Here is a 114,437-nt window from a genome sequence, read left to right as displayed (position 1 = left end):
CCGGGGTCAGCCCGGCCTGCACGTACAGCGCGATCTCGCGCTGCAGGGTGAAGCCGGGGGTGGCGTCGGTGCCGGCCACCAGCGGCACGCCGGCGCGGTACAGGCGCCCGACGAAGGCCACCATCTTCTCGTAGGAACGGGTGTACAGCGCCGCAGTGGCGTCGTCGGGAATGTCGAACTCGGCCGCGCGCAGCCCGCGCTGCACGTCCGGCGGCAGATGCCCGGCGACCGCGGCATAGGCCTGCGACAGCTCGCCCGGGCGCTGGCGGATGAAGTCGAAAGTGGCCACGGTCGAATCGATGACGATCTGCCGCCTGGCCAGTTCCTGCACGAACGCCTGCACCGGCGCCGAGTCGAAATCCAGCTCGGCGGTGCGCTTGGCCGGCAGGTAGAAACGCTCCAGCGTGCGCGTATCGGTGTCGTGGGTGGCGTAGAAGTTCAGCAGCACCTGGTTGATGTGCTGGATCTCGTCGTAGCCCTGCTCCACCGCCTCATGCGCGAGCATGTGCACGGGAATGTGTCCGCTCACGCGCAGGCCCTTGGCGTGCGCGTAGGCGGCGGTGTCGCGCAGCAGCGCCTGCGGAAACGAGTTGTAGATCTTGATGCCGACGTAGCCGTGCGCGGCATACCAGTCGACCGCTGCGTTGGCCTGCGCCTGGGTGCTGATCACGAAGCCGTTGCGCGCCGCCATCGGGCTCTCGCCCTCCAGGAAGCCGCAGGCGACCAGGCTCGGCATCAGCAACTGGCCGGCGCGTTCTTCCTGCATCACCTGCTGCAGCGTGGCGTTGTCGTTGCCCATGTCGCGCACGGTGGTGACGCCGGCGGCCAGGTGCAGGCCGCCGTCCCAGCGGCCGACATGGCCGTGCATGTCGAACAGGCCGGGCAGCAGCACCCGCCCCTGCGCATCGACCACCTGCTGCGCCGGTGCCGGCACGCTGCCGATGGCGGTCACCGAGACGATCTTGCCGTCGCGCAGCAGCACGTCGGAGGCGGTGCCGAGCGTGGCGTGCTCGCTGTCGAACACGCGCGCGTTGCGGATCAGCGTGGTGCCGGGCAAGGGATGCGCCAGGCGCTGTTGCAGGTCGACCAGGGCGGTGGCTTCGGCCTGCTTCTGCGCCGCCTCCAGCGCGTCGGCGTCCTTTTCGTAGCCGGTCTCGATCAGCTGCATCCAGCCGGGTGCGATGAACGCGAACAGGCGCGGCGCAGCGCCGATGCTGAGCCAGGCGAAGATGGGGGTGAAGCCGACCCCGGTCAGCGCCACCAATTGCACCGTGCGCGCGCTGTTGCCCTGGCCGACCTGCGCCTGCTGCAGCTTGCGCAGGGTCAGCGTGCCGCTGGGGATCAACGGCAGCTTGCCGTCGGCGCGGCGGCTCAGCGCGGTCACCGCCGCCGAGGTCGCCGCCGGGGTGCCGCCGAGCGGCCAGTACTGTGCGCCGCCGGTCACGCGCCGCTCGCCCTGGTCGGACGTGGACTTCCACTGCACGCGCTCGCCGTCGCGGCTGAAGCGCTCGTCCACCGGCGCGCCGAAGGTGGAGCTGCCCTGCACCTGGTAGGTCTTGAAGGTGCCATCGGCGGCCAGCGTGTACTGCTCCTTCAGCTCCGGGCCGCGGCCGTTGTCCTTGAACACGAAGTCGACCCGGGTGATGCCGTCGTCGCCGACGCTGACGCTCTGCTGCCCGGCCTGCTTGCCGCCGTCCACCAGCACCACGTAGTGCAGCGTCTGCGCCGACCACGCCGGCGCCGCCCATGCCGCGCACGCGGCCACGCACAAGCCGAACATCGCTTTCATCGGTTCTCCCCGCGGCCGGCGGCCGTCTTCACGCAATGGCAGTGCTCTGCATCGGTCAGGCGCTATAGGATGCCGCCGCCGCGGCGAAGGCACGCGCGTCCGCAGCATGCGTCCCGGCGGGCGAAAAGGCCCATGGCTTTAGTCACGGGCCGCAGGCGCCGCGCTGCGGTAGCCTGCATGGTCCAACCTTATCGCTGGATACCGCTGGATGACCACCCGCCTCGCCCTCGCGCTCGCCGCCACGCTCGGACTGTCCATGCCTGCCTATGCCAACGCCGTCACGCCCGCCACCGCGCAAGCGGCCACGCAGGCCAATCCGTTCTTCGCCGAAAGTCCGCTGCCGCTGCACTACCCGCAGTTCGACCGGATCGAGGACAGCGACTTCGCCCCGGCCTTCGACGCCGGCATGGCGCAGCAACTGAAGGAAGTGGAGGCGATCGCCAACCAGAAGGCCAAGCCGAGTTTCGACAACACCATCGTGGCGATGGAGCAGAGCGACCAGGTCCTGGATCGCGCGACCACGGTGTTCTTCAACCTGGTCGGCGCCGACACCAACGACGCGCGCAAGCAGTTGCAGGCCGAATACGCGGGCAAGTTCGCCGCGCACCGCGACGCGATCTCGCTCAATCCCCGGCTGTTCGCGCGCATCCAGGCGCTGTACGCCACCCGCGACCAGCTCGGCCTGGACGCGCAGGGCGTGCGCCTGGTGGAGAAGTACTACAGCGATTTCGTGCGCGACGGCGCCAAGCTCGGCGATGCCGACAAGACCAGGCTCAAGGCGATGAACGCCGAGCTGGCCAAGCTCGGCACCCAGTTCAGCCAGAACGTGCTGGCCGAGGTGAATGCCGCCGCCGTGGTGGTGGACGACGTCAAGCAGCTCGACGGCCTGTCCGAGGCGCAGATCGCGGCCGCAGCCGAAGCGGCCAAGGCGCGCAAGCTCGACGGCAAGTACGTGATCGCGCTGCTCAACACCACCGGCCAGCCGCCGCTGAGCCAGCTCAAGGACCGCGCGCTGCGGCAGAAGATCCACGAAGCCTCGGTGGCGCGCGGCAGCCATGGCGGCCAGTACGACACCACCGCGCTGGTGTCGCGGATCATGCGCCTGCGCGCCGAACGCGCCAAGCTGCTGGGCTACCCGAACCACGCCGCCTACTCGCTGGAAGACCAGACCGCCAAGACCCCGGAAGCGGTCAACGCGATGCTCGGCAAGCTGGCCCCGGCCGCGGTCGCCAACGCCAGGCGCGAGGCCGCCGACCTGCAGGCGATGATCGACCAGGAACAAAAAGCGGCCGGCAAGCCGAGCTTCACCCTCGCCGCCTGGGACTGGGCCTACTACACCGAGAAGGTGCGCCAGGCCAGGTACGCCTTCGACGAGGCCCAGCTCAAGCCCTACCTGGAGCTGAAGAACGTGCTGGAAAACGGCGTGTTCTATGCCGCCAACCAGGAATACGGGCTGAGCTTCAAGCAGCGCACCGACCTGCCGACCTACCGCGACGACCTGCTGGTCTACGACGTGTTCGACGCCGACGGCCAGCAACTGGCGATCTTCATCGCCGACATGTACGCGCGCGAATCCAAGCGCGGCGGCGCGTGGATGAATTCCTACGTGTCGCAGTCGGCGCTGACCGGCTACAAGCCGGTGGTCGCCAACCACCTCAACATTCCCAAGCCGCCGGCCGGCCAGCCCACGTTGCTGACCTGGGACGAGGTCACCACCGCGTTCCACGAGTTCGGCCACGCCCTGCACGGCATGTTCTCCGACGTGAAGTACCCGTACTTCTCCGGCACCAGCGTGCCGCGCGACTTCGTCGAGTTCCCCTCGCAGGTCAACGAGATGTGGGCGGACGATCCGGCCATCCTCAAGCACTACGCCAAGCACTACCAGACCGGCGCGCCGATGCCGCAGGCCTTGCTGGACAAGGTGGTGGCCGCGGCCACGTTCAACCAGGGCTTCGCCACCACCGAGTACCTGGGCGCGGCGATGCTCGACCAGCGCTGGCACCAGCTCGGCGCCGGCCAGGTGCCGCCGGCGGCGGGGGTGATGGACTTCGAGGCCAAGGCGCTGGCCGCCGACGGCATCGCCTACGCGCCGGTGCCGCCGCGCTACCGCACGCCCTACTTCAGCCACATCATGGGCGGCTACGCGGCCGGCTACTACGCCTACATCTGGTCCGAAGTGCTGGACGCCAACACCCAGCAGTGGTTCAAGCAGCACGGCGGGCTCAGCCGCGCCAACGGCGACCGCTTCCGCCAGACCCTGCTCTCGCGCGGCGGCAGCGTCGATGCGATGCAGCTGTTCCAGGATTTCGCCGGGCACGCGCCGAAGATCGAGCCGTTGCTGGAAAAGCGCGGGCTGACCCCGGGCGGCGGCGACGGCGCCCTGCCGCAGACGCCGGCCGGCAAGGACTGAGCCGCCAGGCACAGCGCCGCTGCCGCAACCTGCGCTTGCCGCCACCGGCAAGCGCCATCGTCAGCCGGCGCGGTCGACGCTGTCGAGCATCTTCTTGAGCAGCCGCTCCAGCTGCAGTTGTTCGCCCTCGTCCAGGCCCACGGTCTCGGCATCGAGCAAACTGCACACGTCCGGCAACAAGCGTTCGATCAACGCCAGCCCCGCCGGCTGCAGGGTCAGGGTGACCTTGCGCCGGTCCTCGGGGCTGGCCGCACGCAGCAGCAGGCCCTTGCCGCACAGACTGTCGGTGAGGCGGGTGATGTTGGCCGGCTTCTCGACCGCGGCCTCGGCCACTTCGGTCGGGGTGATGCACTGCCCGGGCGTGCCGTACAGCATCATCAGGATCTCGTACTCCGGCGGGCTGATGCCGTAGGCCTTGAGCAACATGCAGGCATTGGCGTGGATGCGCTTGTACAGGTGCTTGAGCAGCCTGACCAGGATGGCGGGCTCGCGCGGGAAGGCGGGGTAGCGCTCGCAGGTGTGCGCCACGCGTCGCTCGGTCTGATCGAAACTTCCCATGGGGGGTGGGATCGCATTTGGGTCGGGATCGCCAATGCTACCCACTGTCGCACCGCGCCGGCGGCCGCGCGCCGCTCAACGCGGTGCGCGGTAGGCCTCCCGTACACCTTCGGGCGACAGCAGCAGCTGCCACAGCTGCGCGCGGCGGCAGCGGAAGGTGGCCATCGATCCGGCCAGATAGAAACGCCACATGCGCCGGAAGCGCGCGTCGTAGCGCTGCGGATCCAGCCGTGGCCAGGCCGCCTCGACGTTGTCGCGCCAGGCTTGCAGGGTGCGGTCGTAGTCGGTGCCGAAGTTGTGCCAGTCCTCGCACACGAAGCGGCCTTCCAGCGCCGCGGCCAGCTGCGTGGCCGACGGCAGCATCGAATTGGGGAAGATGTAGCGCGCGATCCACGGATCGGTGCGGTGCCGCGACACGTTGCTGCCGATGGTATGCAGCAGGAACAGCCCGTCCGCGCGCAGGCAATGCCGCACCCGCTCGATGTAGCGGCGGTAGTTCTTGTCGCCGACATGCTCGAACATGCCGATCGAGAAGATCGCGTCGAAACGCTCGTCGACCTCGCGGTAGTCCTGCAGGCGGATCTCGATCGGCAGGCCGCGGCACAACTGCCGCGCGTAATCGGCCTGGGCCTGCGACACGGTGACGCCGACGCCGGCCACGCCGTAGCGCTCGGCGGCGAACTTCAGCGCCTCGCCCCAGCCGCAGCCGATGTCCAGCACGCGCATGCCCGGGCGCAGCCGCAGCTTGCGGCAGACCAGGTCCAGCTTGGCCTCCTGCGCCGCGTCCAGGTCGTCGGCGGCGGCCCAGTAGCCGCAGCTGTAGACCAGGCGGCGGCCGAGCATCGCCTGGTACAGGTCGTTGCCCAGATCGTAGTGGCGACGGCCGACCTCGTAGCTGCGCTGCCCGCGCTGCAGGTTGAACAGGCGCGCGCGCAGCGCATGGGCCAGGTCGGCGAGGCCGTGCACGCGCCGCTCCAGCTCCGCGTCGATCAGCCGCGCCAGCAACGCGTCCAGGGCCGGCGCATCCCACCAGCCGTCCATGTAGCTTTCGCCCAGGCCCAGCGACCCTTGCGCCAGCACCCGCGCGTAGAAACGCGGATCGTGCACCGCGATGTCGTGGGCGCGCCCACCGCCCACGCGCACGTCGGCGCTGGCGAGCAGATCGACGACACGGCGCTGCAGCGGCCCGGCCACGCCCACCCCGCTAGGGCCTGCCAACGCGATCGGGACAGGCCACGTTGCCGCGCGCGGCGCCCAGGCGGCCGTGCGTGGCGCCGCGGCAGGCCGGCCTGTCCAAGCCGCGCGCGGCCGCCTGGGTGCCGCACACGGCAACCCGCAGGGCCGCGCCTGGGCGCGCACGAGGCGGCGTCATCGCCCGGTCGCTTATCGACATACGTTCCATCCTTCTTCCTTGCCCCGCGCGCGCAAGCGCGGCGTGGCCTATCCCGATCGCAGATTAGTATAGGTCCTACGGAGCGAACAGCTCCGCGTATTCCGGCGCCACCAGGCCGCGCAGCACGCTGGCCGGGACGTCCACCGACTGCGTGCCATCGGAATACGGTCCCACCTGGTACGGCGGGAACACGAAGCGCAACGCCACGATCTTGCCGGCGGCGTCGACCAGGGGCTGGAACTGGCTGAAGTTCTCCGCTTGCGGCTCGGTCCCTTCGGCGATCATCTTATCGGCGCTGCGGACCTGTTCGTCGTGGTCCTCCGGCGGCAGCTGCTCGGCATCCACCCGCGCCTGCAGCGTCTGGCGCAGCTGCGTGGCGACGTAGTCGGCCACCTGCGCCCAGCCCTTGGGATCGGGGATCAGCGCGGCGGCGGTGAGCATGCGCTGCTGCGGCGGCAGCCACACGAAGCGCGCCACCAGCGGTTCGCCGTGGGCGCCGCCGGTATAGCGGCTGCCGTCGGCGGCCACCGCCACCAGCTCGGGCCGCTCCAGCAGCATCCCGAACTGCAGCGACAGCTCGTAGGGCGCGCTGGGACGGTCGTTGCCGAGGCCGCCGACCGCCTCCATCAACTCGCCGCGCGCGGCCTGCGCGTAGCGGCCGACCGCCTCGGCCAGGCCCGGATAGCGGTTGAGCGCCGGCGGGAAGGTGATGCCGACCACGTAGCTGGGGTTGTGTTCGATCACGTCCTTCAGTTCCGCCGGCGCCGGCGCCGCGGCGGCGGCGGCGGGCGCCGGAGCCGGCGCCGGTTCGGCGGCCGGCGCAGCGGCCTCGCGCTTGCACCCTGCCACGGCCAACGTCGCCGCCAATGCCAGCGCCGTCCACCACCACGGAATGTTCTGCCCCGTCTGTACCCTGTGCCTCACGTCCACTCCCCCTGTGTCCTGCATCTGTGTGATGCGCAATTATCGCGCCGTCGCTGCATCGTGCGCACTCAGCCGAGCACGTCGGCATATTCGGGATGGCGCTGCACGAACAGCGCCGCATACGAACAGGCCGGGACCACCTTCAAGCCCTGCGCCCGCGCATGCTCCAGCGCCGCGGTCACCAGCCGTGCCGCCAGCCCGCGGCCGCCGATCGCGGTCGGCACGCCGGTATGGGTGATGACCAGGCGCCCGTCCTGCATCAGGTAATCCAACTCGGCCTCGTGGCCGTCCAGCTGCAAGGTGAAGCGCTGCCGCTGCGGATCGTGTTCGATCGGGGGAAGGGACGCTGCGCTCATGGCCTGGCTCCTGCGACGGAGTGCTCAGTCTGGTCGGGCGCGCGCCGCGGCGGTGTGAAGCCGCGCGCCGCGCTGCGTCACCCGCAGCCGACGCGCTGCGTCACTTGCGGCCGGGGGCCGTGCCGGCGGACCACGATGTGCCCACCTGGCAGACGCGCGAATGGCCTGCGGCCCGCCCGGAAATGCCGGCAGCGCTAAAGTCCGCCGCGCGCGGCCGCTACCGACCGCATACCACCGTGGAAACCTGGCATTGGATTTGCTTACTCCATACAGGGCAACCGAACAGGGGCGAGGCGCATGAGCGACAACGAACAGATCCGGGGCGACCACGACGCGTCATTGCTGGAGGGGCTGTACCAACTGGTCGTGGGTGGTCACACCCAGGGCTGGGAATTCGATCAGCTCAACAGCGAGGTCTACGACCGGCTGAAGCAAACCTACGAGCACGCCGCCATCGGCAGCGCCCAGGTGCAGTTGCGCGGCCAGCAGGCCGCCTGAGCGAGCGCGACCCTGCGGCCCGCGACGCGGCCGACCCACCGCCAGGCGGCGCGCGCGCCTCGCACTGCGCATGCGCGCCGGCAGCGACGCGGCCCTCGCGCCGCCGCTAGCCGCGGCCGAAGCGCGGCTGCGCCAGCTGGCCGAGGAAGTGCTGCAGCACCGACGGCTCCATGATCAGCAGGAACATCACCCCGAACGCGGCGCCGGCCAGGTGCGCGCTGTGGTTGATGTTGTCGCCGCCGCGGCGGTCCATCCAGATGCTGTAGCCCACGTAGAACAGCGCGTACAGGATCGCCGGGATCGGGATCGGGATGAAGAAGAAATAGATCCCGGTCCACGGCGCCAGCAGGATGTAGGCGAACAGCACCGCCGAGACCGCGCCGGATGCGCCCAGGCTGAAGTAGTTCGGGTTCTTCTGGTTCTTCAGGTAGCTGGGCAGGATCGCCACCACCAAGGCCGCCAGGTAGAACAGCGGATAGGTCAGCAGGCTGCCGGTGAGCCGTTCCATCAACCGTTCGATCGGGCCGCCGAAGAAGTACAGCGTGATCATGTTGAACAGCAGATGCGGGAAATCGGCATGGATGAAGCCGTGGGTCAGCAGCCGGTCGTACTGCTTGTGCCGGTCGATCGCCGGCGGCCACAGGATCAGCCGGTCGAGCAGCTTGCGGTTGTTGAACGCCGCCCACGACACCAGCACGGTGAGCACGATCAGGATCAGATTGACGGGAGTGACGGACGGCATGCGGGGGCCTCAGGCGGTACGGTAATGATCGACCATGCGGTAACGGCGCGCGTACAGCCCGAACAACAGCGCGGCGACGCAGGCGAAGGCAGCGAAGAAGAACATCAGGAACGCGGTTTCGCTGAGCCCGGTACTGCCGATGTGCGCGGTGACGGTGTCGTTGCGCACCGCCGCGTTGGACAGCAGCACCCACAGGTTGCCGACCGTGGTGGTCAGGTTCCAGAAGCTCATCACCACGCCCTTCATCGATTGCGGCGCCTGGCTGTAGGCGAACTCCAGCCCGGTCGCCGACACCAGCACCTCGCCGAAGGTCAGCAGCGCATACGGCAGGATCTGCCAGGCGATGGACAGCGCGTCGCCGCCGTCCATGGCCACCTGCAGCGTGCCGACCATGATCCAGGCCAGGCCGCTGAAGGCGATGCCGGCGGTCATCCGCCGCAACGCGGTGGGCTCGTAGCCGCCGCGGCGCAGCAGCGGGTACAGCACCAGGTTGTTGAACGGGATCAACAGCATCACCAGCGCCGGATTCAGCGCCTGCATCTGCGAGGCGCTGAACCAGTCGGGCATCTGCATCTGCTGGCCCTGCAGCACCCAGGTCGAGGCCTTCTGGTCGAACAGCGAGAAGAACGGCGTCGCCAGCGCGAACACCACCAGCACCCGCAGCACCGCGCGCACGCCGCCCACCGCCGCGTCCGGATGCACCGCGCGGGCGCGCTCCAGCTGCCACCAGGTGCCGCCGCCGATGCCGGCCAGCAGCAACACCAGCGCCAGGCACAGGCAGATCACGCTGCCCAGCGTCGGCAGCAGCGCGAAACTGGCCAGCGCCAGCGCCACCGCGGCGGCGGCGAGCGCCAGGCCGGGACGCCCCTGGCCCGGCGCGCGCAGCAGCAGCGCGCTGCGCACCACCTGGGCGAAGCCATGCGGATCCTTCGGCGGCAGCGGCACGCGCACGTAGCGGCGGCGCCCGGCCCAGAACACCAGCGTGGCCACGAACATCAGGATCCCGGGAATGCCGAACGCCCAGGCCGGGCCGAGGTGCTTCAGCGCCAGCGGGATCAGTAGCGAGGCGAACAGCGAACCGAAGTTGATGATCCAGTAGAAGGCGTCGAACACCAGCTTGGCCAGGTGCTTGTTGGACTGGTCGAATTGGTCGCCCATGAACGAGGCCACCAGCGGCTTGATCCCGCCCGCGCCCAGCGCGATCAGCCCGAGCCCGACGAAGAAACCGCCGCGGCTACCCTCGAACAGCGCCAGGCAGGCATGGCCCGCGCAATAGACCAGGCTGAACCACAGGATGGTGGTGTACTTGCCGAAGAAGCGGTCGGCCAGCCAGCCGCCGAGCAGCGGGAAGAAATACACGCCGACCATGAAGCTGTGCATGATGTGCTTGGCCTCGGCCTCGCGGCCGGGCGCGGTCATCTCCTGCAGCAGCAGCGAGGTGATCAGGAACTGCACCAGGATGTTGCGCATGCCGTAGAAGCTGAAACGCTCGCAGGCCTCGTTGCCGATGATGTACGGGATCTGCCGCGGCATCCCCGCGCCGGCGTGTGCGCTGGCCGCACTCATCCGCAATTCCTCGTCGATGGTTCGCTCGTCACAGGCAGGCGTCCAGGCAAAATTTTCAGAAGGTTACCCGATCGTTCCGGGCGAATCGAACCATCCGCGATGGACGCGTCGGCATGCAGGTGCTTTCGCAATCGGCGCGCTGCACGCATCATGGGGGCCTACCCCGAGACGGTGCCGCAATGATCCGACCCTGGCTGGTCCCCTTCCTGCTGTCGATGCTGCTGTGCAGCATGCCATTGCTGGCCAGCGATGCGGGCCTGTCCACCGAGGCCGAACGCAGCGGTTTCGCCCGTACCGGCCGCTATGCCGAGACCATCGCGCTGTGCGAGGCATTCGCGCAGCGCTATCCGCAGGCGGTGCGTTGCTTCGACTTCGGCACCACGCCCGAGGGCCGGCCGATGAAGGCGCTGGCGGTGTCCACCTCCGGCGCGCTGGATGCCGCAACGGCGCAAGCGCGCAAATTGCCGGTGGTGCTGATCCAGGGCGGCATCCATGCCGGCGAGATCGACGGCAAGGACGCCGGCTTCCTGGCGCTGCGCCAGCTGCTCGACGGCCAGGCCGCGCGCGGCGCGCTGGACAGGCAGGTGTGGCTGTTCGTGCCGGTGTTCAACGTCGACGGCCACGAGCGCTTCGGCGCCTGGAACCGGCCCAACCAGCGCGGTCCCGAGCAGATGGGCTGGCGCACCACCGCGCAGAACCTCAACCTCAACCGCGACTACGTCAAGGCCGACGCGCCGGAGATGCAGGCGATGCTGCGCCTGGTCGAACAGTGGGATCCGCTGCTGTACGTGGACCTGCACGTCACCGACGGCGCGCAGTTCGAGCACGACGTGTCGGTACAGGTGGAACCGCTGCATGCCGGCGACGCCGCGCTGCGCGGCGACGGCCTGCGCCTGCGCGACGGCGTGCTCGCCGACCTGAAGCGGCAGGGCTCGCTGCCGTTGCCCTACTACCCCTCGTTCGTGGTCGACGACGATCCCGCCTCCGGCTTCGAGGACGGCGTGGCCACGCCGCGCTTCTCGCACGGCTATTTCCAGCTGCGCAACCGCTTCGGCATGCTGGTGGAAACGCATTCGTGGAAGCCCTATCCGCAGCGCGTGCGCATCACCCGCAACAGCATCGTCTCGGTGCTGCAGCAGGTGGCGCGCAACGGCAGCCGCTGGCGCGCCGACGCGCTGGCCGCCGACGCGCGCGCGCAACAGCTGGGCGGGCGCACGGTGACGCTGGACTACCGCACCACCGAACAGTCGCGCCTGGTGGATTTCCGCGGCTACGCCTATACCCGCACGCTGTCGCCGGTGTCCGGCGCGCTGATGACCCGCTACGACGAGCGCACCCCGCAGATGTGGCGCGTGCCGCTGCGCGACCAGATCGTGCCCAGCGTGGAAGTCGTGGCGCCGCGCGCCGGCTATCTGGTGCCGGCCGCGCAGGCCGCGCTGGTCGCGGCCAAATTGCGCCAGCACGGCATCGCTTTCCGCACGGTGGACGCGGACGCCACGCTGCCGGTGCAGACGTTCCGCGCCGACGATGCCAGCTTCGCCGCGCGCTCCTCCGAAGGCCACCAGCGGCTCACCGTGCAGGGCGCCTGGACACCCGAAACGCGCGCCATCGGCGCCGGCTCCCTGTTCGTGCCGATCGCCCAGCCCAAGGCGCGGCTGCTGATGGCCTTGCTGGAACCGCAGGCGCCGGACTCGCTGCTGCAATGGGGCGAGTTCAACAGCGCCTTCGAGCGCACCGAATACATGGAAGACTATGTGGCCGAGGACGTGGCGCGGCAGATGCTGGCCAGCGACCCGGCACTGAAGGCCGAATTCGAGGGCAAGCTCGAGCACGACGCCGACTTCGCCAAGGATCCGCGTGCGCGGCTGGAGTTCTTCCACCGCCGCCATTCCTCCTGGGATGCGCAGTACCGGCTGTATCCGGTAATGCGCAGCGACGAAGCGCCGTCCTAGCGCTGCACCTGGCTTTTCCCTCCCCTACTCCCCCCGATGCGAACTCCCTTCAGCTGCTAGAGAGGCCTTACGCCCCGCTATGAAAACGTTTTCAGGATTCCTTTGCCTGGCGCTCGCGCTGGCCTGGCCGGCCTTCGCCGCGCCTGCGCCCGCGACCGACAAGGACACCCCGACGCTCAGCGTGGTCACGCTGAACCTGTATCACGACAAGCTCGACTGGCCGACTCGGCGCACCCAGATCGTGCGGACGCTGCGCGAACTGCACCCGGACGCGATCGCGCTGGAAGAGGTGCTGCAGCACGACAAGCTGCCCAACCAGGCGCAATGGCTGGCCAAGCAGCTCGGCTACGCGTGGTACTTCACCAGCGTCGATCCGCCCGGCGCCGCGCAGCGCTACGGCAACGCGCTGCTGACCCGGCGCCCGATCCTGGCGCGCGAGCAGATCCGCCTGAACCCGCTCGACGACAGCCGCAGCGCCGGGCGCCTGCGCCTGGACGTGGACGGCCGCGCGGTCAATCTCTACGTCACCCACCTGCACTGGACGCAGGCCGGCGGTGCGCTGCGCGAACGCCAGCTGCAGGACCTGCTGGCCTGGGTCGAGAAGACCGCCGACGGCGCGCCGTCGCTGCTCGCCGGCGACTTCAATGCCAGCGCCGACGCGCCGGAACTGGCCGCGCTGCGCGGCGGTTTCGACGACAGCTACGGCAGCCTGCACGGCACCAGGGACGGCCGCGCCGACAGCACCTTGAACCCGAAGTTCAATCCGCCCAGGCGCATCGACCACGTGTTCTTCCAGCGCGAGCGCTTCGCGCCGGTGAGCAGCCGCATCCTGTTCCAGAAACCCGATGCGAACGGCGTGTGGGCCTCGGATCACTTCGGCCTGGTCAGCACCTTGCGCCTGGCGCCCAGCGCCACGGCCGACGCGCAACGCCCGTGGACCGATCGCGCGCTGGCGCCGGACCGCCGCGCCGCGTTGCTGGTGCAGGCGATGACCCCGGACGAGAAGTTCCAGATGCTGCACAGCTACTTCGGCCTGGGCAAGGACGGCGGCGCGCTGCCGCCCGGCGCGCTCGGCTCGGCCGGCTTCGTGCCGGCGATCGAGCGCCTGGGCATCGCCGCGCAGCAGCTGGCCGACGCCGGCGTCGGCGTGACCAATCCGGGCAACGTGCGCCGCGGCGATCACGCCACCGCGCTGCCGTCCGGCCCGGCCACCGCCGCCACCTGGAACCGCGACCTGGCCTTCGCCGGCGGCGCCACCATGGGCCGCGAGGCCTGGCAGCAGGGCTTCAACGTGCTGCTGGCCGGCAGCGTCAACCTGCAACGCGATCCGCGCAACGGCCGCAACTTCGAATACGCCGGCGAAGATCCGCTGCTGGCCGGGGTCATGGTCGGCGAATCGATCCGCGGCGTGCAGAGCCAGCGCGTGGTGTCGACGATGAAGCACTTCGCGATGAACGATCTGGAGACCGGGCGCAACACCCACAGCGCCGACATCGGCGAGCAGGCCATGCACGAATCGGACCTGCTGGCGTTCGAGCTGGCGCTGAAGATCGGCGAGCCCGGCTCGGTGATGTGTTCCTACAACCGCATCAACGGCATCTACGGCTGCGAGCACGACTACCTGCTCAACCAGGTGCTGAAGCAGGAATGGAAGTTCCCCGGCTACGTGATGTCCGACTGGGGCGGCGTGCACAGCGGCTCCAAGGCGGCGCTGGCCGGCCTGGACCAGCAGTCGGCCGGCGAAGTGTTCGACAAGGCGGTGTACTTCGACCAGCCGCTGCGCCTGGCGGTGGCCGGCGGCACGGTGCCGCAGGCGCGCCTGGACGACATGGTGCGGCGCATCCTGCGCGCCTTCATCGCCACCGGCAGCTTCGACCATCCGCCGCAGCGGCAGCCGATCGACGACGTCGCCGGCGGCGCGGCGGTGCAGAACGTGGTCGAGGAAGGCACGGTGCTGCTGCGCAACGAGCGCGACACGCTGCCGTTGCCGCGCACGCTGCGGCGCATCGCGGTGATCGGCGGGCATGCCGACAAGGGCGTGATCGGCGGCGGCGGCTCGTCGATGGTCGGCTTCACCGTCAACGGCGGCAACGCGGTGCCGGGGCTGGCCCCGACCACCTGGCCGGGTCCGGTGATGTTGCATCCGTCCTCGCCGCTGCAGGCATTACGCAAGGCCATGCCGGAGGCGCAGATCGACTACGCCAGCGGCGACGATGTAGCCGCCGCGGCCAGGCTCGCGCGCGGCGCCGAAGCGGTGATCGTGTTCGCCACGCAGTGGTCGGCCGAATCGGTGGACCTGCCCGACATCAAACTGCCCGGCAAGCAGGACGCGCTGATCGCGGCGATGGCCAAGGCCAATCCGCGCACGGTGGTGGTGCTGGAAACCAACGGCCCGGTGGCGATGCCGTGGCTGCAGCAGGTGCCGGCGGTGCTGGAAGCGTGGTACCCGGGCATCCGCGGCGGCGAAGCGCTGGCGCGGCTGTTGCTGGGCGAGGTCAATCCTTCCGGGCGCCTGCCGGTGACCTGGCTGCGCGACGTGGCGCAATTGCCGCGGCCGTCGATCCCGGGGCTGGGCTTCAAGCCGGCGCAACCGGCCGGCAGCAATGTCGACTACGCCATCGAAGGCGCCAACGTCGGCTACCGCTGGTTCGCCGCGCGCGGCCTGGATCCGCTGTACGCGTTCGGCCATGGGCTGTCCTACACCCGCTTCGACTATGCCAACCTGAGCGTGCAGGTGGACGGCAGCAGCGTGATCGCCAGCTTCGACGTGCGCAACAGCGGCGAACGCGAAGGCGCCGACGTGCCGCAGCTGTACCTGCGCCTGCCGCAGGGCCACCACACGCCGATCCGCCTGGTCGGCTGGGACAAGCTCACGCTCAAGCCCGGCGAAACCCGCCGCGTCAGCATCGTCGCCGAACCCAAGACCCTGGCCGACTACGATCCGGCGCAGCGCCAGTGGCGCATCGCCGCCGGCGACTACGCACTGGTGCTGGGCCGCTCGGCGACGCAAGCCGCGGCCAGCGTGCCGCTGCGTCTACAGGAAAGCGTGCTGCCGCGCTAGGAACCGCAGCGCCGCGTGTCCATGTACACGCGGCGCTGAAGCCGCACGTCCTAGCATCCAGCGCATGATGCGCACGACCGGGACCCCACGACGACGGCATCGCCTCGGCTGGCTGCTGCTGGCCCTGGTCGCGCATGCGGGCGCGCAGGCGCTGCCTGCCCACCTGCCGTCATCGGTGCCACCGCCGCTGCCGCCGCCTGCCCCCGCGGCCACGCTCAGCATGGTCAGCCTCAATCTCGAGCAGGACCGCAACGACTGGCCGGCGCGCCGCGTGCGCATCGTCGAGGCGCTGCAACGTCTGCAACCCGATGCGATCGCGCTGCAGGAAGTGCTGCAGACCGCGGAACTGCCGAACCAGGCGCAATGGCTGGCCGCGCAGCTTGGCTACCACTGCCATTTCATCAGCGCCGATCCGCCGAGCCGGCCGCAACGCCGCGGCAATGCGCTGCTGACCCGGCTGCCGGTGCTGGAGGAAGCGGAGACCTTATTGCATCCGTTCGAGGACTACAGCGTGGCCGGCCTGGTGCGCGTGGACCTGCACGGGCAGCCGGTGAACCTGTACTTCACCCGCCTGCATGCCGTGCGCGACGGCGGCGCCAGCCGCCGCGAACAGACCGACGACCTGATGGCGTGGATCGACGCCACCGCCGAAGGCGTGCCCTCGCTGCTCGCCGGCGGCTTCTTCGCCGCCGCCGACGCGCCGGAACTGGTGCCGCTGGCCGCGCGCTTCGGCGACAGCGACGCGCGCCTGCGCGGCACGCGTGGCGATGCGCTGCGCAACGGCCTGGATCCGCGCGTGTTCGCGCTGGCCGCGCAGGCCGACCATGTGTTCTTCGAACGCGGCCGCTTCCGTCCGCTGCGCAGCGCGCGCGTGCTGGAGCGGGCGCCGGGCGCGACCCGCGGCAGCGACCCGCGCGGCCTGCTGGTGGCGCTGCAACCGCTGGACACGCCGCCGGCCGAGGCCATGCCGCCGCTGCCGGTGCCCTGACCGCGCACACCGCGGCGCGTATTTTTACAGTTCGATGATGCCGCGCTTGACCGCGATCGCCACCGCATGGGTGCGGTCGCGCGCGCCGAGCTTGCACAGGATGTTCTTCATGTGCGCCTTGACCGTCTCCTCGGCGATCGACAGCAGCGCGGCGACGGCCTTGTTGGAATTGCCCGCGGCCACGCGCTGCAGCACCTGGATCTCGCGCGCGGACAGGCTGTCGCCGAGCAGGTGTTCGGCGATCCCCGCCGCCACTTCGGCCTGCACCTGGCGCCGGCCCTGGTGCACCGCGCGCACCGTGTCGACCAGTTCGCGGCGCAGCCCGCTCTTGAGCAGATAGCCGCTGGCGCCGGCTTCCAGCGCGCGCACCGCCTGCACGTCGCCGCGCGCGGCGGTGACCACCACGATCCGCGCCTGCGGGAATTCCTTGCGCAGGGCGACGATCACCTCGATGCCACCGAGGCCGGGCAGCTGCAGGTCCAGCAGCACCAGGTCCGGGCGCAGCGTGCGATAGGCCTGCAGCGCCTGCAGGCCGTCGCCGGCCTCGCCGACCAGCTGCAGGTCCGGCTGCGCGGCCAGCACCGCGGCCATGCCCTCGCGCAGCAGCGGATGGTCGTCGACGACGAGGATGCGGATCGGCACGGACGACACTTCGCTCACTTCGGCTCGCTCACTTCAGGTCGCTCACTTCAGTCGGTTCCCGGCAGCCATTGGCGCAGGCGGCACCATAGCCGGTTTCGCGCCGGTTCGCGGTAGGCGCGGCGCGCCGGCAGGCGCAGATTGAGCTCGGTGCCCATGCCCGGCCGCGACCACACGTCCAGCCGCGCCTCGATGCGCCGCGCGCGCTCCTGCATGCCGGTCAACCCCCAGTGTCCGGCGCGGCCGCCGGCGGCCAGTACCTGCGGTTCGATGCCGCGGCCGTCGTCGCGAAAGCGCAGCCGCAGCGCGTCGCGGCCGTAGGCGATCTCGACCTCGATGCTGCTCGCCTGCGCATGCCGGAACGCGTTGAGCAGCGCCTCGCGGCCGAGCTGGTACAACTCGTCGGCGACCAGCGGCTGCAGCGGCAGCGGCGTGCCTTCGACCAGCACCCGCCGCTGCAGCTGCGACTGCGCACCCAGTTCCTCGAGCATGGCGGCGAAGGCGCTCGGCAGCGAGGGCGTGGACCCGGCGCTGGCGCGCAGGCCCTCGACCCGGTCGCGGCCCTGCTCCAGCGCCTGTTCGGCGCGATCGAGCGTGCCCTCCAGCTCGCGCCGCAGCGGCGCGGCGGCCGGCAGCGTGTCCAGCGCCGCATGGGTGCGCAGGATCAGGCCCTGGTAGCCCTGCAGCAAGGTGTCGTGCAGCTCGCGGGCGATGCGCTCGCGCTCCTGGTAGCGCTCCTCCAGGCGCAGCCGCAGTCGCGTGGCCAGCTGGCGCATGCGCAGCAGGTACAGCGCCGACAACGCCAGCAGCAGCGCCAGCAGGCACAGCGTCCAGAACGCCGGGGTCTGCACGAAGCGCGGCGCGATGCCGAAGCGCAGCATGGCGCCGTGCCTGTTCCAGACCCCGTCGTTGTTGGCGGCGATCACCTGGAAGCGGTACTGCCCCGGGCGCAGGTTGGTATAGAACGCCTCGCGGCGCCCGCCGGCATCGCGCCAGGTCTCATCCACCCCGTCCAGGCGGAAGCGGAAGCGCATCCGCTCCGGCGAGGTCAGGCTGGTCGCGGTGTAGGCGATCTGCACGCGCGTGGTGCCCTTGGGCAGCCGCAGCGGCGCATCCAGCGGCAGCGACCGCTCGTTGGCGAACAGCGCGCGCACGAACACCTGCGGCGGCCACGGATTGCGCCACAGGTGCCGGGTGTCGATCCAGGCCAGGCCCTGGCTGGTGGCCAGCCACACCAGCCCATCGCCGTCGCGCGCCGCGGTGCCGCTGCGGTTGGCCTGCAGCGCCAGGCCGGGCAAGCCGTCGGCGGCGCCGTAGTAGACGGGCTGCAGCGTCGTGTCGGCGGCACCGAGCGCCGCATCGAGCTGGCGCCGGCCGATCCGCGACACGCCCACCGCGCCGTTGAGCCACAGCTCGCCGTCGTCGCTCTCGGCGATGCCGGTGATGCCGCGCAAGCCCGGCGCGCGCGACGGCGGCAGCGTGACGAAGCGCGCGCCGCGCCATTGCGCGATGCCCAGTTCGCCGGCCACCAGCAACGCGCCGGCGCCGGCATGGATGGTATTGACCCGGCCGACCTGCAAGCCCTCGTCGGCCGCGAATACGCGGACCTGCTCGCCGCGCAGCTGCCGCACCTGGCCGGATGCATAGCCGAACCAGTAGCGGCCCTGCGCGTCCTCGGCGATCGCGGTGCAGGTGGCCTGCGGTAGCCGCGTCTGCCGTATCCACTGCCCGTCGCGGTAGCGGAACACGCCATGTTCGGCGACCGCGATCCAGGCATCGCCGGCACGATCGGACAGGAACGCGCGCACCTGCCGCGGCGCGAACCCGGCCGGCAGCGCGGCCTCGACCCGGCGCCCGTGGCGCAGGCGCACGATGCCGTCGGCGCCGAGCACCCAACCACTGTCGCGCAGCCGCGCATACTCCTGCGCCAGCGGCGCGCCGCGCAGCAGCCGCGCGGCCGCGGCGCGGTCGGCGCGGAACATGCCCTGCGGATCGGAGACCAGCACGCTGCCGTCGGGCTGCGCATGCACTTCGACCGCGCCGGCCTGCGCGCCGGGCTGGCCGGGCAGCGCCATCACGTTGCGTTGCCGGTAGCGGTTGAGGCCGAGCGTGCTGCCGATCCAGACATTGCCCTCCTTGTCCTCCAGCACCGGCGCGGCGTAGTCGGAGGCCAGCCCGTCGCTGCGGCGGAACTGCTCCAGCCGCGGCGCGCGCGGATCCTCCAGCATCACCCGCACCGCGCCGCGCGCCTGGAAGTCGGACAGCCACAGGCTGCCGTCGCGGGCGAAGCCCATGCGCCGTGCCGCCAGCGTGCGCAGCGCCGGCACCGCGCGTTGCGCCGCCGGCGGCAGCAGCGTGCCATCGGCGCCGGTGATGGCCCGGGTGCCGCCGCGCCGGTCCGACAGCCAGATGCGGCCGTCCGGGCTTTCCGCCAGCACCGCGTACAACAGGGTGGCGATGCCGGTCGGCTCGAAGCGGCGCGCGCCCGGGCGCAGGCGCAGCACGCTGTCGCCGCTGCTCACCCACAGCACCCCGCGGCGGTCGCGCAGCAGCCAGTCGGCGCGCGCGGACGGATACCCCCAATCGGCGCCGATCCGCTGCCAGCGGCGGCCGTCGAAGCGGGCCAGCCCGGCCCAGGTCGCCGCCCACAACGTGCCCTGCGCGTCCAGTTCCAGCCGCGCCACCGGCCCGGCCGGGAAGCCCTCGGCCGGGCCGTACTGCAGCAGCCGATCGCCTTGCAGCAGGCTGGCGCCGCCGTCGAAATAGCCCAGCCACATGCGCCCGTCCGGCAACACCGTCAACGCGGTCACGTTCTGCGACAGCAGGCGCATGCCGTGCGCCGGCTCGTGGCGCTCGAAGCGCTCGCCATCGAAGCGGTACAGGCCGAAACCGGTAGCCATCCACAGATAGCCGTCGCCCGACTGCGCCAGCGCCCACACGTCCGCCGGCGCACCCTGCTCCACCCGCCAGGCGGTGTTGTGCAGCGGCGTCGGCCGCAACGGCGTCGGTATGGCGGCGGCAGGCGGCGCCGCGAAGGCCAGGCCGAGCACCAGCATGGCGCCCGCCCAACCCCGTCTTCGCAGACTTCGCACTGCGCTCTCTCTCGCTCGCAAAAAGGAAAACCGGATTTTCGACGGGTGCGCCGACCCCGCCAACGCCCCCGATCGAGGGATGTTGCGCTACCCCGAATACGGCTAGGCCGACGTGCTGCGCCGACCATAGCCTGCGGGCCATGCAACGACTTTACTCCATGTTCCCCGGCGGCAGCGCCGGACTCGGGCTGCTGGCCCTGCGTCTGTTCCTGGCGCTGAGCCTGTGGCCGTCCACCGCCAGCAGCGCATGGGCGCTGCCGCCGACCTGGCGGTGGGCGACGCTGGCGCTGGCGCTGCTGACGGCCGCCGGCGCGCTCACCCCGCTGGCCGCCGCGCTGGCCTGCGCGGCGCCGGCCGTGGCGCTGTGGCATGGCACCACGGCAACGGGCGCGGCGCTGCTGGCGGCACTGCCGGCGCTGGCGCTGGCGCTGCTCGGGCCGGGCGCCTATTCGCTCGATGCGCGCTGTTTCGGCCGGCGCCTGCTGGTGTTGCCGCGCGAACCGGCACAGACCTCGCAGCGGAATCCCCCGAACGGGTGAGCATCCGCTCTGCCGGATTGGGGTGGCCGCGACGCGGCGCCGACAGCAGCATGGACAGGTCCCGGAAACGCTGTCCACGCACAGACCGCAGGCGCCAGCGCAGATCCCGCGCGTGCGTTTCCGGCGCCTCCCAGGAGACACGCCATGCCCCATCCCCACGCTCCCGCCTCGCGTTCCACCGCCACCGCCACCGCCCGCCCGCCCGCTGCCAGCGCCGCCGGCAAGGGCCTGCGCCCGTGCGCACTGGCCCGCGCCCAGCACTACATCGACCACCATCTGGCCGAGCGCATCGGCCTGGCCGACATCGCCAACGCCGCCTGCGTCAGCCGCTACCACTTCGCCCGCATGTTCCGCCTGAGCACCGGCCACAGCCCGATGCAATACCTGCTGCAACGGCGCATCGAACGCGCCCGGCAACTGCTGCTGAGCCCACGCCATTCGGTGGGCAGCGTGGCCTACGAACTCGGCTTCTTCGACCAGAGCCACTTCGTCAACAGCTTCCGCCGGGTCACCGGCGCGACTCCGGGCTGGTATGCGCGGCACAACCGCGACAGCGCCGATGCCGACGCACCAGGCGCAGCGCGCGACGGCGCGGCCGGCAGCGCCCGGCTGTGCCGGCCGGCCGCATAGGCGCCCACGCGGCAACGAAAAAGGCCGGGCGAACCCGGCCTTTTCCGCAACGGCGTAACCCGCGCGATCAGGCGATCGCGGCGTGGTAGCGGCGCTCGACTTCGTTCCAGTCCACCACGTTGAAAAACGCGCCGATGTAATCCGGACGGCGGTTCTGGTACTTCAGGTAGTAGGCGTGTTCCCACACGTCCAGGCCCAGGATCGGGGTGTTGCCCTCGAACAGCGGGCTGTCCTGGTTGGCGGTGCTTTCGACCACGAGCTTCTTGTCCGGGGTCACGCTCAGCCACGCCCAGCCGCTGCCGAAGCGGGTCAGCGCGGCCTTGGTGAAGGCTTCCTTGAACTTGTCGAAACCGCCCAGCTCGCTGTCGATCGCCTTGGCCACGTCGCCGACCGGGGTGCCGCCAGCATTGGGCGCCATCACCGTCCAGAACAGCGCATGGTTGGCGTGGCCGCCACCGTTGTTGCGCACCGGACCCTGCAGGTTTTCCGGCAGCGACTTCAGCCTGGACACCAGCGCCTCGACCGGCAGGTCGGCGTATTCGGTGCCTTCCAGCGCGGCGTTGACGTTGTTGATGTAGGTCTGGTGATGCTTGGTGTGATGGATTTCCATCGTCTGCGCATCGATGTGCGGTTCCAGCGCGTCGTAGGCGTAGGGCAGCTTGGGGAGGGTGTAGGCCATGTAATTCTCCTGGACTTTCGCCCGCCGGAAGGACGGACGTTGCGTGATGAATGGTAGGGACGAGCGGCGACCTTACCAAGACCGGCGTTGGGGAAACATCGTCCCATCGCGCGGCGGCGGTGGCGGCCGTCGCCGCGGTTCGGCGGTTACGATGCGCCAGCACCCGGTTAGTCGAATGTGAATCGAGCGCCGGCAGCGCGCGCAACGCCAGCGGCCACCATGGCCTGCGGTTTGAGCACGAACAGCCGCGCTCGCCCATACTGTGCCGCTGCTGCGCCACGACGCGGCGCCCGCCGTTCCCACTGGAGCCTTCCCCCGATGCGCAAGCCCGTGCTACTGATCGCCGCGATCGTGCTGCTCGCCGCAGGCCTGTGGGGCATCCGCGCATTGCAACAGCCGCCGCATCCGCAGTTCGCGCCCGCGCTCAGCAACCCCGCTGCGCTGCCGGCACCGGCACCGGCGCAAGCGCCTGCCACGCCGGCGGCGAGCGCGGACGACACGCTGCCAGCGTTCCTGCCGCCCGAAGCGCGCGCCAGCATCGCCCTGATCCAGCGCGGCGGTCCGTTCCCGCACCGCCAGGACGGCAGCGTGTTCGGCAACCGCGAAAACCGGCTGCCGTCGCGCCCGCGCGGCTACTATCGCGAATACACCGTCGACACGCCGGGGCTGGAGCACCGCGGGACGCGGCGCATCGTCACCGGCGGCGACCCGCCGGACGTCTGGTACTACAGCGACGACCACTACGCCAGTTTCCGCAGTTTCAGCATCGCCTCCCGGAGGCCGTCGCCATGAACGCTTTCAACTTTTCCCTGAACCTGGCCGAGCCGGCCGCCTCCGGCGTCTACCGCGTCGCCAACAGCGACCTGGACAGCATCGCCGCGCTCGCCCGCGACGCCGGCCTGCGGCTGTGCCGGATCGACCTGCGCGGCTGCAGCAGCAAGCCGATGCTGCTGATGCGGCTGGCCGCGCAGCTGGATTTCCCGATCGGCTTCGGCCGCAACTGGGATGCGTTGATGGACGGCCTGCGCGACCTGTCGTGGCTGCCGGCCAAGGGCGGCTATGCGCTGCTGCTGGAAGACGCGGCCGAGCTGCAATCGGTGGCGAAGAAGGATTTCGACGTGCTGCTGGAACTGCTCGACGACGTGGCCAAGGAATGGGCCCAGGACGGCATCGCCTTCGTCGCCTTCGTCGGCCTGCTGACCGGCGACGAGGAGGAGGAAAGCCGGGACCCGTAACGGCAGCAGCACCGCCGCTTCCGAATCCCGCTGCCCGATCCAATCCGGGCGACCACCGTTACTCGAGGCCATGCTTTTCCGGGACCCGGGTCCCGGCTCTTTACCCGTCCAGCTCGCTCCAGCGCGCATAGGCCGTATCCAGCTCGGCCTGCGCCTGGGTCAGCGTCTGGGTATGCGCGGTCACCGCCGCCGCATCGCGCTGGTAGAACGCCGGCTCGGTCATCGCGGCGGTCAATGCCGCGACCTGCTGCTCCAGCGTCTCGATCCGCACCGGCAGCTGCTCCAGCTCGCGCGCATCCTTGTAGCTGAGCTTGCGCTTGGCCGCCGGTGCGGCAGCGGCCGCGCCCGTCGGCGTGGTGGCGGCCACGGTCGCCGAAGCCCTGGCCACCGCCATCGCGCTGGCTGGCGGCGCGGCGCGCTGGCGCACCCAGTCGCTGTAGCCGCCGACGTATTCGCCGATGCGGCCGTCGCCTTCCATCACCATGGTCGAGGTCATCACGTTGTCGATGAAGTCGCGGTCGTGGCTGACCAGCAGCAAGGTGCCGGTGTAGTCGCCGAGCAGCTCTTCCAGCAGCTCCAGCGTCTCCACGTCCAGATCGTTGGTCGGTTCGTCCATCACCAGCAGGTTCGACGGCTGCGCGAACAGCCGCGCCAGCAGCAGGCGGTTGCGCTCGCCGCCGGACAGGCGGGTGATCGGCGCGCGCGCGCGTTCCGGGGTGAACAGGAAATCCTGTAGATAGCCGTGCACGTGCTTGCGCTTGCCGTTGACCTCGATGAAGTCGCGGCCCTCGGCGACGTTCTCGATCGCGCTCCAGTCCTCGCGCAAGGTGGCGCGGTACTGGTCGAAGTAGGCCACCTGCAGGTTGGTGCCGGTGCGCACCTCGCCGCTGGCCGGGCTCAGCTCGCCCAGCAGCAGCTTCAGCAGCGTGGTCTTACCGCTGCCGTTGGGGCCGATCAGGCCGATGCGGTCGCCGCGCAGGATGGTGCTGGAGAAATCGCGGACCATGCTCCGCGCGCCGAAGGCGAAGCTCAGCTCCCTGGCCTCGATCACCTTCTTGCCCGAGGACTCGCCCTGCGCCGCCTCCATGCGCACGTTGCCGCCGAGCTCGCGGCGCTGGGTGCGCTCGTTGCGCATCGATTCCAGGCGCCGCACGCGGCCTTCGTCGCGGGTGCGGCGCGCCTTGATGCCCTGGCGGATCCACACTTCTTCCTGCGCCAGCATCTTGTCGAAGCGCGCGTTCTCCTGCGCCTGCGCGTTGAGCCGCTCCTCGCGGCGGCGCTCGTAGTTGGCCCAGTCGCCGGGCCAGCTGCTGACCTGGCCGCGGTCGATCTCGACGATGCGCGTGGCCAGGGCGCGCAGGAAGCGGCGGTCGTGGGTGACGAACACCACGCTGCCGTTCCAGCCCTTCAGGAACAGTTCCAGCCAGTCGATCGCCTCGATGTCCAGATGGTTGGTCGGCTCGTCGAGCAGCAGCAGGTCCGGCGCCGACACCAGCGCGCGCGCCAGCAGCACGCGCCGCTTCATGCCGCCGGACAGCCGCGCGAACTCGGCGTCGCCGTCCAGGTCGAGCCGGGTCAGGGTCTCGTTGACCCGCTGGTCCAGCGCCCAGCCGTTGGCGCCGTCGATCTTGGACTGCACCGCGCCCAGCGCATCGCCATCGAACTCGGCGGCATGGCTGAGCCGGTGGAACTCGGCCAGCCAGTGGCCGAGCTCGCCCAGGCCGTCGGCGACCACGTCGAACACGCTGCCGGCGGCGCCGTGCGGCACCTCCTGCTCCAGCCGCGCAATGCGCACGCCCTGCTGGACGCGGATCTCGCCGTCGTCGGGCTTGAGCTCGCTGGCGATCAGTTTCATCAAGGTGGATTTGCCGGCGCCGTTGCGGCCGATCAGGGCGATACGCTCGCCCGGCTCGATCGACAGTTCGGTCTTTTCCAGCAACAAGGGGCCGCCGACGCTGTAGTCGACGTTCTGCAGAGTGATAAGAGGCATGGGGGCATTGTACGGGACGGGGGAATACAGGCATCGCTACCGTCCTTCGGCAGGTGGCTCGTCGTGGACCGACGGCACGTACTGCCGTCCCCTTCTCCCTGCGGGACCATGGCCCCCTTTTTGGGGGAAGGTGCCCCGAAGGGGTGGATGAGGGCACGGGCGAAGCCTTCAAAATTAATCTGCGCGCCGGACAGTCGGTGCCGGCGTACCCTCACCCCAACCCCTCTCCCGGTGGGAGAGGGGCTACCGCGACTTCAGCGCTTTTGGTGCGCCTCAGAAGGCGGCCGTGCTTCGCTTAGGCTTCGCACCTTCCCAGTCCCTGGTCCTCAATCCCGGCGTCTCCTCCCCAGTCCCGGCTAAAATGCCGCATGAACGATTTCGCCACCCTGTCCCTCTCCCCGGCGCTGGCGCCCGGCATCGACGCGCTCGGCTACACCACGATGACCCCGGTGCAGGCGCAGAGCCTGCCGCCGATCCTGGCCGGCCGCGACGTCATCGTGCAGGCGCCCACCGGCAGCGGCAAGACCGCCGCGTTCGGCCTGGGCCTGCTGCACAAGCTGGACCCGGCGCTGACCCGCGCGCAGGCGCTGGTGCTGTGCCCGACCCGCGAACTGGCCGACCAGGTCGGCAAGCAGCTACGCAAGCTGGCCACCGGCATTCCCAACATGAAGCTGGTGGTGCTGACTGGCGGCATGCCGCTGGGCCCGCAGCTGGCCTCGCTGGAGGCGCACGACCCGCAGGTGGTGGTCGGCACGCCCGGGCGCATCCAGGAACTGGCGCGCAAGCGCGCGCTGCACCTGGGCGGGGTGCGCACGCTGGTGCTGGACGAGGCCGACCGCATGCTCGACATGGGCTTCGAGGAGCCGATCCGCGAGATCGCCAGCCGCTGCGACAAGCACCGTCAGAGCCTGCTGTTCTCGGCCACCTTCCCCGACGCGATCCGCACCCTGGCGCGCGAGCTGCTGCAGGAACCGGTCGAGGTCACCATCGAAGGCGCCGACAGCGCGCCGGAGATCGAGCAGCAGTTCTTCGAAGTCGACCCGAGCTACCGGCAGAAGGCGGTGGCCGGGCTGCTGCTGCGCTTCGCCCCCGAGTCCAGCGTGGTGTTCTGCAACACCCGCAAGGAGGTCGACGAGGTGGCCGGCTCGCTGCAGCAGTTCGGCTTCTCGGCGCTGGCGCTGCACGGCGACATGGAACAGCGCGACCGCGACGAGGTGCTGGTGCGCTTCGTCAACCGCAGCTGCAACGTGCTGGTCGCCAGCGACGTGGCCGCGCGCGGACTGGACGTGGAGGACCTGGCGGCCGTGCTCAACTACGAACTGCCGACCGATACCGAGACCTACCGCCACCGCATCGGCCGCACCGCGCGCGCCGGCAAGCGCGGCCTGGCGCTGAGCCTGGTGGCGCCGCGCGAGCTGGCGCGCACGCAGGCGCTGGAGGCCGAACAGGGCCAGCCGCTGCGCTGGTCGCGCGCGCCGCTGGCCACCGCGCGCCCGGCGCAGCTGCCGCAGGCGACGATGACCACGCTGCGCATCGACGGCGGCAAGACCGACAAGCTGCGCGCCGGCGACATCCTCGGCGCGCTGACCGGCGACGCCGGCTTGTCGGGCGCGGCGATCGGCAAGATCGCGATCTACCCGACCCGCTCCTATGTCGCCATTGCCCGCGAGCACGCCGGCCGGGCGCTGGGGCAACTGCAGGCGGGCAAGATCAAGGGCCGCCGCTTCCGGGTCAGCACGCTGTGACAAGCTGTGAACGCGCTGCCGCAGGTGCTGCAGTCGCTGCAGTCGCTGCAGCAGGACGAGGACGGCAGCGCCTGCAGCGCGGCGGTACCGGTGCACTGGCTGCAGGTGGTCTATCCGCATTGACGCAGCGGCCGCGGTGGGCGTTCGCCACCGCCGTGTCCGCTGCGCCGCCGGCGCCGCCGGCGCCGCGCCGCGGGCGATTGCCCCGCCTCGGCCGGCCTCAATAGGTCAGCGTCGCCAACAGCGGCACTGCATCGCTCCAGCGTTCGCGCCCCTGCAGCGCCTGCAGCTCGACCAGCACCGCGGCGCCGACGATCTCCAGTTGCAGCTGCCGCGCCAGCGACAGCGCCGCGCGCAAGGTGCCGCCGGTGGCGAGCACGTCGTCCACGATCAGCACCCGCGCGCCGGCCGGCAGCGCGTCGGCATGCATTTCGATGCGGTCGCTGCCGTATTCCAGCGCATAGTCCTGGCTCACCGTCCTGCCCGGCAGCTTGCCCGGCTTGCGGATCGGCACGAAGCCGGTGCGCAGTTCGTGCGCCAGCGCCGCGCCCAGGATGAAACCGCGCGACTCGATGCCCAGCACCGCGTCCAGCGGCGTGGTGCGCCAGGCACGCGCCATCTCGTCCAGCGCCGAGGCGAAATCCGGGCCGTCGGCCAGCAGCGGGGTGATGTCCTTGAACACGATGCCCGGCTTCGGGAAATCGACGACATCGCGGACGCGGCCGGACCAGTGGGCCGGTGCGCCGCTGGGCGCGCCGCAGCAGGAGGAATCGTTCATCGGGACGTCGCAGTGTGGGGAAGCGCCCATTTTAGGCGCAAGGCGGCGCCGCGCAGCGGCACCGTCTTAGCCGTTCATGGCGACTCACGCGGCCGGCGCGGCCTGGCTGTCCCCCACCCGGCCATGCAGCAGGCCGCGCACCCGCACGAAGAACAGCGGCACCAGCAGCACCGCCAGCAGCGTGCCCGAGAGCATGCCGCCGATCACGCTGACCCCGATCTCGCGGCGGCTGGCCGCGCCGGCGCCGGTGGACAGCGCCAGCGGCAGCACACCGGCGACGAATGCCAGCGAGGTCATCACGATCGGCCGCAGGCGCAGCCGCGCACCTTCCAGCGCCGCCTCCAGCAGCGGCCGCCCGGCGCGCTGCTCGGCCTCGGCGAACTCCACGATCAGGATCGCGTTCTTCGCCGACAGACCGATCGTGGTCAGCAGGCCGACCTGGAAATAGATGTCGTTGACGAAGCCGGCCAGCGTGGTCGCCACGACCGTGCCGAGCACGCCCAGCGGAATCACCAGCAGCACCGCCACCGGGATCGACCAGCTTTCGTACAGCGCCGCCAGGCACAGGAAAATGAACAGGATCGAGGCGATGTACAGCCACAGCGTCTGATTGCTCGACAGCTGCTCCTGGTAGGACAGGCCGCTCCACTGCAGGTCGAAGCCCTGCTGCTTGGCGACCAGCGCCTGCATCCGCTGCATCGCCTCACCGGAACTGCTGTCGGCCGCCGCACCGCCCTGGATCTGCGCCGCCGGCAGCCCGTTGAAGCGCTGCTGCAGCTGCGGCCCGCGGGTCCAGTGGGTACTGGCGAAGCTGGCGAACGGCGCCATCTGCCCGTCCTTGCCGCGCACGTACCACTGGCCGATGTCTTCCGGCAGCGAGCGGTACGGCGCATCGCCCTGCACGTAGACGCGCTTGACCCGGCCGCGATCGACGAAGTCGTTGACGTAGCTGCCGCCCCACGCAGTGGAAAGAGTGGTGTTGATATCGCTCTGCGCCAGGCCCAGCGCGCTGGCCTGGGCCTGGTCGATATCCACCTGCAGCTGCGCCTTGTCGCCCAGGCCGTTGAGCCGCACCGCGGTCAGCTGCGGATCGTCGCCGGCCTCCTGCAGCACCTGCTGCTGCGCCTTCAGCAAGGCCGGACGGCCGGCGCCGTCGCTGTCGCGGATCCACAGCTCGAAACCGCTGGACTGGCCCAGGCCGCGCACCGCCGGCGGCGACAGCACGCTGATCCTGGCGTCGGCAGTGCCGCGGAAATACGCATTGGCGCGGTCGATGATCGCCTGTGCGGTGTTGTCGCGATTGCGCTCGCCCCACGGCCGCAGCGCGACGAAGGCCTGGCCGGCGTTCTGCCCGGTGCCGGCGTTGTTGCGCCCGATCACCATGAAGATCGCGGTGAGGTTGTCCTTCTCGTGGGCCATGAAGTACTCGCTGATGCGCCGGCCCAGCGCCTCGGTCCTGGCCAGCGGCGTGCCTTCGGGGGTGGTGAACTGGATCTGCACCTGGCCCTGGTCCTCCACCGGCAGGAAGCCGGTCGGCATGCGCGCATACAGCGCCGCCATCGCCAGCACGATCGCCACGTACAGCGCCATCCAGCGCCGCGGCTGCCGCAGCAGCGTGCCGAGCCGGCGCTGGTAGGCCTGCTGGCCGCGCTCCACACCGCGGTTGAACCAGCGGAAGAAGCGTCCGAGCTGGCGCTGCTTTTCCACCGGCTTGAGCAGGGTCGCGCACAGTGCCGGGGTCAGGGTCAGCGCGACCAGCGCCGACAGCGCCATCGCCGAGGCGATGGTGATCGAGAACTGGCGGTAGATGATGCCGGTGGAGCCGCCGAAGAACGCCATCGGCAGGAACACCGCGCCCAGCACCACGGTGATGCCGATCAGTGCGCCGGTGATCTCGCCCATCGATTGCTCGGTCGCCTCGCGCGGCGGCAGATGCTGCTCGTGCATGATCCGCTCGACGTTCTCCACCACCACGATCGCATCGTCCACCAGCAGGCCGATCGCCAGCACCATCGCGAACAGGGTCAGCGTGTTGATGGTGAAGCCGGCCGCGGCGAGGATGCCGAACGTGCCCAGCAGCACCACCGGCACGGTGATCGCCGGGATCAGCGTGGCGCGGCCGTTCTGCAGGAACAGGAACATCACCACCACCACCAGCACGATCGCCTCGGCCAGGGTGTGCACCACGCCTTCGATCGACACGCGCACGAACGGCGTGCTGTCGCGCGGATAGGCCACTTGAATGCCCGGCGGGAAGGTCGGCTTGAGCTGCTCGATGGTGGCGCGCACCGCATCGGAGGTGGCCAGCGCATTGGCCCCGGAGGACAGCGTCACCGAGAAGCCGGAGGCCGGATGGCCGTTGAGCCAGGTGCTGTTCTGGTAGTTCTCCGCGCCGATCTCCACCCGCGCCACGTCGCCCAGGTGCACGCTGGAGCCGTCGGCCCGGGTGGCCAGGATGATGCCGCGGAACTGCTCGGGGGTCTGCAGCCGCGACTGCGCGGTCACCGTGGCGTTGAGCGCCTGCTCGGCGCCGGTCGGCAGCGCGCCCAGTTCGCCGGCGGTGACCTGGGTGTTCTGCGCCTCGATCGCGCTGCGCACGTCGCCGGGCATCAGCTGGTAGGCGTTGAGCTTGTGCGGGTCCAGCCACACGCGCATCGCGTACTGCGCGCCGAACACGTTGATCTCGCCGACGCCGTTGATGCGGCTGATCGGATCCTGCAGCGTGCTGACCAGGAAGTCGGAGATGTCGACGTTGTCGAGCTTGTCGGTGCTGTCGTACAGCGCCACCACCATCAGGCTGTCGCCCTGCGACTTGGCCACGGTCACGCCCTGCTGCTGCACTTCCTGCGGCAGCCGGTTCAAGGCCTGGTTGACCGCGTTCTGCACCTGTACCTGGGCGATGTCGGGATTGGCGGCCTGGTCGAAGGTGATGCTGATCCGCGCCTGCCCGGACGAGGAACTGGTCGAGGAGAAATACAGCAGGTGATCGATGCCCTTGATCTGCTGCTCGATCACCTGGGTGACGCTGTCCTCCACCGTCTGCGCCGAGGCGCCGTTGTAGGTGGCGGTGACGTTGACCGTGGGCGGGGCGATATCCGGATACTGCTCCACCGGCAGGGTGAACACGGCGATGGCGCCGGCGGCCATGATGCAGATCGCCAGCACCCAGGCGAAGATCGGGCGGGCGATGAAGAAGCGCGCGAGCATGCCGGCTCAGCCCTGGCCGGCGGCAGCGGCGGCCGGCTTGACCGTCACCTTGGCGCCGTCGCTGAGTCCCTGCCGGCCCTCCACCACCACCCGCTCGCCGGGCTTGAGCCCGTCGCCGACCAGCCAGCGGTCGCCGACCGCGCGCAGCGTGGTGAACCGGCGCTGGCGCACGATGTTGTCCGCGCCCACCACCCAGGCCTGCGCGTCGCCGCGCGGGGTACGGTCCACCGCCGCCTGCGGCACCAGCAGCGCCTGCTGACGGATGCCCTGGCCGACGATCGCGCGCACGTACATGCCCGGCAGCAGCTGCGCGTCGGGATTGGGGAAGCGCGCGCGCAGGGTCACGCTGCCGGTGGTTTCCTCCACGTCGATGTCGGCGAACTGCAGCGTGCCCGGCAGCGGATAGTCGCTGCCGTCGGACAGTTTCAGGCGCACTTCGGCGGCGGCCGGCTGCACCCCGCCGCCAGCGATCGCGCGGCGCAGCGCCAGGAACTGGCTGCCGGACTGGGTGATGTCCACGTTCATCGGGTCCAGCTGCTGGATCTTGGCGATCGCATCGGCCTGGCTGGCGGTGACCAGCGCGCCCGGGGTCACCCGCGCGCGGCCGATGCGGCCGCTGATCGGCGCCTCCACCGTGGCGAAGCGCAGCTGGGTGCGCGCGGTGTCCAGCGCGGCGCGGTTGGCGGCGCGGCTGGCCAGCGCCTCCTTGTAGGTGGCCTGGGCGTCGTCCACGTCCTGCTGCGCGGCCAGCCGGGTCTTGCCCAGCTCGCGATAGCGCTCGGCACGCAGCTTGGCGGTGGTCAGCGTGGCCTCGGCGGTGGCCAGGTTGGCCTGCGCCTCGTTGGCCGCGGCCTGGTACAGGATCGGCTCGATCTGGAACAGCGGCTGCCCGGCGCGCACCATCGCGCCCTCTTCGAACAGCCGCTTGCGCAGGATCCCGCCGACCTGCGGGCGCACTTCCGATTCTTCCGACGCAGCGGTGCGCCCGGCCAGTTCGGCGCTCAGCGGCACGCTTTGCGGCTGCAAGGTCACCACCCCCACGGTCCTGGCCTGCGCCGGTGGCGCGGTGCGCTCGCCCTTGCAGCCGGCGAGCGTGACGAGAGCAAGGAACAGCAACAACGACAGCGTGCGGCGAGAACGCTGGGCGAAGGGCGCGGGCATGCGCTTGATCCTGGGGACGGAGCGGAGCATCATTTAATTTACTTAAAGACAAATAAATAAGCATGAAGGATCGCACAATCGCCCGCGCCACGTCCCCTCGCGCCGCCCCGGTGGCCGCCAAGGCGGGCGTGGTTGCGCCGGCCGGCCGCCAGCGCGGGCGTCCCGCGCTGGCGCGGCCCCGGTTGCTGCGCGCCGCGCGCGAGCTGCTGCTGGAGCACGGCCTGGAGGTCTCGCTGGAGCAGATCGCGCTGCACGCCGGGCTGACCCGGCAGAGCCTGTACAACCATTTCTCCAGCAAGGCCGAGCTGCTGATGCAGGTGTTCGAGGCGCTGAACGAAGAACTGCAGGCGCAGCTGGAGAACATCGGCGATGCGGCCTCGCAGGACCTGCCGCGCGCGTTGCAGCACATCGCGCTGACCGTGCAGGCGCACCTGTACGCGCCGTCCTCGCTGCGCCTGCACCGGCTGCTGGTGCAGGCCAGCGCGCAGCTGCCGGAGCTGCTGCAGTCGATGCACCAGCGCCGCACCGGGCGCCTGCGCCAGCGCCTGAGCGACCTGCTGCAGATGCTGGATGCGCGCGGCGACGTGCGCGTGGCCTCGCCCGCGCTGGCCGCCAGCGCCTTCATCGGCGCGGCGATCGGCTATGCCTATCCCGGCGCGATGCTCAACGGACAGGCCCCGGATCGCGACAGCCAGCAGGCGCTGGCCGCGGAAGTGGTGAGCAGCTTCCTCGCCGCCTGGCGCTATCGCGCCGTGCCGGCGCGCTGACGAGCTAGGAACTGCACGACAGCATCGAGCACCCGGCGCGCGCACGCGCCCAGTCCGGGCGCCGCGCCGCGAACGCCTCGCGCCCCGGCTGCTCGTCGTAGGGATGGCGCATCACCTCCAGCAGTTCAGCGATCCCGCTGGGGTCGCCCTGCTCGGCGCGGTCGATCGCCTGCTGCGCCAGGTAGTTGCGCAGCACGTAGCGTGGGTTGGCCGCGCGCATCTTGGCCATGCGCGCGGCCGCCGGCAGCGGATCGGCCTGCAGCCGCTGCGCATAGCGCGCCAGCCAGGCCTCGAACGCCGGCGCCTGCGCGGCCAGCTTGGCCGGGTCGTAGAACGCGTCGGCCAAGTCCGCCAGCATCGGCACCTGTGCCGCGCTCAGCCCGCGGAACCACAGGGTCATGTCCACCTCGCCCTGCTGCAGCAGCTGCAACAGATCCTGCATCAGCGCCAGGTCGGCCGCGCCGCATTCGGCCAGGCCGAGCTTGGCCGCGGCGGTGTCGCGTTCGGCCTGCGCGTACGCCGCACGAAAACGCGCGAGCCCGGCCTGCAGCGGCGCCACGTCGGCGAACAGCGGCGCCAGCGCCTGCGCCAGCCGGGTCAGATTCCAGTACGCGATCTGCGGCTGGGTGCCGAAGCGGTAGCGGCGGCCCTGCGCATCGGTGGTGTTGGGCGTCCAGTCCGGATCGTAGTCGTCGATCCAGCCATACGGCCCGTAATCAATGGTCACGCCCAGGATCGACATGTTGTCGGTATTCATCACCCCATGCACGAAGCCGACCCGCATCCACTGCGCCACCATCGCCGCGGTGCGCGCGCAGACCGCGCCGAACCAGTCGGCATAGCGCGTGGCGCCCTGCGCCTGCAAGGCGGGGAAATCGCGGTCGATGACGAAGTCGGCCAGCTGCCGCAGCAAGGCCGTATCGCCGCGCGCGGCCGGCAGCTCGAAACTGCCGAAGCGCACGAACGACGGCGCCACCCGGCACACCACCGCGCCCGGCTCGGCGCGCGGATGGCCGTCGTAGAACATGTCGCGCACCACGCGCTCGCCGCTGGCGACCAGGCTCAGTGCGCGCGTGGTCGGCACACCGAGGTGGTGCATGGCCTCGCTGCACAGGAATTCGCGGATCGACGAGCGCAGCACCGCACGGCCATCGGCGCCGCGCGAATACGGCGTGCGGCCGGCGCCCTTGAGCTGCAGCTCCCAGCGCCGTCCGTCCGCGCCCAGCGCCTCGCCCAGCGCGATCGCGCGGCCGTCGCCGAGTTGCCCGGCCCAGTGCCCGAACTGGTGGCCGCCGTAGTTCGCCGCGTACGGCCGCATCCCCGGGTAGAGCGTGTTGCCGGCGAAGACCTCGACGAACTGCGGCGCCAGCACCTCTGGTTCCGACAGCCCGAGCAGCGCCGCCACCTCGCGCGAATGGGCAAGTAGCTGCGGCGCGGCCACCGGGGTCGGCGCGACCTGCGACCACAACGCGCCCAGCACCTCGCGCAGGCGCGGGCCATGCTCGGGATCGCCGGGCAGCTCGGCGGTGAAACGGTTGTCGAAGCGCAATGGCGGCATAGGCGCCAGCTTACAGCCCCTCTCCCACCGGCGACCGAAGGAAGTCCCCGTGGGAGACAGGGGTTGGGGTGAGGGTGCGGCGCGAAGCGTCTCGCTGTGTTTGGGTGCACGAGGCCAGCCGGACCCTCATCCGCCCCTGCGGGCCACCTTCCCCCAAAAAGGGGGCCATGGTCCCGGCAGGAGAAGGGAACGATGAACTGCGGCCGAGACAGCGCATCCGCAGCGGCGTCGCCCGCGCAATTGCCGGCAGCGCCGCCGACGCCATGCACTCGCTGCCGACATGCGCATGCGGCATGCTCCCGCTCCTTTCCTGCAGGTACCGCCCATGTCCGAACGTTCGCCGTTGCCGCCGCGCTGGCCGCGCCACCTGCTGGTCGCGCTGTCCTCGCTGCTGGTCTCCGCCTGCAGCAGCGTGTTCTTCGGCGGCCTCAACGCCGGCTCCGCGCGCCAGGGGCTGAGCGAGCAGCGCGGCATCGTGTTCGATGCCGCGCATGGCCTGAAGCTGGACGTCTACCGCCCGGCCGCGGTGCAGGACGCGCCGGTGGTGGTGTTCTTCCACGGCGGCACCTGGAAGACCGGCAACCGCCAGCAGTACCGCTGGGTCGGCGAGGCGCTGGCGCGGCACGGCGTGGTCGCGATCGTGCCGGACTACCGCAAATACCCGCAGGTGACCCTGGACGGCTTCATGCGCGACGCCGCCGCCGCGGTGGCCTGGAGCCGGCGCCATGCCGCCGAACATGGCGGCGACCCGCGCCGGCTGGTGCTGATGGGCCACTCCGCCGGCGCGCACATGGCCGCGCTGCTGGCCAGCGACGGCCGCTGGCTGCAGGCGCAGGGCCTGTCGCCGCGGCAGCTGTGCGGCCTGGTCGGCCTGGCCGGTCCCTACGACTTCCTGCCACTGACCGATCCCGACCTGATCGGCATGTTCGGCCGCGACCCGGCGCAGCAGCGGCGCTCGCAGCCGGTGGCCTTCGTCGATGGCGACGAACCGCCGGCACTGCTGCTGCACGGCGCCGACGACCGCGTGGTCGAACCGGACGACAGCCGCTCGCTGCAAGCGGCCTTGCAACGCGCCGGCGTGCCCGCCGACCTGAAGATCTATCCAGGCGTCGGCCATCTGCGCCTGGCGCTGGCGCTGCGCAAGGACGATCCGGCGCTGCCGGTCATGGCCGACAGCATCGCCTTCGTGCGCCAGTGCCAGCCGCGCATGCCGCCACCGTGAAGCGGCACGGCACGGCGCGGCGTGTCGAGCGCCCGCGCCGCGCGCCGCGCTCGGCCTCAGCCGGCCTTGCCGCTGCCGAGCAGCTCGAACGGCCCGCCCTGCTGCAGCGCGCGCTGGTAGGCCGGGCGCTGCTCGATGCGCTGCACGAAGCCGGCCAGGTTCGGATAGGCTTGCAGCCCGGCACGCGCAGCCGCGGCCTGCACCGGGAAGCTCATCTGCACGTCGGCGGCGGTGAAGCGCTCGCCGGCGAACCAGCCGGTGGCGGCCAGCTCGCGCTCCATCCAGTCCAGGTGCAGCGTCAGTTGCGGACCGACGAAGCGGTGCATCGCCTTGTCGACGATGGCACGGGCGACCGGCCGCGCGAAGAATGGCATCTTCGCCGAACGGATGCGCCCGAACACCAGGCTCATCAGCAGCGGCGGCATCGCCGAGCCTTCGGCGTAATGCATCCAGTAGCGGTAGCGCAGGCGCTCGGGCGCCTCCAGCGGCTGCGGCGACGGCGACAGCGCGCGCTCGGTGTCGTAGCGCTCCACCAGGTAATCGAGGATCGCGCCGGATTCGGCCAGCACCTGGCCGTCGTCGACCAGCACCGGCGACTTGCCCAGCGGATGGATCGCGCGCAGTTCCGGCGGCGCCAGCATGGTCTGGCTGTCGCGCTGGTACTTGACCACCTGGTAGGGCAGCGCCAGTTCCTCCAGCAGCCACAGCACGCGCTGGGAACGGGACTGGTTGAGGTGATGGACGCTGATCATGGCGACGGCTCCGGAGGACGCGGGGCCAGCAATGGTAGCCGCACGCAGCGACAGGCCGCGCATGCATGCGGCCGCCGGCCGATCCCGGCAATCGGGCGCCCCCAATGCACAAACAAAAACGCCGGAAGCTTGCGCTCCCGGCGTTTTGACAAGCTTGCGGTAGCTGGCGTCTAAATCAGACGGCCTGCACCTGGTCAGCCTGCATGCCCTTCTGGCCCTGGACGGCCACGAAGGTCACTTTCTGGCCTTCCTGCAGCGACTTGAAGCCGGTGCCCTGGATGGCACGGAAGTGCACGAACAGGTCCGCGCCGATTTCCGGGGTGATGAAGCCGAAGCCCTTGGCATCGTTGAACCACTTCACGGTACCAGTCTGACGATCGCTCATTTACTAACTCCTGAAACATTGAATTGACGAAAATCGCAGCCACCGGGTATCGGGGCCGAGACTGAGTTGCAGGCGTTGGTAAAGCGGAACGATGAAGCGGATCGCGAGATCAACCACACCAGGCCACGATTCACGGTGACCCTAGCAAACACAGTGGAATGCACCATACGCGGGTCGTTCGCAAAAAGCGACAAGTTTGTGTAGACAAACCGCGATTGCTCACAAAAGAGGCTGAACCCCGGCCTAAGTTCTCGCCGATCTGGCCGACACGCCCATTGTTCTGCGCAAATTGCGCGGCTCCCTGGCAACCCCGCACCCGCACATTCAGCCGCTCCCGCAGCCTTGACGCACTGAGGCGGTGGCGACTGTCGCAACGACAACAAAATGCCGCCCACCATGTTCGCCCTGCCCAGGGTCGCGCGCCTCGGCGCCAGCGTCCGCACTGTATCGGCTATGCCGACGGCCAGGCCAGGGTCTGCGCACTGGCGAAGCAGCGCGCCTGCCCGCTGAGCGGATCCTCGAACGCCAGCCCGCACGCCAGCCCGCACGCCAGCAAGTGCAGCGTGTCGGCGGCTTCGTCCTCCTCCTTCGCGCGCAGCTGCGGATACAGCGCATCGCCCAGGATCGGCGCACCCAGCGCCGCCATATGCACGCGCAACTGGTGCTTGCGCCCGGTCACCGGCGCCAGCGCATAGCGCCACAATGGTCCCTCGGGCGCGTCCAGCACCGCGATCCGGGTCAGGCTGTTGGCCTCGCCGTCGGCCTCGGCCATGCGGAAGAACGGTTCGCCGCGCACCAGCCGGCTGGCGCGCAGCAGCGGGAACGCCTGCCTCGGCAAGGCCGGGGCCAGCGCCTGGTAGGCCTTGGCGATGCGCCGCTCGCGGAACAGCGCCTGGTAGGCGGCGCGGCTGCCCGGATCGGCCGAGAACAGCACCAGCCCGGCGGTGGCGCGGTCCAGCCGGTGCAGCGGCACCAGCGCCGGATTGCCCAGCCGCGCCACCAGCCGCGCCAGCAAGGTCTCGCGCAGGTAGCGCCCGGACGGGGTCACCGGCAGTCCGTGCGGCTTGTCGGCCACCACCAGATGCGCATCGGCATGGACGATGCGCTCCACCCCGGCGATCGGCGCCTCGTCGGCGACCTCGCGGAAATAGCGCACGTCCAGCCCGACCCGGTACGGCAGCGACGCCGGCAACGGCTGCCCGTGCAGGTCCTGCACGCGGCCGCGGGCGCAGCGGTCCTGCCACTGCGCCCGCGACACCTGCGGGAAGCGCGCGCACAAGCCGTCCAGCAGGGTCGGCCACGGCCCTGGCGGCAACTGCCAGCGGCTCGGGGCCGGAACCAATGCGGACGGTGGGCGGGGATCGGACATCGCCACGCATTATCATGGCCGCCCTTTGATCCCGGTAGCCGCATGGCCCTCACCGCCACCCTCCGCAAGGCCGAGCTGCAGATTTCCGACATGGACCGCGGCTATTACGCGGCGCATGCGCTGACCCTGGCCCAGCACCCGTCCGAGACCGACCAGCGGCTGATGGCGCGGCTGCTGACCTTCGCCCTGTTCGCCGAGGAACGTCTGCTGTTCGGCAAGGGCCTGAGCAGCGACGACGAACCGGACCTGTGGCGGATGGACTACACCGGCGCGATCGAGCAATGGATCGAGGTCGGCCAGCCCGACGAATCGCGCGTCCGCAAGGCCTGCGGCCGCGCGCGTGAGGTGGTGGTGGTCAACTACGGCGGCCGCGTCGCCGACATCTGGTGGGAGAAGAGCGCCTCCGGCCTGCTCAAGCTCAAGCCGCTGCAGGTGGTCGACCTGCCCGGCGACGCGGTGGCGTCGGCCGCCGAACTGATCCAGCGCAGCATGCGCTTCGACGTGGTAATCCAGGACGGCGAAGTGCAGCTGCTCGGCGACGACGGCAGCGTCACCTTCACCCCGACGGTGCGCAAAGCCGCGGCATGAACGCGTGCGCCGAGCCGATCCGGGTCGACGTCGCGGTCATCGGCGCCGGCGCCGCCGGGCTGATGTGCGCGCTGAGCGCCGGCCGGCGCGGGCGCCGCGTGCGGGTGATCGAGCACGCCAGCAAGGTCGGCAAGAAGATCCTGATGTCCGGCGGCGGGCGCTGCAACTTCACCAATACCGGCACCGGCCCGGGCAATTTCCTGTCCGCCAACCCGCACTTCTGCAAGTCGGCGCTGGCGCGCTACCGCCCGGCCGATTTCGTCGAGATGGTCGAGCGCCACGCCATCGCCTATCACGAGAAGGAACTGGGCCAGCTGTTCTGCGACATCTCCTCCAAGCAGATCGTGCGCATGCTGGTGGACGAATGCGACGCAGCCGGGGTGACCATCCGCACCCAGTGCGCGGTGCGCGGCGTGGAACGCGGCAGCGAGGGGTTCCGCATCGACAGCGACGACGGCCCGGTGCACGCCGCCTCGCTGGTCGTGGCCAGCGGCGGGCTGTCCATTCCCAGCCTGGGCGCCAGCGGCTTCGGCTACGAACTGGCCCGCCAGTTCGGCCACGCCGTGCTGCCGACCCGTGCCGGGCTGGTGCCGCTGACCCTCAGCGGCAAGCACCAGGAACGCCTGCAGGACCTGTCGGGGCTGGCGCTGCCGGTGGAAGCCAGCTGCAATGGCGCCAGCTTCCGCAACTTCATGCTGATCACCCATCGCGGCATCAGCGGCCCGGCGATCCTGCAGATCTCCTCGTACTGGCAGCCGGGCGACGACCTGCGCCTGGACCTGCTGCCCGGGCAGGACGCGGCCGCGTGGCTGCGCGAGCACAAGCGCCTGCGCGGCGCCGCCGAGCTGCGCACGGTGTTGGGCGAGGCGCTGCCGCGCCGCTTCGCGCAGCGGCTGTGCGAGGTGTGGCTGCCGGACAAGCCGCTGCGCCAGCTCGACGAACCGCAGCTGCGCGCCGCTGCCGCCCTGCTCGGCGCCTGGCCGCTGGTGGCCAGCGGCACCGAGGGCTACCGCACCGCCGAGGTCACCCTGGGCGGCGTGGACACCGGCCAGGTGTCGTCGGCGACGATGGAATCGCGCCAGCTGCCAGGCCTGTACTTCGTCGGCGAGGTGCTGGACGTGACCGGCTGGCTGGGCGGCTACAACTTCCAGTGGGCCTGGGCCTCGGGCCATGCGGCCGGCGGCGTGGCCTAGCGGCCGGGAATGGGGAATAGGGAATGGGGACTCGAAACACTGCCCATTGCTTGGGCGCTGCTCGGCCCGCCCGCGAACGTTCAGACACGACAGCCCGCTCTTGCGACTCCCCATTCCCTATTCCCCATTCCCGGCCGACATGGACGCCGCTGCAGGCATCGTGTATTAAACCCCGTCTCCGGGAGGCTTCATGCAAACAGGCAAAGACACCACCCTGCGCCTGATGATCGTCGACGACAGCGGTGAAAACGCCGAAGCGATCGTCAGCAGCCTGCGCAACAGCGGCATCGCGGTGCGGCCGTCGCGGCCGCAGCACGCCGAGGAACTGGGCGCCATGCTCGCCGCGCAGCCGATCGACCTGGTGCTGAGCGCGCGCTCGCAGGCCATCCCGCTACCGCAGGTGCTGCAGCGCGTGGGCGCCAGCGGCAAGGACATCCCGGTGATCCTGCTCGCCGACAGCATCGACGAGAACGAATGGGTCGAGGCGGTGGCCGGCGGCGCGCGCGCGATCGCGCTGCGCCAGCGTCCCGAGCACCTGCTGTCGGTGCTGCGCAACACCTGGGCCGACCTGCATGCGCGCCGCGGCCTGCGCCGGATCGAGGCGCAGATGCGCGAGACCGAGCGCCGCTGCGACGCGCTGATCGCCTCCTCGCGCGATCCGATCGCCTACATCCACGAAGGCATGCACATCCGCGCCAACGACGCCTACCTGGAGATGTTCGGCTTCGAATCGTTCGACGATGTCGAGGGCGTGTCGCTGCTGGACATGGTCGCGCCGCAGCACGTGGAGGAATTCAAGCAATTGCTGAAGTCGCTGGGCAAGGGCGAACCGCCGCCGGCGCAGTACCAGGTCGATGCACGCACCATGGAGGGCGAGAGCTTCCCGGCGACGATGGAGTTCGCCACCGCCAGCTACGAGGGCGAGGCCTGCGTGCAGGTGGTGTTCCGCCGTCGCGAGGAATTCGATCCGGAACTGGCGCGCGAGGTCGAGGACCTGCGCCAGCGCGACCAGGTCACCGGCCTGCTCAACCGCCCGACCTTCATGCTGGCGCTGGAGAACGCGGTGGCCCAGGTCGGCCGCGGCGACGGCTATTACGGCTTCCTGCTGGTCGAGCCGGACCACTACACGCGGCTGCTGGCCGACATCGGCCTGGACTCGGCCGACGCGCTGGTGGCGGCGCTGGCCCGGCACCTGGCCGCGGCGATCGACGGCGACGTGCAGGCGGCGCGCTTCGGCGAGCACAACTTCGCGCTGCTGCTGCAGGGCGACTATGGCCGCACCTCGGCGCAGGCCGAGCGCCTGCTCAACGCCTACGCAGCGCACGTGTTCAGCGTCGGCGAGCGCTCGGCCACGGTCACCGTCAGCATCGGCGGCGTGCAGATCGGCGAGAAGATCGCCACCGTCGGCCAGGTCCTGGCCCGCGCCAGCGAGAATGTGCAGGCCACGATCGAACTGGGCGGCAACGCCTGCAAGATCTTCGACCCCGGCGCCGCCGACCGGGTCGAGGAAGCGCGCATCCAGCGCTGGGTGCAGCAGCTGCGCGAGGCGCTGGCCGGCGACGGCTTCCTGCTGCATTACCAGCCGGTGCTGAACCTGCAGGGCGAGCCGCACGAACTGTACGAGGCCTACCTGCGCCTGGAGCGCAACGACGAGATCATCGGCCCCACCACCTTCCTCGGCATCGCCGCCGAACACGGGCTGATGGCCGAGATCGACCGCTGGGTGGTGGCGCGCGCGATCGCGGTGATCGGCGCGCGCCAGCGCGCCGGCCATGCCACCAGCCTGCTGGTCAAGATCAGCCCGGATGCCTTCGCCGATCTGCAGATGGTGGAGCTGATCCGCCGCGAACTGGCCGCGCACGGCGTCCCCGGCGAGCGCCTGTGGCTGCAGACGCCCGAGGCCAAGGTGTTCACCCACCTGCGCAACGCGCAGCAGTTCCTCAGCGCCGCCACCGGCCTGGGTTGCAAGGTCGGGCTGGAGCAGTTCGGTTCGGGCCTGGACTCGTTCCAGCTGCTGGCGCACTTCCAGCCCTCGTTCCTCAAACTGGACCGCGGCTTCACCCAGGATCTGGCGCAGACCCGCGAGCACCAGGAAAAGATCCGCGAGATCACCGAGCGCGCGCAGTCGGCCGGGATCCGCAGCATCGCCGAGTTCGTCGCCGACGCCACCTCGATGAGCCTGCTGTTCAGCGCCGGCGTGGACTACGTGCAGGGCGAGTTCGTCGGCCTGGCGGGACCGGAGATGACGTTCGATTTTGCCTGAGGGCCGGGATTGGGGATTGGGGATTGGGGATTCGCCAAGACCGAACGCCGCCGCTGCGGCTGAAACCCTGAAACGATGAACGCCAGGCCGGATGATCCGGCCTGGCGTTTGTTTGATCCGGATCGTTGGTTTGAACCAGCGACGCCAGCGATGGAGCAAGGGCAGCGCGCAGGCCGTCAGCGCACCGTCGCGTTGCTGTGCGCGGCGCGCAGCGTGGCGATGCGCTCGGCCAGCGGCGGGTGGCTCATGAACAGCCTGCGCAGGCCGTGGCCCAGGCCGCCGGCGATGCCGAACGCCTGCACCTGCGCCGGCAGCGTGCTCTGCCCGTGGTTGAGCTCCAGCCGCTGCAGCGCCGCGATCATCTTGGCGCGACCCGCCAGGCTGGCGCCGCCGGCGTCGGCGCGGAACTCGCGGTAGCGCGAGAACCACATCGCGATCATCGTCGCGAACAGGCCGAACACCAGTTCCAGCACCATCACGATCGCGTAGTAGGCCAGGCCGCGGCGGCCATCGCGGTTGCCGGACAGATAACCGTCCACCACCCCGCCGACCACCCGCGCCAGCACGATCACGAAGGTATTCAGCACGCCCTGCAGCAACGCCATGGTCACCATGTCGCCATTGGCGACATGGCTGATCTCGTGAGCGAGCACCGCCTCGGCCTCGTCCTCGGTCATGTGCTGCAGCAGCCCGGTGGACACCGCGACCAGCGCGTTGTTGCGGTTGGCGCCGGTGGCGAAGGCATTGATCTCCGGACCGTCGTAGACCCCGACCTCGGGCATGCCGATGCCGGCGGCCTGCGCCTGCCGCCGCACCGTCTGCAGCAGCCAGCGCTCGGTGTGGTTGCGCGGTTCGGCGATCACCTGCGCGCCGGTGGCGCGCTTGGCCATGAACTTGGACAGCAATAGCGACACCAGCGAGCCGCCGAAACCGAACAGCGCGGCCATCACCAGCAGCCCGCCCATCTGGTTGGGATTGATTCCGAACACGGACATGACAATGCCGGCCAGCACCAGCACCGCCAGATTGGTGATGAGGAACAAGGCGATTCGATTGAACATGGAAGCGTGGACTCCGCACCAGGAAACATGAAGGACTGGCTCGAATCTGCGGCGCGTACAGCTTGAATTCAAGCGCGTACCTGACCGACGATTCAGCCTGCCCATGTCCTCGCCTCCCTACCGCGGCCGTTTCGCGCCCTCGCCCACCGGCCCGCTGCACCTGGGCTCGCTGCTCGCCGCCTTCGGCAGCTGGCTGCTGGCGCGGCATGCCGGCGGCGAGTGGCTGCTGCGCATCGAGGACGTGGACCGGCCGCGCAGCGTGCCCGGCGCGGCCGCGCGCCAGCTGGCCAGCCTGCGCGCCTGCGGCCTGGAAGCGGACGGGCAGGTCCTGCGCCAGAGCGCGCGCGGCGCGGCCTACCAGGCCGCGGCGCAGCGCCTGCTGCAGGCCGGCCAGGCCTTCGCGTGCAGTTGCAGCCGCCGCGAACTGGCCGCGCAAGGCGGCGTGCACCATCGCTGCGTGGCCGTACAGGCGCAGTCACGGCAAGCGCTGCGCTTGCGGGTGGCCGCGGGCAGCGCGGTCGGGTTTCGCGACGGCGTGCGCGGCGACATCGCGCAGGACGTGCATGCCGAGGTCGGCGATTTCGTGCTGCTGCGCGCCGACGGTTGCTGGGCCTACCAGCTGGCGGTGGTGGTCGACGACGCCGCGCAAGGCATCAGCGACGTGGTCCGCGGCGCCGACCTGCTCGATTCCACGCCGCGGCAGATCCTGCTGCAGCGCGCGCTGGGCCTGCCGACGCCCAACTACCTGCACCTGCCGCTGCTGCTCGGCGCCGATGGCCGCAAGCTGTCCAAGTCGCATGCGGCGCTGCCGCTGGACGACGTCGATCCGCTGCCCGCGCTGCGCCTGGCCTGGGCGCTGCTGGGCCAGGCCCCGGCGGCGCTGGCCGGGGCCGGTTCGGTGGCCGCGCTGCTGGCCGCGGCGCGGCGCGCATTCGAGCCGGCGCGGCTGCCGGCGCAGGATCGGACGCTGGCGGACGCAGCCGGTATCCCCAGCGACGCCAAGGCTGACTAGAATCGAGGTTTCGGCCGCAATGCGGCCCTCTCCCTTTCTTCTTCCCTATCCGGAGCGAATCCATGACATCACGCGTTGCGCTGGTCACCGGCGGTACCGGCGGCATCGGCACTGCGATCTGCGAGCGGCTGGCCGCACAAGGCCACCGCGTGGCCAGCAACTACCGCGACGAGGCCAAGGCGCGCGCCTGGCAGCAGCGCATGCGCGAACGCGGCCATGAGATCGCCATCGTCGCCGGCGACGTCGCCTCGCCCGCGCAGGCATTGGTGGAGGAAGTGGAGCGGCAACTCGGCCCGGTCGAGGTGCTGGTCAACAACGCCGGCATCACCCGCGACACCACCTTCCACAAGATGACCGCCGAGCAGTGGCACGAGGTCATCAACACCAATCTCAACTCGGTGTTCAACGTCACCCGCCCGGTGATCGAAGGCATGCGCCGGCAGCGCTGGGGCCGGGTCATCCAGATCAGTTCGATCAACGGCCTCAAGGGCCAGTACGGGCAGGCCAACTACGCCGCGGCCAAGGCCGGCATGCACGGCTTCACCATTTCCCTGGCGCGCGAGAACGCCGGCTACGGCATCACCGTCAACACCGTGTCGCCGGGCTACGTGGCCACCGACATGGTGATGGCGGTGCCGGACGAGGTGCGCGCCAAGATCATCGCCGACATCCCGACCGGGCGCCTGGGCAAGCCGGAAGAGATCGCCTACGCGGTGGCGTTCCTGGTCGCCGAGGAAGCGGCCTGGATCACCGGTTCGAACCTGGACATCAACGGCGGCCACCACATGGGCTGGTAGCGGCAGGCGACTGAACCGCTCAGGTCGGTACGCGGCGCAGCCGAGGTAACGCTACCGAAAATGCTGCAGCTGGCATTGCGCATCCCGCATCCGCCCCGCAGGCATGCTGCGCAGCATTTTTTTGCAGCAAGCCCCCAGTTCAGGGGCTTGCTGCGGTTGCAAGCCCTACTGCGCTGCGCCATGCTGCGCGCTTACCGTCAAGAGCGACCGCTTCATGGCTGAGATCCGCATCATCAAGAAGTACCCCAATCGCCGCCTCTACGACACCGAGATTTCCAGCTACATCACCATCGAAGACGTCCGCCAGCTGATCATCGACGGCGAAGAATTCGAGGTCCGCGACGCCAAGACCGGCGAAGACCTCAGCCGCGCGGTGCTGCTGCAGATCATCGCCGACAAGGAACAGGACGGCGAACCGATGCTGTCCACCCAGTTGCTCAGCCAGATCATCCGCTTCTACGGCGATTCGCTGCAGGGCTTCATGGGCAACTACCTGGAGCGCAGCATGCAGGTGTTCCTGGACCAGCAGCAGCAGTTCCGCCAGCAGATGGGCAACCTGCTCGGACAGACCCCGTGGACCATGATGAACCAGCTGACCGAGCGCAACATGGAGCTGTGGCAGGAGTTCCAGCGCAACCTCGGCGCCGGCTTCGGCCGTCCGGCCGCAGGCGGCACCAAGCCGAGCGAGCCGCCGGCCGCCGGCGCCGCGCCGAAGTCGCGGGCGCGCTGAGGCGCGCTGCAGCGTCCTTCAGCCGCCTGCATCCCTTTGTAGGAGTCAAGTTCAGCCGCGACGGGCTTTACCGGTAGAGTCCTGGTCGCGGCTGAAGCCGCTCCTGCAAATGTCGCCTGCACGACTGGCGCCAACGCGGCGGCGCCGGCTCAGCGCGAACGCGGCGATTGCGATGTGCGGCAGCCGGAACAGATCCGCTCGACCTTGTAGCCGCGCGCGCGCAGCGCCTCGACCACGCCGTCGGGGCCGAGCAGGTGCAAGGCGCCGACCACCACCAGCGTGTCGCCCTGGCCGTCGCGCAGGCGCTGTTCCAGCCGCGGCACCCAGGCCTGATTGCGCTCGACGTTGATGCGCTGGTACAGCCGCGGGTAGTCGCGCTTCATCTCCATGCCCATGTCCTGCCACAGCAGGCGCTCGTCGCCGCGGCGCCAGGCATCGTGCAGGCGCTGGGTCTGCGCCGCGCCCTGCTCGGCATCGTCCAGCGCCTCGATCAGCATCTGCTTCTGCTCGACCGGCTCCATGCCGTCGAGCATCGCGATCTGCGCCTGCGCGGTCTCCAGTCCCTCGGCGGTCTTGCCGGCCTGCACCGCCATGTCCATGAAATGCCGGTCCAGGCCGGCGTCGGCCTGCAGGCCCTGCGCCTTCATTTCGGCGATGCTGATGCTCAGACCGACGAACCACGGCTCGAATCCGCCCATCTGCTCCAGTGGCAGGCCGTGGCCGGTGGCGTAGCGGCGCAGGCGTTGCCAGGTGGCCGCGTCCAGATCGTCCTGCAGGCGCTTGCCGTCCTGGCGCTGCGCCGCCTGCAGCATCTGCGCGCCCAGTTGCGGCGATTCCACATCCTGCGGCGACAGCTCGAACAGCAGCCGCGGCGACGCCGCGTAGGCCGCATCGACCTCATGCGCCAGCGGATAGTCCTCCGGCTTGAGCAGATGGAACGAACCCAGCAGGTACAGCGCGCCGCGCGGCCCGCTGACCTTCCACAGCAGCGGCGTCGGCGGCGCGGGCGTCGCGCTCGGCGTCGCGGTGGGAAGCGGCGCGCGCGCCGGCACCGGCGCGGCGGCGAACAGGGTCAGGCACAACAGCAGGCTGCGCAGCAGGCGCGGGATCGGCATCATCGGGAGTCTCGGTTCAATGTGCGGCGGCGTAGGTCTTCTCGCCGGCCTCCACCGCCAGGTCCAGCCGGTTCTCCGGCGGCGGCAGCGGACAGGTCGCGAACGGGGTGAACGCGCACGGCGGGTTGTAGGCGCGATTGAAATCCAGCACCACGCTGCCGTCGGCGTTCGGCGCCGGCACGTCGAGGAAGCGCCCGGCCGGATAGCTGCCGCGGCCGCTGGTACGGTCGGCGAACACCACGAACAGCGGGCGCCCGGGTTCGCCGATCGCTTCCAGGCGCAAGCGCTTGCCGTCGCGCTCGAACTCCAGCGCGCCGGCATTGGGCGACTCGGTGGTGACGCCGATGATGTCGACGATCGGCAGGGTCTTGCCCGGCGCGTTGGGCACGAAGCGGCCGCGGATGCGCCAGGATTCGGCCGGCGGCCAATAGTGCAGCCCGGCGAAGCCGAGCCGGGTCGGCGCATCGGCGTGCTTGACCCGCAGCGCATGGCGGCCGCCGCGCTCGATCAGGCTCAGCTTGCCCTTGCCGCCGTCGAAGTCGATCACGCTCGGCGTCGCGTCGTGGTCGCTGTACACGCGCATGCGCCGCAGCAGCGGCGTGCCGTGCACGCTCAGCGCCGCGCCGGGCTCCGGGGTCAGGAACACCTGGTCGTCCACCCGCGACACCAGCGCCATCCGCGCCGGCCCGACCGCCAGGCGGATGCCGCTGCCGGGGCCGCTGCCGATGTAGTGCTCCTTCAGTTCCAGCCAGTGCAGGCCGACCAGACTGGTCCAGCCATCGTCGGCCTGCAGCTCCTGCTTGCGCTGCTCGCGCCAGCGCTGTTCATCGGCCAGGAATGCCGTGTCGGCGACCGCCGGCGCGGCCGGTGCCGGTGCCTGCTTGCCGCATGCGCCCAACGCGAGCAGCGCTGCCAGCAGCGCCGCCGCCCTTCCCCGCTTGCCCATCAGCGCCCCCGTAAGAACCAACGATCGATCTCGCCCAGCGTGAAGCGCGCCCAGGTCGGACGCCCGTGATTGCACTGCCCGGAGCGCTCGGTGGCTTCCATGTCGCGCAGCAGCGCGTTCATTTCCGGCACGCTAAGGCGCCGGTTGGCGCGCACCGCGCCGTGGCAGGCCATCGTCGACAGCAGTTCGTCGCGCGCACCGGCGACGCGGCGGCTGTGGCCGTGCTCGCGCAGGTCGGTCAGCACGTCGCGCAGCAAGGCTTCCGGTTCGGCCTGGGCCAGCAGCGCGGGGATGCTGCGCACGTGCAGCGACTGCGGGCCGCTGCGGGTGATCTCGAAGCCGAGCGCGGCCAGCGTGTCCGCCTCGCGCTCGGCGGTGTCGGCGTCGCGCTCGCCCACCGCCAGGGTGATCGGCACCAGCAGCGGCTGCGCATGCAGGCCGATGCCGTCGTGCGCGCTCTTCAGCCGTTCGTAGCCGATGCGCTCGTGCGCGGCGTGCATGTCCACCACGATCAGGCCTTCGGCGTTCTCGGCCAGGATGTAGATGCCGTGCAGCTGCGCGATCGCGTAGCCGAGCGGCGGCACGCCGCTGTCGGCCGCGGTCGGCGGCAGGCCGCCGGCCGCATCCTGGGCCTGCAGCGGCATGTTCGCTGCGGCATCCGCCGCGCCTGCAGGCGCGGCATACAGCGCCGCGTAGGCGGCCGGCGCCTCGTTGACGCGCAGGCCGAGCGGCGACTGCGCCGGGCGCCATTGCGCGCCATAGCCCTGGCCGCCGGAGCCACCGCCGCTCGGGTTGCCGGACATCGGCTGCGCGCCGCCGGCATACGCCAGCGACGCCGCCTGCGCGGCATCGCCCGCGGTCGGCGTGCTGCCGGCGCGGGTCTGCGCCAGCGCGTCCTGCAGCGTGCGGTAGACGAAGTCGTGGATCAGCCGCGCATCGCGGAAGCGCACCTCGTGCTTGGCCGGGTGCACGTTGACGTCGACCCGCGCCGGCTCCAGTTCCAGGAACAGCACATAGGCCGGCTGCCGGCCATGGAACAGCACGTCGCCATAGGCCATCTTCACCGCATGCGCGACGCTGCGGTCGCGCACCGAACGGCCGTTGACGTACAGGTACTGCTGGTCGGCGCTGGCACGCGAATAATGCGGCTGCGCGATCCAGCCGTGCAAGCGCAGCCCGGCGCCGCTGTGGTCCACGCGCAGCGCCTGGCGCGCGAAGTCCTCGCCCAGGGTTTCGCCCAGCCGCGCGTCCGAATACAGATCGCCCGGCTTGTAGCGCCGCGACGGCTTGCCGTTGTGCGACACGCGCAGCTCCACGTCCGGGCGCGCCAGCGCCAGCGAGCGCAGCCATTCCTCGATGTGGCCGAGCTCGGTGCGTTCGGCGCGCAGGAACTTGCGCCGCGCCGGCACGTTGTAGAACAGCTCGCGCACCTCGACCGTGGTGCCCGGCGCCTGCGCGCGCGGCTGCACCTGCCCGACCTTGCCGCCATCGACCTGCAGCGCAGCGCCGTGCTCGTCGCCGGGGCGGCGCGAGGCCAGGGTGAAGCGGCTGACCGAGGCGATCGACGGCAGCGCTTCGCCGCGGAAACCGAGCGTGCCGACCGATTCCAGGTCGTCGAGCGAGGCGATCTTGCTGGTCGCGTGCCGCGACACCGCCAGCGGCAGTTCCTCGGGCGGGATGCCGCCGCCATCGTCGCGGATCCGGATCAGGCGCACGCCGCCTTCTTCCAGGTCGATGTCCACGCGGCGCGCGCCGGCATCCAGCGCGTTCTCGACCAGTTCCTTGACCACCGAGGCCGGGCGCTCGACCACTTCGCCGGCGGCGATCTGGTTGATCAGGATATCGGGCAACTGGCGGATGCTCATGCCGGCTCCCGCCTGCGCTGCGGCGCGCACGCGCAACGCGGACGCCGCGCGATCGCGCCGGATTCGGAAAGCGGAGCACAGCAACGGTGACGGGACATCGGCACGGCCACGGCGCGGACGCCGTCATGAGGATCAGCCAACGATGATAGCCGAGCGCCTCAGCGGCTGCCGCCGGCCACGGTGCTGGCCGCTTCCGCCTCGGCCTGCGCGCGCGCGGCGAACAGCGTGCCCGGCGGCGGCTGGCGGGTGAAGAAGGTATTGACCCCGTCCAGCACCGCGCCGGCCAGGCGCCGCTGGTAGCCCGGATCGGTCAGCCGGCGCTCTTCGTCCGGATTGGAGATGAAGGCGGTCTCGACCAGCATCGCCGGCATGTCCGAGGTGCGCAGCACCGCGAAGTTGGCCCGCTCCAGTTCCGGCTTGTGGTTGTTGCCGATCCGCTTGAGCCCGCCCAGCACGTGCCCGGCCGCGTCTTCGGAGGCCTTCATGTGGCCGCTCTGGGCCAGGTCCAGCAACACGCTGGCCAGGGTGCTGTCGGTCTTCTGCAGGCGCACGCCGCCGACCAGGTCGGCCGCGTTTTCCTTGTCCGCCAGCCAGCGTGCGCGCTGCGAGGAGGCGCCCTTGGTCGACAGCACGTAGACCGAGGAACCGGTCGCGCTGCGGTTCTCGGCGGCATCGGCGTGGATCGAGATGAAGATGTCGGCCTTGGCCGCGCGCGCCTTCTGCGCGCGCATCGGCAGCGGGATGAACACGTCGCTGTCGCGGGTCATGTAGGCCTTCATGCCCGGCGTGGCGTTGATCTGCCGCGCCAGTTCGCGGCCGATCGCCAGGGTCACGTCCTTCTCGCGCTTGCCGGTCGGGCCCATCGCGCCGGGATCCTGGCCGCCATGGCCGGGATCGATGGCCACGATCAGCGGCCGCATGCCCGGCTTCATCGCCACCCGCGACGGCGCGCTCGGCATCACCGGACGCACCTCGGCAGCCGCGGCGACCGCCGCGTCGTCGCTGCTGGCCGCCTCGGGCCGGTCGGGCATCGGCGATGGCGCGATGGCGCCTTGCTGCGCCGGCACAGCGGCGCCGACCGCAGCGGATGCGGATGCTGTGGTCGGCGCCATCGAAATGACGGAGCTGCCCGGCGCAGCAGCCGGCGTCCCCGCGGCGGTCGGACGCGGTGCCACGGTCGTCATCGGCGGCGGCACCGGTGCTGCGCGTTGCAGCACCGACGAGGTCAGGGCCGCAGTCGCGCGCGCCGCTTCCAGGCGCGGATCGGGCGCCGGCTTGGCCTCAACCGCTGCCGCGGTTGGCATCGTGGATGCCGTCGGCGCGGGCGTCGCCGCGCCATTGCCGGCACTGGCCACCGGCCTGGCCGACGACGCATCGCCCGGCCATTCGATCACCAGCACCGAACTGCCGGCCACCGTCTGCATCTGCGGCTTGAACGCCACCACCGGGCTGCTCAGGTCGAACACGATGCGCAAGGTGCCGGGGACCGGATGGCCGGTGCGCACGGCGGTGACCACGCCGTTGCCCGCAGGCAGCTTCAGGCCCTGCACGGCGGAGGATTCGGGCAGATCGACGACCAGCCGGTTGGGGTTGGCCAGGGTCAGCGTGCTGAAACCGCCGCTGCCCTGCAATCGGATCTCGGCACGGGTGCCGGTGGCGCCGTTGCCAAGCGAAACCGCCTGCACCTGGCTCGCAAACGCCGATTGCGCCGCTAGGCACCAGCCTGCGGCGATGACGGAACAGGCGAAAAAACGGATCCCCAGGCGCATGGGGGCGATTCAAGCATCGCCACGCTATAAACGCAAGCAGTTTTCCCTTAATAATCCATAACCTGCCTGCACTTTCTAGTGTCAACCTGCAGAAAGACCCCGCAAGTCCTGCCGTTCGGCCGCCCGCGCCAGCCAGGCCGCGCCCGCCGCGGTGCCGGCCTGCAATTGCACTTCGCGTCCCGCGCCGTGCAGCGCCAGTGCCACGATGAGGTCGGCCGGCGGCAGCAGATCGCCGCCGCGCTCCGGCCATTCCACCAGCCACAGGGTCACCGACGCCTCGTCCAGCCCGAGGAAATCCAGTTCGCCGGCGGCGCCGATGCGGTACAGGTCCAGGTGCCAGGCTTCGCCGTCGGCCAGCGGATAGCGCTCGACCAGGGTGTAGGTCGGGCTGCGGATCGCGCCCTGCACGCCCAGCGCGCGCAGCAGCGCCCGCGCCAGGGTCGACTTGCCTGCGCCGAGATCGCCGCGCAGATGCACCATCGCCTGCGCCGGGCGCGTGGCGGCCAGGACCTGGCCGAGGCGCTCGGTGGCGTCGCTGTCTTGCAAATAGAGCCGCATCATCGGCTCGCTTCCGGATTGGCCAGGTGGCGCAGCGCCGGCAGCAGATCGGAGGGCAGCAGGCCGCGCTGGCCGGCGGCGGCGGCTCGATCGCCGGCGGCCGCATGCAGTAGCGCACCGACGCTGGCCGCCTCGAAGGCGGCCAGGCCTTGCGCGCGCAGCGCCGCGATCACCCCGGTCAGCAGATCGCCCATGCCGCCGACTGCCATGCCCGGATTGCCGGCGGCGATGACGCGCGGGACCTGCCCCGGCGCGGCGACGATGCTGCCGGCGCCCTTCAGTACGACCACCGCCTGGTAGCGCTCGGCCAGCGCCGCGGCGGCGGCGAAGCGGTCGCGCTGCACCTCGGCGGTAGCGATGCCGAGCAGCCGCCCGGCCTCGCCCGGATGCGGGGTCAGCACCGCGTCCGGCAACGCACGCGGCGCCTGCGCCAGCAGGTTCAACGCATCGGCGTCGATCACCAACGGCAATTCGGCCGCCAGCACCAGCCGCCACAGGCCCTGTGCCCATTCGTCCTGGCCCAGCCCGGGACCGAGCGCGACGACGCTGGCCTTGCGCAGCAGCGGCGCCAATGCAGCGCCGTCTTCGAGCGCATGCGCCATCGCCTCCGGACAACGCGCCAGCAGCGGCGCGACATGCACGCCGCGCGTGGCCACGCTGACCAGGCCGGCGCCGCTGCGCAACGCCGCTTCGGCCGTGAGCATGACCGCGCCACCGCTGCCGAGGTTGCCGCCGATGCACAGCACATGCCCGGAATCGCCCTTGTGGCTGTCGCGCCGGCGCGGCGCCAGGCGCGTGGCCAGCACCGCGCTGGTCCAGGCCTGCGCCTGCGCCGCGCAGCCGTCGAACGCGGCGGCCGGCACCTCCAGCGTCGCCAGCGCGGTGGCGCCGACCTGGTTCAGCGCCGCCCCGGTCTGCAACCCGGCATGGGCGACGATGAACTGCACGGTCAGCGTCGCCGGCAATACCGCACCGGGCACGCTGCCGTGCTCGGCATCCACGCCGCTGGGCACGTCCAGCGCCAGCACCGGCGCGCCGAGCCCGGCGAGCGCGCCGAGCAGCGCGGCCAGTTCGGCGTCGGGCGCGCGGTTGAGGCCGATGCCGAGCAGCGCATCGACGACCACGTCGGCCTGTTCCAGCGCCGCATCGAACACCTCGATGTGGCCGCCGACGCCGATGTAATCGGTGCAGGCGCGCTGCGCCAAGGCCGACTGCGGGCCGCGCCCGGGCAACTGCAGCACGCGCACGCAGCGTCCGGCGCAATGCGCCAGCCGCGCCAGCACATAGCCGTCGCCGCCGTTGTTGCCGGTACCGCAGGCCACCAGGATGCGCTGCGCCTGCGGCCAATGCTGCAGCAGCGTCTGCCAGGCGGCCTGGCCGGCACGCTGCATCAGCGTGTAGCCGTCGCCGCCGAGCAAGGCCGTGGCCTGCGCATCGATGCGCCGTGCGGCGGCGGTGGCGTAGAGATCGATCGAGTCGGACATGCGCGAGATTCTATACTTGCGCCATGTCCAGCAGCGCCGCCCCCATCGATCCCCATGCCGCCGCCGCGCGCATCCGCGCGCTGGCGCGCGAGTTCGGCTTCCAGCGCTGCGGCATCGCCGGGATCGAGCTGCAACAGGACGAAGCGCATCTGCGCGACTGGCTGGCGCAAGGCCTGTACGGCACGATGCAATGGATGGCGCAGCATGGCGACAAACGCGCGCGCCCGGCCGAGCTGATTCCGGGCACGCTGCGGGTGATCTCGGTCGGCCTGGACTACGGACGCAACGACGACGATTCGGCCTGGGACACGCTACGCGACGGCGAGTGCGCCTACGTCGCCCGCTACGCGCTGGGCCGCGACTACCACAAGCTGATGCGCAACCGCCTGCAGAAGCTGGCCGAACGCATCCAGGGCGAGATCGGCCGCTTCGGCCATCGCGTGTTCGTCGACTCGGCGCCGGTACTGGAACGCGCGCTGGCGCGCGATGCCGGGCTGGGCTGGATCGGCAAGCACACCTGCCTGATCGACCGCAACGGTGGCTCCTGGTTCTTCCTCGGCGAAATCTACGTCGACCTGCCGCTGCCGATCGATCCGCCGGCCAGCGCGCACTGCGGCACCTGCACGCGCTGCATCGACGTGTGCCCCACGCAAGCGATCATCGCGCCGTACCGGCTGGACGCGCGCCGCTGCATCGCCTATCTGACCATCGAGCACGACGGCGCGATTCCCGAGGAACTGCGCCCGGCGATCGGCAACCGCATCTTCGGCTGCGACGACTGCCAGCTGGTCTGCCCATGGAACAAGTTCGCCAAGCGCAGCGACGAACCCGATTTCCGCGCGCGCAACGATCTCGACCGGGCCACGCTGGCGCAGCTGTTCGCCTGGGACGAGGACGAGTTCCTGCGCCGCACCGAAGGCAGCGCGATCCGCCGCAGCGGCCACGAGCGCTGGCTGCGCAACCTGGCGGTGGCGCTGGGCAATGCGCCGAGCACGCCGCAGGTGCTGGCCGCGCTCGGCACGCGTGCGCAGCACGCCTCGCCACTGGTGCGCGAACACGTGCAGTGGGCATTGGCGCGGCATGCGCAGCAGGCACGAGTGGGCGACGTCGCAGCGCCGCAACCGTCCGCTCACAACGACGTGCGAGGATAGGCGCCCACACGCCCACGCAGCGCCCGCATGCCCGATCGCGACGACCAGATCCTCAGCCCCAGCCAGCTCAACACGCTGGCGCGCGACCTGCTGGAAAGCGCGTTCCCGCTGGCCTGGGTGGAAGGCGAGTTGGGCAACGTCACCCGGCCCTCGTCCGGGCATCTGTACTTCACCTTGAAGGACGCGCGGGCACAGGTGCGCTGCGCGATGTTCAAACCGAAGAGCCAGTGGCTGAAGTTCGTCCCGCGCGAAGGCTTGCGCGTGCTCGCGCGCGGCCGGCTGACCCTGTACGAGGCGCGCGGCGACTACCAACTGGTGCTGGATCACCTGGAGGAAGCCGGCGAAGGCGCGTTGCGCCGCGCGTTCGAGGAACTCAAGGCCAGGCTCGCCGCCGAGGGTCTGTTCGCCAGCGAGCGCAAGCGTGCACTGCCCGCCTTCGTGCGCCGCCTGGCGGTGATCACCTCGCCCAGCGGCGCGGCGGTGCGCGACGTGCTGAGCGTGCTCGGCCGGCGCCTGCCGCTGCTGCAGGTGGACATTCTGCCGAGCCTGGTGCAAGGCGACAGCGCCGCCGCGCAACTCACCTCGCTACTGCAGCGCGCCGATGCCAGCGGCCGCTACGACGCGATCCTGCTGACCCGCGGCGGCGGCTCGCTGGAAGACCTGTGGGCATTCAACGACGAACGCCTGGCGCGGGCGATCGCCGCCTCAGCCACGCCGGTGGTATCGGCGGTCGGCCACGAGACGGACGTGACCCTGGCCGACTTCGCCGCCGATCTGCGCGCGCCGACGCCGTCGGTCGCCGCGGAACTGCTGGCCCCCGACCAGCGCGACCTCGCCGCACGCCTGCGCGGCCAGCACGCGCGGCTGCTGCAGTGGCAACAGCACCGCCTGCGCCAGGCGATGCAGCATGCCGACCGCGCCTTGCTGCGGCTGCAGGCGCAGAGCCCGCAGGCGCAACTGCAATTGCTGCGGCGCCGCCACCAGGATGCCGCGCGCCGCTTGCTGGCGTTGTGGCGGCAGCAGCACGAACGCCGCGGCGCGCGCCTGCGCCATGCGGCCGCGGTGCTGCGCGCAGCGCAGCCGCAGCGGCGCCTGGCCGCGCTGCGCGAGCGCCTGCTCGCGCTCGGCAGGCGCCCGCAGGCGGCGATGGCGCGGCAGCTGCAGGCCGACACGCAGCGCCTGCGTGCGCTGGCCCGCGCGCTGGAAACGGTCAGCCCGCTGGCCACGGTGACGCGCGGCTACGCGATCCTGACCCGGGTCGACGACGGCACCCTGGTGCGCTCGACCGCGCAGGTCGCGCCCGGCGACCGCCTGCGCGCGCGGCTTGCCGACGGCGAGGTGACGCTGCGTACAGAATGAATGCGCTACCCCTGCACACCGCTACGCCCGCCCGCCTCCAACGAACAAGGTATCAAGGCGATGCTGCAGGGCATGCGCCGCGCCGAGCGCAACAAGGCCGGCCAAGCTGCGGCGGCGACCACGCTGCGCTGGCGCAGCGGCGCAACGGCAGCCATGCACAACTGGACAGCCAAACCCCACGGCGACTGCTGCAGGACGGCGCCAGCGCGCGACGGCGCGACGCGGCCCGCGCGTGCTTCGCCGGCTGGCGGCGATGTGCCAAGCGCGTTTGCCTGCGGACCTGCGAGACCGACCGTTCAGTCCAGCGGCGCGACGACCAGCAACGGATCCAGGTCGTAGCCCATCGCCAGCGCCTTGGCCTTGATCTGTTCGAACAGCGCACGCGGCATCCGCGGCGAACGCGACAGCACCCACAGGTACTTGCGCTCCGGTTCGCCGATCAGCCCCCACTGGTAATCCGGATCCAGCGCGATCACCCAGTAATCGGCCCAGACCAGCGGCACCCAGGCCAGCCAATCCGGCGCGAAACGCACCTGCAGGCGCCCGGGATGACCCGCCACCCGTCGCGCCACGCCCTCGGCGGAAAGCAGATCGCCCTTGCCGGTGCGGCAGGCGTTGCGCACCCCGACCAGCCCGTCGTCGCGCAGTACATAGGCGGCGGTGATGTCGGCGACGCATTTCTTCTGGAACGACACCGGCAGGTGCGCGATTTCGTGCCACTGCCCGGCGTAGCGGCCGAGATCGAACTCGGCGACCGAGCTCACCGGCTGCGCGGCCAGCGCCGGCAGCGCCAGGCACAGCAGGCATGCCAGCAGCATCGCGATCGATGAATGACGCATGCGCGCAATCCAGCAAAAGAAGACCAGCCTTATGCAGGAGCCAGGGAACGATGTAAAGCGCCACCGTCACGGATGCATGCGACGAACCGCCATCTCGGCCGCATGGCCTGTCGCCGCTACGCCGGAACCAGCGGTCTGCCCGCAGCGGCACGGCCGGCGCTACGGACCCGGCCCTGGCGATTGCGCGATCCGGGCGCTGGCTCCAAGCCTGGCCCCCACTGCGGCTCGCCGACAGTTGCAGACGCGGCAGGCGCCGCACGCGGCGGCGGCAGTTGCATAGGAGTGATGATGCCGCCGGAGCGGATCTGCGCTGCGTGCTAGTGCGTCAGATCGGCCACGGCAAGGTCCAGACCATAAGTGCTGCTGCATTCCACCGGCTCGCGCAGGATGACCTGCTCGCTCACACCGTCGCGCTGCTCCAAGTACACATTGACCATCATGCACTCCGAGCCGACCTGCTCGATGTACGGCGCGCCCCAATTGGTACCGCCACGGTAGCTGTCCGCATCTGGCTTGCTCGCCGTCGAAGCGGCACTGGCGCCGCCTGCGGCCGCCAGTGCCGCAGCGCATATGCATAGACGCAACACGTCCCTGTTCATTGGCACCCCCGATTGATCGTGTCCCTATGATTACGACAGCAAGGACGCTTGGCTGAGCGGCATATCACGTAAAACTCGGCGAGCCAAGCACTTGTCTACGAACGTAAACGCAGCCCGGCCGCACATGATGAAACGCGTATTTGGACCGCCGCCCAGTTCACCGAGGATCGCGGAGCCAAGCCGGCCATCATGCGCAAGTCGGCACGCAATGTCGCACTCGCAGCGGCCATTGCTGCGACCTGCCCGCGCCCCAGGCAAACGTGGCCGCCAATGCCCGGGCGCTTACGCTGCAGCGCGGCGACGCCGGCCTGCAGGTATGGCGCAAAAAAAGGCCTGCATTTCTGCAAGCCTTTCATGGAATGGTGGCCGAGGACGGAATCGAACCGCCGACACGGGGATTTTCAATCCCCTGCTCTACCAACTGAGCTACTCGGCCACTGCGCAACGCGGCAGGACCGGTGCGGGGACGCGCAGCATAGCGATGCGCTCGGGATTGGGCAAGTGCGGCATTGCGGAATTTCCCTACCAGGCGGCACGGTCCACCGACTACGCCGGACTCCGCCGCCGCGCATGCTGATGGCGTCCTCGGCGCCTGGCCCATGCACGGGCACGGACGCCGCTGGCGATGCTCATGGGCCAGGCGGCCGAGGACACCGCGACACCGCGACACCGCCAGGCCATCGTATTGGCCATTGGGCCGATGGCGCTGCCGGCAGCGGCGCCCGGTCCGGCTGGCCAGCCGGCGCACCGCGCGGCAACGCGTCCTGCGAGCGCCGCCGTCCGGAGAGCCGCGGGCGCGCCGCCGACCTGCGGCAAGGTGGATCGGCGCGAACACCCTGCTGTGGTTGTGCCGGAGCGACGAAGTCCCGCAGCGCGGTGGAACACCGGAGCGGCGACGGGACGACGGCTACGAGACGGCGCGGCCTGGCTGGAAGCGTGCGACCGAGGCATGGACGGCAGCGGGGAGCACGCCTGCGACTTGGCGCCAGGGCGTGTCACCGATTCCCGAGTAGGCCGCGTTGGATCTGGCAGGCCGTCAGCCGCTGCTGCGTGGCGCAGCGCCTGACGGGCGGTCAGATCACGCCGCGCGGCGCCGGCTGGCGGCCTGACAGACCCAACCCGCAGGCCGCTGTTGCGCATGCATGCTTCCGTGTCAGCGCGCGGGGTCAGCGCGCGGGCGTGGACACGCGCGCAGGAGTGGCGCGCAGCTACTCGGGGATGGGTGACACGCCTGGCCACGCTGGGTACGGAGGCGCCGTAGTATTCTTGGCCGTTCCTCATGTCTCTGGAATCCGGTCATGCGTCAGCGGCTTCGCCTCGGCTTGCTCGTGTTGTGCACTGCGCTGCTGGCCGCCTGCGGCGATGGCATGGTGCGCCGCGTGTCCGACCCCGCGGCCAGCCTGCAGCAGCTCACCGTCAACATGGACGGCAGTTGGAAGCTGGACTTGCGCCTGCAGAACTACAGCAGCATCCCGATGCGCTACGACAGCGTGCGCCTGGACCTGGGCGTGGGCGGCGAAGCCGCCGGGACCCTGCAGCTCGCGCCAGGGATCTCGATCGGACCGGAAACGGCGGATGTGGTCGGCGTCGCGCTGCGCCCGAGTTCGGCCGCCCGCATCGCCGTTGCCGATGCGCTGGCCGGCCGCCGCAGCCTCGACTACACGCTCAAGGGCAGCATCGACGCCACGCCGGAAGAGAAGCAGCAGCGCAACTTCGAGATCGACACGCACAACATGCTGACGCCCGCGCCTGGGCTGGACGGCGTCCTGCGCTAAGGCGTGTCATCGATTTCCGGGTAGGCCGCGTTGGGTCTGTCAGGTCGCCAGCCAGCGCTGCGTGGCGCAGCGCCTGACGGGCGGTCAGGTCACGCCGCGCGGTGCCGGCTGGCGGCCTGACAGGCCCACCCCGCAGGGCTGCGATCTGCTTGGGGATGGATGACACGCCCTAGCCGGCCTCCACCGCGCCGGCGCGGCTCTCCGAACGCACCGACTGATCCGCGCATGACCTCGGGCCGAACCGCCGAGCCCGTCGACCGCCTCATCGCAGATTGCAGCCGCCGCCTCGGTGGGCCGCTCGCCGTACCGGTCCGCAGCAGGCGCCTGGCATCGATGAAAGCGTCGTTCGCGCCCAATCCCAATACCGCCAGCGCGCTGTGTGCGTGCGCGTTCAGCCAATGTTAATGAAAAATTAATACATAAATGTAATATATTTATATGTATAAAAAGGCCACTCAGCCATGAGCCGCTTCGCTGCCACCGAGCAGCACCTGGAGGTCATCGGCCGCAAGCATCCGGGCTTCCCCCGCGACTCGGCCACGGTCGTGCGCCTGATCAAGTTGCTGCACAAGCTGATCCTGGAACACGGCAACGACCTGCTGCGGGTCCATGGCCTGAACTACTCCGAGTACAACGTGCTGATGATGATCGACGCCAGCCCCGACGCAACCTTGAATCCCTCGCAGCTGAGCGACGCGGCCAGCGAGAAATCGGCCAACATCACCCGCCTGACCAGCCACCTGGTCGACAAGGGCCTGATCCAGCGCACTCCCAGCACCGAGGACCGGCGCATGCTGCTGCTGCGCCTGACCGCCGAAGGCAAGCGCCTGATCGAGGCGTTCATCCCCGACGTGTTCGCACAGCTCGGCGGCTACACGCAACACCTGGAGCGCGCCGAACTGGCGCAGTTGGAAGCGCTGCTGAAGAAATTGCTGCGCAGCGTGGAGGACAGCGCGTGAGTCCCAACGACACCGATGCCGGCGCCGGCGCACCCGCGGCCACGCCGCCGCGCCTGCGCGCGCTACTGGCCGACGCGCTGCGCGGCGAAGGCGAAGCCTGGCTGTTCGTGCTGCGCACGCTGCTGTCGATCTACATCGCCGGCTGGATCGCGCTGCGCCTGGATCTGTCCTCGCCGATGACCGCGATGATCACCGTGGTGGTAGTCATGCACCGGCAGACCGGCATGGTATTCGCGAAGGGCTTCTATCGCGTGCTGGGCACGCTGATCGGCAGCGTCGCCTCGCTGACGATGGTCGCCTTGTTCCCGCAGGAGCCGGTGCTGTTCGTGCTGGCGCTGGCGATCTGGATCGGCCTGTGCACCGGCGGCGCGCTGTTGTACCGCAACTTCAAGGCCTATGCCTTCGTGCTGTCCGGCTATACCGTTGCGCTGATTGCGCTGCCGGCGGTGGACCAACCGCAGAACGTGTTCACGCTGGTCATGGCGCGCATGACCGAGGTGCTGCTGGGACTGCTGGTCACCGGCGTGATCAGCGACGTGGTGTTTCCCAGCCGCCTGCGCCAGACCCTGCGCGACACCGTGCGCAGCACCTACGACGGGTTCCTCGATTTCGTCCGCGACGCCGCCGGCGGCCAGTTGCCGCGCGCCGCGCTGGAACAGGCGCACCTGCGCTTCGTCCGCGATGCGGTGAACATCGAGGACCTGCGCAGCTCGGTGGTGTTCGAAGACCCGGAGGCGCGCGTGCGCAGCGGCCGCCTGCGCCTGCTCAACCAGCGCTTCATGGCGGTATCCACCAGTTTCCAGTCGCTGCACCACTACATCAACCGCTTGCTGCGCCAGGCCGAGAGCGATGTCGCCGACGCGCTGATCGGCCTGTCCCGGCCGCTGCAAGCCGCGCTGAGCGAGCGCGGCGGCCGCGAACGTACCGCCGAAATCGCGCGCAGGCTGGCCGCATGCCGCGACGCGCTGGCGCCGCGCGCGGCAGCCGCACGCGAGGCGCTGCCCAGCGCGCGCCATGAGGGCTTCGACACCGGCGTCTCGCTGCTGCGGCGCTTCTTCGGCGAGCTGCACGATTATGCCGCCACCGAGGCCGCGCTGGTCGCGGTGCAGCAGTGGCGCACGCCGCACGCCGAAGGCGACACCGCGGTGTTCGTGCGCGGCAACGACTATGCGACGGCCGCGCTGACCGCGTTGCGCAGCGCACTGCTGACGGCAGCGATGTGCTGGCTGTGGATCCATGCCGGCTGGATCAGCGGCGCCAACGCGGTGTTCCAGGCGGTGGCGCTGAGCGCAATCGTGTCGTCCAGCGCCAATGCGCCCACGCTCGCGCACTCGCTGTTCAAGGGCTTCGTGTTCGGCGCTGTGCTGGGGACCGTCTGCCAGCTGCTGGTGTTGCCGCAGATGGACGGCTATGGCCTGTTCGTCGCCGGCACCGCGCCGTTCCTGCTGCTGACCCTGTATCTGGCCTCGAAACCGGCCTTGTTCGGCTTCGCCACCGGCGCCAATCTCGCCTTCATCTCGATCCTCGCGGTCCAGCCCACGCCGAGCTTCGACGCCGTCACCACCTTCAACAGCGTGGTGCCGCTGCTGCTCGGCACGCTGGCGGTGAGCATGGCGTTCGTGTTCGTGCCGCCGGTGATCGGCACGCGCTGGCATCGCCGGCGCCTGCTGGAACAGCTGCGGCGGCAGACTACGCTGGCCGCGCAGGCGCCGCTGCCCGGCCTGCAGCTGCGCCTGGAAAGCGTCAACCGCGACCTGTTCCAGCAGATCGTCGCACACACGCCGCCGGACAGCGCTGAGCTGCGCGAACTGCTCGGCTGGGCGCGCTCGGTACACGAGATCGCGCGTACCTTGATCGAGCTGCGCGGCGACGCCGCCGAAGGCGACCTGCCGGCGCAGCTGGCGGCCGCGGTCGATGCCGCGCTGCAGGCGCTGGCCGCGCTATACCTGGCGCCCTCGCCCGACCGGCACCACCTGGCCCTGCAGCGCATCGACGCGGCGCTGGCGGCGAGCCGCCTTGATGGCGGCGTACCGCTGCGCTGGAAGCCCGTCCGCGAGCACTTGCAGCTGCTGCGCGGCGCGCTGCTCGACCCCGATTCCGTACTCGCCGCGCTGACCGAAGACGCGCTCGCCCCGACCTCGCCAGGAGCCGCCGATGCTGCTTCCCGCTGAAATCTCGATCGCCGGCGTGTACGTGCCCGGCCTGCTGGCGCTGGCCGCCGTGCTGCTGCTGATCGCGTGGGCGCTCGACGCGCTCGCCGGTCGCACGGGGCTGTACCGCTATGCCTGGCACCCACCCCTGCTCCGTCTGGCCATCTACGTCGGCGCCTTCGCCACGCTAGGCCTGCTCCTTCTGCCGTGAGTCCCGCCATGAAAATCCCCGCCCTGATCCGTTTCGGCCTGACCGCGGCGATCGTGCTGATCGCCGCCCTGCTCGCGCACGCGCTGTGGCGCCACTACATGCTGTCGCCATGGACCCGCGATGGCCGCATACGCGCCGAGGTGGTGCACATCGCCCCGGACGTATCCGGCCTGGTCGACGCGGTCGCGGTGGCCGACAACCAGCACGTCAAGCGCGGCGACCTGCTGTTCAGCATCGACCGCCGGCGCTTCGAGCTGGCGCTGGAGCAGGACCGTGCCGACCTGGCCTCCGCCCAGGCGCAGACGCGCTCGGCCACTGCCAGCATCTCCGCCGCGGTAGCCAGCCAGGCATCGAGCGAGGCCGCATTCCAGATGCGCCACGCCCAGGCCGAGCGCCGTGCCCGCGCCGCCTCGGCGTACTCCGACGAGGACGTTTCCGACGCCGATGCCACCGCACGCTCGGCACAGGCCGACCTGCACCGCAGCATCGCCGAGCGCGACGAGGCCGGCGCCACGCGGGCGCAGGCGCAGGCCACGGTCGCACAGTCCCAGGCCGCGGTCGACCTGGCCGAGCTGGACCTGCAGCGCACCCAGGTCCGCGCCACCGCCGACGGCTACATCACCAACCTGGACGTGCGCGTCGGCGACTATGCCCAGGCCGGCAGCGCGCGGCTGGCGCTGGTCCGCGACGATGCGATGTGGGTCTACGGCTATTTCGAGGAGACCAAGCTGCCGCGGGTGCACGTCGGCGATCGCGCCGACATCCGCATGATGAGCGGCGGGGTGCTGCTGCGCGGCCGGGTCGAGGGCATCGCCCGCGGCATCGCCGACAGCGACAACCCAACCGACACCACCCTGCTCGCCGACGTCAGCCCCACCTTCAACTGGATCCGCCTGGCGCAGCGGGTGCCGGTGCGGGTGCGCATCGACCCGGCCAGCGTGCCCAAGGACACGATCCTGGCGGCGGGCATGACCGCGACAGTGACGGTGCATGAGGGGCCGTGATTCGGGATTCGGGATTGGGGATTCGGGATTGGGGATTCGCAGAAGCCAACGGCGGACCTCCGATCTTCCACTCCGCGCGACGGCCGTTACGAATCCCGAATCTCCAATCCCCAATCTCCGCCCCACATCCATACGCCGTAGTATCCTGCGCACCTCGGCCGCGCCGCGGCCTCTGTCCGAGCGACCGCATGAGCATCTACCAAGCCCCGCTGACCGACCTGCGCTTCGCGCTGCACGACGTCCTGCAGGTGGAGACGCTGTTCGCCCGCCTGGGCTATGCCGAGGCCACCGCCGACGTGGTCGACGCCGTGCTGGAGGAAGCCGCGCGCTTCACCGGCAGCGTGCTGGCGCCGCTGAACCGGGTCGGCGACGAACACGGCTGCACGCTGGACGCGGCCACCGGTGCGGTCACCACTGCACCGGGCTTCCGCGAGGCCTACCGGCAGTTCGCCGAGGGCGGCTGGACCGGGCTGACCGCCGCGGTCGAGTTCGGCGGCCAGGGCCTGCCGCATACGCTGGGCGTGCCGCTCAACGAGATGGTCAACGCGGCCAATCTGGCCTGGGGCAACTTTCCGCTGCTGTCGCACGGCGCGGTCGAGGCGCTGAAGCAGCACGGCGAGGCCTGGCAGCAGGAAGTGTTCCTGAAGCCGCTGGTGGATGGCCGCTGGACCGGCACCATGTGCCTGACCGAGCCGCACTGCGGCACCGACCTGGGCCTGCTCAAGACCCGCGCCGAACCCAATGCCGACGGCAGCTGGTCGGTCAGCGGCACCAAGATCTTCATCACCGCCGGCGAGCACGACTTCACCGACAACATCGTGCATCTGGTGCTGGCGCGGCTGCCCGATGCCCCGGCCGGGGCCAAGGGCATCTCGCTGCTGGTGGTGCCGAAGTTCAAGGTCGCCCGCGACGGCAGCGTCGGCGCGCGCAACGCGGTGCGCTGCGGCTCGCTGGAACACAAGATGGGCATCCACGGCTCGGCCACCTGCGTGATGAACTTCGACGGCGCGCAGGGCTACCTGGTCGGCCAGCCGCACAAGGGCCTGCAGGCCATGTTTACGATGATGAACACGGCGCGGCTGGGCGTCGGCCTGCAAGGCATCGGCCTGTCCGAGCGCGCCTACCAGAACGCCCTGCGCTATGCGCGCGAGCGCCTGCAGTCGCGTTCGCTGACTGGCGCCAAGCTGCCGGACAAGCCGGCCGACCCGATCCTGGTGCACCCGGACGTGCGCCGCATGCTGCTGACGGTGAAGGCGCTGACCGAAGGCAGCCGCCTGCTGGCGCTGCACGCCGCGACCCTGATCGACATCGCCCACCATGCGCAGGATCCGGCCGAACGCGAGCAGGCCGACGTGCTGGTCAGTTTCCTGACCCCGATCTCCAAGGCCTGCCAGACCGAATGGGGCGTGGAGAACACCTATCACGCGCTGCAGTGCTTCGGCGGCCACGGCTACATCCACGAGCACGGCATGGAGCAGTTGGCGCGCGATGCGCGCATCACCACCTTGTACGAGGGCACCACCGGCATCCAGGCACTGGACCTGATCGGGCGCAAGACCGCGTCCAGCCAGGGCGCGGGGCTGAAGCTGTTCCTGGCGCAGATCGAGGCCTTCCTCGCCGAGCACGCCGACAACCCGGCGGTGGCCGAGTTCGTCGGCCCGCTGCGCGCGAAGGCCGGCGAATGGGCGGCGCTGACCAAGCGCATCCTGCAGCGCGCCGCCGGCAACGCCGACGAGCTGGGCGCGGCCAGCTACGACTACGTGTTCCATTCCGGCTACGTGGTGCTGGCCTACTGGTGGGCGCGCAGCGTCGCCGCCGCCGACGCCTCCGCGCACAGCGACGCGTTCAAGCAGTCCAAGCGCGAGACCGCGCGCTTCTACTACGCCAAGCTGCTGCCGCGCACGCTGACCCATGCCGCGGTGATCGAGGCCGGCGCCGAACCGCTGATGGCGATGGCCGACGCGCACTTCTGAGCGATACGCAGCGCCCGCCCGGCAGCATCGCGTGCCGGGCGCGCGGATCCGGCCCGCCTCGATACACACATCGTCAACAATCGGGTATAAGCTGTTGTCCCGATGGAGACAGACACAACAACGCTTGGTCTGATCGATACCGGAGCCTTCGCCGCTTCGGCCGGCGAGGCGTCGTTGCCGCCGCCCCCTCCCCCCCCTGTTCACGCCCATCTGCCTTCGGTGCGACTGCTGTCGCTGGATGCGCATGGCCGGGTGCTGGACTGGATCAACTGGCAGTCCGCCGCGTGCCTGTATGCGCGCGGCGCGGTGGCCTGGACCCTGGGCGAGCCGTGCATGCACATCCACGGCGGCATGTCGCGCGCCAGCGGCGAGCGCAGCGTGCTGCATCTGCATCCGATCATCGCCGCGCGCGGCCATGCCCGCGCGCGCGCGCTCGATCCCACGCCGACCCTGACCAATACCGCGCTGTTCGCCCGCGATGCGCAGCTGTGCCTGTACTGCGGCCAGCAGTTCAGCCGCCCGCAACTGACCCGCGACCATGTCATGCCGGTGTCCAAGGGCGGCCGCGACACTTGGGAAAACGTGGTCACCGCGTGTTTCCACTGCAATTCGCGCAAGGGCAACCGCACCCCGCAGCAGGCGTCGATGCCGCTGCTGGCGGTCCCCTACCGGCCGAGCTGGATCGAGCACCTGATCCTGTCCAACCGCAACATCCTCGCCGACCAGATGTCGTTCCTGAAGGCGCAATTGCCCAAGCGCTCCAAGCTGTCGGTCTGAATCGCACGCCGCCGCGCACTGCGACGGATTGCCGCACCTGCCCTGCACCGCGGCCTGCGCCCGTGCGCAACTGAACGGGTTGCTTGCCCGTACCCGGAATGGGGAGGAAAATGACCGGTCAGCTGAACCCTAATCCCGATGATCGACCCCACCCGCTATCCGCGCCTCGCGCGCATCCAGATCCCCGCCGAACTGCGCCGCTTCGAGGAGTTGGAGCTGCCGGCGATCGCGGAGGAACTGCGCGCCTACCTGATCGAGTGCGTCGGCAAGAGCGGCGGCCATTTCGGCGCCGGCCTGGGCGTGATCGAACTCACCGTGGCCCTGCACTATCTCTACGACACCCCTGTCGACCAATTGGTGTGGGACGTCGGCCATCAGACCTATCCGCACAAGATCCTCACCGGGCGCCGCGACCGGATCCATTCGGTCAAGCAGGCCGGCGGCGTGGCGCCGTTTCCCAAGCGCGAGGAAAGCGAATACGACACCTTCGGCGTCGGCCATTCCTCCACCTCGATCTCCGCGGCGCTGGGCATGGCCATCGCGCTGCAGCGCGCCGGCGACGAGCGCAAGGTGGTGGCGGTGATCGGCGACGGCGCGATGACTGCGGGCATGGCCTACGAGGCCTTGAACCACGCCGGCGGCATGGACCCGGAACCGAACCTGCTGGTGATCCTCAACGACAACCGCATGTCGATCTCCGAGGCGGTCGGCGGGGTCACCAAGATGCTCGGCCGGATGAGCGGCAGCAAGACCCTCAATGCGATCCGCGAGAGCGGCAAGAAGATCCTCGGCGACAAGAAGAGCAACCCCACCGCGCGTTTCGTGCGCCGCTGGGAAGAGCACTGGAAGGGCATGTTCGTGCCGTCCACGCTGTTCGAGGAGATGGGCTTCCACTACACCGGGCCGATCGACGGCCACGACCTGCCGGCGCTGATCGGCGCGCTGAAGACGCTGCAGACGCTGAAGGGACCGCAGCTGCTGCACGTGATCACCACCAAGGGCAAGGGCTACGAGCTGGCCGAGGGCGACCAGATCGGCTACCACGCGGTCGGCCCGTTCGATCCCAGCAAGGGCCTGGTGTCCAAGCCGGGCGCCAAGGCGCCGACCTATACCGACGTGTTCGGCGACTGGGTCTGCGACATGGCCGCGGCCGAGCCGGCGCTGCTGGCGATCACCCCGGCGATGCGCGAAGGCTCGGGCCTGGTGCGCTTCAGCAAGGAATACCCGCAGCGCTACTTCGACGTGGCGATCGCCGAGCAGCACGCGGTGACGCTGGCCGCGGGCATGGCCGCGCAGGGCGCCAAACCGGTGGTGGCGATCTACTCGACCTTCCTGCAGCGCGGCTACGACCAGCTGGTGCACGACGTGGCGCTGCAGCAGCTCGACGTGCTGTTCGCGATCGACCGCGGCGGCGTGGTCGGCCCCGACGGCGCCACCCACGCCGGCAACCTGGATTTGAGCTTCCTGCGCTGCGTACCGCATCTGCTGGTGATGGCCCCGGCCGACGAGGCCGAGTGCCGGCAGATGCTCAGCACCGGCCTGCAGCACGCCGGCCCGGCCGCGGTGCGCTATCCGCGCGGCACCGGTCCCGGCGTGGCGCCCGGCACGGCGCTGGACACGCTGCCGATCGGCAAGGCGCAGGTCCGCGCGAACGGCGCCACGCTGGCGCTGCTGGCGTTCGGCGCGACCGTGGCCGCGGCCGAACAGGTCGGCCGCGAACTTGGCCTGAGCGTGGTCAACATGCGCTTCGTCAAGCCGCTGGATCGCGCCTTGCTGCTGGAACTGGCGCGCAGCCACGACGGCTTCGTGACCATCGAGGACAACGTGGTGGCCGGCGGCGCCGGCTCCGGCGTGGCCGAGCTGCTCAATGCCGAAGGCGTGCTGCGCCCGCTGCTGCAGCTGGGCCTGCCCGACGCGTTCCAGCACCATGCCAGCCGCGAGCAGTTGCTGGCCGAAGCCGGCATCGATGCCGCCGGCATCCGCACCGCGATCCTGGCGCGCTGGCCACAGCTGGCGGCCGGCGCCAATCCGCCACGCACCGCGGCCGGCTGAGCGCCGCCAGGTTCCGTGGTGCGGCCTGTGCCGCCGGCAGCACCTGCTGCAAGGTCTGGTCGTCCGGGTTGCGCCGCGCCTTGAGCAGCGACGGCAGCAGCAGCATGCTGCGCAACACGCCCAGGTTGGAGGACAGCGACAGCGTCGGTGCGGCGATGACCTGCTGCGATCGGGCGATCGCCCGCTCCACCGCGCCCGACTCCCATTGCATGCGCTTGGGCAGCGGCGACAACGCGCCCAGGATCCACACGTGGTCGCCGCGGCGCACCTGCCACAGGCCAGGACCGGGCAGGCGGCCGGTCACCAGCACCGCATCCAGGTCGACCACCGGCGCGGCGGGCGACGGCGCGGACGGCGGCGGGGGCTGCTGCGCCGCCGCCGGCGCCGCCAACGCCAGCAATATCGCCGCCCCCATGCCTCTCAACGCGTTCGCCAAAGGCAGCGCAGCACTCTCCAGGGATGTGGCGCGACGCTGCAGATCCGGCGCGGTGCGAGGATGTTAGCCCGCCAGCTTGGGCAGGTACGCGGCCAGCGGATCGGTGGCGGGCAGCAATTCGAAGCGTTCCCACAAAAATCCTGGCGCCACCACGCAACGCACCAGGCTATAGTCGTCCAGCGGCCGCGCCGCCTGCCAGCTACCGGCCCGGATCACCACCGCGGGCAGGCCGCCGCGCTCGCTGGCGTCCATCCGGTAGCGCTGCAGACCGTGCTGCGGATCGAAACTCAGCAATTCCAGCGCGCCGCCCTCCTCCCATTGCCAGGTTTCGTCGGCATCGATCCGATGCCAATCGCTGCACTCGCCGCGCACCAGCAGGAAGCGGATCGCGGTGCAGGCCGGGCGCGTGATGCCCTCGTGCTGGACCTGCAGCGCGGAGGTGTGCACGCGCGCATAGCGCCCGCCCTCCGGGTGCGGCAGCAGCGACAAGTCGCGCAACAAGGTGGCGATGCGGGGGGACGATTCCGTAGACATGACGCAGTCTAATCCAGCCGGCCGTGCCTACGCACGCGGGCATCACAGGCAGGCGACGGCGCCGTCAGCGAGAACCCGTGCGCGGTTGCCGCACTCAGGACGCCTGTGGGCCGCCGGCCGCGGCCGCGCCGCCGGGCAGGTGCCGGCCGTTGCGCAGGCATACGCCGAAGAACACCAGCAGATCCCAGCTATAGCGCTTGAGCAGGCGCCGCGGCTCGCGCAACAGGCGGTACATCCACTCCATGTGCAATCGGCGCACCCAATCCGGCGCACGCTGGGCATTGCCGGACAGGAAATCCAGCAGCGCGCCGACCCCGAACAGCAAGGGCGCGCGCAGCTGCGCGGCATGCTCGAGGATCCAGGTTTCCTGCAGCGGATTGCCGAACGCCACCAGTACCACGTCGGCGCCGCTGGCGTTGATGCGTTCGGTCAGGGCGCCGCCGGCGGCCGTGAACTCGGCATAGCCGTCGCAGGTACCGACCACGTCCTGGCCCAGCGTCTGCCGCAACATCTGCGCGGCGGCCTGGGCCACGCCCGGACGCCCGCCGAGCAGGAAGAAGCGCAGCGGCCGCCGGCTGTGCCGGCACAGGTACGGAATCAGGTCGGTGCCGTTGAGGTTGCCGGCGAAGCGGCGGCCATGCACCAGCAGCGCGCCCAGGTCCATGCCGATGCCGTCGTTGACGATGCGCACGCCCGGCGCGCGCAGGCGCGCGCGCAGCGCCTGGCACTGCACCACGAAGTTGGTGTTGGCGAAGAACACCTGGCACTGCTCGCCACGCGCCTGCGCCTGGAACAGCGCATGCGCGAACGCCGCTTCGGTGGTGCGCAGGATCGGATAGCCGCCCAGCGCCATCACCTCCTGGCGCCCGGCCTGCGGGTCACCGGAGGTCATGGGGAAAACTCTCCAACAGACCGCGCTGCACGGCGTTCAGATCGAATGCGGCGTTGCCGGCACTCCTCCACGCTGAGGTCGGCATGCCACTGCGCGGGAAGCACAGCGGCATCAGCAGCCCGGGATCGCTGTAGCTCTCCGGCACCTCCAGGCCACGCTCGCGCAGCAACGCGCGGGTCTTGGGTCCGCGCACGGCACGCACGTCGAGCGTGCGGAAGCCGTGCCGATCTGCCGGGATCTTGCCGTTGACGCCGCTGCCCCACACCGTGTCGCCATCGCTGGCGCAATGCAGCACCGAGCCGATCGCGATCAGGCGCTTGCGCTTGTCGCGCTTGTGCAGCAGGGTCCGGTCGCGCCGCCCCGGCACGTTGGACACGATGATCTTGGACAGATGATCGCCGACGTTGATCTCCCCCGTTCTCCGGTTTCCACCAGAACAGCGCGCGGCGTTCTTGGTAATCGATCCATTTTTGCAATGCGGACAATGCAGAACCCTCCTTTTGGTGCGCGCATGGCGCTCGATGGCGAATGCGCCCTGGTCAGGCGGCATCGCCTGCGAAAAGCCGGGTTTCCGGATAGGCCGACGGATCCAGGACACGGTCCGTGGTTTCGGACCAGCTCAGGCATTGGCGATGGCGCACGTGCGGCGCCTGCAGCGCCTTTTCGATCGCCGCCACGATCGAGGCCTCGTCGCCCGGGGTATAGCCGAAGCGCGACTGGTAACTGCCGACCACCGCGTTCGGGCACACCGCCGGCAGGCCGAAGAAGTCGTACTGCAGCAGCTTCATCGAGCTGTCGGCCAGATACACCGGCACCTGCTCGGAGGCATACGGCGCGATGCCGAAGCGCGCGTGCTTGATGTAGCCGATGGTCTCGGCGTGCTTCATCTCCCCGTACACCAGCACGTTGTCGCCGTAGCCCGGCGCACGGCCCATGCCCGAGCCGATCACGTGGAAGGTGACCTGCGGGAAGGCGCGGCTGGCGGCGACGAAAAACGCGGGATCGAACAGCATCGAACCCACCGCCACCGCATGGATGCCCTCGCCATACGGAGACGGGTCGCCGAGCGTGTCCAGGTTGTGGTCCACGCCATGGCCGACATGGAACACGTTGTGGCGGCTGGAGATCTCCTCGGCCATCGCCGGCGACACCAGCGCGATCACGTCCAGGCTCGGCGCCACGCGCTCGAACTCGCGCTCGATGTAGTCGGCGACATTGATCGTGCTGAGGCCGTCGGAGGCGCGGTAGACCTTGCGCGCGGTCGGATTGATCCGCGCCGCCAGCGCGATGAAGGCCACCGCGATGCCGCTTTCGAACACGATCACGTCCGCCTCGCGCATCCAGCGCAGCAGCGTGGCCGGCGGCCTGGCCGCGTACAGCTTGAACATCAGGTCTTCCAGCGGCCGCAGCCAGCGCCGCCGCGTGTTGAACGGGTGCAGCGGCGCGCGCCACAGGTAGCAGTCCACGCCCTTGTGGGCGACCACGGTATTGGCGGTGGCGTCCAGCGGCAGCCGCAGGTCGCCCTTGAGCCGCGACAGCAGGCTGTAGCGCAGCGAGAAGAAGCGCGTGGTGCCGCGCTTGGCCAGCTCGTCGGCGATGAAGTGGATGTTGGCGCGGCGCGGCGTGCGGTAGTCGTGCGCCGACAACACCAGATAGCACGGCGGACGTCCGCCAATGGCCGCGGCCGGTGCCGCGGCGAGCGTCGCCGACGCGGAAGAATCGCTCATGCCATCGCTCCTTTGCGGTAAGGGTGTTCGGGAAAAATCGCCTGCTCGCGCGTCATCGCTTGGCCCTGGCATCGCGCAATAGCGTGCGCATGTTGAGGATCGCCATCACGTCGCGGCGGAATGCCGGCCACAGCGCGAACACCAGCACGCAGCCCAGCGCCATCGCCACGGCGCCCACCGCCAGCTGCTGCCACAGCGAACTGCCGCCCCAGTGCTGCGCGGCGAAGTACGCCGCCACACCGGCCGCGCCGTAGCCGAGGATCGCGCGCAGGCCGTTGTTGAACAGCTCCAGCGCCGGTACCTGCGGCGCCACCTTGGCAATCCAGATCACCGACAGCGGCCACATCACCAGCAGGCCCAGCGTGTAGCCGACGGTCACGCCCATCACGCCCCACACCGAGCCGGCGAAGATGCAGGCGATCAGCATCACCCGCCCGACCACCGAGTACACCAGCTGCTGGCGCATCAGGCCGTGCGCCAGGAACACCCAGTAGGTGGCGTAGGAGGCGGTCTGGAAGATGCCGCCGAGGGTCAGCACCTGGAACAGCGGCACCGCCGGGCGCCATTGTTCGCCGAGCACCAGCACGATCAGCGGCAACGCCAGCGCGCAAGCGCAGGAGAACAGCGCCACGATCAGGTGCACCATCACCGTCTGCCCGCGCAGCAGGAAGCTGCCGAAGCGCGGCGGATCGTCCTGCAGCTGCGACAGCACCGGCAGCGCCACCGAGGTGGCCGGCGCATTGATCTGGTTCAGCGGCATCATCAGCAGCTGGAACGCGCGGTTGTACAGGCCCAGCGCCTCGGCACCGATGCGGTGGCCGATGATCACCTGGCCGACGTTGCGGCTGGCGTAGCCGAGCAGCTGCGCGGCCATCAGGTTCCAGCCGAAGCTCAGGAACGCACGCATCGGCGCGTCGCGGCGGTAGCCGCGCGGCAGCCAGCGCGCGCAGGCGCCGGCGATGGCCAGATTGACCAGCGCCTGCACCACCTGCTGCCACACCAGCGCCCAGTAGCCGTAGCCGGCCAGGGCCACGCCGACCCCGGCGATCAGGCCCATGACCTGCGCGCCGACATCGCTCAGCGACACCTGGCCGAAGCGCAGCCCGCGGCTGAGATGCGCGCGGTACTGGGTGGTCATGCCGTTGAGCAGGAAGGTCACCGCCAGCGCCTGCGAGATGCCCAGCAACACCGGCTCGCGATAGAAGTGCGCGATCCACGACGAGGACAGGAACACCACGATCGCCAACACCAGGCCGATGCCGCTGTTGATCCAGAACAGGTTGTCGCGCTGCTCGCGGCTGACGTGCTTGGCCTGGATCGCGGCCGAGGACAGGCCGAAGTCGCGCAGGATCTCGGCCATGCCGACGATCGCGGTGACCATCGCCATCAGGCCGTAGTCGTAAGGGGTCAGCAGCCGCGCCAGCAGCACGATGCCGCCGAACTGCACCACCATCTTCGCCAGCTGCCCGGCCATGGTCACCGCCGCGCCACCGGCCGCGCGCGCGCCGAGGCTGCGCTGCGGCGGTGCTGCGGGACCCGGCGATTCGGCCGCGCTCATGCCGGCGCCTCGCTGCGCACGCCGCGCGCATCCAGATAGCTGCGGTAGTGCTGCAGGCCGATCGCGCTCCAGTCGCGCCGCGACAGGTCCGGCACCGCGTCGGCGGGCAGGCGCTGCGCCTGCGCCAGTGCGTTGGCCAGCTGCACTGCATTCAGCTCGTCCTGGTACAGCAGCACCCACTGCGGCCCGACCTCTTCGGCGATCGCCGCATTGGCCGCGCTCCACGGCGCCAGCACCGGCCGCGCCAGCGACAAGGCCAGCAGCAGCGTGCCGGAGTTGTGCATCTGCCGGTACGGCAGCACCACCAGTTCGGCCTCGCCGACCTCGCGCGCCAGCACCTCGTCTTCCACGTACTGCAGGCGCGCGCTGATCCGCGGATCGGCGGCGCAGGCCTGTTCGACCACGGCGCGGATCTCCGAATTGATCGGATTGCCGGCGATGCGCAGGCTCAGCGCCGGATCGGGCAGGCCCTGCAGCGTGGCGATCAGCGTCTCCACGCCCTTGTACGGGCGCAGCAGGCCGAAGTGCAGCAGGCGTCCGCGCACCCGCGGCGGCTGCGGCATCGCCGCGTACCAGTCGCGGTAGTGGCCGTGCAGGATGGTGTCGGTGGCCGGCGCGCGCTCGGGCGTGGTCGCGTTGATGCGGATCCAGCGCGCGGTCAGGCGGTCGGTCCAGCGCAGCAGCAGGCGCTCGCGCCAGCCCTTGTCCTCGTGCGGGGCCACGTTGTGCAGGGTGCGCACCAGCGGCACACCGCCGAACCTGAGCCGCAGCAGCAGCAGCGCCATGCACGCCTGCTTGGCCAGCGTGCCCAGGCCGGTGCGGTGCCGCATCATGTATTCCGGCCAATGCACGTGCAGCACGTCGTAGCGCGACAGCAGCGCCGCGCGCATCGAGAAGAAGCGCAGCTGCACCTGCTGCGGCAACGCCGCATACAGCTGGGTCAGGTAGGGATTGGTGGTCGCGGTCGGCCGTTCGGTCGACAGCAGCACGCTGATCGCCGGGCCGGCCACGCGCGCATCGCCGCTGCAGCGCGGTTCGCCGCTCATCGCGCGCCCTCCGCGGTGCCCAGTGCCGCGTGGTATTCGTTCAGATAGGCGCCGACCACGTGCTCCCAGTCGTAGCGCTGCGCATAGGCCATGGCCGCCTGCCGCTGCGCGGCGAAGCTCGCATCGGTCGCGGCCGCATAGGCCTGCACCGCGTCGGCGGCACGCTGCGGATCGGCCGCATCCACCAGCACCCCCTGCGCCGATTCGCGCACCAGGCGCGCGAACGGCGGGATATCGCTCAGCACCGGCAGCAGGCCGGCGCTCATCGCCTCGACCGCGGCCAGGCCGAAGCCCTCGTGCCGCGACAGGCATACGAAATACTGCGCGCTGCCGAGCAGCCGCGCCAATTCCTCCTGCGACGGCGCCGCGTGCAGCTGCACGCGCTCCTGCAGCCCGCGTTCGGCGATCGCCTGCAGCAGGTCGGCCTGGCTGAAGTCGTATTCGCGCCCGGCCACGATCAGCTGCCATGCCGGATCCTGCGCCGCCAGCGCGCGCAGCAGGTCCAGCGTCTGCAGCAGGCCCTTGTTGACCGACCAACGCCCGAAATAGATCAGCGTGCGCCCCGGCGTCGCGCTGCCCTGCCCGGCGAACTTGCCGACGTCCACGCCGTTCTCGATCACCCGCAGGCGCTGCGGCGCGACCACCGCGGAGAACACCTGGCCGTCGTTCTCGCTGGTCGCCACGACCCGCGCATAGGCCCAGGCCGAGGCCCGGGTCAGGGTCTTGAACCACAGCATCTTCAGCCGCGAGGCATAGGTGGTATGGAAGAAACCGCCATGGGTGGAGACGATCATCGGCGTGCCATGCAGGACCCGGGTCAAGGCCAGGAAGTCGTAGAAGAAATCGATGCCGTGCACGTGCACCAGATCGGCGCCGCGCAGCGCGGCCAGCACCTTCGGCGCCAGCGGATAGCGCGAGGAGCCGCGGAACGGCAGCCGCAGGATCGGCACGCCCTGGTAGGCATCGCGCTGCGCCAGCCGCTCCTGCGGCCGGGTGAAGACCCGGTCCAGGGTGACCACCTCGACCTGATCGCGGCCCTGCTGCAGATGCCGCCGCGCGATGTTCAGCGCGACCTCCTCCATGCCGCCCACGGACGGATGGAACTGGCGCACGACGTGGACCACCTTCATCGCTCGCTCCCGTGCGCCAGTGCACAACATTGCGACGGCGCCATCAGGGCGCCTCCAGCCGTGCCGGCTCGCGTCGCAGCCCGATCATCCACGGCGCCAGGCGCACGATCACCGCGCGGATCGGCACGCTGGCGAGCACCGCGAACACGCTCACCGACACCGCCCAGGCCGGACCCCAGGCATCGCCGCGGACCAGGCCGGTACGGCTGGCCACCCCGGCCATGATCGAGAACAGCAGCGTATGCGTGCACAGGATCAGCAAGGTGTTGCGTCCGATCCACTGCAGCCACGCCCAGTCCTGCACCAGCCGCGCCGCGCACAGCGCCATCGCGCTGCCGAGCAGGCTGGCGGCGAGGAAGCCGAGCGGCGAATGGCCGAACTTCATCATGTTCACGTCCACCCGGCCGTTGTTCCAGGCGATCGCGAACCACGCCGCCGCGAGCAGCAACGCCGCCACGGCATTGCCAGTGCGACTGGTCGGCAACTGGCCGCTGCGCTTGGCCGCGGCCGCGCCGATCGCGAAGAAGCACAACGACACCGGGAGTACATCCAGCGCAAACGGAAGCCGGTAATCCTGGGTCGGGAACCAGATCGCCCAGCCCCAGGCCAGCAGCAGGGACAGCAGCGCCAGCGCGTCCAGCGACAGGCGCCGGCGCAGGTACAGATAGCTCAGCGTGGTCACGAACAGCGCCGGCAGGAACCACAGCACCGGCATCACGTACAGCTTGGGTCCGATGCCGCTGACCAGGCCCAGCAGCGGTTCCCACCACGGCCGGTCGCCCCACAGCTGCGCCTTGGAACCGATGTTGCGAGTCAGCATCCAGTACGCGTACGCGACCAGAAAGAACGCCAGATACGGCAGCAGCAGGCTGCGCGCCAGCTTGGTCCAGGTCGCCATGCCCAGCGGCCGCTTGCCGAACGCCTCACCGACCCAGCCGGACAGCACGAAGAACATCGGCACATGGAAGCTGTAGGCCAGGATCACATAGGCCTGCGGGATGCCTTTGGCGTGGCCGAACACCACCAGCAGGATCGCCAGCGCCTTGGCCGCATCGATGCGCGCATCGCGGGTGCCGCGCACGCCGGTGCGGGCCGGTTGCTCGGCCAGCACCGTCTGCAGCGGCTGTGCGGGCGCGCTCATGTCGGCACCGCCGCACGCGGCGTGGTATCGGTTGCCGGCGGCAACGCATCCGCCGCTGCGCGCCGCGGCACCATCTGCCACAGGCAGCCGCAGACGAACCACCACAGCGCCGCGGTCTTGATCGAGAAATAGCCGTTGGACACCAGCAGGCTCAGCGCGAACGCGAAGATCAGCAGGTTCTTGAACAGCTGGCCTTCGATCGTGCGCATCAGCATCGCGAACGAATAGGCGAGCAGGAACGCCAGCACCAGCACCACCGACTGCGAGGAGATGAAATAGGCGATGCCGCTGTCGAAGTATTTGTACGGCGTGTCGAAATCCAGGCCCAGCCACGACTCGGCGGTCATGTTGCGGATCGAATAGACGGTGAAGAACACCCGCCCCAGGGTGGTGTCCTCGTAGCTCTGGATGCCGGACGCCCACACCATCAGCCACGCGCCCAGCAACACGCCGAAGAAGATCAGAAAGCCCAGACGCTGGTCCATGCGCAGCAGCAGCGGGGTCAGCGCCACCATCATCACGCAGGTGCCGGCGGCCAGGCGCCCGTCCGAGGCCACGATCAGGAAGCCGATCATCGCCACCGACGCCACGATCCCCACCGGCCGCATCCAGCGCCAGAAGGTCAGCAGGATCGCGGTGAAGAAGATGATGAAGTTGCCCATCGTCACCGGCTCGATGAACACCGAGGAGGCGCGTGGCAGATTGGAGGACGGCAGGAAGTTGCGCGCGCCGGGCCGGGTCGCGCTGACGAACAGGTTGCTGTCCTGATTCCAGAAACTCGACGCGCTGGCGCCGCGCGCATTGACGAAGAAGCTCTTGGGATTGACCACATCGCCGTAGACCTTGGGCAACGCCAGCTCGAACGCCGCCACCAGCGACACGATCAGCGCCATGCGCAGGAACAGTTTGGGCAGCGAACCGGTATAGGCGGCGCCCAGCACCAGGAACGCGAACGGGATCAGCGCGTCGCGGAAGAACTTGGGATCGATCGACCAGACCAGGAACAGCCGCAGCAGCATCAGCACCGCCAGCAAGCCGATGCCGGTGAACACCATCGCCGTCCGCTTGCGGTCCAGCGACCACAGTCCGATCAGGAAACAGGCGCCGTAGATCGCCAGTTCCACCACATAGGTCATGGCCGGACTGACCCGGAACACCTTGGCGTTCACCACCGCGAGCAGGAGGTTGTAGCCGATGGCGAACAACAGCACCAGCTCGATCAGCAGGTTGTGGCGCTGCTCGCGCAGCGTCATCGCCGGTGCGTTCACGGGCGCGGTCAGCACGCGGCACCTTGCCCCGCAGCGCGGCACGATCCAGCGCGCCACGACAACGACCGCAGTGGCGCAACTGCGGCGCCCCCGGCGCCGACGCCGCCGGTGGCCGCGATGGCGCTGCAGGATGCGCCCCTGGCGCTGCCATCCCCGCTGCCGACGGCGGCGACGAGGTGGCGCCGGCAGCGGGAACGGTCGGCGCGATAACGGTACATCGGGCGCATCAGTAGGCGGTCTTCTGCCCGAGCACCTTCACTGCGGTGAGCACGATGATCCGCGTATCCAGCCACAGCGACCAGCGCCGGATGTAGTCCAGATCGTACTGGATGCGCTTCTTCATCGTCCGCAGCTCCGGCGTCTCGCCGCGGAACCCGTTGACCTGGGCCCAGCCGGTGATGCCCGGCTTGACGTAGTGCCGCTGCATGTAATGGTTGATCAGCTTCTCGTAGTGGGTATTGTGCTGCGCCGCATGCGGCCGCGGCCCCACCACCGACATGCTGCCGCCGAGCACGTTGAACAGTTGCGGCAGCTCGTCCAGGCTGCTGCGGCGCAGGAACGCGCCGAACGGGGTGACCCGGCTGTCGCCGCGCTTGGCCTGCACCACCACGTCGCTGGGTTCCTGCTGCACGCGCATCGAGCGGAACTTGTACATGTAGAACTCGCGCCCGCCCAGGCCATGGCGGCGCTGGCGAAAGAACACCGGGCCCGGCGAACTCAGCTTCACGCCGACCGCAATCGCCAGCATCAGCGGCCACAGCATCGCCAGCGCGGCCAGCGCGACCAGCTTGTCCTGCAGCGCCTTGGCGACCACGAAGTAGGTGTTGCGGTCGACCCCGCCCTGGCGCAGGTTGATCACCGGCACGTTGCCGATCTGGTCGCCGGACTGGTTGAGCATGCCGAAGTCGAACAGGTCCGGGATCAGCCTGACCTGGATCGGGTAGCGGTCCATCTGCTGCAGCAGCTGCTTGATGTGGTCGCGCTCGCCCAGCGGCAGCGAGATCCACACCTGCTCGACCTCGTTGTTGTTGAGGTAGTCGATCAGCGATTCCGGCGTGCCCGCCCCCAGGCACTGCAGCTTCTGCGGATGATCGGCCACCGACAGGTCGTAGTCGCTGCTGAAATAGCCGACCAGCTGCATGCCGACCCACGGATTGCGGCTCAGGTAGTTGTGGATCTTGACCACCGGATGGCGCAGGCCGACCACCACCACGCGCTGCACGTCCACGCCTTCCGAACGCAGGTGGTTGAGCACACCGCGCACCATGGTGCGCGAGACCAGCAGCGTGGCCAGGCTGGTGGCGAACCACAGGCCGATCCACAGCCGCGAGACCTGCTGCCCGAACTGCACCACGAAGGCGTGCACCGCGAACAGCGCGAACACGCCGCCGCAGGCCAGGCTCAGCACCATCATCTCGCGCAGCAGGCCGCGTCCGCGCCAGCTGCGGTACAGCGGGAACAGCGCGAAGCAGATCACCGCGTACAGCAAGGTGGTGCCGATCGCGACCCGGTAAGGCGCCTCCGGCAACCAGCTGGAGAACAGCAGGCGGTGGGTCGCCAGCGCGCCGGCGACGATCACCGTCAGATCCGACACGCGTAGCAGGATGTCCGCGGCGGCTGCATATTTGGACAGCAGGCGCGGGGACGACGTTGTATAGGTGGCGCTACTCAGGTCTGCCAGAAGCATGGTCGGGATTCCCATCCAAACTCGGTCGGAGGCATGCGGGGGAACATGCGACGTGTGCGAGCCTCGATCTCATCTGCCAGTGGACCGCTGCGGTGCCTTCCTCACCGACCCCAGGTCCACGGCAGCCCGTGTTATTTCAAAACAAGAACGACTGCGTACAACCGGTCAGGAAAATACTGAACCACCTCCTTACTTAGCTGAATCACGTATCACCTCGCTGAAGAATTCGTGTAGGAAAAAAGACCATGCGCCTGCGTCGTCGCAGCCGCCGCGATCGCGGTCACGCCGCATCGCGCCGGGCTGTGCGCCATGCGCGTCATGCCGCGGCCGCCGCATTGGCTTCGTGCAGGAAATAGCGGATCAAGGCGATGGCGATCGCCGCGAACAGGCCGAACACGAACGCCAGCGCCAGGTTCAGCAAGGTCTTCGGCGAACTCGGCTTGCCCGGCAGGTCGGCGCGGTCGATGATCGACACATTGTTGGTGCCCACGTTGCCGGCCACGCCGATCTCCTTGTAGCGCTGCAGCAGCGCGTCGTAGAGCTGGCGGTTGGTGTCGGCTTCGCGCCTGAGCATGTTGTAGCGGATGCTGCGGGTCTGCAGATCCAGTTCGTCGTTCTTCAGGCTGGAGATGCGCTCGGACAACAAGGACTCCTGCTGCCGCGCCGCCTCGTAGTCGTTCTTCAGCCCGCTGCGGATGTTGGCGATCTCGCTGCCGATCTGGCGCTTGATCTCGGCGATCTGGTTGCGCAGGCGCTGCATTTCCGGATAGCCGGGCTGGAACGTGGCCAGCTTCTGCTGGTAATCCGCCTCCAGCTTCACCTGCTCGGTGCGCAGGCTCTGGATCAGCGGGCTGCTGATCACCTGCGGCAGGCCCATGCCATCGCCGACCCCGGCCTGGCGCCAGGCCGACTCGGCCTTGATCCGCGCATCCTGGGCGGTGGCCAGACGCACGTTCAATTCGCTCATGTTCTGCGTCGGCAGCGACGGCTTGTCATCGCCCAGCGACACGATCTGCTCCTTGCTGGAATAATCGACCGCATTCTTCTCCGACTCTTCGACCTTGTCGCGCAACTGCTCCAGCCGCTCGGACAGGTATCTGGCGGCGAACGAGGAGGCCTGCAGGCGCCGCTCCTGGGTCGAGGCGATGAACATCTGCGCGTAGGTGTTGGACACGCGCGCGGCCAGCGCCCGATCGGGCGAATCGAAGTTGATACGCACCAGCCGCGAATCGCGCACCGGCTCGATCGTCAACGCGTCCAGCACCGGGCCGACCAGCGCGTTCTCGGCGGCGGCGGCGCGCGCCTCGGGCGCCGGCGCGCGGCCGTCGCCATTGCCTCGCAGCTTCTCCAGCGCCTCGTCCACCAGCGGCTTGAGAGTCGGCTCCTGGGTCAGCCGCGCCTCGCGGATCACCGCCCGGGCCAGCGAGCGGCTGCCGAGCAGTTCGTACTGGGTCTGGTAGAAATCGCGATCCTGCGGCGATTCCACCGGCATCAGGTTCGCCACGTTGGTAACGTTCAAGGACTCGCGCTCGATCTGCAGCACGCTGGTGGCGCGGTACTTGGGCGTCATCAACAACGTTACCAGCAGCGCCAGCAACAGCACCGCCGCGGTGATGCCGACGATGAGCCAGCGCTGCCGGTACAGGGCGTTCCAGTAGTCCAGCAGGCTGATGTCGGCCGGGCTCAGTGGCGCCGAGGAGGTACGGGTGTGCATGCTCGAGGAACTCATCGGTATGCCCGCCAGACCATGACGAACGGGGTCAGCTGCACCACGGTGCGCAGCAATACGAGCGCATCGGAGCGGTACACCACGACGATGTCGCCGCCGTAGATTTCAGGATCCGGCGAGATGCCCTTCTGGATATCGCGCAGATCGAAACGGGCCAGCATCTTCTGCCCGCCGACGTTGCGGAACACCACCACGTTACCGCGGCTGGCCACGTCGCTGACGCCCTTGCCCAGCGACAGCGCCTGCTGCAGGGTCAGTGCCGGGCCGACGATGGGGTAGATGCCCGGCTCGCCCACCGCGCCGGTCACGGTGACCCGGTTGCCGGTGAATTCGTCGACCAGCACCGAGACCTGCGGATTCTGCAGGTAGCCGCTGCGGTAGCGGTCGGCGATCTCCTTCTGCAACGCGTTCACACCAACCCCGGCAGCCTTGATGTCGCCGATCAGCGGCAGCGAGATGCGGCCTTCGTTGTCGATCCGCACCTGGCGCTCCAGGTCGTCGATCTGGAACACCTTGACCGTCAGCAGATCGCCGAGGCCGAGCAGATATTCCGGCTGGCCCATGGAGCCGGCCAGCGGATCGCCTGGCGGCAATTCCGTCCGCATCTTCGGTCCGCTGCTGCATGCGGACAGGAAGACCAGACAAGAAAAGGCCAAACACAATGCCCAGTTGAACGTAGCGGAGAGTTTACCCATGCGCGATGCAGATGCCCTCTGTCGAATGGTTTTGGGAACGCCGCACTCATGCAGCCGACCAGTGCTCCATCATCGGTCGGAGAACACGGTTGCAGTGTCATTTCCAGCCTGAGGCGACTGCCCAGGCCAACAGCGAAGCACTCGTGTTGCACTGCACTATGGCACAGCTACCGGTCCCTACCAAGACATCTTCCGACATTTTTTTGACGCTATGCCGCATGGATTCAACCAATCATGTCCAAGTATTCAGTAAGAGCCGCGGAGCAGCGTCGCAAAATACGCGGCGTTACGTGACGCATGTCAAGGCGTTGACGGCCCTATTCCGCGGTTCGCTGCCGGATCTGCGTCCCGAGCGTCCCGGATTCGCCGGCAGGTTCCGCAGGCCTGGCGTCGGCGCCAACGCGTTTGTCTACACCCTCGTCCGAATCCGGGTTCGCGCGCGATGGTGCGCAGTGGCAAGCGCCGGCGCAGGGCCCCCAGGCATCAGTGTTGAGGCTTAAGTCGAGCGCATGGCGGTAGGAGGGTGTCAACCGCGACGCTTTACCGGTACGGCGTCGCGGTTGACACCCCTCCTACGGGATCGGCGGCGCCGCAGCATCGCAACACGCCGGCCGACTGCAGGAACAACGTCAGTGGCCACGTGCACGAACGCGCTGGCTCGCTGCAGCTACTCGCCCTGCACCTGCTGCGTCGCCAACCGTGGCGCTGCCGCCGCCTCCGCCAGCGCCTGCAAAAATCCCGGCTCCAACGGCAGCTTGCCGAACCAGCCGTGCCGGGTACCGCTGAGCACGCGCAGCATGTGGCCGCGACCGCCAGGCATCCGCCCCGCCGGCAGCATGCCGAGGTCGCGCACGCGTGCCACCAGGTCGCGCTCGGACTGGAACAGCGGGGTCAGCCAGCGGCTCCAGAACGGGTACACCGCCACGTGCGCATACCGCTGCGCCAGGGCCTGGCCCGCCGTGCCGTAGCCGACGATGCCGATCTGCATCCGTTGCTTCATCGCATCCACTGATTGCGGGCGACGCCGCAGCGGTATCGCCTTCCATAAAAAACCCCGCCGAAGCGGGGCTCAAAAAAGCTCAGCCGAGCAAGCGATTTACTCGACAGGCGTAATATTGGAGGCCTGCGCGCCCTTCGGACCCTGGGTCACGTCATAGCTGACACGCTGTCCTTCCTGCAGGCTGCGGAAGCCCCTGGAATTGATCGCGGAGTAGTGCGCGAATACTTCGGCGCTGCCGTCTTCCGGTGAAATAAAGCCAAATCCCTTGGCGTCGTTGAACCACTTGACGGTACCCTTCGGCATGGTGATACGAGACCTTTGCAATGTAATGGGTGGTGGTTGTGCGGCATCCCGCACCGGCGAAGTATGCAAAGCTTGCGCAGCGAAGACAATCACCCGCGCGCCAGCTCGCCGATCAGCTCCGGCAGCCCCGCCGAGGCCGCCTCCACGTTCGCCAGCACCTCGGCCAGGGTGATCTCCTGGGCGTCGCCGCAGCCGGCGGCCCAGTTCGCCACGATCGCCAGGCAGGCGTATTCCAGGCCCAGTTCGCGTGCCAGGCCCGCTTCCGGCATGCCGGTCATGCCGACCAGGTCGCAGCCGTCGCGGCGCAGCCGCGCGATCTCTGCAATCGTTTCCAAACGCGGCCCCTGGGTGGCGCCGTAGCAGCCGCCATCGACCACGTCGGCGCCGGTCACGCGCGCGGCGGCCAGCACCTTGCTGCGCAGCATCGGCGAATACGGGTGGCCGAAATCCACGTGCAGCACCTCGCTGCCCGGCTCCTCGCCGAGCGTGGACACGCGCCCCCAGGTGTAGTCGATCAGCTGGTCCGGGCAGGCCAGCACGCGCGGCCCGAAGCGCGCGCCGATGCCGCCGACGGTGTTGAGCGCGAGCACCCGGCCGGCGCCGATTTTCTGCAGCGCCGCAAGGTTTGCGCGGTAATTGATCTTGTGCGGCGGCAGCGAATGGCCTTCGCCGTGGCGGGCCAGGAACGCGACCCGCTGACCGAGCAGCGTGCCGATGCGCAGCGGGCCGGACGGGCTGCCGTAGCGGGTGTCGACCTCGCGGGTCTGCACATCGTCCAGTTGCGCGAGCTTGTAGACGCCGGTGCCGCCGATGACGGCCAGTGCGATGTTGTCCATGCGGATCCTCGAATCGGAACGTGCGCGAAGCGCCGGCCGCGAGCGCCGGCGCGCAATGAGAAAGGCGCGGAGTCCTATTCCTTCATCGCGTAGATCGCCGGCAGGTTGCGCAGGCCTTCGTTGACGTCCATGCCGAAGCCGAACACGTAGCGGTCGGGCACGTCCACGCCCACGTAGTCGGCATCGACCTCGTCCACGCGGCGGTCGTGGCGCTTGACCGTCAGCGCGGCGATGCGCACGTCGGTGGCGCCCTGCTCCAGGCACCACTGGCGCACCGCCAGCAGGGTCAGGCCTTCGTCGAGGATGTCGTCGAGCAGCAGCACGCGGCGCCCGTACAGCGCGGTGGCCGGGCGATGCTTCCACACCAGCTCGCCGCCGACGGTCTCGCCGCGGTAGCGGGTGGCGTGCAGGTAATCCAGTTGCAGGTCCTGGCCGCGCGCGCCCAGTTCCAGCGCCAGTTGCCCGGCGAACGGCAGCGCGCCGTGCATGATGGTCAGGTAGACCGGGATCTCGCCGCGGTAGTCGGCGGCGATGGCGTCGGCCATGCGCGCGATGGCCTGGTCGAGGTGCGGACGATCGACCAGCAGGTCGGCCTGGGCCAGGGCCTGGGCGATGGTGAGAGTGGACATCAGGCGGTTTTTCCGAGGGTTGCGAGCAGGTGGGATTGGGTGTGGCCGTAGCGGGCATCGGCGAGCAGGCCGTCCCAGCCGAGGGCGCCGCGACCGAGCAGGCCGAGCAGCGCGGCGGTATTGAGCGGGCGGTCGCACACCGCCTGCAGCGATTCGGCGACCAGTTCGGGATGGCAGACCAGGACCACGTCGCAGCCGGCGTCCAGGTGCGCCGACACGCGCGCGGCGACCCCGCCGGCGGCGAACGAGGCGGCCATGCCGATGTCGTCGGAGAACACCACGCCGCGGAAGCCCAGTTCCTGGCGCAGGATCTGCTGGATCCAGCGCGGCGAATAACCGGCCGGTTCCGGCGCGACCTGCGGGTACACCACGTGCGCCATCATCACCGCATCGGCGCCGGCGCCGATGCCGGCGGCGAACGGCAGCAGGTCTTCCTGGCGCAGCACTTCGAGCGGGCGCGGATCCTCGGCGTTGTCGACGTGGGTGTCTTCCAGCACCGTGCCGTGGCCGGGGAAGTGCTTGAGCGTGGCGGCCATGCCGACGCTGTGCATGCCGCGCACGTAGGCGCCGGTGAACGCGGCCACCACCTGCGGGTCGTCGCTGAAGGCGCGGTCGCCGATCGCGCGGTTGCCGCGCGCCAGGTCCACCACCGGGGCGAAGCTCAGGTCCACGCCGCTGGCGCGGACCTCGCTGGCCATCAGCCAGGCATGCTGCTCGGCCAGCGCCAGCGCCGCATCGCGGTCGCGCGCATACAGTGCGCCGAAGCCGTGCAGCGGCGGCAATGCGCTGTAGCCTTCGCGGAAGCGCTGCACGCGGCCGCCCTCCTGGTCCACGCAGATCAGCTGCGGCCGCGGCGCGGCGGCGCGGATCGCCGCGGTCAGCTCCACCAGCTGCGCCTTGGAGGCGAAATTGCGCTTGAACAGGACCACGCCGGCGACGGCATCGTGCTGCAGCCAGTCGCGTTCCTGGGCGGTGAGTTCGGTACCGGCGACGCCGATCGCGAGCATGCGGGGGATTCTCCTGCCAGCGCTGTTCAGCGCGCCTGGGCCGGCATTGTCGCAGATGCCGGCGCCGGCGACAGGCCGCAGCGGCGCCGCAAGGTGCCAGCGCGTGCCGATGGCGCGCGGTGGGCGCGCCACGTTGCCGTCGTGTGACCGGCCTAAACAGCGCAGCCGTCGGGGCCGCAGTCCTGGGCCGCGTCCGGCGCCGGCGGCAGCAGGCCGCGCAAGGTCGCGGCGAACACCTCCGGCGGCTGCGCGCCCTGGATCGCGTGGCGGCCGTCGATGACGTAGGTCGGCACCGCGCGGATGCCCATCGCCTGCGCCTGCTGCAGCTGCGCCTGGATCTCGGCCAGGCCCTCGTCGCCGTCCAGCAGCGCCTGCACCCGCGCCGCGGGCAGCCCGCCGGCGGCGCCGGCCTCGAGCAGCGTGCTGGTTTCGGCCAGATTGCGCCCATCGGCGAAATGCGCGTGGAACAGCGCCTCGGCCACCGCCTCGGCGTCGCCTTCGCGTGCGGCCAGCCACAGCAGCCGATGCGCCGGCAGCGTGGTCACCCGCACCTGGCCGCGGCCGAAATCGAACGGCAGGCCCTCGGCGCGTGCGGTGGCCTGGGTCTGCGCCAGGATCTGCTCGGTGCGCGCGGCACCGCCGAACTTGGCTTCATAGGCCTTGCGCAACGGCACCGGCTCGGTGCCGGCGTCGGGATCGAGCAGGTAGGGATGCCAGTGGATCTCCAGCGCCGGCGCATCCGCGCCGAGCGCCACGATGCCTTGCTGCAACCGGCGCTTGCCGATCCAGCACCAGGGGCAGACCACGTCGGACCAGATATCGATGCGCATGAGAGGGGAATGGAGAATGGAGAATGGAGAATGGGGAGTGGCAAAAGCATAAGCCCGATCGCCGAGCCTGACCCGCTTTTGCGAATCCCTGAATCTCTAATCCCGGCTTTCCGGCCACTCACGGAACGGATGCGAGGCCAGCGCCAGATTGTAGTAGCGCGCATCGTCGGTGACTTCGGCGCCGATCCAGTCGGGCTTGGCGAAGGCTTCGTCGGCGCTGTCCAGCTCGATCTCGGCGACCACCAGCCCGGCGTTGTCGCCGAGGAACTCGTCCACTTCCCACAGATGGCCCTGGTGCCGCACCAGATGCCGGCGCTTGTCGATCAGCCCGCCCACGCACAGCGCCAGCAGCGCGCGCGCATCGTCCAGCGGCAACGGATACTCGAACTCCTGCCGGGTATGGCCGAGTTCGCGCGACTTGAGGTTGAGGAACGCCTCCTCGCCCTGGATGCGGACCCGCACCGACGCCTTCTGCGCGCCGCTGTCCATCACCGCCTGGTCGTTGATATAGCCCTGCGCCATCGGGATCACCCGATGCGCCGCGGCACGCCAGCCGTCGCCGGTGACGAGGAATTTGCGTTCGATTTCGATAGGCATGGGAATGGGGAATCGGGAAAGGAGAATGGGAAAAGCATAAGCCAGCGCGCGGACGCCGCTGTTACCACTCCCTATTCCCCATTCCCGACTCCCGGCTTCTCGAACACCGCGATGCTCTCCACATGCGCCGTATGCGGGAACATGTCCATCGCGCCGGCGGCCTTCAGCACGAAGCCCCGCTCGTTGACCAGGTAGCCGGCGTCGCGCGCCAGCGAGCCGGGGTGGCAGCTGACGTAGACGATGCGCTGGAAGCTCTCCAACGGCAGCTGCCGCAGCACCTCGATCGCGCCGGAGCGCGGCGGGTCGAGCAGCAGCTTGTCGAAGCCCTGCTGCATCCACGGCGCCTGGCGCTGGTCCTGGGTCAGGTCGGCGGCGAAGAACTGCGCGTTGTCCAGGCCGTTGCGCTGCGCGTTGTCGCGCGCCCGCGCCACCAGCCCCGCATCGCCTTCCACGCCCACCACCTCGCGCACCGTGCGCGCCAGCGGCAGGGTGAAGTTGCCCAGCCCGCAGAACAGGTCGAGCACGCGGTCGCCGGGCTGCGCGTCGAGCAGCGCCAGCGCGTGCGCGATCATCTTCTGGTTGAGCGAGGCGTTGACCTGGATGAAGTCCAGCGGCCGGAACGCCAGTTCCACGTCCCATTGCGGCAGCCGGAACGACAACGGCACCTTCTGCGGGTACAACGGATGCACGCTGTCCACGCCGCCGGGTTGCAGGAAGATGGCGAAGTCGTGGGCCTGGGCGAACGCCACCAATGCCGCCTGGTCGTGCGCGCTGAGCGGCTGCATGTGGCGGAAGGTCAGCGCCACGGCGTCGTCGCCGGCGATGAATTCGATCTGCGGGATGTCACGCTTGCCGTCCAGGCTCTCGACCAACTCGGCCAGCGCGCTCACCTTGAAGCCGATCTGCGGAATCACCGTGTGGCACACCGACAGGTCGGCGACGAAGCGCGGATCGAGCTCGCGGAAGCCGACCAGGGTCTTGTCCTTCTTCTCCACCCGGCGTACCGAGAACCGACCCTTGCGCCGGTAGCCCCAGGGCGCGCCGGACAGCGCCGGCAGCACCGTCTGCGGGGTCACGTGGCCGATCCGCTCCAGGTTCTCGGTCAGCACCCGCTGCTTGGCCAGGATCTGCTGGTCCTCGGCCAGGTGCTGCAGCACGCAGCCGGCGCAGACCCCGAAATGCGGGCAGCGCGGCGCGACCCGCTGCGGCGAGGCCTGCAGCACCTGCAGGGTGCGCGCCTCGTCGAAATGGCGGTTGCGCGCGGTGGGTTCGGCGAGGACCGTCTCGCCGGGCAGCGCGCCGGTGACGAAGGCGACCTTGCCGCCCTCGCCCTCGGGGCGGGCGACGCCGCGGCCGTCGTGGCTGAGGTCGGCGATCTCGGTCTGGAACGGGCTGCGGTCTAGGCGGTTTCTGGTTCGGGCCACGTGGCGGCAGGCTGCGGGCGGAGAGGGCGGCTATTGTCGCAGATGCGCCGCCGGCCCCGCCCGCCGCCGCGCACCCGCTTGCGGACCCGGCGGCGGCGCAAAGCCGCTAAGATGCGCCCAGGCCGCATGGAGGCATCAAGATGGCATCGACCCAGGACCCTGTGACGCGACTTTTGCTGGTCGAGGACGACCCGATCAGTCGCACGTTTTTTCAAGTGACACTGGAATCCCTGCCCGCGCAGGTCGATCTGGCCGATACCGTTGCCGCCGCGCTGGCCAGCGCGCAGACCCATGAATACGATCTGTGGCTGATCGACGCCAACCTGCCCGACGGCAGCGGCGCCGACCTGCTGCAGCGGCTGCAGCGGCAGCGTCCCGGCACCCTGGCGCTGGCGCATACCGCCGATGCCAGCGGCGCGGTCCGCGAGCAGCTACTCGGCGCCGGCTTCGCCGAAGTGCTGCTGAAACCGCTCAGTCCCGAGCACCTGCTGCAGGCGGTACGCCGCTTGCTGTCACGCGGCCGCATCGGCGCTGCGCCGGCGGCGGCGGCGGAGGCGGAGGCGGCGGTGGACTGGGACGAGACCACCGCGCTGGTCGCGCTCAACGGCGAACGCTCGCACCTGATCGCGCTGCGCGAACTGTTCCTGGCCGAATTGCCGGGCACCCGCGACGCGGTCGCCTCGGCGCTGCAGCTCAGCGACGAACAGGCGGTACGCAACCACCTGCACCGGCTGCAGGCCAGCTGCGGCTTCGTCGGCGCCGCGCGGCTGGCGCGCGCGGTGCGCCAGCTGCAGGGCGATCCGGCCTCGTCGCAGGCGCGCAACCAGTTCAGCGAGGCGGTGGCGGCGTTGTTGCATTGAGGCCGGGATTGGGGATTGGGGATTGGGGATTCGCAAAAGCGGGGGCGTCGGCCTCGGCACACTGCCGCAAGTCCCTGTGGGAGCGGCTTCAGCCGCGACGCACACCGTCAGTAAGCCGGCATGCCGCGGAAGTGGTCGGGGCTGAAGCCCCTCCTACCGACTCCGGCCGGCAAAGGCACGGCTCAATCGGCCTTCGGCGCCGGCGATTCAGGCACCCCCGGTGATTCGGGCATTCCCGGCATTTCCACAGCCTCTGCATCGCGGCGCTGCCGGGTCAGATCCTGCAGCATCTCCCAGGACTTCAGGCCGCGTCCGCCGAGGTGGTGCAGCAGCACCACGCGCATGCCGCGACGCAGGCCGGGCAGGTCTTCGGCCACCGGCATCTCGTCGGCGGCCAGCGCCAGCAGCGCGCGGCCGGTGGCCATGCCGCTGCGCTGGTCGTGGCCGCGGTCGCTGCGCAGGCGGCGCGGGCCGTGCTCGGCATCCAGCGCGTAGCGCGCGGCCGGGTCGATCGGCTCGCCGTCGCCGTCGTGGCGCAGGTCGAAGCCCACGCCCAGGGCGTCCAGCAGGTCGCGCTCGAAGCAGCGCAGCGTCCACGCCAGCGGTGCCTCCGCGCCCAGCCGCGCGCGCACCCGCGCGTAGGCCAAGTACAGGTCCGGCGCAGGATCCTCGCGCGGCGCCAGGCGCAGGGTCAGTTCGTTGATGTAGAACCCGGCGAGCATGCCGTCCCCGCTCAGGCGCGGCGCCGTATCCACCGCCTCGGCCGCCCGCAGCTGGGCCAGCTCGCCGCGGCGCTGCGCACTGAAGCGGATCGACTGCAGCGGCTGCAGCGCGGCCCGCAGCGGCTGCTTCTTCGGCCCGTGCACGCCCCGCGCCAGCACGCCCAAGCGGCCGTACTGCGCGCTCAGCACCTCGACCAGCAAGCTGGTCTCGCGCCAGGGACGCGCGTGCAGGACGAAGCCGGGTTCGTGTTCGATGAGCATGGAAGCGTCGGGACTCGAAGATGCGGTCCGGGGGCGAATCGCGGTCGAACGATTCGATGAAAAAAGCGCCGCGTGTTTCCGGGAAAAGCCGCACTGCTCAGCGGCTTCGAGCCGAGGCTTTCTGTAGGAGGGGCTTCAGCCCCGACGCCTTATCGGTAACGCGTCGGGGCTGAAGCCCCTCCTACAGAAAAGCGCACATGCTGCGCACTTGCGAAAATCCCGAGTCCCGGCATTCCACAGCCGAATGGCTGGTCATCCCGGCTTTACTCCCCGTACCCGAACGCCTTCAACGCCGCCTCGTCGTCCGACCAGCCCTCGCGCACCCGCACCCAGGTCTCCAGGAACACCTTGGCGCCGAACAGGCGCTCCATCTGCTGCCGGGCCTTGGCGCCGATGTCCTTCAGGCGGGTGCCGCCCTTGCCGATCACGATCGCCTTCTGGCCTTCGCGCTCGACCCAGATCACCGCGCCGATGCGCAGCAGCGCGCCGTCTTCGGCGAAGCGCTCGATCTCCACCGTGGTCGCATACGGCAGCTCTTCGCCGAGCTGGCGCATCAGCTGCTCGCGGACCAGTTCGCCGGCCAGGAAGCGCTGGCTGCGGTCGGTGATCTCGTCCTCGCCGAACATCGCCGGGGCTTCCGGTACCAGCCCCAGCAGGTCGCGCACCAGCGCTTCCAGGCCCTTGCGCTTGAGCGCGGAGATCGGATGCACCGCGGCGAAGCTGCGGCCATCGCTGACCTGCTGCAGGAACGGCAGCAGCACGGCCTTGTCCTTGAGCCGGTCGACCTTGTTCACCACCAGCACCACCGGGATGCCGGAATCGCTGAGCACGTTGAACGCCAGCGTGTCCTCGTCGTCCCAGCGCCCGGCCTCGATCACCAGCAGGCCGGCGTCCACGCCTTCCAGCGAGCCGCGCGCGGCGCGGTTCATGACCCGGTTCATCGCGCGCTTCTGCTCGCGGTGCAGGCCGGGGGTGTCGACCAGCACCAGTTGCCCTTCCGGGAAGCTGGCGATGCCCAGCAAGCGGTGCCGGGTGGTCTGCGGCCGGTTGGAGACGATGCTGACCTTGGCGCCCACCAGGGCGTTGGTCAGGGTGGACTTGCCCACGTTGGGGCGGCCGATCACGGCCACGCTGCCGCTGCGGTAAGGGGGCGCTTGCTCGTTCACTTGCTCGAATCCAGTTGCTCGATGGCGGCGGCGGCGGCCTGTTGTTCGGCCAGTCGTCGCGAGGTGCCCTCGCCCTCGGTGACGAGGGCAGGCTCGGCGAGTACGCAGCGTACCCGGAATAGCTTGGCGTGGTCGTCGCCGGTTTCGCTGATCAGTTCGTACACCGGCAGGGCCCGCTGCCGGGCCTGCAGCCATTCCTGCAGGCGGGTCTTGGCGTCCTTCTCGGCCTTGCCCACCGGCAGTGCGGCCAACGCCGTCTCGAACCAGGGCAGGATCACCGCACGGCAGGCCTCGAAACCGGCGTCCAGATAGATCGCCGCGACCACCGCCTCGACCGCGTCGGCCAGGATCGAATCGCGGCGATGCCCGCCGGACTTCATCTCCCCCGGCCCCAGGGTCAGCCGCTCGCCCAGCTCCAGCTGGCGGCCGATGCCGGCCAGCGAGGCCTCGCGCACCAGTTCGGCGCGGGCGCGGGTCAGCGCGCCTTCGTCGGCCTTGGGCCAGCGCCGGTACAGCGCCTCGGCGATCAGCTGGTTGACGATGCTGTCGCCGAGGAATTCCAGCCGCTCGTTGTGCGGCGCGCCGGCGCTGCGATGGGTCAGCGCCTGCGCCAGCAGCTGCGGGTCGGCGAAGCGGTGACCGATACGGTCGCCGCGCAGGATCGTTTTACTCGCCACCGCGCGTCGTCAGGTCCTGGGTGATGTCGAACTTGCCGACCACGTCCAGGTTGGCGACCAGCGGCTTGCGCACTTCGTAGGCCACGTGCATCTTCCAGCCCGAATCCATGCGCTCGAACTTGACGTCGTCCGGCTGCACGTTGTCGGAGTTGTTGATGTCCAGGCGGCGGAACAACAGCGTCTTGGCCTGCGCCGGATCCATGTTGGCGCTGCCCGGCTCGGCGGCCAGGCCCTTCATCGCAGAGCGCACCGCGTAGTACTCCAGGTACATCGGGAACAGCTTCATGCCGATGTAGGCGAAGAATCCGACCACCGCCAGCACGATCACGAACGAGGTCAAGGTCATGCCGCTTTGCTTGTGCTTCATCGCGCTTCCCCTTACGCCAGACATCACTGGATGCCGGTCCCGATCCGCGAGGGATCGAAACTGCCGCTGCAGAACCAGCCTTCGCAATTGAGCCAGACCAGGAACGCCTTGCCGCGCAGATTCTCTTCGGGCAGGAAGTGGGTCTGGGTCCAGAAGCGGCTGTCCTCGCTATTATCGCGATTGTCGCCCATCACGAAATACTGCCCCGCCGGCACCACCCAATCGCCCTGGCCGGCCGGATTGTTGCGGTCCAGCCACTCCAGTTCGGTATGGGTGCGGCCCGGCAGGTATTCGGTGAGCAGCGTGGCGCCGGTCATCTCCGCGCCCTTGCCCTTGCCGACGTACTCGCCGCGGACCTGGTACTTCATCGGCGTGCCGTTGATGTACAGGGTATCGCCGTGGAAGCCGATGCGGTCGCCGGGCAGGCCGATGACGCGCTTGATCCAGTTCTCGTCCGGCTTGTGCGGCGGCTTGAACACCACCACGTCGCCGCGCTTGGGCTCGCTGGTCGGGATCACCTTCTGGTTGGTGATCGGCAGGCGGAAGCCGTAGGCGAACTTGTTGACCAGGATGAAATCGCCGACCAGCAGGTTCGGCATCATCGAGCTGGACGGAATCTTGTACGGCTCGGCGACGAAGCTGCGCAGAATCAGCACCACCGCCAGCACCGGGAAGAACGCGCGCGAGTAATCCACGAGCACCGGCTCGGTGTCGAGCAGGCCGGCGCGCGCGGCGCGGCGCTTGGCGAAGAACAGCTTGTCCAGCAACCAGACGATGCCGGTGGCGAAGGTCAGGACCACCAGCGCGATTTCAAACCATTTCATTCGTATTCCTTCGGAATGGGAATCGAGAATCGAGAATGGGGAATCGGAAAGGCAAGAGCGCCCGCTCTTCCCATTCCCCATTCCCTATTCACCATTCCCAGCTACTTATCCATCTGCAGCACAGCCAGGAAGGCTTCCTGCGGGATCTCCACGCGGCCGACCTGCTTCATGCGTTTCTTGCCTTCCTTCTGCTTTTCCAGAAGCTTCTTCTTGCGCGACACGTCGCCACCATAGCATTTGGCCAGCACGTTCTTGCGCATCGCCTTGACCGTGCTGCGCGAGATGATCTGCGAGCCGACCGCGGCCTGGATCGCCACATCGAACATCTGCCGCGGGATCAGCTCCTTCATCTTCTCGCACAGCTCGCGGCCACGCCGGTCGGCATGGCTGCGGTGCACGATGATCGACAGCGCATCGACCTTGTCGCCGTTGATCAGCGTATCCACGCGCACGAACGGGCCGGCGTCGAAGCGCAGGAAGTGGTAGTCCAGCGAGGCGTAGCCGCGCGACACCGACTTGAGCTTGTCGAAGAAATCCAGCACCACTTCGGCCATCGGCAGTTCGTAGCTGATCTGCACCTGGCTGCCCAGATAGTTGATGCCGATCTGGCTGCCGCGCTTTTCCTCGCACAGGGTGATGATGTTGCCGACGTAGTCCGGCGGGGTGAGGATGTTGGCGCGGATGATCGGCTCGCGGATCTCCTCCACGTTGTTCAACGGCGGCAGCTTGGACGGGTTGTCCATCGGGATCACGCTGCCGTCGGTCTTGAGCACCTCGTAGACCACGGTCGGCGCGGTCGAGATCAGGTTGAGGTCGTACTCGCGCTCCAGCCGTTCCTGCACGATCTCCATGTGCAGCATGCCGAGGAAGCCGCAGCGGAAGCCGAAGCCCATCGCCTCGGAGCTTTCCGGCTCGAAGCGCAGCGCCGCGTCGTTGAGGCGCAGCTTGTCCAGCGCCTCGCGCAGGTCCGGGTAGTCCTCGGCATCGACCGGGAACAGGCCGGCGAACACGCGCGGCTGCATTTCCTGGAAGCCGGGCAGCGCATGCGGCGCCGGGTCGGCGGCCAGGGTCAGGGTGTCGCCGACCGGCGCGCCGTGCACGTCCTTGATCGAGGCGTTGATCCAGCCCACTTCGCCGGCGCCCAGCGCGGCCAGCTCCTTGCGCTTGGGGGTGAACACGCCGACCTTGTCGACCAGGTGGGTGCGGCCGGTGGACATCACCAGGATCTTGCTGCCCGGCTTGATCTCGCCCTGCATCACCCGCACCAGCGAGACCACGCCCAGGTAGTTGTCGAACCACGAGTCGATGATCAGCGCCTGCAGCTTGTCGGTGTCGCGCGGCTTGGGCGGCGGAATGCGCTGCACGATCGCTTCCAGCACCAGGTCCACGTTGAACCCGGTCTTGGCGCTGACCGCCACCGCGTCCTCGGCGTCGATGCCGATCACCGCCTCGATCTCGGCCTTGGCGCGGGCGATGTCGGCGGTGGGCAGGTCGATCTTGTTGAGCACCGGTACCACTTCCAGGCCCTGCTCCACCGCGGTGTAGCAGTTGGCCACCGACTGCGCTTCCACGCCTTGCGCGGCGTCGACCACCAGCAGCGCGCCCTCGCAGGCGGCCAGCGAGCGGCTGACCTCGTAGGAGAAGTCGACGTGGCCGGGGGTGTCGATGAAGTTCAGCTGGTAGACCTGCCCGTCCTTGGCCGTGTACGGCAGGGACACCGACTGCGCCTTGATGGTGATGCCGCGTTCGCGCTCGATCGGGTTGGAGTCGAGCACCTGCGCTTCCATCTCGCGCGCCTGCAGGCCGCCACAGAGCTGGATGATGCGATCGGCCAGGGTCGATTTGCCATGGTCGACGTGGGCGATGATGGAGAAATTGCGGATGTTCCGCATCGAATCAGAGGACATGAGGTGGGCGGCGGCCAGGACCGTCGTCAGGATAACGGGCCATTATCGCATGGCCGGAGCGAGCCAGGCGCCCCGGCTGCGCCGCACCGGCGCCGACTGCCGCGCGCGCGTCGTTTCAGGAAACAAACCTCAATGAAATCAGTGGCGGTCAGCGCAGCGGAGTGCGCTGACCGCCATCGGCACAGCGGTGTTCGCGCGCTCAGTCGACGCTGATCGCGATGAACTGGCTGGCCGGGCTACCCGGCGCACGCACCAGCAGCATCACCACGTCGCCCTTCTTCGCACCGGCGGTCAGCTTGCGGAACTGCGCCGCATTGGACACCGGAGTGCGCCCGACCTGCAGCACGATCATGCCCGGGCGCAACTGCGACTTGCTCGCCACCGCGCGGCTCACCTGCGCCACCTGCACGCCCTCGTCGGCGCGCAGCCCGAGCGTCTGCCGCACCGGCGCCGGGATCTCCTCCACGCTGATGCCCAGCGCGCTGCTCTCCGCGGCCTGCGGCGCCGGCGCCGCGCCACCGCGGCCCGGCTGCTGCTGGCCCATCGCCACGCCATCGTCGCTGAGCTCGCTCAGGGTCACGCTGATGTCGCGCGGCTTGCCGTCGCGGATCACGGTGACCCGCGCCTTGCTGCCCGGCGCCAGCATGCCCACCAGCGGCGGCAGGTCCTCGCGCGTGTTGATCTTCTGCCCGTTGAAGGCAACGATGAAGTCGCCCGGCGCGATCCCGGCCCTGGCCGCGCCGCTGCCCGGCTGCACGCCGTTGACCAGCGCGCCGCGCGTGTCGCTCAGGCCCAGGCCCTTGGCCTCCACATCGCTGATGTTCGGCTGCATGGTCACCCCGAGCATGCCGCGGCTGACCTTGCCGGTCTTCTTGATCTGCTCGACCGCGCTCATCGCCAGGTCGATCGGGATCGCGAAGCTGATGCCCATGTAGCCGCCGGACGCGGAGAAGATCTGCGAGTTGATGCCGACCACCTCGCCGCGGGTATTGAGCAGCGGGCCGCCGGAATTGCCCTGGTTGATCGCCACGTCGGTCTGGATGAACGGCACGTAGCGCTGGTCGGCGTACGGGTTGCTGCGCCCGGTGGCGCTGACGATGCCGGCGGTGACCGAGTGGTCCAGGCCGAACGGCGAACCGATCGCGACCACCCACTGGCCGGGCTTGAGCGTGTTGGAGTCGCCCACGCGCACCGTTGGCAGGTTCTTGCCGTCGATCTTCAGCAGCGCCACGTCGTACTGCTGGTCGCTGCCGACCACCTTGGCGGTGAACTCGCGGCGGTCGGTCAGCTTGACCTTGACCTCGCTGGCGCCATCGACCACATGGTGGTTGGTCAGCACGTAGCCGTCCGGCGAGATGATGAAGCCCGAGCCCATCGAACGGCCGCCGGGGGGGGCGGCGTCATCGTCCGGCGCTTGCGGCTGGCCCGGCATGCCCGGCTGCCCGGGCATCCCGTCCGGCCCGAAGAAGCGGCGGAAGAATTCGGGGATCTGCGCATCGTCGGGCATGCCGCCGGCGCCGCTGCGCGTGGCCGCGGCCTTGCGGCTGATGGTGGTCTCGACGTTGACCACGCCCGGCCCGACCTGTTCGACCAGGTTGGTGAAATCGGGCAGGCCGGCGACCAGCTGCGGCGCTGGCGCGGCGCGCGCGGCCGGCGCCACGGCGGCGGGCGCGGCCGACTCGGGCTGCTGTGCGCAGGCGGCCAGCGGCAGGGTCAGGGCCAACACGCCCAGCAGATGGTTGCGGATACGGTGAGTCATCGGACGCGAGCCTCCGGTTCGGGAAAGGGAAGGAAAACAGCGGCGGTGCCGCGGGCAGCGCGCGCCGGAGCGAAGCACGCGCTTCGACCGACGCCTGGGTTCAAGGCTGCTGCGGCAACGGCGCGGACGCCGCGTCGGCCGGCAGCCGCGGCTCGAACGGATAGAACGCCGCCGCGCCCTGGCGCGGGAAACTGGCGGTGAACTCGCCGCCGGACGCGGCCGGCGCCAGCGCCGAGCGTGGCCATGGCCGGGCCTGCAGCGGTGCGACCTGGTGCGCGAACGGATCGCCGGCGGGTTGCTGCGCGAGCACCGGGTCCACCGCCGTGGCGGTCAGCGGCAATGCGGTCGCAGCAGGCCGCAATGGTGCCGCGGCGGCAATCGCGCGCAGCGGCTCGGCCGCGCGCGCAGCGCTGCTGCGCGCGGCCTGCTGGGTGCGGGTCGCGCCGCGCCGGGCGGCGGCATCCTGGCGCCGGTTCGCGGCGATGGCCACCGCCGGCGCCGCGGCGACGGCCGCGCCGAGGTCGCCCTGCGGATCCGCCGGCGCCGGCGCCGGCGTCGGCACCTGCGGGACCGCAATGGGGGTCGCAGGCGCAGCGGAGGCAGAAGAAGCGGAACTGGCGAGCTGTGCCGCCGGCGCGGCCGGCGCTGCATCGGGCAGGCGCTCGCGGGTCATGAACAAGGCGATCGCCGCGACCGATGCCGCCAGCGCCGCGCTGCCGCCCCAGCGCCACGCGCGGCGGCTGCCGGCGGCATCGCTGGCGCGTGCCACCTCGGCGCGTTGCGCCTCGGCCGCCACCGCCTGGCGCACACGCTCGCCGAAATCGGCCGGCGCCGGCATGCACACGCGGCCGCGCAGGATGTCGCCGCACAGTTGCCAGCGTTCGTGGCAGCCGGACAGTTCCTCGTCGTGCTGCAGCCGGCGCAGCACGAAGCGCGCCTCGTCGGCCGGCAGCTCGCCGTCGATCAGCGCCGACAGCTGCTGCCGGTAATGCAGTTCGAACTTGTCCGGCGGCGTGGCGCCGGGGGTCGGCTCGGACTGGGGAATGGGAGTGCTATCGGTCATACGCGGTGTCGCTCACGAGTGGCGCTGTCGGTATCCAGCAGGGGACGGAGTTCGGCGTCGATGGCGTCCCGCGCACGGAAGATGCGCGAGCGCACCGTGCCGATCGGGCAACCCATCTTCTGCGCGATGTCCTCGTAGCTCATCCCGTCCACCTCGCGCAGGGTGATGGCGGTACGCAATTCTTCCGGCAATGCATTCACCGCCTTCATCACCGTCTGTTCCAGCTCCTGGCGCATCAGTTCGCGCTCGGGCGTGTCGGTGTCGCGCAAGCGCGTGCCGCTGTCGAACTGCTCGGCGTCGAGCACGTCGACGTCGTCGGTGGGCGGCCTGCGGTTGTGCGCAACCAGGTGGTTCTTGGCGGTGTTCACGGCGATCCGGTGCAACCATGTGGAGAACTGGGCGTCGCCGCGGAAGTTCCCCATCGCGCGGTAGGCGCGGATGAAGGTGTCCTGGGCCACGTCCTGACATTCGCTCCAGTCGGCGATGTAGCGCCCGATCAGGCCGACGATCCGGTGTTGGTACTTGCGCACCAGCACATCGAACGCCGCGCTCTCGCCGCGCTGCACGCGCCGGACCAGTTCCAGGTCCAGCTCCTGAGGTGTTTCGACATCGGCCATAACGGGCCGCACTCCTGTCAGCCCAACCTACGTCGGACCATCTGACCGCCAATTCGGAAAAAAGTTCAGCGGCCCTGCGGACCGCCGCCCCACGACGTTAACCCGCATTCCGTTAGGCTGACGGCATGCCAGCGGTCGCGGGACCTGCGTCACTTCCCCCTGGTTCGGGATTTGACGCAACGGAAACAACCTCTGGATGATAACGATCTTCTCCATACATAAGCGGATGGTCCTCCCATGCTCTCAGGCTTCGACGGGCTGCGATTCAGTCACTGGCAAGCGGATATCCGCGACGACGGCGTCGTCGTGCTCAGCCTCGACCGCCAGGACGCGCCCGTCAACGCGCTGTCGCAGGACCTGCTGCTGGAACTGGGCGACCTGCTCGAGCGCATCGCCATCGACCCGCCCAAGGGCGTGGTGATCCGCTCGGCCAAGGCCAACGGTTTCATCGCCGGCGCGGACCTGAAGGAATTCCAGGAATTCGACCGCCGCGGCACCGTCAACGACGCGATCCGCCGCGGCCAGGCCACGTTCCAGAAGCTGGCCGAGCTGCCCTGCCCCACGGTCGCCGCGATCCACGGCTTCTGCATGGGCGGCGGCACCGAGATCGCGCTGGCCTGCCGCTACCGGGTCGCCTCCAGCGACGGCGCCACGCGCATCGGCCTGCCCGAGACCAAGCTCGGCATCTTTCCCGGCTGGGGCGGCAGCGCGCGCCTGCCGCGGCTGATCGGCGCGCCGGCGGCAATGGATCTGATGCTGACCGGGCGCACCGTGTCGGCGTCGGCGGCGCGGGCGATGGGCCTGGTCGACACGGTCGCCGCGCCGGCGCTGCTGCTCGATACCGCGGTGGCGCTGGCCTTGACCGGCAGCGCGCGCCCGTTCAAGCAGCGCGCCAGCGCCTGGGCCACCAACACCTGGCCGGCGCGCAAACTGCTGGCGCCGCAGATGCGCAAGCAGGTCGCACGCAAGGCGCGCAAGGAACACTACCCCGCGCCGTACGCGCTGATCGGCGTGTGGGAGCGCAGCGGCGGCGGCGGCATCCAGGCGCGGCTGGACGCCGAGCGCAAGGCCGTGGTCAAGCTGGCGAGCACGCCGACCGCGCGCAACCTGATCCGCATCTTCTTCCTTACCGAACGGCTCAAGGCGCTGGGCGGGAAGGACCATGGCATCCGCCACGTGCACGTGGTCGGCGCCGGGGTGATGGGCGGCGACATCGCCGCCTGGTCGGCCTACAAGGGCTTCGAGGTGACGCTGCAGGATCGCGAGCAGCGCTTCATCGATGGCGCCTTGAGCCGCGCCGGCGAACTGTTCGCCAAGCGGGTCAAGGACGACAGCAAGCGCCCGGCGGTGGCGGCGCGGCTGAAGGGCGACCTGGCCGGCGACGGCGTGCCGGTGGCCGACCTGGTGATCGAGGCGATCATCGAGAACCCGCAGGCCAAGCGCGAGCTGTACCAGTCGCTGGAACCGCGGATGCAGCCGGACGCGCTGCTCGGCACCAACACCTCCTCGATCCCGCTGACCGAACTGCGCGAGCACATCCAGCGCCCGGCGCAATTCGCCGGCCTGCACTACTTCAACCCGGTCGCGCAGATGCCGCTGGTGGAGATCGTCTGCCACGACGGCCTGGCCGCCGACAACCAGAAGCGGCTGGCCGCCTTCTGCAAGGCGATCGACAAGCTGCCGGTGCCGGTCGCCGGCACGCCCGGCTTCCTGGTCAACCGGGTGCTGTTCCCGTACCTGCTGGAGGCGGCGACCGCCTATGCCGAAGGCATCCCCGGCCCGGCGATCGACAAGGCCGCGGTGCAGTTCGGCATGCCGCTGGGGCCGATCGAATTGATCGACACCGTGGGCCTGGACGTGGCCGCCGGGGTCGGCGCGGAACTGGCACCGTTCCTGGGCCTGCCGATTCCCGCCGCGCTGCAGACCGTGGAGCCGGGCAAGCGCGGCAAGAAGGACGGCCAGGGCCTGTACGCCTGGGAGAACGGGCGTGCGAAAAAACCGGACGTGGCCAAGGACTACCAGGCACCGACCGACCTGCAAGACCGCCTGATCCTGCCGCTGCTCAACGAAGCGGTGGCGTGCCTGCACGAGGGCGTGGTCGCCGATGCCGACCTGCTCGACGCCGGGGTGATCTTCGGCACCGGCTTCGCCCCGTTCCGCGGCGGCCCGATCCAGCACATCCGTGCGGCCGGCGCCGACGCGTTGCTGGAGCGGCTGCGCGCGCTGCAGGCGCGCTATGGCGAACGCTTCGCGCCGCGCCCGGGCTGGGAGGCGCCGGCGCTGCGCGAGCCGGTGGCCTGAGTTCGGTTCGGCGGACTTTTCCCGGGTAGTTACAGGTACCCGGACCTTTGTGGGAGCGACTTCAGTCGCGACGGGCATTACCGGTAAAGCCCGTCGCGACTGAAGTCGCTCCCACAAGAGGCATCTTCCGCCTGTCGCATTCCAGATCCGCAGCGACTCTGCTCAAGAATGCGAATGCCCGTGCGCGCCATGCGCATGGCCGTGCCGATGCCCGTGGCCGCCGTGCTGGGCGTGATCGTGATCCGCATGCTCGTCGTGCGTCCCCGACGCCGCACGCGCCGGCGTGCCGCACGGCGGCGCGCCGCAATGCCCCGCTTCCATCTGCAAGGTGATGTGGTCGATGTCGAAGCGCGCGTGCAGGCCATCGCGCAGGGTCGCGCGCAGCGCATCGCTGTCGGTGCCGTCGGCGATCACCACGTGCGCGGTCAGTGCCGGGGTGCTCGAGGCCAGCGCCCACACGTGCAGGTCGTGCACATCCTCCACGCCCGGGGCGCCGCGCAGATAGCCGCGCACCGCGGCCATGTCCATGCCTTTGGGCACGCCTTCCAGCAGCACGTTGACCGCCTCGCGCAGCAGCACCCAGGTGCGCGGCAGCACCCACAGGCCGATCAGCACCGCCAGGATCGGATCGATCACCTTCCAGCCGGTGAGGCGGATCGCCAGCGCGCCGGCGATCACCGCCACCGAGCCGAGCATGTCGCTCCACACTTCCAGGTAGGCGCCCTTCATGTTCAGGCTCTCGCCGCTGCCGGCCTTGAGCAGGCGCATCGAGATAAGGTTGATCAGCAGACCGAACGCGGCGATGCCGAGCATGCCGACCGTGGCCACTTCCTGCGGCTGGCGGAAGCGCTGCACCGCCTCCCACAGGATGTAGGCGGCGACCACGAACAGCAGGCCGCCGTTGACCAGCGCGCCCAGCGCTTCCAGCCGCGCGTAGCCGTAGCTGCGCCTGGCGTCGGGCGGGCGCCGGCTCAGCCGCACCGCGACCAGCGCGATCATCAGCGCCAGGGTGTCGGTGGCCATGTGCGCGGCATCGGACAGCAGCGCCAGGCTGTTGGTCAGGAACGCGCCGGCGACCTCCACCAGCAGGAACGTGGCGGTCAGCCCCAGCGCCCACCACAGCGGTTGCTCGTGGCGGATCTCGGTCGGTGCGTGGCTGTGGTCGTGTCCCATGAGCTGGCCTGGCAGGTACGTGCGGAGAAGATGCGCCAGCTTAGATCGGACCCGCCGCGGAGACTATTACACCGCGGCTGGCGTGCTTGCTGGGCAGCTGCAGGCATCGCGCGCTGCAGCTGCCCGAAACGCGATGCGGCAAACAGCCCGGCGACATGCCGCGATCCGGCAGATCGCATCCGCGCTGCCGATGGTGCGCAATATGCGGGCGTCGCCGGCAATGCCGCGCGTCACGGCAGCCAGCACAGCATCAACCCGCTGAGGCCGGCCAGCGCCAGCAGCGACAGCGTGCCCGCGGCCAGCACACGGCCGCCGGAGGCCAGCACCGAGCGCAGGTTCACCGACAGGCCCAGCGCCGCCATCGCCACCAGGGTCAGTCGCGCCGAAACGTGTTGCGCCACGTCCGCCGCTGCCGGCGGCAACAGGCCGGAGGAGCGCAGCAGCAGCATGCCGATGAAGCCCAGCACGAACCACGGCAGCACGCAGTGCAGCGGCAGGCGCGCGACGCCCGGCCGGCCTGCGCTCAGGCCGAGCAGCAGCAGCACCGGCCCCAGCATCACCACCCGCATCAGTTTGACCAGCGCGCCGACCTGCGCGCTGAGCGCGCCCACCGGCAGCGTCGCCGCCAGCACCTGCGGCACCGCGTAGACGGTCATGCCGGCGAGGATGCCGTAATGGCGCTGGTCCAGCCCGAACAGCGGCACCGCCAGCGGCAGGACCAGCACCACTACGATCCCCAACGCCGCGGTGAACGCGATCGAGGCCGCCACCTCGTCCGAATCGGCGTCGATCACTGGCGCGGCGGCGACGATCGCCGAGTTGCCACAGATCGCATTGCCGCACGCCACCAGCGTGGCCAGCCGTGTCGGCAGGCCGAGCAGGCGGCCGATGCCGTAGCCGATGCCGATCGCCAGCAGCACGGTGGCCGCGATCAGCCCGAGCAGCAGGCCACCAGCCGCGCCGACCGCACTGAAGCTGACCGACGCGCCGAGCAGCACGATCGCCACTTCCAGCGGCAGCCTGGCGGCGAACGCGATGCCGGCAGTGGTCCGCGCCGGCAGCTCCGAGGCCGTGCGCAGCAGCGTGCCGAGCACGATCGCGAACACCAGCGCGTCGATCCACGGCCGCCCCAGCCAGCGCAGCTGCATGCGTTCCCCCAGCATCGCCAGTGCCGCGACCGCGATTGCCAGCAGCAGGCCCGGCAACAGTGCCGTGCCCTTGCCTCGTGCCTTGTACATTGCCGCCACCGTCTCGAAGTAGCGGCAGGATGCGCCCGACCATCCTGTCATTCCATCGCATAATGCCGGATAGTTCGTTCGGTCCAATCGAACGATGCCGCCGTGACCCTGGAACAACTCGCCCTGTTCGTCGCCGTCGCCGAACGCCAGCACCTGACCCTGGGCGCGCAGGCCGCGCATCGCACGCCGTCGGCGGCCAGCGCCGCGATCAAGGCGCTGGAAACCCAGTACGGCGTGCCGCTGTTCCACCGCGTGGGGCGCGGCATCGCGCTGACCGCCGCCGGTGCGGCGTTTCTCGAAGAAGCCAAGGCGATCCTGGCGCGCACCCGCGCAGCGCAGCTGGCCTTGAGCGAGTGGCGCGGCGTGCTGCGCGGCACGCTCGACCTGCACGCCAGCCAGACCGTGGCCAGCTATTGGCTGCCGGTGCGGCTGATGGCGTTCCATGCGCGTTTCCCGCAGATCCAGATCCGCCTGAGCGTGGGCAACACCGAAAGCGTGGCGCGCGCGGTGGTCGAGGGCCGTGCGGAACTGGGTTTCGTCGAAGGCGGCGTGCACGATCCGCAGTTGCAGTTGTCCGTGCTCGGCCAGGACCGCCTGCTGCTGGTCGCCGCGCCGACGCATCCGCTGGCCGGACGCCTGCGCCTGGGCCTGCCGCGGCTGGCCGAGGCCAGCACCTGGATCATGCGCGAAGCCGGCTCCGGCACGCGCTCGGCATTCGAGGCGGCGCTGCGCGCGGCCGGGGTCGCGCCGGAACGCCTGCGCGTGGCACTGACCCTGCCCTCGAACGAAGCGGTGCTGTCGGCAGTCCACGCCGGCCACAGCCTGGCGGCGATCTCGCAACTGGCCGCGGCCCCATGGCTGGAGAGCGGCCGCCTGCAGCGCGTCGGCGCGGCGCTGGGCGCGCGCACGTTCCACGCACTGCGCCATCGCGAACGCAGCCTGGGTGCGGCGGCCGCGGCCCTGCTCGACAGCGGCGGCGATCGCGCCGCACGCGGCTGACGGCGATCGCGCACCGGCACGGGCGCGGCCATCGGGCACGCCATGCGCGCGAACGCGTCGGCTTGCGCAGCAGGCATGGCCCAGGCGCCACACAGACACGATGGGATCTTCGCGACGGCCAACGGCGCCGGCATGCCGCTCTGCAACATGTCGATCAATTCCAAAACAAGATAGTCGACAGCAAATGCTTCATTGGAATGGAATGGAAGCCGCTCCTATGCTCGCTCCAGTTCCTGGCGATCGGAACGGCGGAAGGGGGTTGCGTCCGCCACTGCCGGCCGCCGGAACGCGACAAGCCTCGCGCTGCGAGGCCGCGACACAACGCACGTTCGCACTATCCGCACGGGGACCACCCCTGCGATCTGCCAGCGCGACCAGGAGGACCGTCTTGCCCGGTCCCCTTTCATATGCTCGGTAACTTTCGTCCTGGGAGGGAACAAAGATGCCTTCGGAACAACAGCGTCGCCCGGCGTGTCGGCGCGCGCAGCACCAGGCCGCCCGCACGCTGCTCGGCTCGGCCATCGTTCTGGCCCTGGCCAGCGCCTTCGGCGTCCACGCGCAGAGCGTTGCCGCCGATCCGGCGCCGCCGGCCGGCACAACGACCGGTGATGCCGGGCAGGCCCCGGTCACCCTGGACAACGTGATGGTGATCGGCCAGCGCGCCAGCCTCGACCAGGCGGTGCAGGCCAAGCAGCTCGACGACCACGTGGTCGAGGTGATCTCCGCCGACAACATGGGGCAGATGCCCAATGTCACCGTGGCCGAGGCGCTGGTGCGCCTGCCCGGCGTCAACGGCACCCGCGACCGCGGCAACGAAAGCCTGGCCACGGTGCGCGGCCTCGGTCCGCGCATGACCATGGGCACCGTGAACGGCCGCGAGATCGCCTCCTCCGAGCCCAACCGCGCGGTGCGCTGGGAAGTGTTCCCCACCGAGATCGTCTCCACGGTCAAGGTCTACAAGACCCAATCGGCGGACCTGGTGGCCGGCGGCATCGCCGCCACCGTGGACATCTCCACGATCAGCCCGCTGGACCACAAAGGCCCCAGTTTCGTCGGCACCGCCGGCCCGATCTATTACGACGAGGGCACTGACGTGAAAGGCTATTCGCCCTGGGGCAACCGCCTCGGCGCCAGCTGGATCCACCGCTTCAACGACAATCTGGCGATCGCGCTCGACGCCACCTACCAGAAGCAGAAGAACGCCGGCGTCTCGATCGGCAGCTGGGGCTATACCGACGACAGCAATGCGCGCGACGTCGATGGCGACGGCAAGGTCGACTACACCCCGTGGGGTGCGGCCGACCAGCTCAAGCTGACCGAACAGACCCGCACCGGCGCGATGGGCACCGTGCAGTGGCGCTCGGGCAATTTCGAACTCAAGCTCGACGGCCTGTATTCGCGGATCAGGATCGACGAGGACCAGCGCCAGAACTGGTTCAACAATCTCGGCTACAGCATCTTCTCCGCCAGCAATCCGTACACCACGCCGGGTTCGTCCTACAGCATCGTCGACGGCGACGTGGTCGCCGCCACGTTGGCCAATTCCAACCTGCAGGTGGACCACGTCATCAGCCACTACAGCGAGGTCAAGACGCTCGCCGCCGGTGGCCTCAACGCGAAGTGGAGCGGCGACGCGTGGACCCTGGGCGGCGACCTGTCGTTCTCGCAGGCCAAGCGCGACAACGACTGGCGCGCGGTGCGCTTCGGCAGCAATCCGGACACCGTGTCCTTCGATTTCCGCCACGGCGTCACCCCCACCATCAGCACCAGCTCCGATTCGCCGGAATGGGGCATCAGCGGCCAGACCGAGCCGCAGGCGCTGCGCGACCGGATCGCGGCGCTGGCGCTGAGCGCCAGCCGCAGCATCGAAGACTCGCCGATCACCGCGCTGCAATTCGGCGCGCGTGCGGCGCGGCGCGAGAAGCAGAACCGCCATGCCACCAGCTCCCAATCCGGGTTCGATCAGCCGATCTCCGCCTACCAGGATCTGATCTATCCGCTGCAGATGCCCGACCTGAACGTGCCGACGCTGACCGGCGGCGATCTGGACGCGATCGCCAGGCTCGGCTTCGGCGGCTTCGATCCGAGCCTGGCCAGCGAGCAGTTGCTGGACCACTGGAACGTCAAGGAGAACGTGCGCGAAGCCTTCGCCAAGGCGGTATTCAGTTCGCAGTGGTTCGGCATCGACGTCACCGGCAACGCCGGCGTGCGCGTGGTCCACACCGACACCAGCAGCGACGGCTACGACACCATCGGCGGCGTGGTCCAGCCCAGCAGCGCCAGCAACGACTACACCGACGTATTGCCCAGCGCCACGCTCAACTTCCTGCTCGACGACGAGCGCATCCTGCGCTTCTCGGTGGCCAAGGTGATCGCGCGCCCGCCGCTGGACGAACTGCGCACCGGCCGCGCGCTCGACAATCCCAACACCACCGTCGGCCAGCTGACCGGCAGCGGCGGCAACCCGCAACTGAATCCGTTCCGCGCCACCCAGCTCGACCTGTCCTACGAGTGGTACTTCCACAAGGAAGCGCTGGCCGCGCTGGCGCTGTACCGCAAGTGGGTGGATTCGAGCATCGGCTACAAGACCCGGCACGAGACCATCGACGGCCGCGACTACCTGATCAGCGGCCCGTTCAACGGCGGCGGCGGCTACATCAACGGCGCCGAACTGACCTTCCAGACGCCGTTCTTCTTCATCCCGCACCTGGAGAACTTCGGCGTCTACTCGAACTATTCCTACGTCGAGTCCAACCTGCACGAGTTCTCGCCGGCCAACGACCCGCTGCCGCTCAGCGGCCTGGCGCGCAACACCGGCACCTTCGACCTGTGGTACAGCAACAGCAAGTTCGAAGCGCGCCTGGGCTACAAGTACCACAGCCCCTACACCGTGGTGTACGGCTGGAACGCCGCGCGCCTGGCGCGGCTGGAAAGCGAAGGCACGGTGGACCTGAGCCTGGCCTGGCGCTTCAGCGAGCACCTGGGGCTGAAGTTCCAGGTCGGCAACCTGACCAACGAGCCGCTGCGCGCCTACAGCGACAACAAGCGCAATCGCCTGGCCAACCAGGACGATGGCGGCTACCAGCTGTTCGGCCGCCGCTTCGCGCTGGAAGCGACCTACACGTTCTAGTTCCTCTGCCGCAGGTATCGCATGCCGCACACACGCCGTCACTGGATGCCAGCGCTCGCGCTGGCCCTCGCCGCCGCCCTCGCTCCGGCTGCCGCCGGCGCCGCTCCGCTGTACCTGGGCGCCGACCTGTCCTACGTCAACGAAATGGAGGACTGCGGCGTGCAGTACCGCGAACGCGGCGCGGTGCAGGACCCATTCGCGCTGTTCCACACGCATGGCGCCAACCTGGTGCGCGTGCGCCTGTGGAACGACGCGCGCTGGACCCGCTACAGCGACCTGAGCGACGTCAAGAAGAGCATACGCCACGCCCGCGCGCAGGGCATGCAGGTGCTGCTGGATTTCCACTACTCCGACGACTGGGCCGATGGCGAGAAGCAGTTGATCCCCAAGGCCTGGGCCGCGATCACCGACCAGGACGAACTGGCGCGCACGCTGTACGGCTACACCTACGACACGCTGAGCGCGCTGGACCGCGCCGGGCTGATGCCGGAGCTGGTGCAGGTCGGCAACGAGAGCAACTCGGAGCTGATGGACAGCCAGCCGTGGGACAAGCGCCGGCCGATCGACTGGGCGCGCAACGCCAGGCTGCTGCGCGCCGGCATCCAGGCGGTGCGCGACGCCGGCGCACGCTCGGCGATCAAGCCCAAGGTGATGCTGCATATCGCCCAGCCGGAGAACGTGGAGCCGTGGTTTGCCGCGGCCAGCAAGGCCGGCGTGCGCGATTTCGACGTCATCGGCATCAGCTACTACCGCAAGTGGTCCAGCGAATCGATGACCGGACTCGGCGCCACCATCAAGCGCCTGCGTAAACGCTACCGCGCCGAGGTGATGGTGGTGGAGACCGCCTACCCGTGGACGCTCAAGAGCGGCGACGCCTCGCCCAACCTGCTCGGCGAGGACTCGCTGATTCCAGGCTACCCGGCCACGCCGCAGGGCCAGCTGAAGTACCTGGTCGATCTGACCCAGTTGGTGATCGACAGCGGCGGCAGCGGCGTCGTGTACTGGGAACCGGCCTGGACCAGCAGCAGTTGCAAGACCCGCTGGGGCACCGGCTCGTCGTGGGAGAACGCCAGCTTCTTCGATTTCGGCAACGGCAACGAACTGCTGCCCGGCATCGAGTTCATGCGCCACGCCTACCGGCGCGCGCCCAAGCCCGCTACCAAGGCCAAGCCCGATGCGGTCAAGCCGCACAACCAGGACCCGCAACCATGATCGAACTGAGCCGACGCGAACTGCTGCGCTCGCTGGTCGCCGGCGGCGTGCAGGTAGCCGTTCCCGGCGCGGCGGCGGCCTTGGCGCCGGCAGCGCTGGCCGCGAGCGCCACCGACGCGGGTCAGGCGCTGGTGCTGGACGAAAACGCGCAAGCGCCGCGCGAACGGCTGCTGTGCGATTTCGGCTGGCGTTTCCACCTCGGCCATGCCGACGATCCGGCGCGCGACTTCAACTTCGGCACGTTCCAGCGCACCTACGCCAAGGCCGGCAAGGACACCGCCGACGCGGCCCTGCCCGGCTTCGACGACAGCGGCTGGGACGCGATCGACCTGCCGCACGACTGGGCGGTGGCGCTGCCGGTGCGCCAGGATCCCGCCTCCGCCGCCATGCTGGCCGACGACCCGGCCGCCGCGCATGGCTACAAGCCGCTCGGCCGCAACGACCCGCAGACCAGCATCGGCTGGTACCGGCGCGAACTGGAGATTCCGGCCGAAGACCTAGGCAAGCGGATCTGCCTGGAATTGGACGGCGTGTTCCGCGACTGCATCGTGTTCTGCAACGGCCACATCGTCGGCCGCAACGGCAGCGGCTATTGCGGCTTCGAGGTCGATCTCAGCGACGTGCTCGACTACGGCAAGCGCAACGTCATCGCCGTGCGCGTGGACGCCACCCTGGGCGAAGGCTGGTTCTACGAAGGCGCCGGCATCTATCGCCACGTGTGGCTGCGCAAGACCGATGCGCTGCACGTGCCGCTGGACGGCGTGTTCGTGCGTAGCCCGTGGCAAGGCGGCGCCGCGCAGGCGCTGGTCAGCACCGAACTCGGCAACAGCGGCGCCGAACCGCGCAGTTGCAGCGTCACCTCGGTGATCCGCGCGCCGGACGGGCGCATCGTCGCGCGCGCGACCGCGGCGCCGGTCACCGTGGCGCCGGGCCTGGTGCAGCGCGTCGAACAGACGCTCGATCTCGGCACGCCCGCGCTGTGGTCGCCGGACACGCCGCAGCGCTACACCCTGTCCACCCACCTGCACAGCGACGGCCGCGCCTGCGACGCGCTGAGTACGCGCTTCGGCGTGCGCAGCCTGCAGTTCGACCCGCAGCGCGGCCTGCTGCTCAACGGCGCGCCGTTCAAGCTGCACGGCACCAACAACCACCAGGACCATGCCGGCGTCGGCACCGCCATTCCCGAGCGCCTGCACGAATGGCGCCTGCGCCAGCTCAAGTCAATGGGCTGCAACGCGTACCGCAGCGCGCACAACCCGGCCGCGCCGGAAGTGCTGGAACTGTGCGACCGCCTCGGCCTGCTGGTCATCGACGAGACCCGGCGCATGTCCTCCGACAGCGAGGCGTTGGCCGAACTGGAAACGATGCTGCGGCGCGGCCGCAACCATCCCTGCGTGATGCTGTGGTCGCTCGGCAACGAGGAGCCGCAGATGGTCACCGCGCGCGGCGCGCGCATCGTCGCGCGCATGCAGCGCCTGGTGCGGCGCCTGGATCCGACCCGCCCCACCACCTTCGCGATGGACCAGGGCTTCGACGACAGCGTCGGCCAGATGGTGGACGTGCTCGGCTTCAACTACCGCACCCCGCAGATGGACGCCTTCCACGCGCGCCATCCCGACATCCCGATCTACGGCAGCGAAACCGGCAGCACCGTCGGCGTGCGCGGCAACTACCGCAGCGACGACACGCGCGGCTACTCGCGCGCCTACGACCTCGACCACCCATGGTGGGCGAGCAGCGCCGAAGCCTGGTGGAGCTACGTCGCGCAACGGCCGTACATCGCCGGCGGCTTCGTCTGGACCGGCTTCGACTACCGCGGCGAACCCACCCCGTACAACCGCTGGCCGAACCTGGCCTCGCAGTTCGGCATCCTCGACAGCTGCGGCTTCCCCAAGGACAACTACTGGTACTACCGCGCGCAATGGACCCGCGAGCCGGTGCTGCACCTGTTCCCGCACTGGAACTGGGACGGCCTGCTGGACGAGGGCGACAACGGCATGGTCGACGTCTGGTGCCACAGCAACCTGGACGCGGTGGAACTGCTGGTCAACGGCGCCAGCCAGGGCCTGCAGCACGTGCCCGCCTACGGCCACGTCGAATGGCGGGTGAAGTACGCACCCGGCAGCATCGAAGCGCGCGGTTATCGCGACGGCGAGCAGGTGCTGCTGCAGACCCGCCAGACCGTCGGCGCGCCGGCCGCCGTGCGCCTGCGCAGCGAGCGCCCCGAGTTGCTTGCCGATGCCGAGGATGTCGCCGTGGTCGCGGTCGAGATCGTGGATGCGCAAGGCCGCGTCGTCCCCACTGCCGACACCGCCGTGCGCTTCGCCGTACGCGGTGCCGGCCGACTGATCGGCCTGGGCAACGGCGACCCGGCCAGCCACGAGAACGACAAGGGCGACAGCCGCCGCGCGTTCAATGGCCTGTGCATGGCGCTGCTGCAGACCTCGCGCATGACCGGCACGCTGGTGCTGGAAGCGACTGCACCCGGATTGGCCCCTGCCCGGCTGGCGCTGAAGACCGTGCGAACCAAGGCACGGCCGTTCGTGGCCTGACGCGGGCGCGTCCTTTCAAGTAACCACGCCGGCGCGCGCACGGCGGACGCCGGGCGCTCCCGACTCCGCCCCTCCTGAGCAGGTGCCCAGGCGCACCATCTACGCCCCGCCCATGCCGTGGTCGGAGCGATATCCACGCACGCCTGGGTGAAGTCGCCGACGCTTCGCCCCGAAGCCGATCTTCACCGCCTCTCACGCATCTCCAAGCCCGTGAAGCTGCGTCGCCCCAGCGATGCGCTCCCCCCCGCGGCGCATGGCCGTGAGGGATCGCAAGCCGTCAGCGCAAGCGCGAGAATGCACCGATGCCGGCGATCGCCAGCCGCTCGGCGGGCACCGCCGTTTCGGCAAACGACAGCCGCAGGTAGCGGATCTGGCGGACCTCGGGGAAATTCAGACGCTGGGTCGAGAGCGCATAGGCAATATTGGACAGCTCGCCGGCCCCGGCCGGTTGCCAGTGCTGGCCATCTTCGCTGCTTTCGGCGCGATAGCCTTTCGGCGGCGCCGCGCCGTTCATCACCGTGCGCGAGGGCGTGAGGCTGAAGCCAGCGACCTGACGCAACGCGCCGAGGTCGATGGTCACCTGCGCGGGATGGCCAGGCTTCGGAGCGGGCATGATCCAGATCGTGCCGGCATCGTCGTCGAGCAACTTCTCCGCCCCCGGTGCGCTGGCCTCGACGATTCGCCAACCAGCGCTGGACAGCACGTCCGGCGCGTTCGCCGTCGGCCGCGCGACCGCAACCGGCGCAACAGCGCGGAACAGCGCGAATTCGCTGATCGCCGGGCATACCGGCGCCTCGAGCACGAGCAGGCGCACACGGCGCGCGGCGACCGGGGAATCGAGCCGCAGGATCCGCTGTGCACCGATGCATTGCGCTTCGGCCAACCGCCGCCATTGCCCATCGACCTCGGCTTCGATCGCGAAGCGGGTGACGCGCACGCCCAGCGGCAGGTATTCGCGCAGCCGGATCAAGTCGAAGCTGCGCACCGCCGACAGTTCCAGCGTCAGCGTCGGCGTGGTGACGTCGTCCGGCGTGGACCAGTAGCTGTCCGGCTGACGGTCGAGCACGCGCGCCGGCTCGAACCCAGGACCGCGAGACGCGCTGGCGCTGGCCTTGGCGCCCTTGGCCAGATCGATGGCGAAGCTGCCGCGGATCGCGTCGCCGAAGCTCTGCAGTACCGCAACGTCGTGGTCGGCGATACAGCCGCGCCGGTCGGGCGGAAGATTGAGGTTCATGTTGGTGCCGCGCGCGACGGAGGTGTCGAAATAGCGCACCAGATTCTCCGGGCTGCGCACCTTGCCGTCTTCATCGGCATGGTAGAACCAGCCCGGGCGGATCGAGGTGTTGGTTTCCGCGGGCCACCACAGTGCCGCCCCGCGCACGCCGGCATTGCCGTTTTCCTGGGTGTAAGCGGCATTGGGCATGGTCGGCCAGCACGGATCGCCGGCGACGCCGTCCTCGTTGCCGACCCAACGGATATCGGCGCCGAGCGGGTCGAAGGTGCAGGCCATCGGCTGGTGCTGGTGGACCAGCTCGATCATCCGCGCCCGGTCAGGCGTGTCGGCCAAAGGCAGAGCCCATCGTGGTGCTTGGCGGTAAAAATGAGCCCTTTCAGATTGCCGGCCTTGGCAGCGGCGACAATTTGATCGGCAGAGAAATCACTGGGATCGAATTTGCGCGGATCTTCGTCGCCGTAGCCCCATTCCTTGTCGGTATCGGTAAAGGTGTTCATCGCAAAATGCACGAAGGCGTATTGCTCCCACCGATGCCACCGCAGCTGTCGCGCGCTAGGGCGTGTCATCAATTAAGCAGGATGACAGAGGCGATCCAGTAAATCGCGCCGAGGAAGTTGCCGGCGGTCTTGTCGTATCGGGTGGCAATGGCCCGGTACTGCTTGAGTTTGGCAAAGAAGTTCTCGATCAGGTGTCGATCCTTGTACAGCACCCGGTCGTAGTCGCGCTGCACTTTGCGCGTTGGATGGGAGGGGATGACAATCTGCGTCCCCTGCCGCTGCATCGGCTCGATGACACGTGCCCTGGCATCGTAGGCGCGGTCAGCGAGCAGGGCGCCGACCGACAGTTGCGGCAGCAACGCATCTGCACCTTCCAGATCCGACGCCTGGCCTGCGGTCAGATGAAACGCCACCGGATTGCCCAGTGCATCGACCACGGCGTGGATCTTGCTGCTTAGCCCGCCTCGGCTGCGTCCGATGGCCTGCGGCGCCCCCCTTTTGCCCCGGCGCTGTGCTGATGCGCCCGGACGATGGTGCTGTCGATCATCGCGTACTCATTGTCCGCCTCCTCTGACAGGGCGTGGAACACGCGTTGCCAGACGCCGGACCGGCTCCAGCGGCTATGCCGCAGGTGGATCACGCGGAAGTCGCCGAAGCGCTCAGGCAGATCCCGCCAGGGGATGCCGGCTCGGTAGCGGTAGAGCACGGCTTCGACAAACAGCCGGTTGTCCTTGGCGGTCACACCCACATGGCCGGCTCGGCCGGGGAGCAGGTCACGGATGCGATCCCACTGATCGTCTCGCAGGGCGTAGCGGCGTGCCATTGCAGGGGTGTGCAGGAAAGAAAGGGGCAACAAGCATCGCCTATCCGAACAATTGATGACAATCCCTAGGCACGGCGCCCCACGGCGCCGGCCCCCTGGGGCGCGGCGCGGCCGCGATCCGAGCGGCGAATGCGCTGAAACTTGCGGCGACGGCCACAACACCAGTGGCAAGAAAGGCACGACGATCGATCATTAGCGCCTCCGACTCTGCACAAGCTCAGATCTTTAGCTTTTCCAACGGCGGAAGGGTTCTGCCCCGAAGCCACGGACGGTTGTGCAAGGGTGGAGAACGTCGATCCTGTGTGGCGATCCTTTGCGGCATCCTTGGGCGATCGAACTGCGCGTTGTCGCCGATCCCCAGTTGCCGCGCC

The 114,437-nt window shown here is 69.8% G+C and carries 90 protein-coding genes, 1 tRNA gene and 5 pseudogenes (1 of these 96 cut by a window edge); 34 read left to right on the top strand and 62 right to left on the bottom strand.

The genetic code is table 11. From position 1 onward, the window contains the following. Window positions 1-1,789, bottom strand: partial view of an amidohydrolase family protein gene (locus FZ025_RS16670; protein WP_046979470.1) — the 5' portion only. It extends 254 nt beyond the left edge of the window; the window shows 1,789 of its 2,043 coding nt (coding positions 1-1,789); its start codon is at window positions 1,787-1,789; its stop codon lies beyond the left edge, outside the window. 208 nt (window positions 1,790-1,997) lie between these two features. Here FZ025_RS16670 and FZ025_RS16665 point away from each other — a divergent pair, with 208 nt between their 5' ends. Beyond that, window positions 1,998-4,199: a M3 family metallopeptidase gene (locus FZ025_RS16665; RefSeq protein ID WP_046979471.1), complete on the top strand. Its 2,202-nt coding sequence runs from the start codon at window positions 1,998-2,000 to the stop codon at window positions 4,197-4,199. A 60-nt stretch (window positions 4,200-4,259) separates the two neighbouring features. Here FZ025_RS16665 and FZ025_RS16660 read toward each other — a convergent pair whose 3' ends face one another. The 4 genes from FZ025_RS16660 to FZ025_RS16645 all read right to left on the bottom strand — a co-directional run bounded on the left by FZ025_RS16660 (window position 4,260) and on the right by FZ025_RS16645 (window position 7,430). Continuing rightward, complete coding sequence (locus FZ025_RS16660) at window positions 4,260-4,757, bottom strand: MarR family winged helix-turn-helix transcriptional regulator (protein WP_046979472.1); 498 nt, start codon at window positions 4,755-4,757, stop codon at window positions 4,260-4,262. Between the two features lie 75 nt (window positions 4,758-4,832). Next, window positions 4,833-5,939, bottom strand: a complete 1,107-nt coding sequence (gene cfa, locus FZ025_RS16655) for a cyclopropane fatty acyl phospholipid synthase (RefSeq protein WP_386269866.1) — start codon at window positions 5,937-5,939, stop codon at window positions 4,833-4,835. 286 nt (window positions 5,940-6,225) lie between these two features. After that, window positions 6,226-7,044, bottom strand: a complete 819-nt coding sequence (locus FZ025_RS16650; protein ID WP_046978442.1) for an RsiV family protein — start codon at window positions 7,042-7,044, stop codon at window positions 6,226-6,228. 98 nt (window positions 7,045-7,142) lie between these two features. Continuing rightward, window positions 7,143-7,430, bottom strand: a complete 288-nt coding sequence (locus FZ025_RS16645; RefSeq protein WP_046978433.1) for a GNAT family N-acetyltransferase — start codon at window positions 7,428-7,430, stop codon at window positions 7,143-7,145. A 297-nt stretch (window positions 7,431-7,727) separates the two neighbouring features. Here FZ025_RS16645 and FZ025_RS16640 point away from each other — a divergent pair, with 297 nt between their 5' ends. Beyond that, window positions 7,728-7,928 (top strand): hypothetical protein, encoded by a 201-nt coding sequence (locus FZ025_RS16640; protein WP_046978434.1) that lies wholly within the window; start codon window positions 7,728-7,730, stop codon window positions 7,926-7,928. Window positions 7,929-8,034: 106 nt separating this feature from the next. On the opposite strand, the gene FZ025_RS16635 is transcribed toward FZ025_RS16640, so the two are convergent. Together FZ025_RS16635 and FZ025_RS16630 are read right to left on the bottom strand one after the other, a co-directional pair. After that, window positions 8,035-8,670 (bottom strand): rhomboid family intramembrane serine protease, encoded by a 636-nt coding sequence (locus tag FZ025_RS16635; protein WP_046978435.1) that lies wholly within the window; start codon window positions 8,668-8,670, stop codon window positions 8,035-8,037. Window positions 8,671-8,679: 9 nt separating this feature from the next. Continuing rightward, complete coding sequence (locus tag FZ025_RS16630; RefSeq protein WP_046978436.1) at window positions 8,680-10,236, bottom strand: POT-type proton-dependent oligopeptide transporter; 1,557 nt, start codon at window positions 10,234-10,236, stop codon at window positions 8,680-8,682. A 179-nt stretch (window positions 10,237-10,415) separates the two neighbouring features. Here FZ025_RS16630 and FZ025_RS16625 point away from each other — a divergent pair, with 179 nt between their 5' ends. From FZ025_RS16625 to FZ025_RS16615, 3 genes are all read left to right on the top strand, one after another. Beyond that, entirely contained in the window at window positions 10,416-12,188 is a 1,773-nt protein-coding gene (locus FZ025_RS16625) for a M14 family metallopeptidase (RefSeq protein ID WP_046978437.1), read from the top strand. A gap of 79 nt (window positions 12,189-12,267) precedes the next feature. Further along, entirely contained in the window at window positions 12,268-15,249 is a 2,982-nt protein-coding gene (locus FZ025_RS16620; RefSeq protein ID WP_104557903.1) for a glycoside hydrolase family 3 C-terminal domain-containing protein, read from the top strand. Between the two features lie 64 nt (window positions 15,250-15,313). After that, window positions 15,314-16,237 carry an endonuclease/exonuclease/phosphatase family protein gene (locus FZ025_RS16615; RefSeq protein ID WP_244292392.1) on the top strand — a complete coding sequence of 308 codons (924 nt, stop codon included), beginning with the start codon at window positions 15,314-15,316 and terminating at the stop codon, window positions 16,235-16,237. 24 nt (window positions 16,238-16,261) lie between these two features. Here the strand turns inward: FZ025_RS16615 and FZ025_RS16610 are convergent, their stop codons facing one another. Together FZ025_RS16610 and FZ025_RS16605 are read right to left on the bottom strand one after the other, a co-directional pair. Next, window positions 16,262-16,828: a response regulator gene (locus FZ025_RS16610; RefSeq protein ID WP_244292542.1), complete on the bottom strand. Its 567-nt coding sequence runs from the start codon at window positions 16,826-16,828 to the stop codon at window positions 16,262-16,264. 98 nt (window positions 16,829-16,926) lie between these two features. Then, window positions 16,927-19,932 (bottom strand): sensor histidine kinase, encoded by a 3,006-nt coding sequence (locus tag FZ025_RS16605; protein ID WP_053057183.1) that lies wholly within the window; start codon window positions 19,930-19,932, stop codon window positions 16,927-16,929. A 176-nt stretch (window positions 19,933-20,108) separates the two neighbouring features. Between FZ025_RS16605 and FZ025_RS16600 the strand changes: the two genes are divergently transcribed. Both FZ025_RS16600 and FZ025_RS16595 read left to right on the top strand, forming a co-directional pair. Continuing rightward, a complete protein-coding gene (locus FZ025_RS16600; RefSeq protein WP_046978440.1) occupies window positions 20,109-20,507 on the top strand; it encodes a hypothetical protein in 399 nt (132 codons plus the stop codon). A 144-nt stretch (window positions 20,508-20,651) separates the two neighbouring features. Beyond that, on the top strand, window positions 20,652-21,137 hold the full coding sequence (locus FZ025_RS16595; RefSeq protein ID WP_104557901.1) for a helix-turn-helix domain-containing protein: 486 nt from the start codon (window positions 20,652-20,654) through the stop codon (window positions 21,135-21,137). Window positions 21,138-21,204: 67 nt separating this feature from the next. Here FZ025_RS16595 and FZ025_RS16590 read toward each other — a convergent pair whose 3' ends face one another. Beyond that, a complete protein-coding gene (locus FZ025_RS16590; protein WP_104557899.1) occupies window positions 21,205-21,816 on the bottom strand; it encodes a superoxide dismutase in 612 nt (203 codons plus the stop codon). Between the two features lie 318 nt (window positions 21,817-22,134). Here FZ025_RS16590 and FZ025_RS16585 point away from each other — a divergent pair, with 318 nt between their 5' ends. Further along, entirely contained in the window at window positions 22,135-22,608 is a 474-nt protein-coding gene (locus FZ025_RS16585) for a guanyl-specific ribonuclease (protein ID WP_046981234.1), read from the top strand. Further along, a complete protein-coding gene (locus tag FZ025_RS16580; RefSeq protein ID WP_046981233.1) occupies window positions 22,605-23,051 on the top strand; it encodes a barstar family protein in 447 nt (148 codons plus the stop codon). Before FZ025_RS16585 ends, FZ025_RS16580 begins: the two co-directional genes overlap by 4 nt. Before the next feature lie 100 nt (window positions 23,052-23,151). Here the strand turns inward: FZ025_RS16580 and FZ025_RS16575 are convergent, their stop codons facing one another. Then, window positions 23,152-25,041 carry an ATP-binding cassette domain-containing protein gene (locus tag FZ025_RS16575; protein ID WP_046981232.1) on the bottom strand — a complete coding sequence of 630 codons (1,890 nt, stop codon included), beginning with the start codon at window positions 25,039-25,041 and terminating at the stop codon, window positions 23,152-23,154. A gap of 368 nt (window positions 25,042-25,409) precedes the next feature. Between FZ025_RS16575 and dbpA the strand changes: the two genes are divergently transcribed. After that, the gene (gene dbpA, locus FZ025_RS16570; protein ID WP_046981231.1) at window positions 25,410-26,786 is read left to right on the top strand and encodes an ATP-dependent RNA helicase DbpA; all 1,377 of its coding nucleotides are present in this window, start codon (window positions 25,410-25,412) and stop codon (window positions 26,784-26,786) included. 220 nt (window positions 26,787-27,006) lie between these two features. Here dbpA and FZ025_RS16565 read toward each other — a convergent pair whose 3' ends face one another. The 3 genes from FZ025_RS16565 to FZ025_RS16555 all read right to left on the bottom strand — a co-directional run bounded on the left by FZ025_RS16565 (window position 27,007) and on the right by FZ025_RS16555 (window position 31,932). Next, a complete protein-coding gene (locus tag FZ025_RS16565; RefSeq protein ID WP_046981230.1) occupies window positions 27,007-27,564 on the bottom strand; it encodes an adenine phosphoribosyltransferase in 558 nt (185 codons plus the stop codon). 84 nt (window positions 27,565-27,648) lie between these two features. Then, entirely contained in the window at window positions 27,649-30,771 is a 3,123-nt protein-coding gene (locus FZ025_RS16560) for an efflux RND transporter permease subunit (protein WP_046981229.1), read from the bottom strand. A gap of 6 nt (window positions 30,772-30,777) precedes the next feature. Then, window positions 30,778-31,932, bottom strand: a complete 1,155-nt coding sequence (locus FZ025_RS16555; protein ID WP_046981228.1) for an efflux RND transporter periplasmic adaptor subunit — start codon at window positions 31,930-31,932, stop codon at window positions 30,778-30,780. Between the two features lie 62 nt (window positions 31,933-31,994). Between FZ025_RS16555 and FZ025_RS16550 the strand changes: the two genes are divergently transcribed. Next, the gene (locus tag FZ025_RS16550; protein ID WP_244292391.1) at window positions 31,995-32,699 is read left to right on the top strand and encodes a TetR/AcrR family transcriptional regulator C-terminal domain-containing protein; all 705 of its coding nucleotides are present in this window, start codon (window positions 31,995-31,997) and stop codon (window positions 32,697-32,699) included. A gap of 4 nt (window positions 32,700-32,703) precedes the next feature. Here the strand turns inward: FZ025_RS16550 and FZ025_RS16545 are convergent, their stop codons facing one another. Beyond that, window positions 32,704-34,257 carry a protein adenylyltransferase SelO gene (locus FZ025_RS16545; RefSeq protein ID WP_046981227.1) on the bottom strand — a complete coding sequence of 518 codons (1,554 nt, stop codon included), beginning with the start codon at window positions 34,255-34,257 and terminating at the stop codon, window positions 32,704-32,706. A 325-nt stretch (window positions 34,258-34,582) separates the two neighbouring features. On the opposite strand from FZ025_RS16545, the gene FZ025_RS16540 reads away from it, so the two are divergent. Then, window positions 34,583-35,479: an alpha/beta hydrolase gene (locus tag FZ025_RS16540; RefSeq protein ID WP_046981226.1), complete on the top strand. Its 897-nt coding sequence runs from the start codon at window positions 34,583-34,585 to the stop codon at window positions 35,477-35,479. Window positions 35,480-35,535: 56 nt separating this feature from the next. On the opposite strand, the gene FZ025_RS16535 is transcribed toward FZ025_RS16540, so the two are convergent. The 3 genes from FZ025_RS16535 to FZ025_RS16525 form a co-directional block, all read right to left on the bottom strand. Further along, a complete protein-coding gene (locus tag FZ025_RS16535) occupies window positions 35,536-36,231 on the bottom strand; it encodes a glutathione S-transferase family protein (RefSeq protein ID WP_046981225.1) in 696 nt (231 codons plus the stop codon). 175 nt (window positions 36,232-36,406) lie between these two features. Then, window positions 36,407-36,616 (bottom strand): cold-shock protein, encoded by a 210-nt coding sequence (locus FZ025_RS16530; RefSeq protein ID WP_046981224.1) that lies wholly within the window; start codon window positions 36,614-36,616, stop codon window positions 36,407-36,409. Window positions 36,617-37,067: 451 nt separating this feature from the next. Then, window positions 37,068-37,985 carry a pseudouridine synthase gene (locus tag FZ025_RS16525; RefSeq protein ID WP_046981223.1) on the bottom strand — a complete coding sequence of 306 codons (918 nt, stop codon included), beginning with the start codon at window positions 37,983-37,985 and terminating at the stop codon, window positions 37,068-37,070. A gap of 42 nt (window positions 37,986-38,027) precedes the next feature. On the opposite strand from FZ025_RS16525, the gene FZ025_RS16520 reads away from it, so the two are divergent. From FZ025_RS16520 to FZ025_RS16510, 3 genes are all read left to right on the top strand, one after another. Further along, on the top strand, window positions 38,028-38,573 hold the full coding sequence (locus FZ025_RS16520; protein ID WP_046981222.1) for a YaeQ family protein: 546 nt from the start codon (window positions 38,028-38,030) through the stop codon (window positions 38,571-38,573). Next, entirely contained in the window at window positions 38,570-39,766 is a 1,197-nt protein-coding gene (locus FZ025_RS16515) for a BaiN/RdsA family NAD(P)/FAD-dependent oxidoreductase (protein WP_104557892.1), read from the top strand. The genes FZ025_RS16520 and FZ025_RS16515 overlap by 4 nt, the downstream gene beginning before the upstream one ends. Window positions 39,767-39,956: 190 nt before the next feature. After that, complete coding sequence (locus tag FZ025_RS16510; RefSeq protein ID WP_046979219.1) at window positions 39,957-42,029, top strand: GGDEF/EAL domain-containing response regulator; 2,073 nt, start codon at window positions 39,957-39,959, stop codon at window positions 42,027-42,029. Window positions 42,030-42,205: 176 nt separating this feature from the next. Here FZ025_RS16510 and htpX read toward each other — a convergent pair whose 3' ends face one another. After that, on the bottom strand, window positions 42,206-43,090 hold the full coding sequence (htpX, locus tag FZ025_RS16505) for a protease HtpX (protein ID WP_104557890.1): 885 nt from the start codon (window positions 43,088-43,090) through the stop codon (window positions 42,206-42,208). 103 nt (window positions 43,091-43,193) lie between these two features. On the opposite strand from htpX, the gene gluQRS reads away from it, so the two are divergent. The 3 genes from gluQRS to phaR all read left to right on the top strand — a co-directional run bounded on the left by gluQRS (window position 43,194) and on the right by phaR (window position 45,629). Continuing rightward, the gene (gene gluQRS, locus FZ025_RS16500) at window positions 43,194-44,102 is read left to right on the top strand and encodes a tRNA glutamyl-Q(34) synthetase GluQRS (protein ID WP_104557888.1); all 909 of its coding nucleotides are present in this window, start codon (window positions 43,194-43,196) and stop codon (window positions 44,100-44,102) included. A 62-nt stretch (window positions 44,103-44,164) separates the two neighbouring features. Continuing rightward, window positions 44,165-44,899, top strand: coding sequence for an acetoacetyl-CoA reductase (gene phbB, locus FZ025_RS16495; RefSeq protein ID WP_104557886.1), 735 nt, complete (start codon window positions 44,165-44,167; stop codon window positions 44,897-44,899). A gap of 214 nt (window positions 44,900-45,113) precedes the next feature. Further along, a complete protein-coding gene (gene phaR / locus FZ025_RS16490) occupies window positions 45,114-45,629 on the top strand; it encodes a polyhydroxyalkanoate synthesis repressor PhaR (RefSeq protein WP_104557884.1) in 516 nt (171 codons plus the stop codon). 149 nt (window positions 45,630-45,778) lie between these two features. Here the strand turns inward: phaR and FZ025_RS16485 are convergent, their stop codons facing one another. From FZ025_RS16485 to FZ025_RS16460, 6 genes are all read right to left on the bottom strand, one after another. Continuing rightward, window positions 45,779-46,744 carry a TraB/GumN family protein gene (locus tag FZ025_RS16485; RefSeq protein WP_104558096.1) on the bottom strand — a complete coding sequence of 322 codons (966 nt, stop codon included), beginning with the start codon at window positions 46,742-46,744 and terminating at the stop codon, window positions 45,779-45,781. 16 nt (window positions 46,745-46,760) lie between these two features. Beyond that, a complete protein-coding gene (locus FZ025_RS16480; RefSeq protein ID WP_104557882.1) occupies window positions 46,761-47,690 on the bottom strand; it encodes a DUF1684 domain-containing protein in 930 nt (309 codons plus the stop codon). Continuing rightward, window positions 47,690-49,555, bottom strand: coding sequence for a DNA mismatch repair endonuclease MutL (gene mutL, locus FZ025_RS16475; protein ID WP_104558094.1), 1,866 nt, complete (start codon window positions 49,553-49,555; stop codon window positions 47,690-47,692). Before mutL ends, FZ025_RS16480 begins: the two co-directional genes overlap by 1 nt. 158 nt (window positions 49,556-49,713) lie before the next feature. Next, the gene (locus tag FZ025_RS16470) at window positions 49,714-51,324 is read right to left on the bottom strand and encodes an N-acetylmuramoyl-L-alanine amidase (RefSeq protein WP_104557880.1); all 1,611 of its coding nucleotides are present in this window, start codon (window positions 51,322-51,324) and stop codon (window positions 49,714-49,716) included. Between the two features lie 81 nt (window positions 51,325-51,405). Continuing rightward, window positions 51,406-51,885 carry a tRNA (adenosine(37)-N6)-threonylcarbamoyltransferase complex ATPase subunit type 1 TsaE gene (gene tsaE / locus FZ025_RS16465; protein WP_046978941.1) on the bottom strand — a complete coding sequence of 160 codons (480 nt, stop codon included), beginning with the start codon at window positions 51,883-51,885 and terminating at the stop codon, window positions 51,406-51,408. After that, window positions 51,882-53,366, bottom strand: a complete 1,485-nt coding sequence (locus FZ025_RS16460) for a bifunctional ADP-dependent NAD(P)H-hydrate dehydratase/NAD(P)H-hydrate epimerase (protein ID WP_046978942.1) — start codon at window positions 53,364-53,366, stop codon at window positions 51,882-51,884. Before FZ025_RS16460 ends, tsaE begins: the two co-directional genes overlap by 4 nt. Window positions 53,367-53,389: 23 nt before the next feature. On the opposite strand from FZ025_RS16460, the gene queG reads away from it, so the two are divergent. Together queG and xseA are read left to right on the top strand one after the other, a co-directional pair. Then, complete coding sequence (gene queG / locus FZ025_RS16455) at window positions 53,390-54,517, top strand: tRNA epoxyqueuosine(34) reductase QueG (protein ID WP_046978943.1); 1,128 nt, start codon at window positions 53,390-53,392, stop codon at window positions 54,515-54,517. A gap of 27 nt (window positions 54,518-54,544) precedes the next feature. After that, on the top strand, window positions 54,545-55,876 hold the full coding sequence (xseA, locus tag FZ025_RS16450) for an exodeoxyribonuclease VII large subunit (RefSeq protein ID WP_104557878.1): 1,332 nt from the start codon (window positions 54,545-54,547) through the stop codon (window positions 55,874-55,876). A gap of 296 nt (window positions 55,877-56,172) precedes the next feature. Here xseA and FZ025_RS16445 read toward each other — a convergent pair whose 3' ends face one another. The 3 genes from FZ025_RS16445 to FZ025_RS16435 form a co-directional block, all read right to left on the bottom strand. After that, complete coding sequence (locus FZ025_RS16445; RefSeq protein WP_046978945.1) at window positions 56,173-56,715, bottom strand: lipocalin family protein; 543 nt, start codon at window positions 56,713-56,715, stop codon at window positions 56,173-56,175. Window positions 56,716-57,032: 317 nt separating this feature from the next. Further along, complete coding sequence (locus FZ025_RS16440; RefSeq protein WP_046978946.1) at window positions 57,033-57,314, bottom strand: hypothetical protein; 282 nt, start codon at window positions 57,312-57,314, stop codon at window positions 57,033-57,035. 360 nt (window positions 57,315-57,674) lie between these two features. After that, a tRNA-Phe gene (locus tag FZ025_RS16435) sits at window positions 57,675-57,750 on the bottom strand. A gap of 862 nt (window positions 57,751-58,612) precedes the next feature. Between FZ025_RS16435 and FZ025_RS16430 the strand changes: the two genes are divergently transcribed. The 8 genes from FZ025_RS16430 to dxs all read left to right on the top strand — a co-directional run bounded on the left by FZ025_RS16430 (window position 58,613) and on the right by dxs (window position 68,215). Then, complete coding sequence (locus FZ025_RS16430; RefSeq protein WP_046978947.1) at window positions 58,613-59,089, top strand: LEA/WHy family protein; 477 nt, start codon at window positions 58,613-58,615, stop codon at window positions 59,087-59,089. A 461-nt stretch (window positions 59,090-59,550) separates the two neighbouring features. Next, entirely contained in the window at window positions 59,551-60,048 is a 498-nt protein-coding gene (locus FZ025_RS16425) for a MarR family winged helix-turn-helix transcriptional regulator (protein ID WP_046978949.1), read from the top strand. Further along, entirely contained in the window at window positions 60,045-62,219 is a 2,175-nt protein-coding gene (locus FZ025_RS16420; RefSeq protein ID WP_053057213.1) for an FUSC family protein, read from the top strand. The genes FZ025_RS16425 and FZ025_RS16420 overlap by 4 nt, the downstream gene beginning before the upstream one ends. Continuing rightward, complete coding sequence (locus FZ025_RS16415; RefSeq protein ID WP_046978950.1) at window positions 62,203-62,409, top strand: DUF1656 domain-containing protein; 207 nt, start codon at window positions 62,203-62,205, stop codon at window positions 62,407-62,409. The genes FZ025_RS16420 and FZ025_RS16415 overlap by 17 nt, the downstream gene beginning before the upstream one ends. A gap of 8 nt (window positions 62,410-62,417) precedes the next feature. Continuing rightward, window positions 62,418-63,413, top strand: coding sequence for an HlyD family secretion protein (locus FZ025_RS16410; protein WP_046978951.1), 996 nt, complete (start codon window positions 62,418-62,420; stop codon window positions 63,411-63,413). A 188-nt stretch (window positions 63,414-63,601) separates the two neighbouring features. Next, entirely contained in the window at window positions 63,602-65,386 is a 1,785-nt protein-coding gene (locus FZ025_RS16405) for an acyl-CoA dehydrogenase C-terminal domain-containing protein (protein ID WP_046978952.1), read from the top strand. Between the two features lie 102 nt (window positions 65,387-65,488). Beyond that, the gene (locus tag FZ025_RS16400; RefSeq protein WP_046978953.1) at window positions 65,489-66,163 is read left to right on the top strand and encodes an HNH endonuclease; all 675 of its coding nucleotides are present in this window, start codon (window positions 65,489-65,491) and stop codon (window positions 66,161-66,163) included. 138 nt (window positions 66,164-66,301) lie between these two features. Then, window positions 66,302-68,215, top strand: a complete 1,914-nt coding sequence (dxs, locus tag FZ025_RS16395) for a 1-deoxy-D-xylulose-5-phosphate synthase (RefSeq protein WP_046978954.1) — start codon at window positions 66,302-66,304, stop codon at window positions 68,213-68,215. 79 nt (window positions 68,216-68,294) lie between these two features. Here dxs and FZ025_RS16390 read toward each other — a convergent pair. From FZ025_RS16390 to rlmD, 21 genes and pseudogenes are all read right to left on the bottom strand, one after another. Beyond that, window positions 68,295-68,630: pseudogene (locus FZ025_RS16390) on the bottom strand (TraB/GumN family protein); the annotation flags it as partial. Window positions 68,631-68,714: 84 nt separating this feature from the next. After that, window positions 68,715-69,185: a cupin domain-containing protein gene (locus FZ025_RS16385; RefSeq protein ID WP_046978956.1), complete on the bottom strand. Its 471-nt coding sequence runs from the start codon at window positions 69,183-69,185 to the stop codon at window positions 68,715-68,717. Between the two features lie 94 nt (window positions 69,186-69,279). Next, window positions 69,280-70,077: a WecB/TagA/CpsF family glycosyltransferase gene (locus FZ025_RS16380; RefSeq protein ID WP_046978957.1), complete on the bottom strand. Its 798-nt coding sequence runs from the start codon at window positions 70,075-70,077 to the stop codon at window positions 69,280-69,282. A gap of 82 nt (window positions 70,078-70,159) precedes the next feature. Then, window positions 70,160-70,562 (bottom strand): annotated as a pseudogene (locus FZ025_RS16375) (polysaccharide pyruvyl transferase family protein); the annotation flags it as partial. A gap of 54 nt (window positions 70,563-70,616) precedes the next feature. Then, the gene (locus FZ025_RS16370) at window positions 70,617-71,804 is read right to left on the bottom strand and encodes a GumK N-terminal domain-containing glycosyltransferase (RefSeq protein WP_046978958.1); all 1,188 of its coding nucleotides are present in this window, start codon (window positions 71,802-71,804) and stop codon (window positions 70,617-70,619) included. 52 nt (window positions 71,805-71,856) lie between these two features. Next, window positions 71,857-73,362: a lipopolysaccharide biosynthesis protein gene (locus tag FZ025_RS16365; protein ID WP_046978959.1), complete on the bottom strand. Its 1,506-nt coding sequence runs from the start codon at window positions 73,360-73,362 to the stop codon at window positions 71,857-71,859. Beyond that, complete coding sequence (locus tag FZ025_RS16360) at window positions 73,359-74,408, bottom strand: GDP-mannose--glycolipid 4-beta-D-mannosyltransferase (protein ID WP_046978960.1); 1,050 nt, start codon at window positions 74,406-74,408, stop codon at window positions 73,359-73,361. The genes FZ025_RS16365 and FZ025_RS16360 overlap by 4 nt, the downstream gene beginning before the upstream one ends. Then, on the bottom strand, window positions 74,405-75,538 hold the full coding sequence (locus tag FZ025_RS16355) for a glycosyltransferase family 4 protein (protein ID WP_046978961.1): 1,134 nt from the start codon (window positions 75,536-75,538) through the stop codon (window positions 74,405-74,407). Before FZ025_RS16355 ends, FZ025_RS16360 begins: the two co-directional genes overlap by 4 nt. Before the next feature lie 43 nt (window positions 75,539-75,581). Continuing rightward, complete coding sequence (locus FZ025_RS16350) at window positions 75,582-76,679, bottom strand: acyltransferase family protein (protein WP_046978962.1); 1,098 nt, start codon at window positions 76,677-76,679, stop codon at window positions 75,582-75,584. Next, entirely contained in the window at window positions 76,676-77,932 is a 1,257-nt protein-coding gene (locus FZ025_RS16345) for a hypothetical protein (RefSeq protein ID WP_046978971.1), read from the bottom strand. Before FZ025_RS16345 ends, FZ025_RS16350 begins: the two co-directional genes overlap by 4 nt. A 241-nt stretch (window positions 77,933-78,173) precedes the next feature. Beyond that, the gene (locus FZ025_RS16340; protein WP_046978963.1) at window positions 78,174-79,634 is read right to left on the bottom strand and encodes an undecaprenyl-phosphate glucose phosphotransferase; all 1,461 of its coding nucleotides are present in this window, start codon (window positions 79,632-79,634) and stop codon (window positions 78,174-78,176) included. Window positions 79,635-79,950: 316 nt separating this feature from the next. Next, window positions 79,951-81,378 (bottom strand): GumC family protein, encoded by a 1,428-nt coding sequence (locus tag FZ025_RS16335; protein WP_208803821.1) that lies wholly within the window; start codon window positions 81,376-81,378, stop codon window positions 79,951-79,953. After that, entirely contained in the window at window positions 81,360-82,058 is a 699-nt protein-coding gene (locus tag FZ025_RS16330; RefSeq protein ID WP_046978965.1) for a polysaccharide biosynthesis/export family protein, read from the bottom strand. Before FZ025_RS16330 ends, FZ025_RS16335 begins: the two co-directional genes overlap by 19 nt. Before the next feature lie 667 nt (window positions 82,059-82,725). Beyond that, window positions 82,726-83,001 (bottom strand): annotated as a pseudogene (locus FZ025_RS16325) (FAD-dependent oxidoreductase); the annotation flags it as partial. A gap of 153 nt (window positions 83,002-83,154) precedes the next feature. After that, a complete protein-coding gene (locus FZ025_RS16320; RefSeq protein ID WP_046978967.1) occupies window positions 83,155-83,361 on the bottom strand; it encodes a cold-shock protein in 207 nt (68 codons plus the stop codon). An 89-nt stretch (window positions 83,362-83,450) separates the two neighbouring features. After that, on the bottom strand, window positions 83,451-84,197 hold the full coding sequence (locus FZ025_RS16315; protein ID WP_046978968.1) for an S-methyl-5'-thioinosine phosphorylase: 747 nt from the start codon (window positions 84,195-84,197) through the stop codon (window positions 83,451-83,453). Between the two features lie 74 nt (window positions 84,198-84,271). Further along, complete coding sequence (locus FZ025_RS16310) at window positions 84,272-84,826, bottom strand: hypoxanthine-guanine phosphoribosyltransferase (RefSeq protein ID WP_046978969.1); 555 nt, start codon at window positions 84,824-84,826, stop codon at window positions 84,272-84,274. Then, window positions 84,826-85,833: a beta-N-acetylhexosaminidase gene (nagZ, locus tag FZ025_RS16305; protein ID WP_104557876.1), complete on the bottom strand. Its 1,008-nt coding sequence runs from the start codon at window positions 85,831-85,833 to the stop codon at window positions 84,826-84,828. The genes FZ025_RS16310 and nagZ overlap by 1 nt, the downstream gene beginning before the upstream one ends. A 152-nt stretch (window positions 85,834-85,985) precedes the next feature. Beyond that, window positions 85,986-86,663, bottom strand: coding sequence for a DsbA family oxidoreductase (locus tag FZ025_RS16300; RefSeq protein ID WP_104557874.1), 678 nt, complete (start codon window positions 86,661-86,663; stop codon window positions 85,986-85,988). Between the two features lie 96 nt (window positions 86,664-86,759). Next, window positions 86,760-87,260 (bottom strand): CYTH domain-containing protein, encoded by a 501-nt coding sequence (locus FZ025_RS16295; protein ID WP_104557872.1) that lies wholly within the window; start codon window positions 87,258-87,260, stop codon window positions 86,760-86,762. A gap of 71 nt (window positions 87,261-87,331) precedes the next feature. Beyond that, a complete protein-coding gene (gene rlmD / locus FZ025_RS16290; protein ID WP_104557870.1) occupies window positions 87,332-88,684 on the bottom strand; it encodes a 23S rRNA (uracil(1939)-C(5))-methyltransferase RlmD in 1,353 nt (450 codons plus the stop codon). Window positions 88,685-88,818: 134 nt separating this feature from the next. Between rlmD and FZ025_RS16285 the strand changes: the two genes are divergently transcribed. Next, window positions 88,819-89,544 (top strand): Hpt domain-containing response regulator, encoded by a 726-nt coding sequence (locus FZ025_RS16285; RefSeq protein ID WP_386269862.1) that lies wholly within the window; start codon window positions 88,819-88,821, stop codon window positions 89,542-89,544. Between the two features lie 182 nt (window positions 89,545-89,726). Here FZ025_RS16285 and recO read toward each other — a convergent pair whose 3' ends face one another. From recO to rpoE, 9 genes are all read right to left on the bottom strand, one after another. After that, the gene (gene recO, locus FZ025_RS16280; RefSeq protein WP_046978451.1) at window positions 89,727-90,527 is read right to left on the bottom strand and encodes a DNA repair protein RecO; all 801 of its coding nucleotides are present in this window, start codon (window positions 90,525-90,527) and stop codon (window positions 89,727-89,729) included. Window positions 90,528-90,790: 263 nt separating this feature from the next. Next, window positions 90,791-91,693: a GTPase Era gene (era, locus tag FZ025_RS16275; RefSeq protein WP_046978450.1), complete on the bottom strand. Its 903-nt coding sequence runs from the start codon at window positions 91,691-91,693 to the stop codon at window positions 90,791-90,793. Further along, window positions 91,690-92,370: a ribonuclease III gene (gene rnc, locus FZ025_RS16270; RefSeq protein ID WP_046978449.1), complete on the bottom strand. Its 681-nt coding sequence runs from the start codon at window positions 92,368-92,370 to the stop codon at window positions 91,690-91,692. Before rnc ends, era begins: the two co-directional genes overlap by 4 nt. Beyond that, complete coding sequence (locus FZ025_RS16265) at window positions 92,360-92,737, bottom strand: DUF4845 domain-containing protein (protein WP_046978448.1); 378 nt, start codon at window positions 92,735-92,737, stop codon at window positions 92,360-92,362. The genes rnc and FZ025_RS16265 overlap by 11 nt, the downstream gene beginning before the upstream one ends. Window positions 92,738-92,760: 23 nt before the next feature. Continuing rightward, entirely contained in the window at window positions 92,761-93,561 is an 801-nt protein-coding gene (gene lepB, locus FZ025_RS16260; RefSeq protein WP_046978447.1) for a signal peptidase I, read from the bottom strand. 101 nt (window positions 93,562-93,662) lie between these two features. Next, on the bottom strand, window positions 93,663-95,453 hold the full coding sequence (gene lepA, locus FZ025_RS16255; RefSeq protein ID WP_046978446.1) for a translation elongation factor 4: 1,791 nt from the start codon (window positions 95,451-95,453) through the stop codon (window positions 93,663-93,665). A 214-nt stretch (window positions 95,454-95,667) separates the two neighbouring features. After that, the gene (locus tag FZ025_RS16250; protein ID WP_167523887.1) at window positions 95,668-97,227 is read right to left on the bottom strand and encodes a DegQ family serine endoprotease; all 1,560 of its coding nucleotides are present in this window, start codon (window positions 97,225-97,227) and stop codon (window positions 95,668-95,670) included. Window positions 97,228-97,327: 100 nt separating this feature from the next. Next, a complete protein-coding gene (locus FZ025_RS16245; RefSeq protein WP_104557864.1) occupies window positions 97,328-98,290 on the bottom strand; it encodes a sigma-E factor negative regulatory protein in 963 nt (320 codons plus the stop codon). Then, the gene (rpoE, locus tag FZ025_RS16240; RefSeq protein ID WP_046980043.1) at window positions 98,287-98,907 is read right to left on the bottom strand and encodes an RNA polymerase sigma factor RpoE; all 621 of its coding nucleotides are present in this window, start codon (window positions 98,905-98,907) and stop codon (window positions 98,287-98,289) included. The genes FZ025_RS16245 and rpoE overlap by 4 nt, the downstream gene beginning before the upstream one ends. A 237-nt stretch (window positions 98,908-99,144) precedes the next feature. Here rpoE and FZ025_RS16235 point away from each other — a divergent pair, with 237 nt between their 5' ends. Beyond that, complete coding sequence (locus FZ025_RS16235; RefSeq protein WP_046980044.1) at window positions 99,145-101,208, top strand: 3-hydroxyacyl-CoA dehydrogenase NAD-binding domain-containing protein; 2,064 nt, start codon at window positions 99,145-99,147, stop codon at window positions 101,206-101,208. Window positions 101,209-101,370: 162 nt separating this feature from the next. On the opposite strand, the gene FZ025_RS16230 is transcribed toward FZ025_RS16235, so the two are convergent. Continuing rightward, complete coding sequence (locus FZ025_RS16230; RefSeq protein WP_046980045.1) at window positions 101,371-102,381, bottom strand: cation diffusion facilitator family transporter; 1,011 nt, start codon at window positions 102,379-102,381, stop codon at window positions 101,371-101,373. Between the two features lie 230 nt (window positions 102,382-102,611). Beyond that, window positions 102,612-103,619: a YeiH family protein gene (locus FZ025_RS16225; RefSeq protein WP_046980046.1), complete on the bottom strand. Its 1,008-nt coding sequence runs from the start codon at window positions 103,617-103,619 to the stop codon at window positions 102,612-102,614. Window positions 103,620-103,721: 102 nt separating this feature from the next. Here FZ025_RS16225 and FZ025_RS16220 point away from each other — a divergent pair, with 102 nt between their 5' ends. From FZ025_RS16220 to galA, 4 genes are all read left to right on the top strand, one after another. Beyond that, a complete protein-coding gene (locus FZ025_RS16220; protein ID WP_046980047.1) occupies window positions 103,722-104,618 on the top strand; it encodes a LysR substrate-binding domain-containing protein in 897 nt (298 codons plus the stop codon). Between the two features lie 442 nt (window positions 104,619-105,060). Further along, a complete protein-coding gene (locus FZ025_RS16215) occupies window positions 105,061-107,748 on the top strand; it encodes a TonB-dependent receptor (RefSeq protein ID WP_046980048.1) in 2,688 nt (895 codons plus the stop codon). Window positions 107,749-107,769: 21 nt separating this feature from the next. Continuing rightward, window positions 107,770-108,960 carry a glycoside hydrolase family 53 protein gene (locus tag FZ025_RS16210; RefSeq protein WP_046980049.1) on the top strand — a complete coding sequence of 397 codons (1,191 nt, stop codon included), beginning with the start codon at window positions 107,770-107,772 and terminating at the stop codon, window positions 108,958-108,960. Next, window positions 108,957-111,512, top strand: a complete 2,556-nt coding sequence (gene galA, locus FZ025_RS16205) for a beta-galactosidase GalA (RefSeq protein WP_046980050.1) — start codon at window positions 108,957-108,959, stop codon at window positions 111,510-111,512. Before FZ025_RS16210 ends, galA begins: the two co-directional genes overlap by 4 nt. Window positions 111,513-111,789: 277 nt before the next feature. Here galA and FZ025_RS16200 read toward each other — a convergent pair. Then, window positions 111,790-113,303: pseudogene (locus tag FZ025_RS16200) on the bottom strand (discoidin domain-containing protein); the annotation flags it as partial. An 8-nt stretch (window positions 113,304-113,311) separates the two neighbouring features. Further along, a pseudogene (locus FZ025_RS16195) lies at window positions 113,312-114,066 on the bottom strand (IS5 family transposase). Window positions 114,067-114,437 lie beyond the last annotated feature (371 nt).

Origin of the sequence: Xanthomonas hyacinthi, assembly GCF_009769165.1 — a bacterium.
Lineage (GTDB): Bacteria > Pseudomonadota > Gammaproteobacteria > Xanthomonadales > Xanthomonadaceae > Xanthomonas_A > Xanthomonas_A hyacinthi.
Note: the sequence above shows the minus strand (reverse complement) of the source record. Positions and strands in the feature narration are given on the sequence as shown.

What these genes read in the sequence shown, in the direction of transcription:
- FZ025_RS16665 (WP_046979471.1), top strand. Translation starts at nt 1,998, where the DNA reads ATGACCACCCGCCTCGCCCTCGCGCTCGCCGCCACGCTCGGACTGTCC.
- FZ025_RS16660 (WP_046979472.1), bottom strand. Translation starts at nt 4,757, where the DNA reads ATGGGAAGTTTCGATCAGACCGAGCGACGCGTGGCGCACACCTGCGAG.
- FZ025_RS16645 (WP_046978433.1), bottom strand. Translation starts at nt 7,430, where the DNA reads ATGAGCGCAGCGTCCCTTCCCCCGATCGAACACGATCCGCAGCGGCAG.
- FZ025_RS16640 (WP_046978434.1), top strand. Translation starts at nt 7,728, where the DNA reads ATGAGCGACAACGAACAGATCCGGGGCGACCACGACGCGTCATTGCTG.
- FZ025_RS16635 (WP_046978435.1), bottom strand. Translation starts at nt 8,670, where the DNA reads ATGCCGTCCGTCACTCCCGTCAATCTGATCCTGATCGTGCTCACCGTG.
- FZ025_RS16630 (WP_046978436.1), bottom strand. Translation starts at nt 10,236, where the DNA reads ATGAGTGCGGCCAGCGCACACGCCGGCGCGGGGATGCCGCGGCAGATC.
- FZ025_RS16625 (WP_046978437.1), top strand. Translation starts at nt 10,416, where the DNA reads ATGATCCGACCCTGGCTGGTCCCCTTCCTGCTGTCGATGCTGCTGTGC.
- FZ025_RS16620 (WP_104557903.1), top strand. Translation starts at nt 12,268, where the DNA reads ATGAAAACGTTTTCAGGATTCCTTTGCCTGGCGCTCGCGCTGGCCTGG.
- FZ025_RS16615 (WP_244292392.1), top strand. Translation starts at nt 15,314, where the DNA reads ATGATGCGCACGACCGGGACCCCACGACGACGGCATCGCCTCGGCTGG.
- FZ025_RS16610 (WP_244292542.1), bottom strand. Translation starts at nt 16,828, where the DNA reads ATGGCCGCGGTGCTGGCCGCGCAGCCGGACCTGCAGCTGGTCGGCGAG.
- FZ025_RS16605 (WP_053057183.1), bottom strand. Translation starts at nt 19,932, where the DNA reads ATGCTGGTGCTCGGCCTGGCCTTCGCGGCGCCGCCTGCCGCCGCCATA.
- FZ025_RS16600 (WP_046978440.1), top strand. Translation starts at nt 20,109, where the DNA reads ATGCAACGACTTTACTCCATGTTCCCCGGCGGCAGCGCCGGACTCGGG.
- FZ025_RS16595 (WP_104557901.1), top strand. Translation starts at nt 20,652, where the DNA reads ATGCCCCATCCCCACGCTCCCGCCTCGCGTTCCACCGCCACCGCCACC.
- FZ025_RS16590 (WP_104557899.1), bottom strand. Translation starts at nt 21,816, where the DNA reads ATGGCCTACACCCTCCCCAAGCTGCCCTACGCCTACGACGCGCTGGAA.
- FZ025_RS16585 (WP_046981234.1), top strand. Translation starts at nt 22,135, where the DNA reads ATGCGCAAGCCCGTGCTACTGATCGCCGCGATCGTGCTGCTCGCCGCA.
- FZ025_RS16580 (WP_046981233.1), top strand. Translation starts at nt 22,605, where the DNA reads ATGAACGCTTTCAACTTTTCCCTGAACCTGGCCGAGCCGGCCGCCTCC.
- FZ025_RS16575 (WP_046981232.1), bottom strand. Translation starts at nt 25,041, where the DNA reads ATGCCTCTTATCACTCTGCAGAACGTCGACTACAGCGTCGGCGGCCCC.
- dbpA (WP_046981231.1), top strand. Translation starts at nt 25,410, where the DNA reads ATGAACGATTTCGCCACCCTGTCCCTCTCCCCGGCGCTGGCGCCCGGC.
- FZ025_RS16565 (WP_046981230.1), bottom strand. Translation starts at nt 27,564, where the DNA reads ATGAACGATTCCTCCTGCTGCGGCGCGCCCAGCGGCGCACCGGCCCAC.
- FZ025_RS16560 (WP_046981229.1), bottom strand. Translation starts at nt 30,771, where the DNA reads ATGCTCGCGCGCTTCTTCATCGCCCGCCCGATCTTCGCCTGGGTGCTG.
- FZ025_RS16555 (WP_046981228.1), bottom strand. Translation starts at nt 31,932, where the DNA reads ATGCCCGCGCCCTTCGCCCAGCGTTCTCGCCGCACGCTGTCGTTGTTG.
- FZ025_RS16550 (WP_244292391.1), top strand. Translation starts at nt 31,995, where the DNA reads ATGAAGGATCGCACAATCGCCCGCGCCACGTCCCCTCGCGCCGCCCCG.
- FZ025_RS16545 (WP_046981227.1), bottom strand. Translation starts at nt 34,257, where the DNA reads ATGCCGCCATTGCGCTTCGACAACCGTTTCACCGCCGAGCTGCCCGGC.
- FZ025_RS16540 (WP_046981226.1), top strand. Translation starts at nt 34,583, where the DNA reads ATGTCCGAACGTTCGCCGTTGCCGCCGCGCTGGCCGCGCCACCTGCTG.
- FZ025_RS16535 (WP_046981225.1), bottom strand. Translation starts at nt 36,231, where the DNA reads ATGATCAGCGTCCATCACCTCAACCAGTCCCGTTCCCAGCGCGTGCTG.
- FZ025_RS16530 (WP_046981224.1), bottom strand. Translation starts at nt 36,616, where the DNA reads ATGAGCGATCGTCAGACTGGTACCGTGAAGTGGTTCAACGATGCCAAG.
- FZ025_RS16525 (WP_046981223.1), bottom strand. Translation starts at nt 37,985, where the DNA reads ATGTCCGATCCCCGCCCACCGTCCGCATTGGTTCCGGCCCCGAGCCGC.
- FZ025_RS16520 (WP_046981222.1), top strand. Translation starts at nt 38,028, where the DNA reads ATGGCCCTCACCGCCACCCTCCGCAAGGCCGAGCTGCAGATTTCCGAC.
- FZ025_RS16515 (WP_104557892.1), top strand. Translation starts at nt 38,570, where the DNA reads ATGAACGCGTGCGCCGAGCCGATCCGGGTCGACGTCGCGGTCATCGGC.
- FZ025_RS16510 (WP_046979219.1), top strand. Translation starts at nt 39,957, where the DNA reads ATGCAAACAGGCAAAGACACCACCCTGCGCCTGATGATCGTCGACGAC.
- htpX (WP_104557890.1), bottom strand. Translation starts at nt 43,090, where the DNA reads ATGTTCAATCGAATCGCCTTGTTCCTCATCACCAATCTGGCGGTGCTG.
- gluQRS (WP_104557888.1), top strand. Translation starts at nt 43,194, where the DNA reads ATGTCCTCGCCTCCCTACCGCGGCCGTTTCGCGCCCTCGCCCACCGGC.
- phbB (WP_104557886.1), top strand. Translation starts at nt 44,165, where the DNA reads ATGACATCACGCGTTGCGCTGGTCACCGGCGGTACCGGCGGCATCGGC.
- phaR (WP_104557884.1), top strand. Translation starts at nt 45,114, where the DNA reads ATGGCTGAGATCCGCATCATCAAGAAGTACCCCAATCGCCGCCTCTAC.
- FZ025_RS16485 (WP_104558096.1), bottom strand. Translation starts at nt 46,744, where the DNA reads ATGCCGATCCCGCGCCTGCTGCGCAGCCTGCTGTTGTGCCTGACCCTG.
- FZ025_RS16480 (WP_104557882.1), bottom strand. Translation starts at nt 47,690, where the DNA reads ATGGGCAAGCGGGGAAGGGCGGCGGCGCTGCTGGCAGCGCTGCTCGCG.
- mutL (WP_104558094.1), bottom strand. Translation starts at nt 49,555, where the DNA reads ATGAGCATCCGCCAGTTGCCCGATATCCTGATCAACCAGATCGCCGCC.
- FZ025_RS16470 (WP_104557880.1), bottom strand. Translation starts at nt 51,324, where the DNA reads ATGCGCCTGGGGATCCGTTTTTTCGCCTGTTCCGTCATCGCCGCAGGC.
- tsaE (WP_046978941.1), bottom strand. Translation starts at nt 51,885, where the DNA reads ATGATGCGGCTCTATTTGCAAGACAGCGACGCCACCGAGCGCCTCGGC.
- FZ025_RS16460 (WP_046978942.1), bottom strand. Translation starts at nt 53,366, where the DNA reads ATGTCCGACTCGATCGATCTCTACGCCACCGCCGCCGCACGGCGCATC.
- queG (WP_046978943.1), top strand. Translation starts at nt 53,390, where the DNA reads ATGTCCAGCAGCGCCGCCCCCATCGATCCCCATGCCGCCGCCGCGCGC.
- xseA (WP_104557878.1), top strand. Translation starts at nt 54,545, where the DNA reads ATGCCCGATCGCGACGACCAGATCCTCAGCCCCAGCCAGCTCAACACG.
- FZ025_RS16445 (WP_046978945.1), bottom strand. Translation starts at nt 56,715, where the DNA reads ATGCGTCATTCATCGATCGCGATGCTGCTGGCATGCCTGCTGTGCCTG.
- FZ025_RS16440 (WP_046978946.1), bottom strand. Translation starts at nt 57,314, where the DNA reads ATGAACAGGGACGTGTTGCGTCTATGCATATGCGCTGCGGCACTGGCG.
- FZ025_RS16430 (WP_046978947.1), top strand. Translation starts at nt 58,613, where the DNA reads ATGCGTCAGCGGCTTCGCCTCGGCTTGCTCGTGTTGTGCACTGCGCTG.
- FZ025_RS16425 (WP_046978949.1), top strand. Translation starts at nt 59,551, where the DNA reads ATGAGCCGCTTCGCTGCCACCGAGCAGCACCTGGAGGTCATCGGCCGC.
- FZ025_RS16415 (WP_046978950.1), top strand. Translation starts at nt 62,203, where the DNA reads ATGCTGCTTCCCGCTGAAATCTCGATCGCCGGCGTGTACGTGCCCGGC.
- FZ025_RS16410 (WP_046978951.1), top strand. Translation starts at nt 62,418, where the DNA reads ATGAAAATCCCCGCCCTGATCCGTTTCGGCCTGACCGCGGCGATCGTG.
- FZ025_RS16405 (WP_046978952.1), top strand. Translation starts at nt 63,602, where the DNA reads ATGAGCATCTACCAAGCCCCGCTGACCGACCTGCGCTTCGCGCTGCAC.
- FZ025_RS16400 (WP_046978953.1), top strand. Translation starts at nt 65,489, where the DNA reads ATGGAGACAGACACAACAACGCTTGGTCTGATCGATACCGGAGCCTTC.
- dxs (WP_046978954.1), top strand. Translation starts at nt 66,302, where the DNA reads ATGATCGACCCCACCCGCTATCCGCGCCTCGCGCGCATCCAGATCCCC.
- FZ025_RS16385 (WP_046978956.1), bottom strand. Translation starts at nt 69,185, where the DNA reads ATGTCTACGGAATCGTCCCCCCGCATCGCCACCTTGTTGCGCGACTTG.
- FZ025_RS16380 (WP_046978957.1), bottom strand. Translation starts at nt 70,077, where the DNA reads ATGACCTCCGGTGACCCGCAGGCCGGGCGCCAGGAGGTGATGGCGCTG.
- FZ025_RS16370 (WP_046978958.1), bottom strand. Translation starts at nt 71,804, where the DNA reads ATGAGCGATTCTTCCGCGTCGGCGACGCTCGCCGCGGCACCGGCCGCG.
- FZ025_RS16365 (WP_046978959.1), bottom strand. Translation starts at nt 73,362, where the DNA reads ATGAGCGCGGCCGAATCGCCGGGTCCCGCAGCACCGCCGCAGCGCAGC.
- FZ025_RS16360 (WP_046978960.1), bottom strand. Translation starts at nt 74,408, where the DNA reads ATGAGCGGCGAACCGCGCTGCAGCGGCGATGCGCGCGTGGCCGGCCCG.
- FZ025_RS16355 (WP_046978961.1), bottom strand. Translation starts at nt 75,538, where the DNA reads ATGAAGGTGGTCCACGTCGTGCGCCAGTTCCATCCGTCCGTGGGCGGC.
- FZ025_RS16350 (WP_046978962.1), bottom strand. Translation starts at nt 76,679, where the DNA reads ATGAGCGCGCCCGCACAGCCGCTGCAGACGGTGCTGGCCGAGCAACCG.
- FZ025_RS16345 (WP_046978971.1), bottom strand. Translation starts at nt 77,932, where the DNA reads ATGACGCTGCGCGAGCAGCGCCACAACCTGCTGATCGAGCTGGTGCTG.
- FZ025_RS16340 (WP_046978963.1), bottom strand. Translation starts at nt 79,634, where the DNA reads ATGCTTCTGGCAGACCTGAGTAGCGCCACCTATACAACGTCGTCCCCG.
- FZ025_RS16330 (WP_046978965.1), bottom strand. Translation starts at nt 82,058, where the DNA reads ATGGGTAAACTCTCCGCTACGTTCAACTGGGCATTGTGTTTGGCCTTT.
- FZ025_RS16320 (WP_046978967.1), bottom strand. Translation starts at nt 83,361, where the DNA reads ATGCCGAAGGGTACCGTCAAGTGGTTCAACGACGCCAAGGGATTTGGC.
- FZ025_RS16315 (WP_046978968.1), bottom strand. Translation starts at nt 84,197, where the DNA reads ATGGACAACATCGCACTGGCCGTCATCGGCGGCACCGGCGTCTACAAG.
- FZ025_RS16310 (WP_046978969.1), bottom strand. Translation starts at nt 84,826, where the DNA reads ATGTCCACTCTCACCATCGCCCAGGCCCTGGCCCAGGCCGACCTGCTG.
- nagZ (WP_104557876.1), bottom strand. Translation starts at nt 85,833, where the DNA reads ATGCTCGCGATCGGCGTCGCCGGTACCGAACTCACCGCCCAGGAACGC.
- FZ025_RS16300 (WP_104557874.1), bottom strand. Translation starts at nt 86,663, where the DNA reads ATGCGCATCGATATCTGGTCCGACGTGGTCTGCCCCTGGTGCTGGATC.
- FZ025_RS16295 (WP_104557872.1), bottom strand. Translation starts at nt 87,260, where the DNA reads ATGCCTATCGAAATCGAACGCAAATTCCTCGTCACCGGCGACGGCTGG.
- recO (WP_046978451.1), bottom strand. Translation starts at nt 90,527, where the DNA reads ATGCTCATCGAACACGAACCCGGCTTCGTCCTGCACGCGCGTCCCTGG.
- FZ025_RS16265 (WP_046978448.1), bottom strand. Translation starts at nt 92,737, where the DNA reads ATGAAGCACAAGCAAAGCGGCATGACCTTGACCTCGTTCGTGATCGTG.
- lepB (WP_046978447.1), bottom strand. Translation starts at nt 93,561, where the DNA reads ATGAAATGGTTTGAAATCGCGCTGGTGGTCCTGACCTTCGCCACCGGC.
- lepA (WP_046978446.1), bottom strand. Translation starts at nt 95,453, where the DNA reads ATGCGGAACATCCGCAATTTCTCCATCATCGCCCACGTCGACCATGGC.
- FZ025_RS16250 (WP_167523887.1), bottom strand. Translation starts at nt 97,227, where the DNA reads ATGACTCACCGTATCCGCAACCATCTGCTGGGCGTGTTGGCCCTGACC.
- FZ025_RS16245 (WP_104557864.1), bottom strand. Translation starts at nt 98,290, where the DNA reads ATGACCGATAGCACTCCCATTCCCCAGTCCGAGCCGACCCCCGGCGCC.
- rpoE (WP_046980043.1), bottom strand. Translation starts at nt 98,907, where the DNA reads ATGGCCGATGTCGAAACACCTCAGGAGCTGGACCTGGAACTGGTCCGG.
- FZ025_RS16235 (WP_046980044.1), top strand. Translation starts at nt 99,145, where the DNA reads ATGCTCTCAGGCTTCGACGGGCTGCGATTCAGTCACTGGCAAGCGGAT.
- FZ025_RS16230 (WP_046980045.1), bottom strand. Translation starts at nt 102,381, where the DNA reads ATGGGACACGACCACAGCCACGCACCGACCGAGATCCGCCACGAGCAA.
- FZ025_RS16225 (WP_046980046.1), bottom strand. Translation starts at nt 103,619, where the DNA reads ATGTACAAGGCACGAGGCAAGGGCACGGCACTGTTGCCGGGCCTGCTG.
- FZ025_RS16215 (WP_046980048.1), top strand. Translation starts at nt 105,061, where the DNA reads ATGCCTTCGGAACAACAGCGTCGCCCGGCGTGTCGGCGCGCGCAGCAC.
- FZ025_RS16210 (WP_046980049.1), top strand. Translation starts at nt 107,770, where the DNA reads ATGCCGCACACACGCCGTCACTGGATGCCAGCGCTCGCGCTGGCCCTC.
- galA (WP_046980050.1), top strand. Translation starts at nt 108,957, where the DNA reads ATGATCGAACTGAGCCGACGCGAACTGCTGCGCTCGCTGGTCGCCGGC.